The organism is Petrotoga sp. DB-2 (assembly GCF_054051725.1).
In genome coordinates this window covers 1-92,394 of sequence record NZ_JBSVZD010000005.1, presented here as the reverse complement: position 1 = coordinate 92,394, position 92,394 = coordinate 1, and the positions used below count along the sequence as shown (strand labels likewise).

At 34.2% G+C, this 92,394-nt stretch carries 79 protein-coding genes, 2 tRNA genes, 1 riboswitch and 1 other annotated feature; of the genes, 26 read left to right on the top strand and 55 right to left on the bottom strand.

Features of this window, described 5'->3' with window-relative positions; translation table 11 throughout:
• Window positions 1-638: transposase (locus tag ACW9JY_RS03500; protein WP_457283404.1), on the top strand; the 638-nt coding region annotated here is incomplete at its 5' end.
• A gap of 218 nt (window positions 639-856) precedes the next feature.
• On the opposite strand, the gene ACW9JY_RS03495 is transcribed toward ACW9JY_RS03500, so the two are convergent.
• The 12 genes from ACW9JY_RS03495 to ACW9JY_RS03440 form a co-directional block, all read right to left on the bottom strand.
• Window positions 857-1,147 (bottom strand): hypothetical protein, encoded by a 291-nt coding sequence (locus ACW9JY_RS03495; protein ID WP_457283403.1) that lies wholly within the window; start codon window positions 1,145-1,147, stop codon window positions 857-859.
• Window positions 1,148-1,218: 71 nt separating this feature from the next.
• Window positions 1,219-1,860 (bottom strand): redox-sensing transcriptional repressor Rex, encoded by a 642-nt coding sequence (locus ACW9JY_RS03490; protein ID WP_103076267.1) that lies wholly within the window; start codon window positions 1,858-1,860, stop codon window positions 1,219-1,221.
• 88 nt (window positions 1,861-1,948) lie between these two features.
• Window positions 1,949-4,435 (bottom strand): leucine--tRNA ligase, encoded by a 2,487-nt coding sequence (leuS, locus tag ACW9JY_RS03485; RefSeq protein ID WP_457283402.1) that lies wholly within the window; start codon window positions 4,433-4,435, stop codon window positions 1,949-1,951.
• A gap of 56 nt (window positions 4,436-4,491) precedes the next feature.
• Window positions 4,492-5,103: a hypothetical protein gene (locus ACW9JY_RS03480; RefSeq protein ID WP_202695207.1), complete on the bottom strand. Its 612-nt coding sequence runs from the start codon at window positions 5,101-5,103 to the stop codon at window positions 4,492-4,494.
• Entirely contained in the window at window positions 5,093-5,701 is a 609-nt protein-coding gene (locus ACW9JY_RS03475; protein ID WP_457283401.1) for a sigma-70 family RNA polymerase sigma factor, read from the bottom strand. Before ACW9JY_RS03475 ends, ACW9JY_RS03480 begins: the two co-directional genes overlap by 11 nt.
• Window positions 5,702-5,922: 221 nt before the next feature.
• The gene (locus ACW9JY_RS03470; protein WP_457283400.1) at window positions 5,923-7,134 is read right to left on the bottom strand and encodes a hypothetical protein; all 1,212 of its coding nucleotides are present in this window, start codon (window positions 7,132-7,134) and stop codon (window positions 5,923-5,925) included.
• Window positions 7,135-7,147: 13 nt separating this feature from the next.
• The gene (locus tag ACW9JY_RS03465; RefSeq protein ID WP_457283399.1) at window positions 7,148-8,239 is read right to left on the bottom strand and encodes a hypothetical protein; all 1,092 of its coding nucleotides are present in this window, start codon (window positions 8,237-8,239) and stop codon (window positions 7,148-7,150) included.
• 384 nt (window positions 8,240-8,623) lie between these two features.
• A complete protein-coding gene (locus ACW9JY_RS03460; RefSeq protein WP_457283398.1) occupies window positions 8,624-9,364 on the bottom strand; it encodes a pseudouridine synthase in 741 nt (246 codons plus the stop codon).
• The gene (locus tag ACW9JY_RS03455; protein ID WP_457283397.1) at window positions 9,324-9,860 is read right to left on the bottom strand and encodes an SMC-Scp complex subunit ScpB; all 537 of its coding nucleotides are present in this window, start codon (window positions 9,858-9,860) and stop codon (window positions 9,324-9,326) included. The genes ACW9JY_RS03460 and ACW9JY_RS03455 overlap by 41 nt, the downstream gene beginning before the upstream one ends.
• Entirely contained in the window at window positions 9,853-10,467 is a 615-nt protein-coding gene (locus tag ACW9JY_RS03450) for a hypothetical protein (RefSeq protein WP_281255664.1), read from the bottom strand. Before ACW9JY_RS03450 ends, ACW9JY_RS03455 begins: the two co-directional genes overlap by 8 nt.
• Before the next feature lie 82 nt (window positions 10,468-10,549).
• A complete protein-coding gene (trpS, locus tag ACW9JY_RS03445) occupies window positions 10,550-11,527 on the bottom strand; it encodes a tryptophan--tRNA ligase (protein WP_457283396.1) in 978 nt (325 codons plus the stop codon).
• 63 nt (window positions 11,528-11,590) lie between these two features.
• On the bottom strand, window positions 11,591-12,736 hold the full coding sequence (locus ACW9JY_RS03440; protein ID WP_457283395.1) for an RtcB family protein: 1,146 nt from the start codon (window positions 12,734-12,736) through the stop codon (window positions 11,591-11,593).
• 227 nt (window positions 12,737-12,963) lie between these two features.
• Here ACW9JY_RS03440 and fliD point away from each other — a divergent pair, with 227 nt between their 5' ends.
• Window positions 12,964-14,472, top strand: coding sequence for a flagellar filament capping protein FliD (gene fliD, locus ACW9JY_RS03435; RefSeq protein ID WP_457283394.1), 1,509 nt, complete (start codon window positions 12,964-12,966; stop codon window positions 14,470-14,472).
• Between the two features lie 68 nt (window positions 14,473-14,540).
• Here the strand turns inward: fliD and ACW9JY_RS03430 are convergent, their stop codons facing one another.
• From ACW9JY_RS03430 to ACW9JY_RS03380, 11 genes are all read right to left on the bottom strand, one after another.
• Window positions 14,541-19,472, bottom strand: a complete 4,932-nt coding sequence (locus ACW9JY_RS03430; protein WP_457283393.1) for a DNA-directed RNA polymerase subunit beta' — start codon at window positions 19,470-19,472, stop codon at window positions 14,541-14,543.
• 73 nt (window positions 19,473-19,545) lie between these two features.
• Window positions 19,546-23,109: a DNA-directed RNA polymerase subunit beta gene (rpoB, locus tag ACW9JY_RS03425; RefSeq protein WP_457283392.1), complete on the bottom strand. Its 3,564-nt coding sequence runs from the start codon at window positions 23,107-23,109 to the stop codon at window positions 19,546-19,548.
• Window positions 23,110-23,258: 149 nt separating this feature from the next.
• Window positions 23,259-23,645: a 50S ribosomal protein L7/L12 gene (gene rplL, locus ACW9JY_RS03420; RefSeq protein ID WP_103076280.1), complete on the bottom strand. Its 387-nt coding sequence runs from the start codon at window positions 23,643-23,645 to the stop codon at window positions 23,259-23,261.
• Window positions 23,646-23,663: 18 nt separating this feature from the next.
• Complete coding sequence (rplJ, locus tag ACW9JY_RS03415; protein ID WP_245855438.1) at window positions 23,664-24,209, bottom strand: 50S ribosomal protein L10; 546 nt, start codon at window positions 24,207-24,209, stop codon at window positions 23,664-23,666.
• Between the two features lies 1 nt (window position 24,210).
• Window positions 24,211-24,349: a sequence feature (ribosomal protein L10 leader region), on the bottom strand.
• Between the two features lie 27 nt (window positions 24,350-24,376).
• Window positions 24,377-25,087: a 50S ribosomal protein L1 gene (rplA, locus tag ACW9JY_RS03410; RefSeq protein ID WP_103076282.1), complete on the bottom strand. Its 711-nt coding sequence runs from the start codon at window positions 25,085-25,087 to the stop codon at window positions 24,377-24,379.
• 17 nt (window positions 25,088-25,104) lie between these two features.
• The gene (gene rplK, locus ACW9JY_RS03405) at window positions 25,105-25,530 is read right to left on the bottom strand and encodes a 50S ribosomal protein L11 (protein ID WP_103076283.1); all 426 of its coding nucleotides are present in this window, start codon (window positions 25,528-25,530) and stop codon (window positions 25,105-25,107) included.
• Window positions 25,531-25,584: 54 nt separating this feature from the next.
• Complete coding sequence (locus ACW9JY_RS03400; protein WP_103076284.1) at window positions 25,585-26,649, bottom strand: transcription termination/antitermination NusG family protein; 1,065 nt, start codon at window positions 26,647-26,649, stop codon at window positions 25,585-25,587.
• Between the two features lie 56 nt (window positions 26,650-26,705).
• Entirely contained in the window at window positions 26,706-26,924 is a 219-nt protein-coding gene (gene secE, locus ACW9JY_RS03395; protein ID WP_012208210.1) for a preprotein translocase subunit SecE, read from the bottom strand.
• A gap of 37 nt (window positions 26,925-26,961) precedes the next feature.
• Complete coding sequence (gene rpmG, locus ACW9JY_RS03390) at window positions 26,962-27,126, bottom strand: 50S ribosomal protein L33 (RefSeq protein WP_103076285.1); 165 nt, start codon at window positions 27,124-27,126, stop codon at window positions 26,962-26,964.
• A 41-nt stretch (window positions 27,127-27,167) separates the two neighbouring features.
• A tRNA-Tyr gene (locus ACW9JY_RS03385) sits at window positions 27,168-27,254 on the bottom strand.
• 24 nt (window positions 27,255-27,278) lie between these two features.
• Window positions 27,279-27,354, bottom strand: a tRNA-Thr gene (locus ACW9JY_RS03380).
• A gap of 291 nt (window positions 27,355-27,645) precedes the next feature.
• On the opposite strand from ACW9JY_RS03380, the gene ACW9JY_RS03375 reads away from it, so the two are divergent.
• The 7 genes from ACW9JY_RS03375 (at window position 27,646) to ACW9JY_RS03345 (ending at window position 37,862) form a co-directional block, all read left to right on the top strand.
• On the top strand, window positions 27,646-30,138 hold the full coding sequence (locus ACW9JY_RS03375; protein WP_457283391.1) for an ATP-dependent Clp protease ATP-binding subunit: 2,493 nt from the start codon (window positions 27,646-27,648) through the stop codon (window positions 30,136-30,138).
• Window positions 30,135-31,481: a DNA repair protein RadA gene (gene radA / locus ACW9JY_RS03370; RefSeq protein WP_103076287.1), complete on the top strand. Its 1,347-nt coding sequence runs from the start codon at window positions 30,135-30,137 to the stop codon at window positions 31,479-31,481. The genes ACW9JY_RS03375 and radA overlap by 4 nt, the downstream gene beginning before the upstream one ends.
• A 4-nt stretch (window positions 31,482-31,485) precedes the next feature.
• Window positions 31,486-32,595 carry a DNA integrity scanning diadenylate cyclase DisA gene (gene disA, locus ACW9JY_RS03365; protein WP_457283390.1) on the top strand — a complete coding sequence of 370 codons (1,110 nt, stop codon included), beginning with the start codon at window positions 31,486-31,488 and terminating at the stop codon, window positions 32,593-32,595.
• Window positions 32,596-32,662: 67 nt separating this feature from the next.
• Entirely contained in the window at window positions 32,663-33,115 is a 453-nt protein-coding gene (smpB, locus tag ACW9JY_RS03360; RefSeq protein WP_457283409.1) for an SsrA-binding protein SmpB, read from the top strand.
• Window positions 33,072-34,049, top strand: coding sequence for an ABC transporter ATP-binding protein (locus tag ACW9JY_RS03355; protein WP_457283389.1), 978 nt, complete (start codon window positions 33,072-33,074; stop codon window positions 34,047-34,049). The genes smpB and ACW9JY_RS03355 overlap by 44 nt, the downstream gene beginning before the upstream one ends.
• Before the next feature lie 10 nt (window positions 34,050-34,059).
• A complete protein-coding gene (gene abc-f, locus ACW9JY_RS03350; RefSeq protein WP_457283388.1) occupies window positions 34,060-35,880 on the top strand; it encodes a ribosomal protection-like ABC-F family protein in 1,821 nt (606 codons plus the stop codon).
• A 2-nt stretch (window positions 35,881-35,882) separates the two neighbouring features.
• Window positions 35,883-37,862 (top strand): glycoside hydrolase family 13 protein, encoded by a 1,980-nt coding sequence (locus tag ACW9JY_RS03345; RefSeq protein WP_457283387.1) that lies wholly within the window; start codon window positions 35,883-35,885, stop codon window positions 37,860-37,862.
• A gap of 29 nt (window positions 37,863-37,891) precedes the next feature.
• Here ACW9JY_RS03345 and ACW9JY_RS03340 read toward each other — a convergent pair whose 3' ends face one another.
• The 18 genes from ACW9JY_RS03340 to ACW9JY_RS03255 all read right to left on the bottom strand — a co-directional run bounded on the left by ACW9JY_RS03340 (window position 37,892) and on the right by ACW9JY_RS03255 (window position 57,290).
• Window positions 37,892-38,374 carry a MogA/MoaB family molybdenum cofactor biosynthesis protein gene (locus ACW9JY_RS03340; protein WP_103076292.1) on the bottom strand — a complete coding sequence of 161 codons (483 nt, stop codon included), beginning with the start codon at window positions 38,372-38,374 and terminating at the stop codon, window positions 37,892-37,894.
• A 10-nt stretch (window positions 38,375-38,384) separates the two neighbouring features.
• Window positions 38,385-38,834, bottom strand: coding sequence for an MOSC domain-containing protein (locus ACW9JY_RS03335; protein WP_457283408.1), 450 nt, complete (start codon window positions 38,832-38,834; stop codon window positions 38,385-38,387).
• Window positions 38,812-39,294, bottom strand: coding sequence for a cyclic pyranopterin monophosphate synthase MoaC (gene moaC, locus ACW9JY_RS03330; RefSeq protein WP_103076293.1), 483 nt, complete (start codon window positions 39,292-39,294; stop codon window positions 38,812-38,814). Before moaC ends, ACW9JY_RS03335 begins: the two co-directional genes overlap by 23 nt.
• A 2-nt stretch (window positions 39,295-39,296) precedes the next feature.
• On the bottom strand, window positions 39,297-40,268 hold the full coding sequence (moaA, locus tag ACW9JY_RS03325) for a GTP 3',8-cyclase MoaA (RefSeq protein ID WP_457283386.1): 972 nt from the start codon (window positions 40,266-40,268) through the stop codon (window positions 39,297-39,299).
• A gap of 19 nt (window positions 40,269-40,287) precedes the next feature.
• Entirely contained in the window at window positions 40,288-42,186 is a 1,899-nt protein-coding gene (locus tag ACW9JY_RS03320; RefSeq protein ID WP_457283385.1) for a molybdopterin biosynthesis protein, read from the bottom strand.
• A gap of 175 nt (window positions 42,187-42,361) precedes the next feature.
• Window positions 42,362-43,597 (bottom strand): molybdopterin molybdotransferase MoeA, encoded by a 1,236-nt coding sequence (locus tag ACW9JY_RS03315; RefSeq protein WP_457283384.1) that lies wholly within the window; start codon window positions 43,595-43,597, stop codon window positions 42,362-42,364.
• A 15-nt stretch (window positions 43,598-43,612) separates the two neighbouring features.
• Window positions 43,613-44,224, bottom strand: coding sequence for a hypothetical protein (locus tag ACW9JY_RS03310; RefSeq protein ID WP_457283383.1), 612 nt, complete (start codon window positions 44,222-44,224; stop codon window positions 43,613-43,615).
• A 17-nt stretch (window positions 44,225-44,241) separates the two neighbouring features.
• On the bottom strand, window positions 44,242-45,285 hold the full coding sequence (wtpC, locus tag ACW9JY_RS03305) for a tungstate ABC transporter ATP-binding protein WtpC (protein ID WP_103076298.1): 1,044 nt from the start codon (window positions 45,283-45,285) through the stop codon (window positions 44,242-44,244).
• Window positions 45,278-46,087 carry an ABC transporter permease subunit gene (locus ACW9JY_RS03300; protein WP_457283382.1) on the bottom strand — a complete coding sequence of 270 codons (810 nt, stop codon included), beginning with the start codon at window positions 46,085-46,087 and terminating at the stop codon, window positions 45,278-45,280. Before ACW9JY_RS03300 ends, wtpC begins: the two co-directional genes overlap by 8 nt.
• Window positions 46,080-47,045 (bottom strand): tungstate ABC transporter substrate-binding protein WtpA, encoded by a 966-nt coding sequence (gene wtpA, locus ACW9JY_RS03295; RefSeq protein ID WP_103076300.1) that lies wholly within the window; start codon window positions 47,043-47,045, stop codon window positions 46,080-46,082. The genes ACW9JY_RS03300 and wtpA overlap by 8 nt, the downstream gene beginning before the upstream one ends.
• Window positions 47,046-47,205: 160 nt before the next feature.
• Window positions 47,206-47,327, bottom strand: a riboswitch (molybdenum cofactor riboswitch).
• A gap of 43 nt (window positions 47,328-47,370) precedes the next feature.
• Entirely contained in the window at window positions 47,371-48,603 is a 1,233-nt protein-coding gene (locus ACW9JY_RS03290; RefSeq protein WP_457283381.1) for an NAD(P)/FAD-dependent oxidoreductase, read from the bottom strand.
• Entirely contained in the window at window positions 48,600-50,414 is a 1,815-nt protein-coding gene (locus ACW9JY_RS03285) for an aldehyde ferredoxin oxidoreductase family protein (protein WP_457283380.1), read from the bottom strand. Before ACW9JY_RS03285 ends, ACW9JY_RS03290 begins: the two co-directional genes overlap by 4 nt.
• A 1-nt stretch (window position 50,415) precedes the next feature.
• Complete coding sequence (locus ACW9JY_RS03280) at window positions 50,416-50,904, bottom strand: 4Fe-4S dicluster domain-containing protein (protein WP_103076303.1); 489 nt, start codon at window positions 50,902-50,904, stop codon at window positions 50,416-50,418.
• Between the two features lie 273 nt (window positions 50,905-51,177).
• The gene (locus ACW9JY_RS03275; protein WP_103076304.1) at window positions 51,178-51,849 is read right to left on the bottom strand and encodes a HesA/MoeB/ThiF family protein; all 672 of its coding nucleotides are present in this window, start codon (window positions 51,847-51,849) and stop codon (window positions 51,178-51,180) included.
• 1 nt (window position 51,850) lies between these two features.
• The gene (locus ACW9JY_RS03270) at window positions 51,851-52,126 is read right to left on the bottom strand and encodes a MoaD family protein (RefSeq protein ID WP_103076305.1); all 276 of its coding nucleotides are present in this window, start codon (window positions 52,124-52,126) and stop codon (window positions 51,851-51,853) included.
• The gene (locus tag ACW9JY_RS03265; protein WP_457283379.1) at window positions 52,123-52,716 is read right to left on the bottom strand and encodes a molybdenum cofactor guanylyltransferase; all 594 of its coding nucleotides are present in this window, start codon (window positions 52,714-52,716) and stop codon (window positions 52,123-52,125) included. Before ACW9JY_RS03265 ends, ACW9JY_RS03270 begins: the two co-directional genes overlap by 4 nt.
• Window positions 52,679-55,435, bottom strand: coding sequence for a formate dehydrogenase subunit alpha (gene fdhF / locus ACW9JY_RS03260; protein ID WP_457283378.1), 2,757 nt, complete (start codon window positions 55,433-55,435; stop codon window positions 52,679-52,681). The genes ACW9JY_RS03265 and fdhF overlap by 38 nt, the downstream gene beginning before the upstream one ends.
• A 43-nt stretch (window positions 55,436-55,478) precedes the next feature.
• The gene (locus ACW9JY_RS03255; RefSeq protein ID WP_103076308.1) at window positions 55,479-57,290 is read right to left on the bottom strand and encodes an LVIVD repeat-containing protein; all 1,812 of its coding nucleotides are present in this window, start codon (window positions 57,288-57,290) and stop codon (window positions 55,479-55,481) included.
• 180 nt (window positions 57,291-57,470) lie between these two features.
• Between ACW9JY_RS03255 and ACW9JY_RS03250 the strand changes: the two genes are divergently transcribed.
• Entirely contained in the window at window positions 57,471-57,935 is a 465-nt protein-coding gene (locus ACW9JY_RS03250) for a chemotaxis protein CheW (RefSeq protein ID WP_103076309.1), read from the top strand.
• Between the two features lie 62 nt (window positions 57,936-57,997).
• Here ACW9JY_RS03250 and ACW9JY_RS03245 read toward each other — a convergent pair whose 3' ends face one another.
• Genes ACW9JY_RS03245 through ACW9JY_RS03215 form a run of 7 tightly spaced genes read right to left on the bottom strand, consistent with a single transcriptional unit; the run spans window position 57,998 to window position 63,321 of the window.
• Window positions 57,998-58,366, bottom strand: coding sequence for a cupin domain-containing protein (locus ACW9JY_RS03245; RefSeq protein WP_457283377.1), 369 nt, complete (start codon window positions 58,364-58,366; stop codon window positions 57,998-58,000).
• 24 nt (window positions 58,367-58,390) lie between these two features.
• Window positions 58,391-58,657 (bottom strand): carbon storage regulator, encoded by a 267-nt coding sequence (locus tag ACW9JY_RS03240; RefSeq protein WP_457283376.1) that lies wholly within the window; start codon window positions 58,655-58,657, stop codon window positions 58,391-58,393.
• 2 nt (window positions 58,658-58,659) lie between these two features.
• Window positions 58,660-59,133, bottom strand: a complete 474-nt coding sequence (gene fliW / locus ACW9JY_RS03235) for a flagellar assembly protein FliW (RefSeq protein ID WP_457283375.1) — start codon at window positions 59,131-59,133, stop codon at window positions 58,660-58,662.
• A 17-nt stretch (window positions 59,134-59,150) separates the two neighbouring features.
• Window positions 59,151-60,047, bottom strand: a complete 897-nt coding sequence (gene flgL / locus ACW9JY_RS03230; RefSeq protein WP_103076313.1) for a flagellar hook-associated protein FlgL — start codon at window positions 60,045-60,047, stop codon at window positions 59,151-59,153.
• 46 nt (window positions 60,048-60,093) lie between these two features.
• On the bottom strand, window positions 60,094-62,538 hold the full coding sequence (gene flgK, locus ACW9JY_RS03225; RefSeq protein WP_457283407.1) for a flagellar hook-associated protein FlgK: 2,445 nt from the start codon (window positions 62,536-62,538) through the stop codon (window positions 60,094-60,096).
• Between the two features lie 10 nt (window positions 62,539-62,548).
• Entirely contained in the window at window positions 62,549-63,055 is a 507-nt protein-coding gene (flgN, locus tag ACW9JY_RS03220; protein WP_457283374.1) for a flagellar export chaperone FlgN, read from the bottom strand.
• Window positions 63,052-63,321 (bottom strand): flagellar biosynthesis anti-sigma factor FlgM, encoded by a 270-nt coding sequence (locus ACW9JY_RS03215; protein WP_103076316.1) that lies wholly within the window; start codon window positions 63,319-63,321, stop codon window positions 63,052-63,054. The genes flgN and ACW9JY_RS03215 overlap by 4 nt, the downstream gene beginning before the upstream one ends.
• Before the next feature lie 264 nt (window positions 63,322-63,585).
• Here ACW9JY_RS03215 and ACW9JY_RS03210 point away from each other — a divergent pair, with 264 nt between their 5' ends.
• From ACW9JY_RS03210 to ACW9JY_RS03150, 13 genes are all read left to right on the top strand, one after another.
• Complete coding sequence (locus tag ACW9JY_RS03210; RefSeq protein WP_457283373.1) at window positions 63,586-64,236, top strand: peroxiredoxin; 651 nt, start codon at window positions 63,586-63,588, stop codon at window positions 64,234-64,236.
• Window positions 64,237-64,354: 118 nt separating this feature from the next.
• Window positions 64,355-65,428, top strand: a complete 1,074-nt coding sequence (locus ACW9JY_RS03205; RefSeq protein ID WP_457283372.1) for a M24 family metallopeptidase — start codon at window positions 64,355-64,357, stop codon at window positions 65,426-65,428.
• 183 nt (window positions 65,429-65,611) lie between these two features.
• The gene (locus ACW9JY_RS03200) at window positions 65,612-66,193 is read left to right on the top strand and encodes a cyclodeaminase/cyclohydrolase family protein (RefSeq protein WP_121959868.1); all 582 of its coding nucleotides are present in this window, start codon (window positions 65,612-65,614) and stop codon (window positions 66,191-66,193) included.
• A complete protein-coding gene (gene tgt, locus ACW9JY_RS03195) occupies window positions 66,193-67,320 on the top strand; it encodes a tRNA guanosine(34) transglycosylase Tgt (protein ID WP_103076320.1) in 1,128 nt (375 codons plus the stop codon). The genes ACW9JY_RS03200 and tgt overlap by 1 nt, the downstream gene beginning before the upstream one ends.
• A 24-nt stretch (window positions 67,321-67,344) precedes the next feature.
• Window positions 67,345-67,701: a hypothetical protein gene (locus ACW9JY_RS03190; RefSeq protein WP_103076321.1), complete on the top strand. Its 357-nt coding sequence runs from the start codon at window positions 67,345-67,347 to the stop codon at window positions 67,699-67,701.
• Between the two features lie 84 nt (window positions 67,702-67,785).
• Window positions 67,786-68,178: a VanZ family protein gene (locus ACW9JY_RS03185; protein WP_121959870.1), complete on the top strand. Its 393-nt coding sequence runs from the start codon at window positions 67,786-67,788 to the stop codon at window positions 68,176-68,178.
• Window positions 68,179-68,209: 31 nt separating this feature from the next.
• Window positions 68,210-70,000: a tetratricopeptide repeat protein gene (locus ACW9JY_RS03180; protein WP_457283371.1), complete on the top strand. Its 1,791-nt coding sequence runs from the start codon at window positions 68,210-68,212 to the stop codon at window positions 69,998-70,000.
• 36 nt (window positions 70,001-70,036) lie between these two features.
• Window positions 70,037-72,730, top strand: coding sequence for a hypothetical protein (locus ACW9JY_RS03175; RefSeq protein ID WP_457283370.1), 2,694 nt, complete (start codon window positions 70,037-70,039; stop codon window positions 72,728-72,730).
• A 28-nt stretch (window positions 72,731-72,758) separates the two neighbouring features.
• Window positions 72,759-74,537, top strand: a complete 1,779-nt coding sequence (locus tag ACW9JY_RS03170; protein WP_457283369.1) for a tetratricopeptide repeat protein — start codon at window positions 72,759-72,761, stop codon at window positions 74,535-74,537.
• A complete protein-coding gene (locus ACW9JY_RS03165; protein ID WP_457283368.1) occupies window positions 74,538-75,935 on the top strand; it encodes a BTAD domain-containing putative transcriptional regulator in 1,398 nt (465 codons plus the stop codon).
• Window positions 75,936-76,023: 88 nt separating this feature from the next.
• Entirely contained in the window at window positions 76,024-77,271 is a 1,248-nt protein-coding gene (locus ACW9JY_RS03160) for a hypothetical protein (RefSeq protein WP_457283367.1), read from the top strand.
• 107 nt (window positions 77,272-77,378) lie between these two features.
• The gene (gene rlmD / locus ACW9JY_RS03155; RefSeq protein ID WP_457283366.1) at window positions 77,379-78,539 is read left to right on the top strand and encodes a 23S rRNA (uracil(1939)-C(5))-methyltransferase RlmD; all 1,161 of its coding nucleotides are present in this window, start codon (window positions 77,379-77,381) and stop codon (window positions 78,537-78,539) included.
• Between the two features lie 159 nt (window positions 78,540-78,698).
• Window positions 78,699-79,325, top strand: a complete 627-nt coding sequence (locus ACW9JY_RS03150) for an SGNH/GDSL hydrolase family protein (RefSeq protein WP_457283365.1) — start codon at window positions 78,699-78,701, stop codon at window positions 79,323-79,325.
• Between the two features lie 234 nt (window positions 79,326-79,559).
• Here the strand turns inward: ACW9JY_RS03150 and ACW9JY_RS03145 are convergent, their stop codons facing one another.
• From ACW9JY_RS03145 to ACW9JY_RS03130, 4 genes are all read right to left on the bottom strand, one after another.
• The gene (locus tag ACW9JY_RS03145; protein WP_457283364.1) at window positions 79,560-80,840 is read right to left on the bottom strand and encodes an McrC family protein; all 1,281 of its coding nucleotides are present in this window, start codon (window positions 80,838-80,840) and stop codon (window positions 79,560-79,562) included.
• Window positions 80,824-83,085 (bottom strand): AAA family ATPase, encoded by a 2,262-nt coding sequence (locus tag ACW9JY_RS03140; protein ID WP_457283363.1) that lies wholly within the window; start codon window positions 83,083-83,085, stop codon window positions 80,824-80,826. Before ACW9JY_RS03140 ends, ACW9JY_RS03145 begins: the two co-directional genes overlap by 17 nt.
• A 605-nt stretch (window positions 83,086-83,690) precedes the next feature.
• Complete coding sequence (gene arsB / locus ACW9JY_RS03135) at window positions 83,691-84,740, bottom strand: ACR3 family arsenite efflux transporter (RefSeq protein WP_457283362.1); 1,050 nt, start codon at window positions 84,738-84,740, stop codon at window positions 83,691-83,693.
• A 133-nt stretch (window positions 84,741-84,873) separates the two neighbouring features.
• Window positions 84,874-85,236, bottom strand: a complete 363-nt coding sequence (locus ACW9JY_RS03130) for an ArsR/SmtB family transcription factor (RefSeq protein WP_103076332.1) — start codon at window positions 85,234-85,236, stop codon at window positions 84,874-84,876.
• Between the two features lie 444 nt (window positions 85,237-85,680).
• On the opposite strand from ACW9JY_RS03130, the gene ACW9JY_RS03125 reads away from it, so the two are divergent.
• The 3 genes from ACW9JY_RS03125 (at window position 85,681) to ACW9JY_RS03115 (ending at window position 89,224) form a co-directional block, all read left to right on the top strand.
• The gene (locus ACW9JY_RS03125; protein WP_457283361.1) at window positions 85,681-87,174 is read left to right on the top strand and encodes a DUF1538 domain-containing protein; all 1,494 of its coding nucleotides are present in this window, start codon (window positions 85,681-85,683) and stop codon (window positions 87,172-87,174) included.
• A complete protein-coding gene (locus tag ACW9JY_RS03120; RefSeq protein ID WP_457283406.1) occupies window positions 87,167-87,832 on the top strand; it encodes a P-II family nitrogen regulator in 666 nt (221 codons plus the stop codon). Before ACW9JY_RS03125 ends, ACW9JY_RS03120 begins: the two co-directional genes overlap by 8 nt.
• A gap of 207 nt (window positions 87,833-88,039) precedes the next feature.
• Window positions 88,040-89,224 carry an MFS transporter gene (locus ACW9JY_RS03115; RefSeq protein ID WP_457283405.1) on the top strand — a complete coding sequence of 395 codons (1,185 nt, stop codon included), beginning with the start codon at window positions 88,040-88,042 and terminating at the stop codon, window positions 89,222-89,224.
• Between the two features lies 1 nt (window position 89,225).
• Here the strand turns inward: ACW9JY_RS03115 and ACW9JY_RS03110 are convergent, their stop codons facing one another.
• From ACW9JY_RS03110 to ACW9JY_RS03100, 3 genes are all read right to left on the bottom strand, one after another.
• Window positions 89,226-89,648 (bottom strand): GNAT family N-acetyltransferase, encoded by a 423-nt coding sequence (locus ACW9JY_RS03110; protein WP_457283360.1) that lies wholly within the window; start codon window positions 89,646-89,648, stop codon window positions 89,226-89,228.
• The gene (locus ACW9JY_RS03105) at window positions 89,639-91,156 is read right to left on the bottom strand and encodes a gluconokinase (RefSeq protein WP_457283359.1); all 1,518 of its coding nucleotides are present in this window, start codon (window positions 91,154-91,156) and stop codon (window positions 89,639-89,641) included. The genes ACW9JY_RS03110 and ACW9JY_RS03105 overlap by 10 nt, the downstream gene beginning before the upstream one ends.
• A gap of 81 nt (window positions 91,157-91,237) precedes the next feature.
• On the bottom strand, window positions 91,238-92,290 hold the full coding sequence (locus tag ACW9JY_RS03100; protein WP_457283358.1) for a D-isomer specific 2-hydroxyacid dehydrogenase family protein: 1,053 nt from the start codon (window positions 92,288-92,290) through the stop codon (window positions 91,238-91,240).
• Between the last annotated feature and the right edge of the window lie 104 nt (window positions 92,291-92,394).

Sequence of the window (92,394 nt, the reverse complement as noted above, 5' to 3'; positions counted from 1 at the left end):
ATACTATCACTTTCCTAAACGTCCCTATCTTCACCGTGGTTTCCCCTGCTTCTGCCAATGACAAGAATTATGCTTTCATCCTTTTAGAAAAGGTTGTTAAGTATTTGGATCTTAGTGGGTTTAACTTCTTAGCTGATGCCGCATATGATTCAAGTGATCTTTACGATTACGTCCATTTGATAGCCGGTTCTATTGCTTTTATTCCTCTTAGGAATTCTTCTAAAAAAAGGTTAGTAGGTGAATGCGGTAAAAAACTTATTAAACATTCCCATTACCTTGAGAGTAAAAGAAACATATATAGAACCAAATTCGTTTGTGATGATCCTTCTAACTGTCCTTTGGGTAGGTCTAACTGTTATAGTTACAGAAACTATTCAAAGTATGATTTCCGCCATTTCCTTAACAGGGAATCTCCTTTCTTCAAAGAGATTTACAAGAAACGTACTCTCATTGAATCCATCTTTTCCAGGTTAGAAAGCAACAACGGTACTACTTCTTTGAAATATACAAACGCTGTGCAACTCGAATGCAACCTTTCTAACCTTTTCCTTATCGCTTCTGCTCTCTTAGCTCACAAGATGGGTAGAGATGATTTATTGTCTTCTCCTAAAACACTTATGTATGAAACAGCTTCTTAGCTTGTTTCTTTAGAAAGTTTAAATTCTCTTCAATACTTCCCAAATGAACGGTTATTCATTAACTGTACTTCTTTCATCTCTATTTTCCCTAAAAACTTCTTCAATTCTAATTACTTTCCAATTTTTTGAAGAATTACTTCGATTTTCAAAGAGCATTTTGGATAATTATCCAATATTTTAGTTCTTTTTCTTCTTGCCTTAACTTAATTTACCTTTAGTTAATCGTTGCTTTGACCTATTTCTGAAGTGGGTAACAAAAAATCAAAATAATCAGATATTTCTGTGATATTGATGTTTTTTATTTCACCGTGCGCCAAATTAAAAGTTCCGCAAGTGACAAATTCTCCGACAAATTTATATAAAGGCACCCCTTCCAATTGATAGTACTTTTCAAGCCTTTTTAAAGCCTCAGGGGTAACAAATATAATTTTTCCTGTGTACAGAACATTGTCACCATTTTTTAACTTTTTCAACGTTTCCAAAGAAACAGGATAATTTATGTTAAGCAAAACACATTAGCCTCCTTATTGTTTCCCTACATTTGATTGTAATCAGTTGAGAACACATAAGTTTTCAAGTATCAAATTTGTACGTATTTACTAACTATTTCATATGTTAATGTTTTAAGAGAAATAACAAAATCCACATTCTCAATAACAACACGATCATCGGAATTCAAAGTCACTGGAGCAAAATTCAATATCCCTTTTACACCAGCTTCTATCAATATATTTGCAACCTCTTGAGCCACACTTGAAGGAACAGTTAATATAGCTATTTCAAAACCAAGATCATTGTTTTTATTTTTTAACTCTTTAATATGTTTTATTGGAACACCGGGTAACAAAATAGAATTAATTTTTCTTTTATCTACATCGTACGCTGCAACTATTTTAAACTTGTATTTTTCTAATTCAGGATAATGAGAAATAGCTCTGCCAAGATTTCCCACCCCTATAATTGCAACATTCCAAATTCTTTCTGTTCCTAAAATCTTTTGAATCTTTAAACACAGATTTTCAACATCGTATCCTACGCCTCTTTTCCCAAACTCTCCAAAATAAGATAAATCTTTTCTAACCTGAGAAGCCTTTATATTAAGAGCCTCAGCAATCTCATGAGAAGAGGTTTTTGGCGTCCCTTCCTCTCGTAACTCTTTTAAAAGTCTGTGGTACATTGCTAGCCTTTTTATTGTGGGTTTAGGCACTTTGGGTGATTTCATATTTATGAAAAAGTTCTCACCAACGTGTTAGCAATTGTTTATTTACAATGTGGTGAAAAACTTTTTTTCACCTCCTATTTGTTATTTCTTATTTGACCACTATGTTTATAATTTTTCTTGGAACATAAATAATCTTTTGTATCTTTTTACCAGAGATATATTTTTGAACTTTATCATTTTCTAAGGCATAACTTTTTACTTCATCTTCGTTGAAATTAACATCAATCGTTATCTGAGCTCTCAATTTCCCATTTATTTGTACCGCTAAAGTAATTTCTTCTGCTTTTAAAGCATCTTTATCGATCTTTGGCCAACTTGCTTTAAATATAAATTCATCTTTTCCTAAATTCTTCCATAATTCTTCGCTTATGTGGGGTGCAATAGGAGATAACATCAATACAAAATCTTCAGAAAATTCTTTTAGTAAGTTGAGGTTCCAATCTTTTTCATCTGTATTGTTAAGATAAGAAGTTAATTCATTCAAAAGTTCCATAAGAGAACTTACTGCAGTGTTAAATTGAAAATTGCCTTCTATATCGCTCGTTATTTTCTCAATAGTTTGATGCAATTTTCTTCTTAAACCCTTTTCAGATTTATTTTTCAAAAGATAATTCGGCTTATTTTCAAGATGATTTATCTTATCCTGTATTTTCATGTACGTATTCCAAACCCTATTTAAGAATCTGTATGCTCCTTCTATGCCTGAATCATTCCATTCAGCATCCCTTTCGGGAGGAGCCATAAAAAGAATGTAAGTTCTTAGGGCATCAGTGCCATATTTTTCGATCATTTCTTCAGGAGACACAACGTTACCTTTTGATTTAGACATCTTAGCCCCGTTCCTGTATATCATACCTTGAGTGAAAAGATTTTTGAAGGGCTCATCAAAGCTAATGTAACCAAGATCTTTCAATACTTTGGTTATGAACCTTGAATAAAGTAAGTGTAATATTGCATGTTCGACTCCGCCTATATACTGATCTACAGGTAACCAATTATCTACATCCTCTTTATTGAAAGGTTTGTCTTCTAACTTTGGATTCACATATCTTATATAGTACCACGAACTATCCACAAAGGTATCCATTGTATCAACTTCTCTTTTAGCTTTTCCACCACATTTTGGACATGTTGTTTCTTTAAAATCGGGATGATCGATCAAAGGACTTTTACCGGTTGGTTCAAATTCAACATCCCTAGGAAGTTTTACGGGCAAATCGTTTTCAGGCACAGGAACAACCCCACATTTTTCACAATATACGATAGGAATCGGAGCTCCCCAATACCTTTGCCTTGATATAAGCCAATCTCTCAATTTGTACTGGGTGACAACTTTTCCGATATTTTTATCTTCTAACCACTGAGAGATTTTCTTAATTGCTGTTTGGTTGTTTAAACCTGTAAATTCTCCAGAATTTACCAAAATTCCTTCACCAACGTAGGCTTTTTCTAGAATTTCTTCAGTTAACGTGTCATCTTCAGGTGTAATAACAATTCTTATGGGAAGTTCGTATTTTTTCGCAAATTCAAAGTCTCTTTGATCATGTGCAGGAACAGCCATAATTGCTCCAGTACCGTATTCGTACAAGATATAATTCGCTACGTAAACAGGGATCTTTTCTCCATTCACAGGATTTATCGCGTAACTTCCAGTGAAAACTCCTTCCTTTTCAGCTCCTTCAGCGGTTCTTTTAAACCTATCTTGCAAGCTCATTTTTTGCAAAAATCGATTGACTTTTTCACTATATTCTGGAGTTGTTAATTCCTCTACAAGAGGGGATTCGGGAGCCAATGCCATAAAGGTAACTCCCCACAAGGTGTCAGGTCTAGTAGTAAAAACTCTCAAGCTTCCTTTGCCATTATCAAGCTTAAATTCTACTTCTGCTCCCACACTTTTACCTATCCAATTTTTCTGCATTGTTTTGACATTCTCAGGCCATCCACTCAATTTTTCTAAATCATTTAGCAGCTTTTCAGCGTAGTCAGTTATTTTGAAATACCATTGCTCTAACTGTTTAATTTCCACAACGGTCCCACATCTTTCACATTTTCCGTTAACAACTTGTTCATTTGCAAGAACCGTTTTGCAGTTTGGACACCAATTAACAGGTGCTTTTTTCTTGTAGGCTAACCCATTTTTATATAATTGTAAAAAAATCCATTGTGTCCATTTGTAGTAATCTTCCTTACACGTTATAACTTCTCTGTCCCAATTATAACTAATACCTAACTTTTTAATTTGATTTCTGATGATATTGATGTTTTGCATGGTCCAATCTTCAGGATGAATGTTCCCTTTTTCTATCGCAGCATTTTCCGCAGGAAGCCCAAACGCATCAAAACCAAAGGGATGCAAGACGCTATACCCTCTCATTCTCTTGTATCGAGCTATAACGTCACCAATAACATAGTTTTTTACATGACCAACATGGAGGGTCCCTGACGGATAAGGAAACATTACCAAATCATAATATTTTTTTGGGTACTCATCATTCGACACTTTAAAAGCATCTTTTTCTTGCCAGTTTCTTTGCCATTTTTTCTCTATCTCTTGTGGGTTGTAAGTTTTTTCCATCTATAGTCATTCCTCCATTATTATAAGTATTCTTTTGTTAATTATACCACAATTGACTATTTTCCTGTAACCGTTGGAATATAGAGATTTAAATCTTTCATTATGCTCGAAATTTCTTCATCAGGATGTTTAATAAGTCTGTACTGACCAGGTTCTTTTATTAGAAAAAAGGTATTTTCAGGGACTCCACTCTTAAATGAAGCGTTAAAAGGAAGTGTGTAGGTATATTGAGTTTCTATGGAAGGCTCTTTAAAAAAATAAAATTTGTATGGATTCAAGCCTGGCTTTAAATTTCCTTGGAAGATGTATCTACCTTCTGGATTTCTAAACGCCACCCATACATCGGAGGAACCTATAATATATATCTGAATGTAGCCAGCGCCTGATGGTTCGTCTAAATTAGTGATAATTTTATCCAGGTCGTTTAGGTTTTTTTCTAAAAAATTGTTTGAAACTATGAATTTTTCAACCACACCATCTGGCTCAAAATATTTATTGAGGTTTGAGATCTCCTTTTCTTGAGCCTCCAATTTTTCGTTCACCGTTGAATTTAATCGATTGAATTGACTTTGAAGATCCTTCCTAAGTTCTATTACCCTAATCTCCGTGACAATGGATAAAACTATTGCTATTAAACTTACAACAAAGATAGTTATCTTAAATCTCATACTTCCCTCCAAACATCTCCACTATATTATTGTATTCATCTATATTTCTTGCAAAAACTTTTTTTATCTTTTGGATGGTATTATCTACTTTTTTTGTATTTATTTTCATTTTATCACCTATTTCTTGATATGAGTATCCATCTATCCATAATTCAACAATTCCCCTTTCGTTGCATTCGAGTTGTTCAAGACTCTTTGATAAAAAATATTCCTTGAGAAAATCCTTCTTTTCAGTATCAACACTTTCTATATAATAATCGGCGTTTTCTGTAAATTCGTCGTCCGTGTTTTCCATACTTACAGCTTCTGTTAAAACTTTATGTTTATTTCTGTTCAAGTAGGTGACAAAAGACTTGATCTCCGAAGAGATATTCATATAGGCAAAACTTGAAAATTTAGCGTTTGCATCTTTTCTGAAATTATATACCGCTTGAATTAAACCCACCAAACCTATTTGTAAAAAGTCTTCGAATTCCAACCATGTTCCATAATATTTCCCAACAATAGATTTCACCATAGGTTCAAACTTTTCAAGAATTATGCCTAGGGCTTGGTTGTCCCCTATTTGTGCAAGTTCTATAAGTTTATCCAGATTCATTCCCCTTAGCCTATAGATATGCCTACTCATATTGCTCCTCACAGTTACTAGATATTTACTATCTTTAAACAATCTGAAAGATTCATAGTTTGAGTCCCTTTGCTTATTACACTATAAAATTCAACTCTATTGATTCTTTTCTATTATACTACATTCAGCAAAATACTTTCAAAAAAAGGGCGCTAAGCGCCCTTCTTTAATGATTGTATACACCATTGTTTTTAAAACCCTATTGCAAAACTTGATTTGAAAGTAAACCCGTTCAAATCGAAAATTTTTTCAAGATCCTTTGCCGTAAGAGATAACTCCGTTCTACTTTCAATAATTCTGCTATCTATTCCAAAACCTAAAAATGTGTTCCAGTAACCATAATATTTTTCAATACCAACTGTCAACGGGATAAAATTGAAAAGAGAAGTTTTAGCTTGCACACCCCAGTCAATTTCCTGATCTTCCACATAGAACTCCCCGTATGGAATGATATCGAGGAAGACTACTGGTATCCTAAAGAATCCGGTAACACTCATTGGATAAGCATATTCTTCATTTACATCTTGAACTTCCATAGGTGTTGAACTACTGGAATCTTCACCAAAAATACTAATCGTTTCTTGATAGGGAATCTTGTAAGACACCTTTGCAGGTTTAACAGGTATGTTTTTTACTGCGATTCCCACAACAGGATTTTTAATCTCACCAAAGGTTACACCTGCATCTATGGAATGTCCTGCATCGGTTAAAAATTTATCTGTTACGGAGTTAATGGATATATTTTCAAGCTCATCACTATCAAATGGAGAGTACAAGTCAACATTCATGTTCAACTGGGCCGTTGTTGTTCCTTCATCTGTATCCGTGGAAAATTCGTATTCAATATTTGATTCCTCGGTATAGACTATGGGCAAGAACAAGTTGTAAACTAATCCAACCGACATACCATCAAAATTATAAGAAGCGTACGCACCTGCTTTAAAAGATGTATTCAAGTTAAATGACATCGTATCTTTGTAGGTCTCATCTATTTCGTTACCTTCAGCAATAAGCATTATCAAATCGTTTGGTACCGTTAAATCACTTTTTATATCACCATTGAGTACAACCCCAAAACCCAGATCAAAGATATTTACTACAAAGTGTCCTTCAACGTTATCTTTTGTTATAAAAGATAAAGCTTCTCCATCTAAATAGGTATATAAATTGTCGAAATCAATGGTGAACTTTGTAGCGGTCAATATGGGTAAAAGCTCTGCTACTTTGTAAGCGTTTTGATAAATCATAATATCGGGAGAAAGCTCAATTTCAAAATAATTTCTTTTGCCTATCGACTCTAACAAAACGGGATTCAAACTACTATCAAAAGATCTCAATCCTTCTGAAAAAACGATCATAGAAAACGAAGAAACTATTAGCAATATAATAAACAATTTTTTCATAGTCATCCCCTCCTTATTGTGCCCTTAAAGGATTCGATATTGGTATTGTTATGTCTGTATCAAGATCCAACCAAAGGCTAAGATCTAAATTACCATTCATATTCAATGAATAAGTTTCCGTTCCCGTTTCCGGTTTTGGCAGTATTACGGTGAACATCAAATTAAAAGGAACCGTATCTTTCATATCTTCGATAAGGCCTGTTAAATTAAATTCAACAGTTTTATCTTCACCGACTGATATTTCCTTCGTAACAGCTCCTGAGGCAGTAGGTCCGTCGTTTTCAACATCCCACCCTTGAACTTCCATCTTTAAGGGTAATCCTGTCGTGTTGTCGTAATTCATGTGAAGTACTAATGATTCTATCCCATCGAGTATATTGTTCCAATCATCAGCAGACTCTTCATCTCTACCAAAGATATCCTCATCCCCTACTTCATCTTCATTTGAATACAATTCTACGTCATCGGTTATTGTGAATTTAAAAGGAAAATCCACCAAGAGGGTTATAGTAGTAGACGCATCCGCCGAAAATCCTGGATCAAAAGTTATTGACATAGATTCCAACATCAAATCATTTTCAACATTAAAAAAATCTGCCAAATCAGTTTTATCTCCTGATTTAAGATTTACTGGGCTACCTCCTGAAGTCAATGTGGTGTCAACCGTTACCCCTGTTGCATTTGTTACTACAAGAGTGGCTGGAAGAGAGTCTAATTCAATATCCTCTAAGATCCCCAGATCACTTTCTGAAAAAGAAGCTAACGGTTCTGGAGAAGTTACAAGAGTGCATTCAGGTGTAAGAACCGAACTAAAATCAGCAACACCAAGTTTATCCAAAATTTCTGCTCCGTCGAATATTTCCAAATCTACCCCATAAGTCAGGGGATTATCAGACTTTTGTGTGACAGTGGCATCTTCACCAAAACTATCTTCTAAACTACTTTCAATATCTTCTGCATTCACTAAATCGGACATTGTAATACTTTCTTTTGCAATAGCTTGAATATCTGGATCCATTTTTAACTCGATCTCTTCAAGTGCACAAGACGTGAACAGAAACATGCTTACAGCTAACAACAAAAATACATAATAAAACCTTTTCATTTTTCTCACCCCCAAATTTATTTTTTTCGCTACCTTTAGAAACTTTGAAACCTGTTTTAGCAGTCTTTCATCTTACAGCCAACCAGAAAGCTTCTATATTTTTTGAAAACCTAAAAATCTCTAATTTATTTAAAACATCAGATTATACCATATTTTCTCAAATTAGATTCTTTTTAAAACTTTTAAAATTAAATTGATAATACATCCCTTTCATTCCAAATAACAAGAAAATGCAAAATAATTTAATTTTTTTGAATACGAGCCTTAATAATAATTGGCTATAATAAAAATACCCATCCCCCCGAAACATCATGATTGATATTTCGGCCCATCCAATGAGGACGCGTTAGCGTCCTCATTGTTCTATTCCCCCATTTATATTGCCTATGAAAAGTTCGATAAAAGTCTATTTCTTACCTCTTCTCTACCACCCAAGTATTTTATATCTCCAGGCTCAGGGACTTCTTCTATACTCCATGGACCAAATTTGATTCTTTTCAATTCTATAACTTTATAACCTAAAGCCTTTATCATGAGTTTTATCTGCCTTTTTTTTCCTTCGTTTAAACTGATTTGTAAAAGTGCTTGATCTTTATCTTTTTTCAAAATTTTCACCTTGGATTTCATCGTTTTATATCCGGTTTCAAGTGTGATACCTTCTTCCAAAGTCCGCAATTCCTTTTTTGAAGGCGTACCTTTCACCAATACTTCATAAACTTTAGTGACCTTATTTTCAGGTCTTAACAAATAATTGGCTAAGTCACCATCGTTTGTCAGAAGCAAAAGACCGCTTGAATCGTAGTCAAGCCTGCCTACATAAAAAACTCTTTCTTCAATCTTTCCTTTCAGCAAATCATTTATTGTCTTTCTCCCGTACTGGTCTTTGAAGGTACACAAGACTCCTTTGGGTTTGTTTAAAAGGTAATAAACCTTGTTTTCAGCTTTCTTTTGTAGCTCGGAAAGATAATATTTTTTATTGTTAAATTCTATGCAATCATTTTTTTTTAATTCATACCACGGTTCTTTAACCAATTTACCGTTGACTTTCACGCCTTTAGTTAATATGTGCTCCGAGGAATGTCTTCTACTCAGAGATATTATTTGAAGAGCCTTTTGTAACTTCATTCTTTTTCATTTCCTCCAACTTTTTCAACGTTTTATCCGGTAAGAATTCGTAAAATTTTTCGGTAAGATGGTAGTATGTATGGTTTTTCTTTTTACTTTTTTTAACTAGATCGTATTCCATTAATTTTTTTAGCTGATAGTAACTATTTTTGCCTCTTATTTTTTCCATTTCAACAACCCTGCTATCTCCATTCATAAATAGTATCGCTAATACTTCAAATTGAGTTTGGGTTAATTCAAATTTTCGAGGGTTTGGGAAGATCATAGATTTTATTTCTGGCTTTATTTCAAATCTGTATTTGTTCCCGTTTCTTATCAATTCGACCCCGTGTTGGTCACCGATATAATGTAATTCTATTTCTTCTATATAATGCCTCAATTCTTCTTCTTTTATCTTTAAACGTTTGGAGATCTCTTTGAAAGATATACCGTTGGGCTTTGAGAATATTAATGCCTCTATCATTCGAATTTCTACATCTATTTTGTCTTTAGCCATTCAAATCACTTCCAACATTTTGTGAGCTAAGTTTAATAAAGAGACCTTTTTCATATTTAAAAAAACCACGGTTTACCAAAATTAGGGAAGCTAAAAACATTACTAAAAAATTCATCTTTTTATGTTGGGCATATTCGTAAAGATCTAGAATATTAAATTCATCTTTTTTTTCGAGCATCTCTATTGCATCTTCTATACGATAACTATCTCTGATAATCTCTAGCTTTTTTTGTTTGGTGATGTAATCATCGAAAAACTTTACTAGCTGATTTTCAACGATCTCTTTTTCTATTGATGGCTTATTCTTAATTCCAACAGGCTTTTTCTTATCTTCACCAAAATCCTTTTTTATAACCTCTTGAGCTTTTTTGATAACGTCATAATTTTCAATAGTTTCGTATATGACCTCTCTATGTTTTCTAAATTCTTTATCTTTATTGGAATTAGGAAGTAGCTCTTTTGATTTCAAAAATGTCAAATAAGCCGCCAATTCTAAAAATTCTGCTATGGAGTTTAAGTCGTCAAAATTATCGTTGACGTAATCTACGAATATATCTGAGATGTAACTGACAGATACTTTCCTAACAGGAATCTTTTTCTCTTTTATTAATTCAACAAGTTTAAAAAAAGGACCAGAAAATATGTCTAATTTTATATCAACATAGTTAAAGTTAATTATGAGAGCCTCCTTACCACCTTAAATGTAAAGCCTCTCTAACCTCTTGCATAGTTTGGCTGGCAACCTTTCTTGCCTTTTCGTTCCCATCTTCCGCTATTTCTATTGCATCTTCCACAGAAGTAGAAGCTAATTTATCCCAAACTGGTTCAAGTCTTTCTTTCATGTTTTTGATCAACAACTTTTTACAGTCAACACACCCGATCCCAGCTGTGGTGCAACCATTCCATACCCAATCTTTTTCATCTTGGGATTTAGTGAATGCCTTATGGTAATCCCAGACGGGGCATTTTTCAGGATTTCCAGGATCTGTTCTTCTTATCCTTGCCGGATCGGTCATCATGGGTAGAATTTTCTCTTTCAACTCTTTCTCGTTAGTTTCTATGTTTATAACGTTCCCATAGCTCTTAGACATCTTCCTTCCATCTGTGCCGGGTAGTTTCGGCACTTTGGAAATGATCGGTTGTGGTTCAGGAAATATTTCTTTGTACTTCAAATTAAACTTTCTTGCGATTTCTCGCGTAAATTCTAGATGGTAGATTTGATCTTCCCCAACCGGTACTCTATCCCCTTTATATATCAAAATATCTGCAGCTTGTAAAACAGGATACCCTAAAAATCCTAAGTTAGTTAAATCCTTAGTGGATATGTTACTTATTTGTTCTTTATAGGTTGGTATTCTTTCTAATCGTGAAACAGACGCTATCATACTAAAAATTAAATAAAGTTCCGCATGTTCTTTTATGGCTGATTGAACAAATAAAACACTTTTTTTAGGATCCAACCCTACCGCCACATAATGCCTTATTATATCAAAAGTAGAGGGTTGTATTATCTCAGGTGTGTCATAATGAGAGGTCAAAGCATGCCAATCGGCGACGAAGAAAAAATTTTTGTCTGATTTATTTTGAATCTCTACCCAATTTTCTAAAGTTACAAAGTTTCCAATATGTAATTTACCTGTAGCTCTCATTCCACTTAGAATGGTCATCTTTTACCTCCGTTTATTATATATTTTTTTGCTGCCCTTAGCTATTATAGCATAGATTTGACGTTAAGGCGCTTTAAAATTATATAAAGGAGTTATTCTTTTTATAATTTCTACGGTATCTTGTATGTTTTCTTCTATTTCTTTTAGAGACTTATACACCATTGGGGCTTCATCTATCGTTTGAGCATTAACAGAAGTAGAATAAATGCCATTCATCGCTTTTTTGTACTCTTCAATTGTTATTCTTTTCTTAGCTTGTTTCCTACTCATTACCCTTCCCGCACCATGTGGAGCTGAGAAGTTCCAATCAGGATTGCCTTTACCAACACATATCAAACTACCATCTTTCATATTTATAGGGATTATTAATTTTTCACCAAGTTTGGCAGAAACGGCACCTTTTCTCAAGATCATCTTTTCCAGGTCTATATAGTTATGGATGGTAGTGAACCTTTCACTAACGTTCAATTGCATTTGTTGAATGATTATATCAGTTATAGCTTTTCTGTTGAGTAATGCATAATTTTGTGTTATCTTCATATCCCAAAGGTAATCGTTAAACTCTTCCTTTTCCAAATACGCTAAGTGTTTAGGGATGTCTATATTTTTGATTGATCTATTTTTCTTCTTCTTTCTCTTTGAGAGTGGTTGACCCGTTAACATAGAATAAGCCAAATTCTGATAGTATTCAGCAACCTGTTTCCCTAAATACCTACTTCCAGAATGTACAACAATATACAAATTATTTGATTCATCTCTGTCTACCTCAATGAAATGATTTCCTCCGCCTAAGGTACCTATGCTCAGTATCGCTCGTTCTAAATCTATGAATTCTCTACATTTTAATTCTAATATCTGACTTTTTTCGACGTATGGGTGAGGCTTTTTACGAATATTGAAACCAGATGGGATTTCTTTCCTTATTACTTCATCAAGTTTTTCAAAGTTTATCTGTTTTTCCTCAATTTTAACTACTTCTACTCCACAGCCTATGTCGACTCCAACTAAATTAGGAACTATTTTGTCTTTTATGGTCATCGTTGTTCCAATTACACATCCTACCCCCGTATGTGCATCAGGCATTATCCTAATCTTAAGTCCTTTAACGAACTCTTGGTCGCACAGTTCTTTAATTTGTCTTATCGCTTCTTCTTCCAACTCATTTGTAAAAATCTTTGCCTCGTTAAATTGCCCTTTGATTATCATCATGTGTATCATCCTTTCACACGCTTCAACTCTTTTTATATCGTAACCTTTATTACTAAACTTCTTAATTAAATAATATCACAAAAAATTTAAAACACCTTTAGGATACAATAACCTCAATAAAGAACTAATTAAATGAATCAATAGTATGACTGAATTTAATAGTTAAAGTTTTCTTAAGATAAGTCGATAATGAATAGGTAGGAAAGAATACAAAGGAAGTGAAAACAATGGCTAGTAATCCTTATATTGGTACTTTTCAATTAACCGGCGCCGTTTCGGGAATGGACACACAAGCAATGGTCCAAAAATTAATGGAAGTTGAGCAACAACCTTTAAATAGAGCTCAAGAAAAATTTGATACTCTTACCTACAAACAAAAACTTTGGATGGAAGTAGACAATAAATTGGAGGATTTTTATGATTATCTGATCACTTTCAAATTGAAGAGTACTTTGATTCCAAAAAGTGCCACTTCTTCTGACGAAAGTGTATTAACCGCTACTGCTTCTGCAGATGCTGATAATTCAACTTTTTACTTGAAAGTTAATTCGTTGGCTTCTCCTACTGTTCTTGTAGGTGAGAACATTGATTCAACAATTACAAAAAGTTCAACAATAGGAGAGGTTATAAGTGCAACAGGTGATTCAACTTTTACCATCAAAAAAGGAGAAGATTCTGATACTATAACCGTTTCAGACAGTGAAACAATTCAAAACCTCATAGACAAAATAAACGCTTCAACCTTGGGAGTAGAAGCAAAATTTGATGATGCAAACGGCAAATTTTTCATTGTCAACGAAGAAAATAGGAACGTTGATATTAGCGTAATTGCTGACGCAGGTTCTAACGGTGAAAATTTAATTTCAGAACTTAAATTAAATGGAACACCCGAATCGGGCGATGATAATACCGTTAGGACCTTAGGGAGTTTGGGACAGGTTGAATTGTCTTTTGATGGAAGTACATCTATCACCACTTATCGCGACTTAACAGAAAACACTTTGAACGTTTTCGGTACTACAATCGATTTAAAATCAACCTCTAGTAGTTATGTGAAAGTTTCTATTGAACAAGATATAGATAAGAGTGTTGAAAATATAAAAGAATTTGTTGATAAGTACAATGAAACGATTACTTATGTGTATGACCTATTACATGAAGACCAAGTTACCGATAAACCTACAGAAGAGATGACAGAAGAAGATTATATGAAAGGGATGTTAAAAGGAGATAATAACCTAGAGAAAATATTTTATAATTTAAGAAATATGGTTTACTCACCTGTAGATATAGAACAATCTGGTTCCCAATATAATACTCTTTTTGATATTGGAATAACCTCAGGAGATTTAGGTGCTGGTTATGAAAATACAATGAAAGGCTTATTGAGCGTCGATGAAGATAAACTTAGAGAGGCTTTGAATACTAATTCCGAAGATGTTTGGAAGTTGTTCGCAACAAACGATACAACTAATAAAGAATATGGATATGCTCAATCCGTGCAGAATTATCTGTATGAAGTAACTAAGTTCAATGGCTATATAGATCAAATTGCCGGAACAAACGGCACCATAGGTAACGAGATGCGACGGCTAGCGGATGAAATGACCAACCTATTAGATAGGCTTCAAAGAAAAGAAGCACAATATTATGCACAGTTCTCGGCTATGGAGCAAGCTATCCAACAATTGAACGCACAAGGAATGTACATACAAAATGCTTTTTCTAACCAATAGATAAAACAATAACCGGTACTGTTTTTAAAAACAGTACCGGTTATTTTATTTAGTCTATTTTTATCTTTTTACCCAACAGATTTTTCTTGTGTAGCTTCAGCTTCTTTTTCAGGTTGAACAACTTCGTAATTTTGTTCCGCGTACAACTTCAAACCCGTTCCTGCTGGGATAGGTTGGCCTACTATGACGTTTTCTTTTAATCCTTTCAACCTATCTACTTTACCTTCTATAGCTGCCTCTGTTAGTATTTGTACAGTTTGCTGGAATGAAGCAGCTGAAAGCCATCCTTCCCTTTCTAAAGAAGCCTTTGTGATTCTTAACAACCTACGTTCGAATTTTATCGTATCTTTAGGATTTATAAGATATTTTTTGGATGTACCTACTAGATGAGTTTTCCCATCTTCAGTTGTGATCTCTTTATATTCTTCGTAGACTTCAATCTCTTTAATGTTTGTTTCGATAATTTGATTTAAAATTTCTTGGGTGATCTCTGTTCCTTGTTCAAAGATCTTATCTTCTTCCTCTTCTTCATCCTCGGTAGGAATTATAACCCTCTTTGCCAACTTTTTACCAACAACTAATTCTCTGTTTTCTGTTATATAGGAGTTTTCTTCCAATATTTCCTCGTTAATTTTCTGCACTTTACCATAACTTACCAAATCTCCCGGCATGAAGTCTGTATCTCCACCGTCTATAATCTCTACTTTGTTGATCATCTGTCTAATTATTATTTCAAAGTGTTTATCATGAATGTCCACACCTTGTTCAGCATATATTTTCTTTATTTCACTCAGCAAATAATTTGCCAAAGCGCTTACTCCTAATTCTTTGAGTATTTTTCTAGGTTTTATATTTCCCGTTGTTAACCTTTGACCCGGTAATACTTTATCTCCTTCTTCTACAACAGCTTTTGTTCTATAGTCAGCTTCATAACTTTCCAATTCACCATCTGAATTTTCTATTATTATCTTTAATCTTCTTCCTCTTTTGTTTTCAGTATCTCGCTCGATAGCTCTTACTATACCTTTTATCTTCGAGAACTCCCCTTCAGGCCCTTTTGTCTTTTTTCTTGCTTCAAACAATTCTTCGGCTCTGGGTAGACCTTGGGTTATATCCGAAGTGGTAGCTATACCTCCCGTATGGAAGGTCCTCATGGTTAATTGCGTTCCTGGTTCACCTATAGATTGTGCAGCAATTATCCCTACAGCTTCCCCTATGTTGACTAATTTGTAGTTCGAAAGGTCCATTCCATAACATTTTGCACAAAGACCATTTTCAGACTCACAAGTAAGAGGTGATCTAATGAAAATAGATGGTCTAACAGTAACCGTTTTTATTCCGTGTTTTTCGAGGACTTTGGAAACCTTTAAGTCTATTCTTTCTTGATATTTAAGCAAAGTCACAGTCTTTCCATCAATTTCAACTTTAAGATCTTCTCCGGAGTAAACATAATCTACTGCATTATATTCTTTAACATTCAAAGTTTGTATCCCGTGTAAGAATGCTTCTTCTATGGCTTCTTCTGTGATTTCTTCACCTTTTTTGATTAATACCTTACCTTCTACTTGTACGTCTTCTAATGATTCTAAGTATGAATCTTTTGGCATATCTTCAATTTTTATCGTTTTTTCCTTCGATACAGGAATCTCTTTTACATAATTTGCCAAGAATTGTGCATCTTTTTCTTTTAAGATTATTCCTTTTTCATATTTTTTATCTGCTTCGGGATTATAAATTACTTCCTTTGTTTCCGGATCCAAAACATCTTTAGCTAAAACTCTACCAAATAAGAAGTCTGATAGGTTTTCAATTTTTGAATCGTCAGCCCAAAGTTCTCTTGCCTCAATACCTTTGTCTGTTCCACAATCATCTTCTGTGATTGTTATGCTTTGTGCAACATCTACGAGCCTTCTGGTTAAGTATCCAGCTGTCGATGTTCTTAAAGCTGTATCAGCTGACCCTTTTCTCGAACCATGTGTTGAGGTGAAAAATTCTAATTCTGATAATCCATTCTTAAAGTTTGAAGTGATAGGAACTTCGATTATTTTACCCGATGGATCAGCCATTAATCCTCTCATACCGGCTAATTGTTTCAATTGATCTATATTACCTCTAGCTCCAGATTCGATCATCATCCAAATTGGATTGAATGTGTGTTTTCGATATGTATTCGCTGTTTCTACTGTAACTTTGGCGGTGGCGTTTTCCCAAATCTTAATGATTTCTTTGTATCTTTCATTATCCGTCAAATAACCTTCTTCATAGAGTGATTCGATTTTGAGAACTTCTTCCTTAGATTCTTCTATTAATTCTTCCCTCTTTGGGGAAACTAATACATCACGTATAGAAATAGTTAACCCGGATAATGTTGAATAATGAAAACCAAAATCTTTAATACTATCTAAAAGATCCGCGGTTCTATCTATTCCATGTTTTTCAAAAGTGTTAAATATCAGCTCTTTTAGATTCTTTTTGTCCATCTTTTGTGCGTAATTTCTTAGGTCTTCAGGCACTTCTTTGTTAAAAATTATTTTTCCGATAGTCGTTTTAAGAATACTACCATCTTTATATCTAAATGCAACTGGTTCATGAAGGGGTAAATTAGACTTTTTCCATATCAATTCCCCATCTTGAAGATATATATCTGAATCCACTATTTTTAAGTATTCGTAAGCGTATGTAGCTTCTAAATCTTCAGAGAATATGTGTCTTACATATCCATTCTCTCCCAATTCAGAAACTTTGGTAGGTACCTTTAGATTTTCGAACTTCTCATCTTCATGCATGGTTAAATAATATGCACCAGCAATTATATCTTTTCCTGGCATAGACAATGGTTTGCCGTTCGCAGGCGAGATAATATTATATCTTGATAACATTAGAAATTTTGACTCTGCTTGGGCTATATTGGAAAGGGGAATATGTATAGCCATTTGATCACCGTCAAAATCAGCATTAAACGGCGGACAAACCAACGGATGCAACCTTATTGCGTTTCCTTCTATTAGTTTTGGAATGAAAGCTTGAATAGATACCCTGTGCAGGGTAGGCGCCCTATTTAAGAGAACAGGATGCCCTTTTATAACCTCTTCCAAAACTTCCCAAGCCTCAGGCATTTCCTTTTCTATTATAGTTTTTTTGAATTTTCTGGCGCTTTTACTTGCCACGTTTGAATCTCTTAACAGCTCTGCAAGAACGAAAGGTTTAAATAGTTCTAAGGCCATTTTTTTTGGTAATCCACATTCATGAATCTTAAGATCAGGTCCAACAGCGATTACAGCTCTACCAGAGTAATCAACCCTTTTACCTAAAAGATTCCTTCTAAATCTACCTTTTTTACCTTTTAATAAATCTGTGAGTGATCTCAATGGTCTTCTATTTCTATCGGTCATTGGTTTACCAACACGACCATTGTAGAAAAGTGAATCTACAGCTTGTTGAAGTATCCTTTTTTCGTTTCTTACGATAATTTCCGGTGCTTCCATTTCTAACAACTTTCTTAAACGGTTGTTTCTATTTATTACCTTTCTATATAAGTCGTTTAAATCTGTTGCAGCAAACCTTCCACCCTCAATTTGTATCAAAGGTCTCAGATCGGGTGGTATAACGGGTATGATATTTGAAATTAGCCATTCAGGTTGATTACCAGATTTGATAAAATCCTTAACTAGTTTCAGTCTTCTTAATATTTTTACACTCTTTTGACTTTTTCTATCCAATTTTTCTAATTCGGATTCTAATCGTGCTTTTAATACTTCAAGATCAATCCTTTTCAACAGTTTTTGAATGGCTTCAGCACCATAACCATTTTCGAATTTTTCATATCTATTTATTTGAAATATCTTTTCTGTCCCGTCTTCTTCCTTTGCAACTAAATCTTTTACCCCAAATTCTTGAAGCTCGTTTAATACATCTTGGGTAATCTTTGTACCTTTTTCAAATTTCTTTTCAGGAAACTCAATTTCCGATACCAATTCTTTGTCAATTACGCTTTCTCTTTCTTCTTTAATCTTTGAGTTTAGTATCTTCATTACTTCTTCATAGGCTCTTGCTTCATCTTCCAGTAAGATATCTCCTATTTTTTTCCCTATTCTCTTTGCAAATCTTTTATCTATGTCTGTGATAACCACAATTGGTGTATCCCGCTCAATATCTCTTTCGACTTCTATGGAACCAGGATAATATTCTAAGAATAAAGAATATTCCTGCTGAGTAAGATAATCTTCTTCGAACAAAAATCTATCTGCTAAAGGCGTTCCTTTCTCAACTTCTTGTCCATTCTCCACCATTATTGATGAACCTTCAAAGACAGGATATTTTCTTTCAACTCCCGTATCATCTCTGATTATTATCCAGTTCAATTCTCTTTCGGTTTGTGTTAATTCAGATTTTATTTCTACCTTCCCACTTATATCGGCTATGGGCATACCTTTAACTGATACTATTTTTACTGCTGGTTCTACCCTTAAATCTAAATATTCAGCGTATATTTCATACTCTCTTTGATACAATATTTCCCCAGGTAAATATCCCAAATTTTCATTTTCAGGGCCGGGAAGGGTTAAATAAGCTCTTTCAATAACTCTTTTTGACCCATAGTAAATGATATTTTCTAAATCTTTCACACCAATGTTTAGTAAGATAGAAAGAATAGATGGAGAAGACTTTAAATACCAAATGTGAGAAATAGGTGTGGCCAATTCTATATGACCTATCTTTCTTCTCCGAGCTTCTTTGGATTCAACCTTTACGCCACATCTTTCACATACTGTTCCTTCATACTTTTTCCCCTTATATTTGCCACAAGCACATTCATAATCTTTTACAGGACCAAATATTTTTTCGCAGAATAAACCGTCTTTTTCAGGTTTCCCTGTTCTGTGATTTAAAGTTTCGGGTTTTTTAACTTCACCATTCGATGCTTCCAATATACTTTGGGGAGAAGCTATACCTATTTTTATTTTAGCAATCTTTCTTTGAAAGGAAGAAACATTTGCCAATTGAAATCCCTCCTTGAGGGTAAATTTTTATTTTACTCTCCGTCAACGTTGAAACTTAGATTCATTTTATTAATTAGAGTCTATCGACGTCTAATTCGTTTCCATCTTCATCGTAAAGCTTTATATCTAACATTAGTCCTTGTAATTCTTTTGTTAAAACTTTAAAACTTTCAGGAATCCCTGGTTCGGGAAGATTTTCCCCTTTTAATATCGCTTTGTAAACTTCATTTCTACCTTTAATATCATCGGATTTATAGGTTAACATTTCGTTGAGGGTATGAGCAGCTCCATGAGCCTCAAGAGCCCATACCTCCATTTCTCCAAATCTTTGTCCACCAAAATGAGCTTTACCACCTAATGGTTGTTGATGAATTAAAGAGTATGGACCGGTTGATCTTGCATGGATTTTATCTTTTGCTATATGGGATAATTTCAACATATACATGGAACCTACCGAGACTGGAAAATCGAAAGGCTCACCTGTTCGACCATCTCTAAGAACAATTTTCCCGTTAGGATGATCAGTATCATCGCCTAAATATAAATCGTGTTCTTTTCTTACTTTAGATAACTCATCCATGATTTCAGATTCAGTTGCTCCATCAAAAATTGGTGTAGCATAATAGTCGTTTGTTAACATCGAAAGCCATCCTAAGTGAAGTTCCAAAACTTGTCCAATATTCATCCTTGAAGGAACTCCTAAAGGTGAAAGTAACATTTGTAAAGGTGTTCCATCTGGTAGAAATGGCATGTCTTCTTTATTCAAAATGGTCGAAATTACTCCTTTGTTCCCATGTCTACCTGCTAATTTATCTCCAACTTGTAGTGTCTTTTTTGTTGCTACGAAAACTTTGACGTATTTATTTACACCAATTTCCAAAGAAGGAATATCCTTACGATCGAAAATTTGAACGTCTATGACCCTTCCTTCTATTCCGTGAGGAACCGTTAAAGATGTATCTTTAATGTCTCTACCCTTATCCCCAAACACCGATTTAATGAGCTTTTCTTCGGGAGTGGTATCTGATTCCCCTCTCGGAGTTACTTTTCCTACTAGGATATCTCCAGAAGATACGTAAGAACCAATTTTAACTATTCCCTCTTCATCCAAATTTCTTAAAAGTTCTTTTTTAACATTTGGAATATCTGAAGTTATTTCTTCTGGACCTAACTGAGTATCCATAGCTTTTGTTTCAAAAACTTCTATATGTATCGATGTAAAAGTATCATTTTCTAACAATTCTTGACTAACCACCATGGCGTCTTCAAAATTGTATCCTTCCCATGGAAGAAATCCAATGAAAACATTACGCCCAAGAGCCAACTCTCCCATGTCCATGGATGGACCATCCGCTATGGGTTCCCCTTTTTCTACAATATCTCCAACGTTAACAATAGGAACCTGGTTTATACACATATCTTGATTAGATCTAACATATTTTAATAAAGTGTATTCATCTTTTAAGGGTTCACCATTGGCATCTTTTAGGATATTATTCTCTTCATCCAATCTAATAATTACAATCTTTCTTCCATCTACATAATCAACCATACCTTTATGATTTGCCATAATCAAATAACCCGAGTCTCTTGCCGCTAGCCATTCTACTCCTGTACCTACATAAGGAGCTTGAGGCCTAAGAAGAGGAACGGCCTGCCTTTGCATATTTGACCCCATTAAAGCTCTGTTTGCATCATCATGCTCTAAAAATGGAATAAGAGCAGCTGATACAGAGGCTATCTGTTTTGGCGTGACCGATATATATTCAATCTCATCTTTGTGAAATAAACTCACCTTTCCTAAATATCTAGCTTCGACATACTCTTCTATGAAAGAACCATCTTCCCCAATTTCTGCGGAAGCAGGGGCAATTTTATAAAGTTCTTCTTCATCGGCAGTCAAATATACTATATTGTTTAAATCAACTTTTGCATGTTTTACTTTATAATAAGGAGTTTTCAAAAAGCCAAATTCATCAACTTTAGCTAGAATTGCCATAGAAGTAATTAATCCAATATTCGCGCCTTCAGGAGTCTCTATGGGGCACATCCTTCCATAATGAGAATGGTGAACGTCCCTGACCTCAAATTTCGCATGTTCTCTTTTCAAACCTCCAGGACCTATTGCCGATAACCTTCTCTTATGGGTTAGCTCAGCTAAAGGATTAACTTGATCTAAGAATTGTGATAATTGACTAGATGCAAAAAATTGATGAAAAGCAGTCATTATTGCCCTTGAATTTATCAGGGTTTGAGGACTTATTTTGTTAATCGATTGAACGCCTGCAACTTTTTCTGGAGCATGCTGAATCATTTTAGAAAAAGCTCTTTCAAATTCAATTTGCATAAGTTCTCCAACTGATCTCACTCTCTTGTTGCCCAGATGGTCTCTTGTATCAAGCCCTTCAGTATTTTCTTTAACATTCAGTAAATACCTTGCGGATAAGATGATGTCTAACTTATCAACCGCAAAGGTTTTAACTGGATATTTTATTTTATCTTCCATATCTTCAGAAATGTCCTTTTTTTCAACCTCTCGTAGATAATCAATATAAGCCTTTCTCAATTTCACCTGAATTTTCTGTCTTCCAATCTGAGAAAAATCGAATTTTTCAGGATTGAAGTACATATCTTCTATTTCATCTTTAGCCTTTTGAGCTCTAGGAATTTCTGTAGGTTTTAATTTTGAAAAAATTTCTTTGTAAGCTTCCATAGAAGTTAAACTTTCTTCTTTTTCGTATCTTTTTTTCATCTTTTCTAACGTTATTTCTGCAACTAAATGTGCCACTGTTACAGTTTTAATTTCATATTTTTTCAACAATTCCAATACTTCATGAAGCTTCATGCCGTATACTGTTCTTCTTGGGGGATCCATATTATCTAATTCTTTAAACGATAAATCCGACAATACAGTACAATTACTATAATTTGACAGTTCAACTTCATCTTCTAAATCAATTTCTTTTGGAAATAATCGTAATATATCCAAATCATTTTCGTATCCCAATGCCCTTAAAAAAAGAAAAAAATTGAATTTTCTTTTTCTGTCTATTCTAACTTGAAGAACCTCTTTACCTGGATTAGGATTGTAAAGTATCTCCAACCAAGCACCTTTTATCGGTAAAAAGTGTGCTATAAACATTTCTTTGGAAGTATCTGTCTCTTCTTCTTTTATGAAATACACTCCAGGAGATCTAACGAGTTGGTTAACTATTACCCTTTCTGCCCCATTGACAATAAATATACCTCTATCAGTCATATAAGGTATGTTACACAAAAATATATCATCTTTTTCGATCATTTCACCTGTTGCTGAATCCGTTATTCTAACTTTTAAATAAGCTTTACCTGCGTACGTTAAGCCTTTGTCTCTACATTCACTCTCGCTAAAAGAAGGGTCTTCAAACTTTATATCTACAAAATCAATCAAAAACTCTTTGTTTTTCTTGCCACTTGTTTTAACAGGTATCTTTATGGGCATATATCTTTTTATGCTTTCCATAACCTTGTTATTTAAGAAATCCCTAAAAGAATCTTTTTGAATTTTCACTAAATCCTCATATATTTCAAATTTTTCTGGAACTTTCCCAAAAAACTTTCTTTCTCTTTTCCCCACTTCTCGCGTGACCGTATTCATAGGAACCACCTCGGCATTTAGTCAAAATAATATTGGTTAAAAATAAGCAAAAAATCGCATTAGACAAAATGTCCAATGCGAATTCAATTATAACTTTTTTGCATGAAGAAAAGGTTAAAAAAAGGCTTCAACTTAATTTCAAATTCGACTTATTTTAATTCTACTTCGGCTCCTGCTTCTTCAAGCTTTTTCTTAATTTCTTCGGCTTCTTCCTTTGGAACAGCTTCTTTTATAACTGCGTCTGGAGTTCCGGCTTTTTCTACGAGATCTTTAGCTTCTTTTAATCCTAAATTTGTGATTTCTCTTACTACTTTTATTACACCGATCTTTTTGTCTCCAAAACTTTTTAAGACAACATCAAAATCCGTTTTTTCCTCTTCTTGCTGTGCTGGTGAAGCGCCTGCTGCGCCTGGTACTGCCGCCATTACGGGAGCTGCTGCAGAAACTCCAAATTCATCCTCGAGCGCTTTTACTAATTCAGCCAGTTCTCCCACGGTCATATTTTTAATTTCGTTGATAAGTTCCTCTTTTGTCATTTTCCTACACCTCCAAACTTATTTTTTCTCCTTAATAGCGTTAAACACATACACTAGTTTTCTTAAATTATCAGTTAAAGCGTTTACCAAACCAGAAATAGGATTATTAAGAGACCTAACAATAGTAGCGTAAAGTTCCTGTTTTGACGGTAGTTTGGCATACTCTTCTGCTTGGACTGCATCAAAAATCTTTCCTTCCAAAATTCCACCTTTAATAAAAGGTTTATTACTATGAGAATCGGAAAATTTCTTTACTACTTTTAACACTTCAATGGGATCTGCTTCTTCAGCGTGTATAACTCCTGTACTACCTTCAAAAAATTTTTCAAAGTCCTCTAATTCCTTACCAGCTAATTTGACAGCTGTTTTTAACAAAGAAGTTCGATAGACGGTGTAAACTACGTCCTTTCCAAAGTTTTTATACAGTTCTATTCTGAAGTCGCTAGTTTCTGCCACTGACATCCCAGTAAAATCAATAAATAAAATAATAGGGGAAGACTCCAAGGAACCAATAAAGTTGTCTATTAAAGACTTTTTGCGTTCTTTAGTTAACAAAAAAAACACCTCCTTAAATAAAAAAGCCGCAACAGGCAGCGGCTACAAGGAACAATAATTATTCCTTTATCCGCGTACCTCGGTAGGCGAGTTTTCGCCTCTTTAACCTATTAAAGACCTACTTTCTTTGGCACGCAATATATTGTTACTTTTTAATTAAATTAAAATCCTTTAAGTTAGGCAACTGTTGCTAAAGATAATGAGTTTAAATCGATATTGATACCTGGTCCCATCGTTGCAGCTATCACAGCTTTTCTAATAAATTTTCCCTTAGAATTTTCTGGTTTCATCTTCATTAACTGCTCAAAAGCGGAAATTAAGTTTTCTTTTAAATCATCTTTGTCGAAAGAAACCTTACCGATAGGAACATGTATGTTTCCCGTTCTGTCATTTCTAACTTCCACTTTACCAGCTTTAAATTCTTTAACAGCTTGAGCTACGTCATCGGTTACCGTTCCCGCTTTTGGAGAAGGCATAAGACCTCTTGGACCTAATACTTTACCAAGCCTTCCTATCTTCCTCATTATGTCGGGAGTAGCTATTGCTACATCAAAATCAGTCCAACCTTCGTTGTTTATTCTCTCTATTAAATCATCCGAACCAACAAAATCAGCCCCTGCTTGCTTAGCCTGCTCAGCTTTTTCTCCCTCTGCAAAAACTAAAACTCTCACATTTTTACCCGTTCCTTTTGGTAATGAAATTGTACCTCTAACGTTTTGATCTCCCTTTTTAGGATCTATTCCCAAAAGCACATGAAGCTCTACAGTACCATCGAATTTTGTGTAAGAAGTCTTTTTTACTAAATCCAAGGCTTCATCGATATCATAATTTTTTTGTTTATCAACAAGTTTTATCGCTTCTTTATACTTTTTTCCATGTTTTGGCATAAACTTCTCCTCCCTTCTTAATCTTCAATTTCTATTCCCATGCTTCTTGCTGTACCAGCAATAATCTTCGTTGCTGCATCCAAATCCATAGCGTTAAGATCTTGCATCTTGGTTTCAGCAATCTCACGAAGTTGTTTCCTCTTTATCTTGCCGACAACTTCCTTGCCTGGTTCCTTAGCGCCAGATTTAAGGCCAACAGCCTTTTTTATCAAAAAAGAAGCGGGAGGAGTTTTTACTATAAACGTGAAGGACCTATCTTCAAAAACAGATATTTCTACTGGCAACAATGTCCCTGCTTGATCTGCAGTTGCTGCATTGAACTTCTTACAAAATTCCATCAAATTTACTCCATATTGTCCCAGTGCTGGCCCTACAGGTGGAGCAGGTGTCGCTTTTCCAGCTTCCAATTGCAATTTTACAACCCTCAAAAGTTTTTTTGCCATACACTTGTAACCTCCTTGTGGTAAATTGGGAAAATCCCTCCCACATTTTATTTATTAATCAATAATCTTTTCAATTTCTCCTAAAGATAATGTTACTGTAGTTTCACGTCCAAACATGGTGACTACAACTTGTACTTCTTGTTTTTCCAGATCATAATCTTTAATTTTACCTGTAAAATATTCAAAAGGACCATTTATGATCTTTACATGTTCTCCTAGTTCGAAATCGGTTCTGATCTCTTTAACTTGCCTTTTTTGATAAGCTTCCTCACCCATTAATCTAAGAACAACTCTAATCTCATTTTTATTCAATTTTACAGGTTTTCCACCTATGTTTAAAATAGTAGATACGTACGGTAAATTGCTAACTAATTCTTCAGTTTCTTTAGTATACATCATTTCAACAAAAACATAACCTGGAAATAAATTCTTCTTTTTTGTTTTTATAATTTTTATCTCTTTGTGAAAAGGAGTCTCTCTAATATCTATTCTTCCAGAAAACTTCGCCTTATACTCTTTGGGCTCACATAGTTTATCACCTATTCGAACGTTACTTCCAACCTTAAATCTCTCATGGATAAAGGTTTCACGAGGTAATAAATAGATATCCTTTTCTTTCGATTCATTTTCAATGACTACTCTTTTAACTTTTTCAACAGAGACAATCTCACCATCAACATCACTCTTATATTCAAGATTCTTACTAAATGGTGTATCTGCTCGTACTTTTTTCCCAGCCTTTAATCCCGCTAATAAACCAGCACTCTCTGGTATCAAAAAAGTCTTTGAATATTTTTTCCCTTCTGTCTCAACAAGGATTTTTCGAAAATTTTTTATATCTACTATCTTTCCAGCTGTTTTTGCGAATATTTCTGGTTCTCTTGCTAAAATGTCTCCCTTCTTTACATCATTACCTTTTTTAACGAATATTTGAGCTTCTTTTTCGATATAGATTTTCTGCACTCTTTTATTACTATAATTTAATTCATCAACTTCGGGTATTATTATTTTACCAAAATACTTTTCATACCCTAAATTTTTTATTCTCTCTTCGAGAGTTTCTTTAACTTTATTTTCCATCCCTGAATAAACTTGTAGTACATACCATTCTTTTCGCATCTTATATTATTCTCACCACGTCTCTGTCAACAATTTATGTGTCTCAAATCAAATAATTATTGAGTAGGTACCCCGCTTCCTCTCAAGAAAACCGGATAAACCAACCATGAAAATAGCTGTAAAAGCCCAAAATCAACCGCAAAAAGATAAACAGCAAAGATTGCTATAACAATTAACACAACCAAAGTAGAATTAAGCAACTCTTTTCTTGTAGGCCAATTAATTTTCTTCGCTTCTTGCCAAACGGAAGTCAAAAAAATCCAAAATTTAGACATTTATAAACACTCCCATATAGTTATGAAAAATACACAATTAAATTTTTGATTCCACATGAAGAGTATGTTTTCTACAATGGGGACAGTACTTTTTTAATTCGATTTTTTCTTTGTAATTCCTATTTTTCTTTTTATAGTAGTTTCTATTATTACATTCTGTGCATTTCAAAGAAAACTTTATAATTTGAGATTTAGCAGCCAATGTTATCACCTCTTTCGGGATAAATTAATAAATAATATAAATGGTGGTGAGGGAAGGATTCGAACCTTCGAAGGCAATCTGCCAGCGGATTTACAGTCCGCCCCCTTTGGCCACTCGGGCACCTCACCATAATAAGGTTATCCAAGAAATAGTGGAGCCGATGAAGGGACTTGAACCCCCAACCTGCTGATTACAAGTCAGCCGCTCTGCCAGTTGAGCTACATCGGCAACTCATTATTTACCAACTGAAGTTGATTATATCAAACCACAAAAACGTTGTCAATGGATTTTAAGTTAAAAATATATTAAATTGTACTTTAACTTGATAACCTATCGTTGTCAAAAAATCCAATAACAAAGAATTTATCTTTACATATTTTGTTTTTAACAATATTCATGGTAAAATAATAGTGAAACGAGAATACAAAGGACAGTAAATAATAACATTTCTATATACAGCGACGCGAACTTATCGGTAGTTTTTGTTGCTTAGGTGTACGGTAAAGGAGGAGAGTAGACATGTTTGATAATTTTACAGAAAGAGCTGCAAAAGTTTTTATTGAAGCTCAAAATGAAGCAAAACAGATGGGACACCCCTATGTTGGAACAGAACATATTTTATTGGGACTGTTGAAAGTTGGAGGAGGCCATTTAGATACTGTATTTGAAGAATTTAATTTATACTATAATTCTATAAAGATGGAAATAACCAATGTTGTTGGTACGAATTCAACCCAGGGAATAATAGGATCTCCACAACCTACCCCAAGAGCTAAAAGAATATTAGAGTTGGCATATGATGAATCTGAACTCATGGGGTTTGGTAAGATAGACGCCGAACATCTTCTTTTAGGCATCTGTAGAGAAGCAGAAGGAATAGCTTCTCATATATTGAAGCGTTCCGGAATAAATCTAACTTTGATGAGAAAAGAACTAACGGAAATGATGATTAAGGGTAGATCAACCGGGCGAATGGAGATTGCTAAAACCGAAGAGTCAGAAGAAAGAAAACGTCAAAAGCAAAATGCACTTAAGCAACTTGAAGAATATGGAACTGATTTAACCGCACAAGCTGAGAATCGTAAATTGGATCCTATAATAGGAAGAGAAATAGAAATAAACCGTATAATGGAAATATTGGCGAGAAGAAAAAAGAATAATCCTGTTTTGATAGGTGAGGCAGGTGTAGGTAAAAGTGCGATAGTTGAAGGCTTGGCACAAAGAATCGTTGAAGGCCGAGTGCCAGAGATATTAAAAAATAAAACTATTTTTTCTTTGGATATTACCTCAATAGTAGCTGGAACAAAATATCGAGGCGAGTTCGAAAAAAGAATGAAAAAATTGATGCAAATATTGCAAAAAACTGAAGATATTATTCTTTTTATCGACGAATTACATATGATTGTAGAAGCTGGAGCTGCTGAGGGGTCTTCCATGGATGCTGCAAACGTATTAAAACCAGCCTTAGCAAGCGGAGAAATTACTGTGATTGGTTCCACCACGGCAAGTGAATACAGAAAATTTATTGAAAAGGATCCCGCTCTTGAAAGACGTTTCCAAAAGATATATGTAACTGAACCTACTATTGAAGAGACTATAAATATCTTGTCAGGCATAAAATCCAAATACGAGGAACATCATAAAGTTAAATATCAACATTCTGCAATTCAGTCAGCTGTACAGCTTTCGGCAAGGTATATTACAGATAGACACCTGCCAGACAAAGCAATAGATGTTATAGATGAAGCTGGCGCTAAAGCACGTTTAAGCGCTCTAACACTTCCTGATAAATTAAAAATTCAATCTGAAAAGATTGTAGATTTTGAAAGTAAAAGAAACGATCCCAATTCTAAAGAAAACGTTGAAGAAAAACTAACAAAGATGAAAGAAAAGTACGAAGAGGAATATTCAAAATGGAGAGCTGAAGCTGAAAATAGAATAATTCAAATAAATGAAGAAGATATAGCTGAAATAATATCCAATTGGACAGGTGTCCCATTGAGACAACTCCGTCTCGAAGAGATGGAAAAGTTATTAAATTTGGAAGCGGTATTACACGAACGAGTGGTTGGACAGGATGAAGCTATAAAATCAGTTGCAAAGGCTATAAGGAGGGCACGAAGTGGATTAAAAGATCCACAAAGACCTACAGGCGTATTCATGTTTTTAGGGCCAACCGGTGTTGGAAAAACTGAGCTAGCTAAGACTTTAGCAGCCTATCTCTTTGGAAACGAAACACATTTAGTAAGAATTGATATGAGTGAATACATGGAAAAATTCAGCGTCTCAAGGCTTGTGGGTGCTCCTCCAGGATATGTTGGCTACGATGAAGGCGGTCAATTGACGGAAATTGTAAGAAGAAGACCTTATTCCGTAATTTTGCTGGACGAAATAGAAAAAGCACATACAGATGTATACAATATTTTGTTACAAATAATGGATGAAGGAAGATTAACAGATTCTCAAGGAAGAACGGTTGACTTTAGAAACACAATAATTATTATGACCTCTAACCTTGGTTCTGAACAGATCAACAAAACTAAGAGAAGTTTGGGTTTTGTAGAAGAAGGCACGATGGAAAGTGAATACAAAGACATAAAACAAGAAGTAATGTCCGCAGTGAAGAAAGCATTCAAACCAGAGTTCATAAACAGATTAGACGATGTTATTGTATTTCACCCGCTTACTAAAAATCAACTTAAAGATATTATATCCATTCAACTAAGCGACCTAAAAAGTAGATTAGAAGAAAGAAATCTTACATTATCGGTCAAAGAAAGTGCTATCAATTTCTTATTGGAAAAGGGTTATGATTCTGTTTTTGGAGCAAGACCTTTGAAAAGGGCTATACAAAGATATATTGAAGATCCTTTGTCCGAAGAATTATTAAAAGGAAAATATGAAGAAGGAGATAAAATATTAGTAACTCACAAAAAATCTAAAGAAAGTCTTTCTTTTAGAAAAAGTCCGAAAAACAAGAAACAAATGGAGAAGAAAGTGGTCAATAGTTGAGAAAATCTCAAAAACACTACGTATGCAGTAATTGCGGTTATGAATCCGATAAATGGTTTGCAAAATGTCCTATGTGTAATGAATTAGAATCCGCGGTAGAATATAATACCGCGGATGTTTCTATTGATACTGGACACCTTAAAGTTCCAGATATAGTTTTTCTTGATCAAGAGCTTCCCCCAGCAAAAAAGATCCCTACTAATTTTCAAGAAATTGACAATGTGTTAAACGGTGGATTGGTGGAAGGTGCTGTCTATTTGTTGAGTGGAGACCCGGGTATTGGAAAAAGCACCTTATTGGCACAAATCGCAAAGTCTATTCAGACACCTGAAGGATTCATCTTCTACGTTTCAGGTGAAGAATCGACAGAACAAGTCGTTCAAAGATTCAATCGGTTGGAAATAAAAAATAAAAATATAGGATTAATATTCGAAAATAATGTGGATGTTATACTTAATGCTATGGAAAAGTCTAATATGATACCTTCCGTTATTTTCATAGATTCTGTTCAAACCTTAAAAATAGACAGTATTGATTCTTCACCTGGTAGTATTCTCCAAGTTAGAGAAAGCACGAGAAAAATGGTGGAATACGCTAAAAAAATGAATATTCCTATAGTTCTGGTAGGTCATGTAAACAAAGAAGGAGCTATTGCTGGTCCAAAAGTGTTAGAACACATGGTAGATTGCGTTCTTCAAATGGAATTGGAAGGTGGATCTGGACTAAGGCTTTTAAAAGTGACTAAAAATCGGTACGGCCCCACAGATGAAGTTATTTTATTTGAAATAACCCAAAAAGGTTTAAAACCAATAGATAATATAAATTCTTTTTTCTTGTCTGATTATTCGAATGAGTCAGGAAACACTTTAACTATAGTAAAAGTTGGTCAAAAATTACTTCCAATAGAGATACAAGCTTTAGTCAGTAACCCGGTATACGGATCACCTAGAAGGGTTACTTCGGGTATACCTTTAGATAGACTTTTAATGATAATTGCAGTACTTTCCAAGAAGTTGAAGCTCCCATTGGAAAGTAAAGATATATTTGTTAGTAGTGCAGGAGGACTAAGGATCAATGACAGTTCAATGGATGTTGCCATAGCTTTATCTTTAATCTCCTCGATATTCGATACCCCACTTTCTTCTTCGACGATAGCCTTTGGAGAAATAGGTTTAGATGGGAGAATAAGAGGTATTCCTCTTTTAGAGAAAAGATTGGAGCTTTCACAAAAAATTGGTTTTAATAATATAGTTATTCCAAAAAATTTTTCCCCTAGAAAAAACTCTATTGTAGTTGCAGAAAGTGTAAAAGATTTGATAAAATTATTCAAAAAAGGGGGATGAAATTTTGAACGAAAAATTAGAAAGAATTTTTGATTTGCTAGCTCCAGGAAAGCCTATTAGAAAAGGTATAGACAGGATAATGGAAGCAAACTTGGGAGCATTGTTGTTTTTTTGTTCACAACCTGAAAAGCATCTTAAAGAAGGACTAATACAGTTGGGCTTTAGACTTGATTCTGATTTTTTACCCGAAAAAATTTATGAACTCTCAAAAATGGATGGGGCTATTGTCTTGAATAGCGATGGAACTCAAATTCTTGCAGCAAATACACAACTTAATCCTGATAAGAGCATTCCTAGTTCAGAAACCGGCATGAGACACAAAACTGCTGAAAAAGTGTCTATTCAAACGGGAGATTTAACCGTCGCGGTTTCTAAAAGAAGGAACATTGTTTCAGTTTATTATAATAAAATGAAATATGAACTTCTGCCTGAAAACGTTTTATTTGCTAGATTAAATCAAGAAATTACGATTGCCCAAAGATACAGACAAAGCTTTATGAACCTATTAGACTATCTAAACATTGAAGAGGCAAGGGGAAATGTAAGTCTCGCCGACGTTGTTGAGATACTTTCCAAAGGTTTACTTACGATAAAAATTATACAAAGAGCCGAAAAATACTTATTAGAATTGGGAGAAATTGCTGGAAGCGCAAAATTAGAATACGAAGAAATATTAAGAACAATCCCTAAGTATGTGGGCGCTGTTATAATGGATTACAGCTCAGAAAATTTAAAGTATCAAAAGCCCGAAGATGCCACAAGCATATTCAAAGATTTAGACTTTAACGAGTTGGTTGATCCATTCAAAATAGCGAAAACTCTCGGGTATATTGATGTTTCCTCTGAAGATGATTTGGAGGAAACAACTTTATCATCTAGGGGTTATAGAATCCTTTATTCTACTAGATTACCAACTACTGCGGTAAAAAAAGTTGTGGAAAGCTTTACAAACCTTCAAGAATTAATGAATGCCACCTTTGAAGAATTAACAAATGTAAGTGGAATAGGTAAAAGGAGAGCGGAAATAATCTTGGGGGCATTAAATAAAAAGAAAAGGGAAAAAGAAGAATTAGAAGAGGAAACTATGCAAATAATGAGTAAAGAAAAGAAATAATTATGCTGATGATCGTTTTTCAAATTAATTTTTTAAAGAATATTATAAGTTTTAGAGGTGAAGAAATATAACAATTCTGGCAAGAAACAAAAAAGCTACTCACGATTATGAAATATTAGAAACCTTCGAGGCAGGGATTTCTTTGTTAGGTACCGAGGTGAAATCCTGCAAGGCAAGAAAAATTAATTTCAAAGATAGTTTCTGTAAAATAGAAAACGGAGAATTGATTTTATACAATATTCACATTAGTCCCTATTCAGGGGCATCTCTATTCAATCATGATCCAGAAAGACCTAGGAAACTTTTGCTTCATAAAAAAGAAATAAGGCGCTTGCAATCTAAAGTTAAACAGGAAGGTTTGACGATAATTCCGCTCGAATTCTATGTTAACAATAAAGGACTGATAAAGGTTAAAATCGCTTTGGCTAAAGGATTAAAAAAATACGATAAGCGCGAAAAGATTGCAGAAAAAGAGTATGAAAGGAGAATTAGAAAACAACAAAAATATGAAAATATCTGAAAAAATTTCACCAGCAATATCAATTAAGGGTTTAACAAAAAGATTTGGGAAAACGGTTGCGGTTGATAATGTTGATCTAGAAATTAATGAAGGAGAGATTTTTGGACTTATAGGTCCCAATGGTGCAGGCAAATCTACCATTATGAAGACTATTTCCACGCTTTTAAATCCTTCACAAGGAAAGGTGGAAATACTTGGAAAAGATCTTTCCAAAAACAAACCAAACCTTAGAAAGGTGATCTCTTTAGTCTCTGATTATTCTGTATTGGAAAATGATTTAACCCCTTATGAAAACCTAAAATTATTTTCTTTAGCTTCAAATATCGAAGACAGTGATAAAAAAATTAACGAGTTTTTGCATAGTTTTGGATTGGAAAAATATAAAAACAAATTAACTAAAAACCTTTCTTCTGGCAACAAACAGAAGTTGAATATAGCTAGGGCATTATTAAAATCCCCAAAAATACTTTTGTTAGATGAACCAACGAATGCCATAGATGTAGAATCCTCAAGGTTTATAAGGCGTTATATATTAAACGAAAACATCAAAAATGGAACAACAATAGTGATAACTTCCCATTATCTATGGGAAGTTGAACAATTAGCTACAAGTGTAGGGATAATCATAGATGGAAAAATTGTTATTAAAGACAATATAGAAAATATTTACAAAAGATTTGATTCTATAATTAATATTTACGAGCTCACTTTCGATGAAAAAGACCATGAAAAAATATTAACCTATTTAAAAGATCTCTCGGATGTTTTGGCAATAAAACCCGTATCCAAAGAAAAAGTAATAATCGATTCGAAAGATAATTCATTTACAATGAATAATTTCAGCGTCTCGATTAGAAAATTACGTCCAACTCTGGAAGACATATATTCTTATATAATATCAACCCCAAATCAACCATTGAAAACAAATACTTAAGGTGATAAGTTTGCTATTAAGACTCGAAAATGTCTCACATAATTTCGGTGAATTTTACCTCTTTTATGATGTCGACTTGGTTATAAATCAAAACGATAGGATCGCTTTAATAGGTAAAAACGGAGCCGGAAAAACTACTTTATTGAATATTATTTCAGGAAATATTGAGCCTATTGAAGGACGAGTGCTCAAGAAAAATGATTTAAATATATCTCTTTTAAAGCAATATAGATTAGATTTAAATAAAACAGATCCTACTTTGTATGACTTTTTAAAGGAAAGCGTCTCAAAAATTACACCTGAACACATAGTCGATAAGAACGTTAGGAGTTTGCTAGTGGGACTTGGTTTCGAAGAAGGCCAATGGGATAGAAATGTTTCTGGTTTAAGTGGTGGTGAATTGACTAGATTATCCCTCGGAAAAACTCTTTCTGAAAAAAGCGATTTATTACTTCTTGACGAACCTACTAACCATCTGGATCTCTACTCTATTGATTGGTTAATCAACTATCTCAAAAATTACAAAGGTGCAATGGTTATCGTATCCCACGACAGGACATTTTTAAAACAGTTGTGTAACAAATATTGGGAAATAAACAATTCAAAGATTTGGGAATTCAAAGGAACCTACAAAGAATACATCCAATCACGTGAAATTTATATAAATTCAGTAAATTCGAGAAAACAGAACGTAGAAAAAGAAATAGAAAGACTCGAAAAAATGATAAAGCGTTACCGAAGTTGGGGAACAGAAAAAATGGTCAGGCAGGCAGTAATCCGTGAAAGAAAATTGGAAGAGTTGAAAAATGAACTCCAAGAGATTCAAAACATCGAAGAAGAAAAAGGTATAGACGTAAAGATCCCCCAACCCACAAAAACTGGTTACAAGGTAGTAGAGGTTAAAGACCTATCTTTTTCATACAACGAAGAACAAGAATTACTAGAAAACATCTCTTTTGAACTCTACGAAGAAGAAAAATTAGCTATATTAGGAAAAAATGGTTGCGGAAAGAGCACTTTATTAAAATTATTGATAGGTGAATTAGAAAATCATGAAGGGAACATTGAATGGGGATACAATATCAAAATCGGATATTTAGATCAAGTTATATCTAATCTCTCTCAAGAATCTGACGTGTTGAATGAAACGTGGGAATTGGTAAAGGATTGGAAAGATTTCGAAGTAAGAAAGTATCTTGGAAGATTTGGATTCTATTCTAGTGAAGTGTTCAAAAAAGTAAGCGAACTCTCTGGGGGAGAACTCACCAGATTGGCATTAGCTAAAATTTTACTTGAGAAACCAAACGTTTTGATATTGGATGAACCTACCAACCATTTGGATATCCTAACAATTGAAAGTTTGGAACAAGCACTCAAAGAGTACACAGGAGCCATCATCTTTGTCTCACATGACCAATCTTTTATTGAAAACATCGCCAACAAATTTCTTTTAATAGACAACGGGGAATCCAAAATATCTGAAAATATTCAATCTCTTTTAGAAGAAATAAAAAATAACTCTTTTAAAATAAAAAAAGAAAAAAAAGTAAACAAAGAATACGAACAAAATAAAAAAAGAAAAAACAGAATAAAAACTTTAAACAATGAAATTTCAAGAATCAGGGCGGAATCGGAACTGTTATTTGAAAAGTTAGATTCAGTTGAAGCTAAACTTTTTGAGTATGGAGACGATTATAATAAGGTGTTAGAATTAATTGAAGAAAAAAACAAATTAGAAAAGGAACTTACAAAACTACAAAAACTGGAAAGTAAATATGTAGAAGAATTAAATCAACATACTAAAATCTCAAACAATAATTACGGAGGATAATTATGAAAGGCATATATTCAGATCAAACTAAATCCTATTTTTATCCCGAGGAGCCAAGCATAGATGATAAGGTAACGATTAAACTAAGAATTCCAAAATACTTAGGTAAAAGTATTGGAAGTGTTATCTTTACTCCTCAAAAACATTTAAAAAATTATCAACATAAACCAATGCAACTCTCAAAAGAAACTACTTACTTTTATTTTTTTGAAAGTACTTTCAAAATGCCAGATAGAATTGTTAGGTACCATTTCGAAATAGATTTAATAGAAAAGGGCAAAAAAGTGTTCTATGACGCTATGGGTATTGTAGAAAATCGTGCTATTCATGACTTTGTACTCGTCGCAGATTTTAAAACTCCAAAATGGTCCCATGGTTCTATATATTATCAAATATTTGTTGATCGATTCAAAAACGGAGATGAAACAAATGATCCAGTATCCCATGAGTATCAATACGATGGTCAAGAAGTTTTAAAAAAAGATTGGAACTCACTGCCAGATCCTAAAAATGGTCATAGGGAGTTTTATGGCGGAGATTTACAAGGAGTTTTAGAAAAGATTGATTACTTAAAAGATTTAGGAGTGGAAACGATTTACCTAAACCCTATCTTTGTTTCTCCAAGTCCGCACAAATATGATACTCAAGATTACGAACATGTAGACCCTCATTTTGGGGTTATAGATGAAGATTCGGAAGATCTGAACGAAAAGTACAAAGTCAGAACTACATCTATAAAGAACCTTGAAAAAAGCGATGAAATTCTAAAGCTTTTGATTCAAAAAGCCCATGAAAAAGATATAAAAATTATTTTAGATGGTGTTTTCAACCATTGTGGTTCTTTTCATAAATGGATAGACGAAATGGATTTATATGGTGAAGGTAGTCTACATAGGGAGGATTCCCCTTATAAAAGTTATTTTTATTGGGACAGTGCTCAAAATAACTATGAGGGATGGTGGGGCTTTCACACCCTACCAAAATTGAATTATGGAAATATTAGTTTATGGAAATACATAGCGGATATTGGGAAAAAATGGGTTAGCGAACCTTTCAATGCAGATGGATGGAGACTCGATGTTGCAGATGATTTAGGTAAATCTTTTGAGATGAATACGGCCTTTTGGAGATTCTTCTACAAAGTTGTAAAAAAGTCAAATCCTGAATCTATAATATTTGCAGAAATTTATAAATCACCTCTTACTTGGTTAGAAAGAAAATGTTGGGATTCTATAATGAATTATATAACCTGTATGGATCCCGTTAGTTATTTTCTTACAGGCATGGAAAAACACAACGAGCATCATAAACCTGAGCTCTTAAAAAATGCTGAGTATTTCGTTAACTCAGTTAGATGGGCTTTATCTCAATTACCCATGAATAGTAAATTTATTGCATTAAACCAACTAAGCAACCATGATCATTCTAGATGGATGACAAGAACCACACAAAAAGTTGGGAGATTGGGACCGCAAACTCATGAAGAAGCTTCCCTTGGAAAGGATTTAGATGTTTTCAAAATAGGATTAGTCACAATGTTTACTCTTCCAGGATCACCAGGATTATTCTACGGTGATGAAATAGGTTTGGAAGGTTGGACAGACCCAGATAATAGGAGACCTTACCCTTGGGGAAAAGAAAGTGAAGAAAATAAAATGTTGTTTAATTTCACAAAAGAATTAATTAAAATGTACAAAGAGCATCCTGCATTGAGAAAGGGATCTTTTGATTTTCTTGATTGGAATAGTGGATACGTATCTTACGCTTCATGGAATGAAAGTGAAAATATAGTCACCATTATAAATAGAGAAGAAAAAGAGATCGATGTTGAACTGCCATTATGGCTACTCGATAAAAAAGAAGGCAATATAACTCTTTTATTCTCAACAAAAGATTTCAATTTAGAAGATAATTCTTATAATGATGGCAAAAAATCTCTGAAAATTCCAGAGAAAATTGCCCTTGTATTTAAAATTAATTGATTCGCTTTAGTTACATATATGGCTTTTTTCTAATGTTCTGTTATCTCACCCTTTAAAATATTAATTCCGTGTGGGATAAGATCCTTAACAGCTTCAAAACATTCTTTAACCGCCTTAGTACTACCTGGAAAATTGATGATTAGAGTAAATTTTCTAATGCCACAAACTCCTCTAGAAAGATATGCCATTGGGGTATTCTCCCCTGTGGCATATCTGATTTTTTCCGGAATTCCTGGAACCTCTTTTTCGATAATGTTTTTCGTAGCCTCGGGTGTAACATCTCTTGGAGCAAAACCCGTTCCTCCTGTTGTGAGTATTAAGTCTGCAATATTATTGTCGGCTACTTCTTTTAATTTTTGTTCTATTTCTTCTTTTTCATCTGGAATTATTAGGTAAAGAGTTTTAATCCAACCTTCCTCTTCAACCATCTTTATTAGTAATTCACCACTTTTGTCTTGTCTTAAACCCTTTGATCCTTTATCACTTATTGTTATTATTGCTACTTTAATCATTACTCCCCCCCTACTCTGATACAATCGTTAATTTATCACCCGGAATCACGATGCCTCCTTCTAAAACTTTGGCGAAGATCCCCTCTGTCAGCATTATATTATCAGGATTGAATTCTCCTGCTTTCCCTATTTCGGTAATTTCGAGTAATACACTTTCACCTATTCTAAATTTGGTTCCCACAGGGTATTTATATAACTCTATCCCTTCTATAGTTATATTCTGTGCGAAGTTGCAATATCCATCTTTTAAATTTAAATTCTTTTCTTTCACTATCTTTTCAAGGCTTTCTATGCCCAACAGACTGACTTGCCTATGACTTTTTCCTGCATGATAGTCACCCTCAACGCCATAATTAGTTATAATGTTGATTTTATCTTGTTCTTTTTTGAGCATTCCTCTTTTTTCACATTTACAAACTTTGACTACTTTACCTTCTCTACTCATCGTTTTCTCTAACATAAGTTCCACTTTTACCTCCAGTCTTTTTGAGTAATTTTATATTTTTAATCACCATATCTTTATCTACAGCCTTACACATATCGTACACAGTTAAAGCCGCTATTGAAACACCAGTAAATGCTTCCATTTCAACCCCCGTTTTGCCTGTTGTCCTTACCGTTGCGTAGATACCTAAAGTTGTGGCATTTTCAAATTCAAATTTTATATCTATGCCGGTTATCAACAAAGGGTGACACATGGGGATTAACTCAGCTGTTTTCTTAACACCCATAATTCCAGCCACTCTTGCAGTTTCTAAAACAGCTCCTTTTTCTATCTGACCATTCTTTATCCTTTCAAGGGTTGATTCTTTTAGCTTTATTTGTCCATAGGCTATAGCTTCTCTTTTGGTTTCACCTTTATCTGTAACGTCAACCATCTTTGCTCTACCTTTTTCATCTATATGGGTGAATTCTTTCATACCTATCCTCCAATTTGGGACATATTTTTCTTTGGGAAGAAATTATTTTTGTAAAAGTTGTGACTAATGGGTTTAAGAAGAAGAGCTTTTTCAAACTTTTCTCTCACACCTTCTGTAGAAATCTTCCCATCTTCATCGCGCATATTTACTTCAACATCGCTGGCAAGACAAGGCCTCAAAAATCCATCAGCGGTTAATCTCATCCGATTACATGTTGAACAAAAGTTATGACTAATAGCGGTGATAAACCCTACAGTTCCCCTTGCCCCAGGGACTTTGAAATCCTTTGAAGGGCCATTATTTTTCATATCTACAGGGACCATACCCATCTTATTGATAATTTTTTCCTTGAATTCGTTTAGAGATACATAATAATTACCAGAAAGAAGGCTTGTTTCACCCATAGGCATATATTCAATAAATCTCACGTGTAGATCTTTATCCTTTGTGAGTTCAACAAAATTTTCCAATTCACTATCGTTTAAACCCTTCATCACAACGGTATTAATCTTTACTGGATTTAAGCCAACTTCAAGTGCTGCTTTAATCCCTTCAATTGCTTGTGAAAACTCGCCCCTTCGAGTAATTGTTTTATAGGTATCGGGATTTAAAGAATCAAGACTTATGTTAACCCTAGACAAACCTGCCCTTTTTAAAGCAAAAGCATATTTTGGTAGAAGAACACCATTGGTTGTCATAGTAATATCTTCAAGTGCAGAAATTTTCCTTAACTCCTTGATTAAACCTACTACGCCTTGCCGAACAAGAGGTTCACCACCTGTGATACGAACTTTTTTTATACCAAGTTCAGTACCTACTTCAACAATTTTGATTATTTCTTCGTATCTTAGAATACTGCTATGGGGCTTGAAAGTTACACCTTGGGGTGGCATACAATAAATACAACGTAGATTACATCTATCTGTTATCGATATTCTAAGATAATCGATACTTCTTCCGTATTTATCAATCATTATAATTAAACTCTCCTTTTTAAGACATTACTTCTCCTGTATTATCTGTCCTATAACCACCTAATGCAATTACTTGGCTTTTAAACTTTTCAGAATTAATCACCTCTATAATTTTTTTCATCCTTGTATCTTGTAGAAAGTCAGTTGGAATTATAAAATCATATCTTTCTTCTAAAAGAGGTATAAAATCCAAATCCATAGCATCGGCAGCTGCCTTTATCCCTAATCCTACATCTGCAGATTTATTTGCAACGGCTGCCGCAACAGCAGTGTGGGTGAATTCTTCTCTCTCGTATCCCCTAATTGATTTTGAAGGTATTCCCTTTTTGTTCAACCAATAGTCTAGCAATACACGCGTACCTGAACCTTTCTGTCTATTGATGAAGTTAATATCTGGACGGCTTAAATCCTCTATCTTTTTCAATCCCAAAGGGTTACCTTTTGGTACAATTAAACCCTGTTGTCTCCAAATTAAATTCACCATAGTTACTTTTTTATCACCTAAAATCTCTTTAACGTAAGTTTTATTGTACGTTCCACTTTGTGGATCCAAAAGGTGGGCTCCTGCCAAATGACACTCACCTCTTTTAAGCGACATCAACCCTCCCATACTCCCCACAGATTGAATGTTAAAGTCAAATCCAAGTTTTTGAGATTTTATTTCATTAACCAATATGTCTAATGAATAATCATGGCTTCCAATGAACAACACGTTTTTTGAAATGGAGGAGATGGGTTTCAAAATATATATTTTCACCTTTTCGTTGATACCTATTCCTTCAGATTTTTCTGGGACAGGCATAATACCATCTGCATTCACCAGTGACTCCATGGCAGCCGATCCCCTTTTTCGGGGAACCGCTACGTATTCTCCGTCAATAAAAGCTAAATTAACCCTTAAAAATTCTTCCAACCCAACTTGTGAAGGAACTTTTCTACGAACAACCGCATTTATATATGGCATTTCTGGAACGCCCAAACTTTGCATCTGATACACAAGTGTCCGTACAAAAATATAATAATTCAGCAACGCAGAGAGGGGATAACCAGGTATACCAATTACCGGCTTGCCTTTTATAATACCTAGAATAACAGGTTTACCTGGCATTATATTAATGCCATGCACAATTACTCTTCCCACCTCATTTAAAATTTTCTCAGTATAATCTTCCCTACCGGCAGAAGAACCAGCTATAATGACCAAAATATCGTTTTTCTCTACCTCGTCCAACACTTTTTTCTTGAGATCTTCATATTTGTCAGGGAGGATCTCTGTGATTGAAACTTTTGCTCCCCATTGTTCGCCATAAATCTTCATTATAGTCGAATTGAAATCAACAAGTTGGCCTTTTTCTGGTTCCTGATTGGGAGGGATAATTTCATCACCCGTTGGAATGATCCCTATCAAAGGCTTTTTTTTGACATTAATTTCTTTCACACCTGCTTCTAATAAAGCTCCCACATCATAAGGCCGTATCATATGATTTACCGGGAACATTAATTGCCCTTTCATCACACTTTCTCCAATAGCTCTAATATTTTGCCATGGTGTAGCGCTTTTTTCTATAATGTAAAAATCGCCTTCATCATTTATTTCTTCTATCTTAATAACCGCATTAAATCCTTCTGGTATCGGATCCCCAGTATCAACTATAACCGCATCTAACCCTTTTTTCAACATTAATGGATTCGTTTTACTGGCTCCATATGTATTTGAAGCTTTAACCGCTATACCATCCATTGCGGAAGCATAATAATGTGGCCCAAACCTTTTTGCATATATAGCTTCTCCTGTGACTCTACCACTAGAATTTTCGGCTTTAATATTCTCTGTTTCAATAGAATAATCTTTGAAAATCTTAAAATATTCATCCATAGCTTTTTCTAAAGAGACTTTTTCTAAATATATTTTACTCATTTATCCACCTTCTTGAATTCAATTTACTACCTTGAAAAGCTCTTATATAGCGCCCCTTCGCCCCGCTCCCCACCCATAAGGAAGAGACTGGCAGCCCCTTATCCTGTTGCCCACCTATAAGGATAAAGGAGTTTTAGGCCTTTTATGCTCAGCCTAACCATAAAGATAAATAGAATTAGTATAAATAGACATCTACCGTTTCTTCTTTATTGAGTCCTTCTTTGTTAGCATCTATTTTTATATAACCATCTGCATAAACAAATGTTGATATCATTGCTGATTCACCGACTATCGGCTCAGCGATGTGATTCTTTTCAGCAGTTTCAATCAATCGAACTGGGATGTACTCTTCTCTTCCTTTGTCGGAATCCAAATTTCTACTTAACTTTGCTTTAATATTACATTTTATGCTTTTTTCTCTTATACCCATTATCTTCTCTACCAATGGTTTAACAATCACCTGGGTAATGATAAAGGATGATGAAGGGTGGCCGGGTAAGCCTAAAATAGGCTTGCCTTCAATTACTGCAAAAATTGTAGGTTTACCGGGCTTGATCGTAATTCCTTGAGACAATACACCAGGTTCCCCTAAAGAATTCAAAACTTCTACCGTCATGTCTTTGACTCCTACAGAACTACCTCCAGAGATCAGAATCAAATCGCAATCTAAATTGTTTTTTATATTCTCTCTCAAAAAATCAAATTTATCTGGAATTATCCCAACGTATCTAATTTCTGCACCTACTTCTTCTAATGTTGTTCCTATTGTGTAGCTATTTATATCCCTGATTTCACTGACTCCAGGAACACTTTCAGGGGAGACTAATTCGTCTCCTGTGGCAATTACAGCTACTTTTGGTTTTTTATAAACTTCAACATCAGTTATTCCTAAGCCTGCTAGAGCACCTACATCCTGTGGCCTGATCTTATGGTATTTATTTAAAAGTACCTTCCCCTTAGGAATATCTTCACCCTTATAAACTACATTTTCACCGACTCCGACAGAACGATTGATTTCAATCATTTTTTCGCCGACGTAATCGACATATTCTATCATAACGACAGCATTTGATCCTTCTGGCAACATTCCACCCGTTGGAATTTTTACAGCCTCACCAACTTCAACCTTTACCTTTGTTTCTTGTCCCATAAACACTTCACCTTTAACGTTCAAATAGATAGGCATACTTTCGGAGGCACCAAAAGTATCCTCCGCTTTCACAGCGAAACCATCAACAGTTGATCGGCTAAAAGGTGGAAGATCGATGGGAGAAAATAAATCCTCCGCTAAAATTCTCCCATTTGACTCTTTAAAGTTTATCGTTTCTGATGGTAACGAGCCCTTATTTAGGCTTTTATCGACAATTTCCCAAAACATTTCTGGGGTATTTAAATCCAAGAATTCAGACATACTTAGCCTCCGTCTCTATTTGAATAAACCAAGCTGACAGTACCGAACTTTGATGTTTTGATCATCCAACAATTTCCCAAATTTAGGTAATTTGATATTCAATGCTTTACAGATAGCGTGTGCATTAAAACAACTCACTTGTTCAAAATTAATCTTGAATTTCATACTGTTTCCGTCTTTGATTAACTCTTCAAGGTTTTCTCTATTGATTATAATATCGGCTTTACTTTTGGCTTTAGTTGCCGATTCTTTTTCTTGTGTATCATCAGAATCAATGTAAAAAACTAAAGTTGGTCTAACAAAATCTAGGATACTGTTTCCTTCAATGATCAAATATTCTATATCCTCATCTAAGAGCTTGCGTGCCCTTCTATAACCTTCCAACAATCCTTCATAATTTGTTTTTAGTAAGATTACATTTTGCGCTCCAGATTCTTTAAAAAGCGAAGTATCTTTACCTTTCTCGTTGATAATTGAAGGATCATCCGTAACTTCTATTTCCTTATTATTTTTATGGAGAGACGTTTTTATCACTCCAACGTGACAGTTTAAATTCTTTATCATTTGTGAAATTAAAGTAGATTTACCTACATTACTCAATTTTCCACCAACAACGATCGTAACCAAAAAAAGTTCCTCCCATCTTAGTAAACATGCACCGCAGAGGCTTTGAATGTAACAAAAACCTTTTTATTTTCTACTAAATTTAACTCTTTCAACGACTGCCTTGTTATATACACCACCAAAGGAATACCGATATCCACAGTAACATGAACTATAGATAATTGTTCACAAATCCGTTTTATTACTCCAGGGAAAACATTCCTAGCGCTTGAATCAAGAGGTTTTATAGATAACAATATATCTTCAGGTCTGATAGAGATATTAACGTTCCCTTTCTTTTCAGTAGCCACCCTTATTTTCAATCCATTTACTGAAACATAGGTATCAGAATCATCATTAATTATTTCTCCTCGAAAAATATTTCTAACCCCTGTAAATTGAGCAACAAAATCAGAATTCGGTTTGTTGAACACATCTTTTGAATCACCATCTTGAACGATCTTCCCATCTTTCATTATAGCGATTTTATCCGCTAAAGAAAATGCTTCATTAAAATCATGTGTTACATGAATTGTAGTAGTCTTGAGCTGTTTATGTAAGTTCTTCAAATCTTCTATAAATTTTTCTTTTGTTTGAGGATCTAATGCACTTAAAGGTTCATCTAACAACAAAATTTGTGGAGAAGTAATTAAAGCCCGTGCAAGAGCTACTCTTTGTTTCTCTCCTCCACTTAGATTCTTCGTTTTTCTTGTGAGTAAATGTTCTATGCGAAAAAGCTCTACTATGTTGTTTAATAGATATCTAATCTCATCTTTTTTAACTCTCCTCGATTTTAATCCAAAAACAATATTCTCTTCCACATTTAGATGTGGAAAGAGCATGTAATCCTGATAAACCATTCCAATATTTCTCTCTTCAGGAGGTAAATTTGTAATTCTTTTCTCACCAATAAACACATCCCCAAAGTCGGGTTTTATTAAACCTGCTATAATCTCAAGAATCACTGTTTTACCTACACCTGTTGGCCCCAAAATTACAAAATACTCGTTATCTTCGATATTCAAACTGATATCTTCTAAAGAAAACTTTTTAAATCTCTTCGATATATTCGCGATTTTAATCAAGTTCGTTTTCCCTCTCTCGACCTTCCACTGAATTCTTTCTGTTTATGAGTGTTAAAAAGATAAACACAATGAGACTTGTTATCACCATAATGGCTGCAACGGGGCTCGAATACTTCAATCCAAAGGAAGTAAATCTCTCGTAAATAAGTACCGACGCCGTCATTGGATGATAAGCTAAAATAACAACCGCTCCAAATTCAGATAATCCTCTTGCCCACATCATAAGTGAACCAGAAATTAAATGGTTAAAATTCAAAGGTAGCGATACTTTGAAGAAAGTTCGAGCAGAGGATGAACCCAAACTTCTAGCAACCTTTTCCAATTTAACATCGATAGATTTGAACCCTTCTTTAACTTCATTCACCAAAAAAGGCATACTAACAAACATCATTGCAACAACTATTCCTGCAAATTCGCCAACGAACTCTATTCCAAATATCGAGAAGAACCTTCCTAGAAAAAAATTACGACCAAAAACCATCAAAAGCGCTATACCAGCTGCTGTATGTGGTATTATAACGGGGATATCTATTAAACTTTCAACAAAAGATTTACCAAAAAAATCTTTACGAGCAAGTAGGTAAGCCAAAGGTACCCCTAACAATATGGAAATTAAAGTTGCAACCAACGATGCACTGAAAGTAAGCAATATGGAACTGTAAACTTCTTCTTCTTTTACAGTGTCGATAAGAACTTGCGGTTCAACTCCAAAGATAAGCTTGGCTACTGGGGTAGCTATGAAAAACAACAATAGTATCCCCAAAAAACTAAGTATTAATTCGAACCATGCTTTTTTAATCATTCGCTCCACCTTTTAAGAAGTCTTGAATCTCGTAAGGAGCTTTTTCAATGTTTACACCTTCTGGGGGATTAATTGGCGGTTGCCCATTTTCTTCCATGATGGCTTGTCCTTGTTGGCCAATGACGAATTTAATGAAAGCAATTGCTCCCTGTGGATTTGGAGCGTTCTTAGGAATGGTTAAAGCATATACCATAGGTTGCCCTACTTGCGTTATCATCTCACCTGGCTCTTTACCCGTTACATCAAAAGAAGCTGTTGCATAAAAATCGGCATATTTTGTACTTTTTAAATTAATTTGTTCTGGTAATTCCACGTAGGGCATTTGATGTTGCAATGCTACAGATTTATAAATGAAAATATAATCCAGTTCTCCTGCCTCTAATAATGCAATTAAATCTGTTTCTTTTGGTCTAACGTTTTTTGGTGGACAGTTATCAGCAAGTTTTTGATATAGATTATCCACTCCATAATATTTTTCTGCTAATTTCCAAACAATCTGACTTCTGTATCCACAAGGATCAGCATTTGGATCCGAATGACCGTACTCAACATCTGGGCGCAAAAGAATCTCATACCAATTGTCAGAATTAATCTCATCTTTGTAACGAGAATTTTCTGTGTACATTATTACCATCTCGTTGTTGGCAAAATTTATGTACCATTCTGTGTACTCAGGGATCATCAGATTTTCGATAACGGTATAATCCGCAGAACCTATAACATCCGCTTCCTTTCCAAGATCGGTAACCTTTCTAACAGCTTCTCTACTTCCCGCTGCTTCCCTAATAACATCTGTTCCTGGATACTGGCTTTCAAACGCTTTTTCAATTTGTGCAAAGGGAACGCTTAAAGACCCTGCATGGAAAACTATAATCTCCCCGCTAATCTCTTCACCCATCATCATCGTCCCAATTAAAAAAACAAATAACATAAATGTGTACTTATAAAAGCTTTTCATTATTTCCTCTCCTCTTATCTAAATTTTTTTATCTGAGTTTATAAACTCTAAAACTAATTTATCCAATCTCTACTGTGCAATCAACCTAGAAGATTGAGGAAAGGAGAACAGCTTAAAAAAATAATAACATTACAAAATAAAAAACCGGCGTGTGAAGACACCGGTTCATAATGTGTCTCCTTTCCTAATGCGGGAGGCATAGAAGTTTCCTTCTATACCCTATCGTCTAAGTCACCATAGAATAAATTCCTTAGGTAACATAGATCGAAGACATTATAAAATGTATATGAAAAAAATTGTTTTCAAAAGAACTTGAATATTAAAGTTATATATTCACAACTTCTCTCGTAGGAGCCTTGAACATCGAATAACTTAACGCACCTTTTATTGCTTCATTCAATAGATGACTTATATCCCATTGATCTTTCATCGCTGCTAAATAAACTCCAGGATTTAGAACGCCTCCAACAAAGATAAAACCAACAAGTTTGCCATCTCTCACCAGAATTTTATGGTAGCTTCTGCCTTCTTTTTCCTTATAAACGTCGTAAGCATCCTCTTTACTTATGCCTCCCGTGAAAACAACTTCTCCAAATAAATTGACTATGTTTCTAGATACTTCTTTGGGATATTTCCAAGAATAACCTGCCATATTGGTGGCAGCTATCCTTGCTTGTTCCATCGCAACAGGCCATAAGGCATGTATTTCATATTCATCAGAGATTAAATCTATGGATTCCGTCACATCCCCTGCTGCATAAACATCCTTAACAGAGGTTTCCATATATTCGTTTACCAAGATGCCAGTATCACATTTAATAGGCGTTTTTTCGAGAAAATCTATACTCGGCTTAACTCCTTTTCCTACAACAACACAACTACCTTGAATTACTTTGCCTGATGAAAGAAATACATTTACGTGATCTCCTTCTTCTTGAACCTTAGTTATGCTTTCACCCGTTATTAACTCCATTCCACTTTCTATAGCTCTTTCAGCAATAATTTCTGAGCCTTCTTCATCAACGATCTGAGACAACATCCTTGACGATCTTATAACAAAAGTACCCGGTATATTAAGTTCTGCTAAGGCATCAGCAATCTCAGAATTAACCAATCCCGCACCAGAAAGTATTACTCTTTTAACATCGCTTTTGTTCAATTTATCTTTCAATTTATCCATATCTGAAAGATTTCGCACCGTTAGCACTAACGGAGATCCTTCTAACTCCATATCCGGAACATACGGTTCCGCTCCAGTTGCTATCAACAATTTATCGTAGGAAAATGTTTTGTTTTGAGCAGTTTCTACCTTTTTTCTTTCAACATCAATGTTGACAACCCTTTGCCCCAGTAGAAGTTTAGCCTTAGATGGATGGGGAAGAAACAGATAATCTCTTTTTTTCACTTTATTTGACAATAAATAAGGTAGAGACATTTTACTGTAGGGGAATACTTCTTCAGCGGATAATATAGTAATTTCCCCTTGAGGATCCAGAGATTCTAATGTTTGAGCAGCATTTAAGCCGGCTGCACTAGCTCCAACGATAACGTATCTCATTTTGAAATCTGGACCTCCAATTCTTTAAGTTTTTCGTCTGTGGGGACACTGTCTTTATCCCATCCCCTTAACTGATAGTACTCATCCAACATCTTTCCAAGATCTTCTACATGACCTTTCGAAGGACCCGTTTTGATTGGTTCATTTAATATTCTTGGAGGTAAGGTATCATCCTGTCTTGTAAAACCAGCTTTAAGATTGAAAAGTTTTTCAATATTCCAAATTCTTTCTCCAATTTTCATGAACTCTTGAGCATCTATTGAAAAACCTGTTGCAGTTGACACCATCTCGGCTAACTCATTAGCACTGAGACCAAAAGTCGTGAACAAACATATTCCTGAAGAATCAAGTGCTGATGTCAGATCTTGTAAAGTTTTGATTAATGCTGCTTTGCCTTCATAAGCGTACTGATCAGCATCTCCCAATACCTCTACAGCTGTTCCATATCCTCTGACGTGGCAGCCACCACGATTACTAGTAGCATATTCTAAACCCATACCTTTGATAGCTCTTGGATCATAAGCTGGGAACTCTTGTTTCTTTGCCGACATAGAAAGTTCCGGATGACCATAATGTTCCGCTAAACGATAGGAACCTTGAGCCAACAATTTACCAAAATCTTCTTCTTGCTTACACGCCAATTCTACAGCCTTTAACATGGCTTCTGCTGAACCAAATCTAAGCTCAAAGGGCACATCTTCCTTGGGCATATATCCTTTTTCGTACAATTCCATGGCACAGGCGACTGTTGAACCCATAGAGATAGTATCGATTCCATATTTATCACAAAGATGATTGGCGCTTATCACCGCATCAAGATCTGAAACACCGCACATTGCACCAAACGACCAAGCTGATTCGTATTCTGGACCTCCCCCAATAGTACCTTTATACGGTCCACTTTTTACCACCGTTACCCTACCACAAGCTATTGGACACTCTGCACATCCTTCATTTCTAATTAAGTTTTTCTCCCTCAGTGTTTCTCCACTGATTTTATTTGCCTCTGGGAAATAAGCATCTTGGGCATTATTAGTTGGAAACGCACCAACACCATTAATAACATTTACCAACATGGCGGTACCCAACATAGCAGCTCCTTGACCTGCAAAGGCGTCTTTACTCAAAATATCTCTAGCCTTATAAACTGCTTCCATAAAAGCTTCAGGATCAGCCACTGGAGTATCTTCATTTCCTCTAACGGCTATACCTTTTAGGTTCTTGCTTCCAACTGCCGCACCAACACCGGTTCTTCCAGAAGCCCTATGACCATTGAACATTACACTAGAGATACGAGATAACTTTTCTCCTGCTGGCCCAATCGTCATGGTTTCAGCCAAGGGATGTGTTTGTTCTCTGATTAGTTCGTCACTTTCGTCAGCCAATTTCCCCCATATTTCCTTTGCGGATCTGATTTCTACTTTACCTTTGTTAATCCATATATATACGGGTTCGGCTGATTTTCCTTCAACAACGATCATATCGTATCCTGTGTGTTTCAAAGCGGGACCAAAATGTCCACCTGCATTAGAGCACGCAATAGCTCCATTCAAAGGGCCTTTGGTGATTACCATAGTTCTTCCAGAAGAAGGGGCTAATGTTCCATCTAAAGGACCAGTGGCAAAAATGACCTTATTTTCTTCAGAGAGAGGATCTATTTTCGGATCTATTTCTTCCAACAACAAACGAGTCCCATACCCTCTACCTCCTAAGTATTTCTGAGCCCATTCTTCATTCAATGCTTCACTTTTTACTTCTTTGGTTGTCAGGTTTACTCTCAATAATTTACCTTTGAATCCACCTTTTATCATATTAAGCTCCCCCCTTTACTAAATCTTTTGCTATTTCTTTAAGGCGGGTGGCAGTTTCCTGTACTTTCACATTTGTGATATCTTCTACTTCTTCGTAAGACAAAGCACCTGGATAGCACACTTTAATACACGCTGGATCTCCACCACAGTTATCGCATTTTATAACCTCTTTGCCTGTATGATCCAATTTTATGGATCCCCATGGACATGCTACGATACACTGTTTACATCCGATACATTTTTCCTTGTTAAGTTCTACCACCCCTGTTTCAGGGTTCTTAGTCAATGCAGAAGTAGGACATACTTCTTCACAATACGCTCTCTCACATTGCAGACAAACACTTGGAACGAAGGTTAAATCTTCCCAAAATTCATTAACTTTGATTCGAGAGTCAAGGGGGTTAAACTTTCCCGTATGCTCAAAAGAACAAGCATACTCACATGCCCTACATCCCGTGCACTTTGCCTGATCCAACATCAATACTTTCATGTACACTCCTCCTTTGGTAGTTTTAGGATGTTAACTAAACTGTATTTACTTGAAAAGAACAAAATTTTTGTTACATTAAAAACCTATTTTTTGAAAATTTAACTTGCTATTATTTTAACTCTTATGTTTCAAAAAAGTCAATTCGATTTATTGACAATTAGAAGCGTTTAAGGGCAATTATTTTCGATTAGAAGGCAAATTCTTGCAAATGAGCGCTTTTCTTAATCTTATCTTGAAGAGCAAGGATTAGTAGAGGAATGGAAGTTCTATTTTTCATTGAAGTTTAATTATTTCAACGGAATAATCCTTTAAATCTATAAGTAGCAACTTGTTATCTAGGGTATTTTTCCTCCCAGTTATTACTTTAATCGCCTCTATTACTTGAAGAGATGCCATGATAGATACGACAGGTGAGATAGTAGAGACCTTTTCCTTTGTTGTATCCACTTCTCCAAATATATCTTTTAAAGACAAAGTTCTACCCGGTATTATAGTTGTCAATTGACCATACCACTGATTAACCCCTGCATGTATATAAGGAACGTTGGATTTCCAAGCAAGTTGTTCAAGAATATATCTCGTTTCGAAATTATCAAGAGCGTCTAATATAACGTTCACATCTGTTGGTATTTTACTCTTTTTTGAAATTTTTTCTACCTTTGTTTCTATTATCGTTGGCAAGTTAAAAGATTCAAGAGTTTTTTTAGCTTGATCGACTTTGTATTCGCTGATGCTATCCATGCCATATAATACTTGACGGTTTAAATTAGAAAGCTCAACCTTATCATAATCCACCAAATATATTTTTTTTACACCAACCCTTTGTAACTCCAATGCCTGATGAGTTCCAAGACCTCCAGCTCCACCAATATAGACAACAGCTTGTTTTAACTTTAAAACCTCTTCTTCTGTGAACAACATTTTTTGTCTTTCCAAGTAATCCATATTATCCTCCTCCAGAAGGGGGAAAAATTGTTATTTCGTCTTTATTTTCTACCAACGTATCTAGTCCTTGTAGATGGCGAATATTTCTTCCATTTAATAATATAATCGTACCGCTTTTAATTTCCCCATCTTTTAGTAGTTTTCTACTAAAATAATTATCGAACTCTCGATCCAATAATTTTATTATTTCTTTAACAGATTTCGATCCTGATAATTGGTAATCGACTTCATCCTTTTTCAAATCAAACTTTATAAGGGAAAAGAATTTTATTTTCAAATTTTTTCACTCCTTTCCAGATTTATTTCCAATTTCTGAACATCTTCTTTATAATTTATATTGAAAAACAATTTTTCCGGCTCTCCAATTTCTCTTATAATGGTTTCTTTTATTATTCTAACCTTTACTTTGGGAAAAAAACTCTTCAACTTCAATTGATTCATTTTTAGTGAAGCACTGATAAAAGGCAAACATTTTTTGCTATAAACAGCAGCAAGTGGCTCAAGGTAAGAGTTGTACTCGGGTACAAGAACGTCATAATCTTTCTTTTGAAACTTTAAAAACTCAAAAAAACCAATTGTCAAAAATGGCATGTCACAAGCTGTCAAAAAGTTGTAGTCGCTATCAGAACAGGTTAAACCAGTAAACAAACCACCTAACGGACCTTTATTTGGTATTATATCCTCACAAAAAAACACATCTTGCAAAAACGCATACTCTTTTACATTCCCTATTATGTAAACTTTTTCAAATGCATTTTTTAGGCTTTGGACGATCTGTTCTATCAAAGGTCTTCCATTAACAGATTCCAATGCCTTGTTAGTTCCAAATCTACTGCTCTTGCCTCCTGATAGAAGTATAGCGTTCATCAATCAAAACCTCTCTTTGTGAAACTCTTTTTTCAACTTTTTCCAATTTAACTGGGGTTATTTTTAATTCAGGTATCTTTGCTTTTGAATCATAAACACGATTGGTAAGTTTATTGGCTGGACTTTCCGCATAGTGAAAAGGCATGAAAAGTTGACCTGGTTTAACTCTTTCTCCAACTTTTGCATAGGTTTCAATTGTTCCCTGACGAGAAGTTATTCTAACTCTATCTTTATCTTTGATCCCCAATTTTCTTGCATCTCTTATATTTATTTCAACGTAAGCGTCGGGCTCATGCCTGTTAATAGGATCGGATCGCCTGGTCATTGTACCTGTATGGAAATGGTATAACATCCTTCCTGTCATTAAGATAAAATTGTACTTTTCATCAGCTTCTTTTTCAGGAGGAGTAAACTCAACAGGAAAAAATTTGCCTTTTCCGCGAGAAAAACCGTCCTTATGCAAATATTTTGTACCTGGATGATTACTATCAGGACAAGGCCATTGCAAACCACCTTTCTCCAATCTTTCATAACTTATTCCACCGTATAATTTTGAAACTCGTGCAATCTCATCCATAATTTCAGAAGGTGAATTATATTTCATTTCATAACCCATTTTATTAGCCAAAGTAGTTAATATCTCCCAATCTGCTTTAGCCCTTCCAGGAGAATTAATAGCTTTTCTCACCCTTTGTATACGTCGTTCGGTATTTGTAAACGTACCTTCTTTTTCAGCAAATGATGCCGCTGGCAAAACTACATCTGCAAACTGTGCAGTTTCAGTCAAGAATATATCCTGGACTATTAAAAAATCCAAACTTTCTAGAGCTTTTTTAACATGGTTTTGATCTGGATCAGATAAAAAAGGATTCTCACCCATTATGTAGAGAGCCTTTATCCTTTTGCCGGCTTCTTCGAGCATTTCTGTTAGCGTTAACCCTTCTCTATCAGCTAATTTTACACCCCAATAATTCTCAAACTTTTCTTTAATTTTGGGGCCACTGACTTTTTGATAACCAGGATAAACATCAGGTAAAGCCCCTACATCACAAGCACCTTGCACGTTATTTTGTCCTCTTAATGGATTGACTCCTGTGCTTTCAAAACCAACGTTCCCAGTTAAGAGTGCAAGATTCGTAAGAGAAAGTACGTTATTGGTTCCGTATTTATGTTGAGTTATTCCCATCGCAAAATATATGGCTGCTTTTTCAGCTGAACCATACATTTTTGCAGCTTCGATTATCTTATCTGCTGGCACACCTGTAATCTGGGATACTTTAGAAGGGGTATAACCTTCTATTATCTTTATAAAACTTTCAAATCCTTCCGTTCTTTCTTCAATAAACTTTTTATCAAGTAACCCTTCGTTGACAATAACATTCATTATTCCATTTATTAAAGCCACATCTGTTCCTGGCTTGTGATGTAATGAAATGTCAGCAATTTCTGAAAGTTCTATCTTACGAGGATCTGCTACTATTAAATGGGTACCGTTTTTCTTCGCTCTTTTTATCTTGCTTCCAATTACCGGGTGATTCTCCGTTGGATTTGAACCTATAACAAATATTACATCACTTCCCTCTATTTCTGATATAGAGTTGGTCATAGCTCCCGAACCAAATGCCATTCCTAATCCAACAACAGTAGATGCATGACAAAGTCTCGCACAGTGATCTACAGAATTTGTACCAATAACAGCTCTCATAAATTTTTGCATAATATAGTTTTCTTCATTTGTGCATTTTGCTGAGCTCAACCCACCTATTGAATCACTTCCATACTTTTCCTTTATATTCAATAGTTTTTCTGCAACATAATCCAATGCTTCTTCCCAACCAACTTTTTCAAAATGTCCATTTCTCTTTATCAAAGGGTCAGTCAATCTATCCAGGTGATTGACATAATCATAACCAAAACGGCCTTTCACACAGCTTTCTCCATGGGGGTTTGGAGAGTTTTCATCATAAACCGAACCAACTTGAACTATCTTATTATTTTTAGTTCTCAATTCCAATTGACAACCAATCCCACAGTAAGGACAGGTCGTTTTAGTTTTATTAAATTCGTAATAACGTCCTTTTCCTTTGGAAGGAATATAAGTAAGAGCCCCTGTTGGGCACATTTCAACACATTGTCCACAAAAGACGCATGGAGAATCCTGTCCACCTAAATCTTGATTAAATGGGGGGCTAACTTTAGTTTCAAAACCTCTATTGACAAAATCCAATGCGTTACACATTTGAATCTCTTTACATGTTCGTACACATTTACCACAAAGTATGCATTTGTCTGGATCAAGCTGTATAAATTCATTATCAGCTTTTATTTCAAAACGTGGGACTTTCTTTGTTCCGAAGGTGGATTCTTTAATTCCATATTCGTAAGCGAGATCTTGAAGGACACAGTTTCCATTAGCTTCACATGTCATGCAATCCAATGGATGATCAGAAACTAGTAAATCTACAACCGTCTTTCTAGCCTCGATAACCCTTTTGCTATCCGTTAAAATCCGCATTCCATCAGTGACTGGTGTAACACAAGAAGCAACTAATTTATGATTGTTTTCCAGTTCTACTAAACACATTCTACAAGAACCTACATCGGATAAATGTGGGCTATGACATATGGTGGGGATATAGATACCGTTTTGTTTTGCAACCTGGAGTATAGTTTGACCCGGCTCAACTTCATAATTATTATGATTTATAGTAACTTCCAAAACATATTACTCCTTTCATTCTTATATTTGCTTAAATTCAATATCAAAAAACCATATTTTTAGCGGTGAAAATATTTACAACGACTTCTTCATCAACTAGTTGAAGTTTATCTGTGATATTAAATCTCGTTATTCCCTTTGAAGAGTAAGAAATATATAGATATCCATCTTTACAATCCATACTTAAAATTGGAAGATCTAAATTAATCATCCTATTTAAATCAAAATTTGACATATCAACGATCGTCAATTGAGAGCCTACAGAATAAAATATATATTTATCGTTCATCATAATTATATCAGGCGAATAATCAAAGCTAAAATAATCGATAATGTTAAAATTGAAGTCTGCCCGAAAAACTCCTTTTTCCGTTAAAAAGATAAATCCATCAGAAGTAGAATGTATTTGGTTAATATAATCTTTGGAATAAAATTTAAAATTACTCTTTCCAGTTAAAAAGTTAAACTCTATTATCTTATCTTCCTCAGCTATATACGCAATGTTATCAATAACTTCTATATCTTGTGCCTTTCCCACAAATACCTTTATTCCATCAAAGAAAGAATATATACTCTCTTCGGCAATAACGAATACCCCTTCTTGTGTTTCTTTTATACCTACGATGTTTTCAGGAAAACTTTTGGTAATTGTATTCGTTGCGTTATAAAAATTGACTACATTTTCATTGAGTTCGTAAAAGCCCTTCTCCCCTTTTATCAAATTTCCAGTATATATTTTCTCCCATAACTTTTCTTTTTGTTTATCTAGATAAACTATCTTTCCTCCCTCGTCAATTAACACTCCTGATTCTAATACAACAAAATCATCAATTGAGTCAACTTTATTAATATACTTAAGTAATTTTTTAGTATTTAGGTCATAAATATACAGTCCATCTTCGTTATTCGTTAAGTATATATACCCCTCTGTTATCAAAATATTTGGTCTAGAAAATTGTCCCGTAATAATTTCTTGAGTTTCTAATGATTCCAAATTTCTTTTATATACTCCGTTATTAGTGGAAAAGTAAAGGGATTCATCCACTAATTGTATAGAAAAAGCATCCTCATCCCATATATACAATGGTTTCACATCATAATTTTTTGCCGTGATCAAGTCTTCCATTTTAAATATCAGTATACCCAATAAATCATCGTTCACCACAAAAAAATCGTTATTCAAGCTAATCATTCTAGGGGATATCAACTGATCATAATAATTAATCTCTTCAACGGTTTGATCTTCATTGATTTGATAAATTTTCATCCCTAAACCCGGACCAATTACAAATAGATACTTTTCAAACATTTCAACTTGGGTTACCATACCCGGTAAACGAATATGTTCCTTCAATCTTATATACACTTTATCCTTCAAATCGAAGCTTATCAATCCGTTTTCGCCATCTGCAACAAATAATAATTCTCCATTCGTTGTAACGGATAGTGAATCACCGAATGTGGAGTAAGAATTCAACAGAGCTACTTCTTGCGGATCTGAAAAATCATAAATTTTCAATCCCTCTCTGTCAACCAGATAAAGATAATCTCCATAAATTTGAGCATCGTTAACATAACTACCAGTTGTTACTGAAGCAATTGATTCTTTCTCTTCAACATCGAAAACATAAAATCCTTCGTAACCTCCTATTATTACTCCGTATTTGACACCTACTACTGAGATAGGAATCTGCTTTTGAACAATGGGAGTAGTAACATCTTTTACTTGAGTAGTTGTTCCCTGAACGGATTTTTCTTTTGCAATTCGGATGTAAAATATTACAATTGAAAACATTATCAAAATTAAAACGATTAAAAAGCCTAAAACAGCATAATTCTTACTAATTTTGCGCACAGGTTACACCCCAGTATGTTATAATTTTAATATAATTATAACATAATTTTTTTGTATATTCTTTAGCCTACAGATAACTTTTTTTCTAAATACTTTTATGATATAATTTTGTAGAAATTTATTGAATTATAATTAGCCATTTTAGAAATAAAATTTTGATTTTAAAAAGGGGGAATAGAAATGCCATCTGAGTTAAAAATAGTCACCTTTAACATCGGTAAAGAAAGATTTGGTCTAGATATTATGAATGTGGATGCAGTAATTGAATATGAAGAGACCACTAAATTACCAAATGCCTCTGACTATTTCGAAGGAGTAATAAATTATCGCAACGAAGAAGTTTTACCTATCATCAATCTGAGAAGAAAATTTAAAATGCCCGACTTTGAAGACAAATCTCACGCCAAAGTTATAGTTTTAAAAATTGATCAAAGAAGGGTTGGAATAATGGTTGACGATGTAAAAAACGTCAGAAGTATCGATCCTGATTTAATAAACGAAAAACCCAATATAGGTGGCATGCGTGGAGCTGATTTTATAAGCGGAATAGCGCGTTTAGAAGATGGTATGTTAGTAATACTAGATATCGATAAACTGATAACCGAAGAAGAAAAGATTGCTATAGACGAAGTTATAAACAATTAAAACACTCCCAAAAAAACACAAAAGTGGCGATATATTTATGACGCCACTTTTTTATGAAAAATTTACTCTTCATCTGCAGAGGTTGGAATAACACAAATAAATTCTAACTCTTCATCCCCTGCGTTCTTCAATTGGTGTTCTATACCTCCAGGAACGTAAATAAAACTTCCAGCTTCAACTGAATTGTATTTTTCTCCATCATAAACTTCTGCCTTACCTTTAACTATAAATATTTCATGTTCCCATCTATGAGAATGCCTAGGAGAATACCCACCTGGTTTAACGGTGAACAACCTCATAACAAAATTAGGCGCTCCATAATTACTCTTCCCTATTAATATTCTTTTTTCAACGTCTTTAGCCGTTTCATTATTTATTATTAAAGGTTTAACTTCCTTTGCTTTACCTATTATTGCGCTTTTTTGGTCCATATTCGATTTTCTCCTCCCTTGTGCCTAAGTATTTTGTTTTTTATCTTTTTTTACTAATTTTGGGATGCTGGTTTTTATTTTTCCCAATCTGTTAACATCGCTCTCCAATGCGGCTTTATTTTGCTTTACGATTTCTTCATAAACTTCTTCACGATAAATTTTGATATCCTTAGGCGCTTCAAAACCGATTTTTATACTTCCATTATCTTGTTCAACCATAACAAGCTTTATTTTTCTATTTCCTACTTGTATTACGATGGATTCACCTATTTTTCTTGATAATATCAACAAGTCTATTCACCATCTTTTTGAACAGATAGTATAGCATTACTTCTTTCCAATTCTTCCTTCAAAAGGTGTCTAATTTTGTATTCTCCATTTTCAATTAAATATTGTACCCCTTTATGATTTTTTTGCGAAACAATAATCGGGGCTGCTAAATTTATAGTTATTTCATCTTCTTTTTCAGGTATAGTCAAGATACTTAATATTATAGCATCTTCTGGTTTCTCTAATTCCAAGTATTCTGTTAAATCTTGGGGAAGAGTAAATTGATAATCGTTTCTTATAAGTTGAGGAAAAGTAACAGGAAAAGCTACATTTTTATCTTCTAACGATGCTAACCACATAATGGGATAAGTATCTTCAGGTTCCAGTAAAACAAACTGTTTAAGATTTTCGAAACCAGGAATACCATACTCAAAAATTATCGTTCGCTCAGTATCTATCTTCACACTTCCCAACTTTGTTTCATACTCTTTTATCATTGCTTTAGAAAACCTCCTTATAGAAAATCCGCCAAGGTTGGGGGAATAATATTACTAGCAGCCTTTAAAGCAGATTGTAAGACATTTTGCTGAGTTGCCAATTCCATTACTACTTGAGCGATATCAGCATCAGCTTCATTGGATAAAAATTCTGTTGAAAAACTCTTAAATTCTTCCATTCTATTTGAAGTCATTTCTAAAACTCGTTGAGTAGCTCCAACTTCAGCCAGATTATTTAACGATTTAGCTTGTATTTCTTCAATATTTCCTAACTCATTTTGAATTGAAGTATTATCTCCTGATTCTATGGCATCTGACAATCTTTTGACTATACCAAAAATTGAGGCACCACTATCAGTTACAAAAACATCATAAACCGTTTTACCGTATTCTATATCTTGGCCTCCGATGGAAATCTTCTGCCTGATATTTGCTTGTGGAGGTACTGTTATTTTAAAATTACCTTCGCTATCTATTTCCACGACTTTTTGATTGTTTTTGGCTCCTCCAAACACATAGTTTCCAGAAATTTCTGTATTTGCTATAGAAACTAGTTGTGTATTTATCTTGTTGAGTTCTTCTGTTATAGCGACTCTATCATCGTCACTTAATGTATCATTTGCCCCTCTAACAGCAAGCTCTTTTATTCTAAGATATATTGAGCTCACTTCCTGTAATGCTGTATCATACATATTCACATAATTTTGGGCTGTTTCCACATTAGTTTTATAACGTTCAATTTCCCTCAATCGACTATCTAAATTAGAAATTCTCGTTGCCACAGACGCGTTATCTGATGGGTATCGAACTTTTTTTCCTGAAGTTAATTGAGAATTTAAATCACTGTATTTTCTTAAAACATCTTGAATATCGTTAAGTGTTCTACTACTTAAAAGATTTTCAGTGATTCGCATTTTTCCCCTCCTCACAGATCAAACAAATACTGTCTGGTCCATTATATTATACAACACCCAAGTTGTTAATAACCGTCTCCATCATTTGATTGACCGCTGTGATAACCCTTGCAGAAGCATTAAAAGCCTGCTGATATTTCACAAGGTTCGTCATCTCCTCGTCGATAGAAACACCCATCACTCTTTCTTTTTCAAGGCTGATTTCACTATTCAACATCTCACTGTTTAGCCTCATTTTATCAGCCGTTTCACCCTTAACTCCTATATCTGTAACAATATTCCCCAAAAAGTTCGAAAAACCAATCCTCCCATTATCTAATACCGAATTATCATACATTTTGGATATTTCATCCCATACACTAATGTTTCCTGCACCGGTTGGAGAATAATTAGTATCATAATAACCCAAATCAGTTGCAAGTAAAGATGGATTCTCTTTTAAGTTAGACGATACAGAAATTTGATTGACTATTCCTAACTCTTTATCAATTCTTAAAAGTTCCGCCTTAGAAAACTTTTCATCTATTTGTTCAGGGCTTATATCTGGAGAAATCAGTGTAACGATATTGTTAGAATCATCTTCGATAAATCCTAAAGCATTGAATAATTTTTCAGGACCTTTAATAGTAACGTTCTTTAAGTCAAAATTAATTAAATTTCCGGCCCTCAACACAAATGAACCATGCGGAGTAACAGAAGCAGTAACCCCCGTGTTTGTGGCATTAATTTTGTCAGCTAAGTCATAAACAGTGTCTTTAAGAGGATTAATCTCTATTTTTATTCCATTTATACTCATTTCTATTATTTCATTTGAACCTAATAAATTATTCAAAGTGGGTTGTGAAGTATCTAAGGCATCCAATGTAACTTTTTGTGCTTCCATCTGTGAAAGAGAACCGTCTATGTCGTTTAAAACGATGGTATCCAAGTCTGCATTTGGAATTTCCGTGGTGGGAAGGATGTATATTAACTTCTTTATAAGTTCATCCTGTTCATTCTTTATATCTCTTTCTAGAGCTTTCAAGTATCCCCCAGAATCGCTATTTATTTTTGATACTAATTCCGTAGCATTGGAAAACTCTATAGTATAAGTCTCACCGGACATTTCAAATTGAATTTTGCCAGGTATGATAAGTTTTGGAGGTTCTATTGAATAATCTTCTTCTATTTTGTATGCTTCGATTTCTTTAGTTGAAAAACCATATTCCCTGAAAAAATCACCTTTTATATCAACTAGTAATTTGTCTTGAAAGCCAGAAGGATCATCAAAATAAACAGCATTATTTGTTGAATCATGTATTATTGAATTATTATTGTTATAATGAGAAGGCGAAGCTGCAGAATCTACGGTGTAAAGATCGAAATTATTTAAATTTATCGAAGGATCACTATAAAAACTGCTTAAACTCGTGACGTACTGAATTGTTTCTGGATGAAATACGTCTGAATTTCCTGCTATCCTGAAAAATCTTGAATCTTCAAAACCTCTTTTGGTACTTATATCGGCAAAAAAGTTGGCTCCCGTTATTGTTCCTGTTGAATCCCATCCCTCTTTATAAATAAGATTTGTTGAATCAACTAAATACAAACCAAACTCATCGAGTTGCTGCTGATAAGAAGGGATGATTTCATCCCTCAATTCAAAAAGGGCTGACATTTTCCCATCGTTAAAAGTCAAGGGATTGTTGCCCACATAGGCGTAATATTCATCGTTTGTTTCGGCAATGGTTAAGGATCTTATCTCTTGATAACTACTTCCATTTAAAACTACTTTATCCCCCATACTCAAAGAAATTTGACCATTTGAATGACTTGTTATTCTTATATCGGAAAGTTCTGAAAGTTTATCCAACAATCTATCCCTTTCATCAAGCAAATCATTAGGAGAACCACTTATTGAGCTCGATGTTAATATCTTTTGATTTAAATCGGCAATCCTTTTTAAATAACCGTTTATTTCGTCTATTCTGAGCTTTATTTCACTGTTTATATCACTTTTTAATTCTTCTAACCTATAATTAAGATCTTTCATGGTGTTTACTAATTCTTCCGCTCGAGATACAACCTGAGTTTTAGCAGCTTCGTTTGATGGATCAGTCTTCAACTCCTCGATTGACGCCCAGTAAGAATCGTACATATTCCTTAAACCGGTTTCACCGGGCTCACCAAATAATTGTTCAATATAATGCACATTAGAATATATATTTTCCCAATAATTCAAACGAGAAGAAGTTTCTCTAAATTGCAAATCTAAAAATTCGTCCCTCACTCGTTGAATATCGCTTACCGTAGAACCAGTCCCAAAAGATAAAGCTGCTCCCCCACTTCCTATCGTTGTTAAATTAATAGGATTGGTAGTTACAATAACAGGACTTTGCCTGGAAAAACCCTGGGTATTAGAATTAGAGATATTATGGGCGACAACGCTCATCGCAACTTTATTGGTATAAACTCCTAGCAAACCAGTGTTCAATAGGCCATTCAAAGTCATTGCGCACACGCTAACCCCTCCAACTTCTTGAAGTCAAATCTTTGTTCATTTTACTACCCTTTTGAGAGTAAGTTTTGCTGTTCGTAATCGATTCAGGATTCAAAATTTGATATATAAAATTGTTCAAATTAGATTGAAATGAAATAATGTTACTTAAAAGATCGATCTCACTTACTAACTCCTTTAAATTTTTAACAAGCTCTGAAAAGAGAAGTGCAATTTCATAATCATTCTTTGAAAAATAATCAATAATCGATTCTAATTTGCTCTGTATATTTTCTTCCAAGCATATTGTCGATATTAACTGTGCCCTTAAACCTTCTATTTTTTTAAAGTTGGTTGCTAACTTTTCAATCGTCAAAAGGGTTGAATTAATTTCTTCGACAGATGCTTTTTTTACTAAACTTTCCCTAAGATCATAAAAAGATTTTTTTAATTCTATTAAACTGTTATTTTCTTCCTTTAATACATTTTTTATCGCTTCTAAATTATTATTAATACTGTTCACCTGCTTCATTCAAACATTTTATTTACAATTTGATCCACATTGATATTATAAGAACCATTTTCAATAGATTCCTTCAGTTTCGATACAAGCTCTCGCCGAATTTCTGGTATCTTATTTGATAGTTCTATATACTTCTTTGATTCTCCTGTAATCTTATTAGCATTTTCTAGGCTTTTTGATTTTATCTGCCTCTTGAAAAAATCCTTATCAAGCTTTTTTTGATTTATTTTATCTAAATTATTGCCACCCGCAGGATTGATATTGTTGATATCCATAATTTAGTCCCTCCTTTCAACAATTTGAACTCCATATTTATTATCGTCCACAATTATCATATCATTAGAAGTTTATCGCGAAATTATATTTTTCCAAAGCATCTTATTTTTTTCTTGTAGTAATAAGAAAAAAATACAAAATTAAAAATAATATTTAATTTTTTACTTGACTTTTCAGTTTTTTAGGTTTATAATTTTCTTAGACGTACCTAAAAAATAGATATTTCAAAAATTAAAAAATTTACAAATAGGAGGTTGGTAAATATGGAAGAAAGGATTCCTTTAATTGGAGAAAAGTTTCCTGAAATGAAAGTATTAACAACGGACGGTGCAAAAGAACTACCAAAAGATTACAAAGGAAAATGGTTGGTGCTTTTCAGCCACCCAGGGGATTTTACACCCGTTTGTACAACAGAATTTGTTGAATTTGCAAAAAAGCATGAAGATTTCAAAAAGATCAACACCGAACTTTTAGGGCTTTCTGTCGATGCCGTTCATTCACATATCAAATGGATGGAGTGGATCAAAGATAACCTTGGTGTAGAAATCACTTTCCCTATAATAGCTGATACAATGGGAAGAGTAGCCTCAAGATTGGGAATGGTAGACCCGGAAAAAGGTTCGGCAACTGTTAGGGCAGTTTTCATTTTAGATCCTGAAGGAACTATTAGACTGATCATGTACTATCCTTCTGAAGTAGGAAGATACATCGATGAAATATACAGAGCGGTAAGAGCTTTACAATTGTCAGACAAAAACAAGGTAGTAACCCCAGCCAATTGGCCTGACAATTCAATATTTGGAAGTAAAGTAATAATTCCACCAGCATCAACTTATGCTGAAGCAATGAAGAGAAAAACGTCACCCGAAGAAGGATACGATTGGTGGTTAAAGGTTAAGGAAGTTAAAGAATAATATTAACCCCAGCAAGTAGGAAGTAGAGAAGTTATTATCTACTTCCTACTTTTTTATGATATAATTGTAATATAAATTGGATGAAATTAGACACTATTCATGGGAGGCGCATTGAACATTGCGTAAAGATAGGATAGAAAAACTTCTCAATAAAATGGCAAAAAATAATATTTATCAAGCAATAATATCCTCACCACCTTCTCTTTACTATTTTTTGCAAGAGTGGTTTGACCCTGGAGAAAGATTGTTGGTATTATTCGTAAATACTTCTGGAGAAGTTAAATTGCTAGTCAACGAATTGTTCCCGGTAGATACTATTGAAGAAAAAAATTTAATAAAATATTCTGATTCTGAAGATCCCATTAAGATGTTATCTTCTATTATTGAAAAAGATAAATCTCTTGGCATAGATGGAAGTTGGGAAGCAGCTTTTCTTTTAGGTTTAATGGAAATTACTAAAGATTTATCTTTAAAACCGCTCTCTCCAATAATTAGTGAATTAAGGATGGTAAAGGATGTTGATGAAATAGTGTTAATGAAGTCCTCTTCCTTATTAAATGACACAGCTATGGAAAAGGTTATAGACCTAGTATCGGAGATGCTTCCAGAAAAATACTTAGCCAAAGCCATCAAAAATATCTTCGAAAAAGAAGGAGCCGATGGTGTTTCGTTTGAACCTATAGTAGGATACGGTCAGAATACTTCTAACCCTCATCATATACCCACCAATGCAAAGTTAAAAGATGGGGATGTTGTCTTGACAGACATGGGTTGCATAAAAAATTATTATTGTTCAGATATGACAAGAACAGTCTTCTTTGGCAAACCTATAGAAACCATGAAAAACATTTATCAAATCGTATTAGAAGCTAATTTAGAAGCTATTGAAAAAGTTAAGCCCGGTCTTAAAGCTTGTGAAATTGATGCTACCGCACGTAATTATATAGAAAGCAAAGGCTATGGAAAGTACTTCACTCATCGAACAGGGCATGGTGTAGGGATAGAGATTCATGAAAAACCTTACATATCTTCAAATAGCGAAGAAATTCTAACACCTGGCATGATCTTTTCAATAGAGCCGGGAATTTATTTACCTGGTGTCGGCGGAGTAAGAATAGAAGACCTGGTTTTGGTGACTGATAATGGTTGTGAAGTATTAAACAAGTATCCAAAAGACTTTTTGGTAATTTAATTACTTCTTATGCTTTGGATCAACTCCCTACTACTTACAGAGTGTAGTTTACTTACACTAATTTAGTTAGAACGTTCCCCTTCACTGAACTGATTTTGATTTTCTTTCATATTTATTAACCTTAAAAGTATGGTATAATAAAAGTACAGATACTTCAATTATTTCGAGAGAGGAGGTGGATGAATGTATAAAAATATGAGTTTCGCGGAAATTTTAAATGAAATTTCATCCACAGATCCAGCTCCCGCTGGGGGAACCGTCACTGCTTTAGTAGGAGCTTTAGCGTCTGCACTAGGTTATATGGTGGCAAATTATACGATCTCTAAAGGGGACAATGGGGATTATGAAAATACGCTAGAAGTAGCCTTAGAAAATCTTATAGATATCAAAGAAAAATTAATGGAATACGCTGAAGAATCTTCTAAATATGCAGAAAGAATCGAGAATGTCAAAGAAGGAGAAGATAAGGACAAATCTTTAACAGCTGCCGCTATATTTTCGTTCAACATAGCCAAAACATGTTATAATATCCTAAAAAATTGTTTTACCATATACAAATATGGCAACCCCGTATTAAAACCCGAAGCAAAAATTACTTGTTATTTAGCGTGGGCCGCATTGAATTCGGCTATTATTTCTGTTGAAGCTAATTTAGAAAAAATAAACAACGCAGAAGAAAAAGAAAACCTTTTAAATGATACAATAGAATTCAAAAATGAAGCAGATTCCTTGTTAAAAGAGTTAAAGGAGGAAATAAAAAATTAATGGATGATTCGCCTATAAAATTTGAATTAATTCATATTGATAGATACACTGGGGCTAGGCGAGGACGGATTATCACAAAACACGGCACCATTGAAACACCAGTTTTTATGCCTGTGGGTACGAATGCAACCGTAAAAACTCTTACTAACTCGTTATTAAATGATATCAATACTGAGATAATATTAGCTAATGCTTTTCATCTTTATTTAAGACCGGGATTAGAGGTTCTTGATCATTTCCAAGGGCTTCATAACTTCATGAACTGGAAGAAGCCGATTTTGACGGATAGCGGAGGGTTTCAGGTATTTTCCTTACCTAACACTAGATTAACTGATGAAAAAGTAATTTTCAAATCTCCACTGGATGGTTCTCAAATAGAGTTAACACCAGAAAAATCCTTGGATATACAAAAAGTAATTGGCTCAGATATTGCAATGGTTTTAGATGTATGTATAAATTCCTTGTCTGGTTATGATGCTGTAAAAGATAGTGTGCAAAAAACTTTTAATTGGGCTTTAAGATCAAAACGATATCATAATAACAACGGACAGGCATTATTCGGTATAGTTCAAGGAGGGCTCTTTGAAGATTTGAGAAAACTCAGTTTATCCCAGATAACCTCTTTAGATTTCGATGGTTATGCGTTGGGTGGATTAGCCGTGGGAGAAAAATACCAAGATTCCGAAAAGATTTTAAAAGCTTTTGGCAATAAATTGCCCGAAAACAAACCGAGATACATAATGGGAATAGGTTCTCCCACAATGATGTTTCTATCTGTTGAAAACGGTATGGATATGTTCGATTGCGTCTTACCAACAAGAATGGGAAGGCACGGAACAGCACTAACGTGGAAAGGAAAACTTAACTTAAAATCCTCACAGGTTAAATTTGATCAAAAACCTATTGATGAAGAATGCGATTGTTACACATGTAAAAATCATTCACGTGGTTACATACACCATCTTTTTAAAAAAGATGAGGTACTTGGGAAAATCCTTTTAAGCATTCACAATTTACGATTCAACATATCTCTGGTAGCTAAAATGAGAGAAGCTATAGAAAATGACGATTTTAAATTTCTTAAAGAGGAATTTTTTAAAAGTTCTACATATTCTTTAACCAATTAAAACACTAAAAAGGAGGGATCCCCCGTGAAATCATTTATAAAGTACTATAATGAAATTAAACCATTATATCAAAACAAGTTAGACCTTACTAAAAAATTTCAAGAGATCCCCGATCTCTTTTCAAGAAGTGTAAGTAAGTTACTAGAAAATATCTACGGAGAAGATAAAGTGGATAGAAAACTTATAGAAAGTTATGTAGAATTCAATCCGGATAAAGAGCCTTATTTTAAATTAAAAAAAGAACTGATAAATTTTTTAGATGAAGATTGGACTGATAGTGATCTTCCAAGTATTTTAGAAAAAATGGCTAAAGCTGCTTATGACAGATATAAACATATAATTGAAGATCATGATAGAACTGAAACATTTAGAATGGAATGAAAAATAGAGTTAACCAAAACTTGTCAAACCTGGGGCAGCCTCCCCAGGTTTATATGTTATAAATAAAAAGAGAAAGGTAATCAAATGGCTGATAAAAAATATAAATATAAAGATATAAAAAAAATAAAAAATATGTTTTGGAAAGTTTTGTTCTTTTTATATATAGTTTTTATTATATATCTATCGGTTTCCAAACCTATAATTAATTATAGTAGTTTCAAAGGAGAAGACAAAATAGTTCATTTTGTTTCATACTTTTTAGGTGCCGACTTTTTCTTTATGGCATTCTTCAAAAAAAGTAAAAGATCTTATTTTATACTTTTTTTGATTTTTTTTCTTTTAGTTCCCTTATTAACAGAATATTTTCAAAAATTCAGTATTTATCATACATATAGCCATTTAGACATGGTTGCAAGTTATTTAGGAGCAGCAAGTGGTTCTCTTTTTTTTACTTTCAAATATAAGGCTTTCAATTAGTGATAAAGAAGTATAAAGAGGTGCATTTCTTTTGAAAGAAGTAAAATATGCTATAGTTTACCTGAATATTGATCCCAATTATGCAAAGTTGAATAATCTTCCTGTAAAATTACCTATTTTAGCGGAAGATTTTCAAAAAGCAAGAAAAACCAATAAAATACCTTTGGACGTAATTATTAGAGGTTTAGAAGCTCAAATTGATATAGATAAAAACAACCGATATTACTTATCTTACTTGGTTTATTATTATTATGAAGCTTTTAAAAAATCCCTCAACGATACAGATTTTGAAAAGGCGAAGGAATTTTTAGATAAGGCAGGTAAAATTTATCCTGATTATAGATTGCATTTTTATACTGGATTATACTACAAAAAATTAGGAAATCTTGAACTCGCAGAATTACATTTAAAACAATCGATAAAAGAAAAACCAAATTTTGCATATGGTTATTATGAACTTGGCAATCTCATGTATGAAAGAAATATCTACGACGAGGCCATAGAATATTACTCTAAATCTGTCGAACTTGAAAAGGACTTTACGTTAGGGTTTCTGAAAATGGCAGATGTATACATGGAAAATGGCAGATTCGAAGAAGCTATACCACTTCTACAAAAATGCATAGAAATCGATAAAAAATTTGTTCCTGCCTATGAAAGATTGGGTGTTGCTCTGAATATGCTTCAACACTATAAAGATGCACACAAAGTCCACCAAAAAGCCTTAGAAATAGATAGCGATAGATATGAAATTTATTATAACGATGCTCATTCATTGGCTAGATTAGGAAACCACAATGAGGCAATAAAAGCCTTAGAAAAAGCCGCCTCCTTGAATGAAACAGATTATATACTTCACGAATTAGCTTTGGAATATAAAAACATGGGAAGATACTTACAAGCAATTGAAACAGAGGAAAAAGCTTTAAAATCAGCTTCAGAAGAAAATAAAGACCTTATTGTTTTAACTTTATTAAAACTCTATGTAATAATAGAAGATGAAGAACAAGTGGAAAAATATTTTGAAATTTTAAATTTGAATTCTGACTTTCACGAAGCTGCTGTTAATTTCAAAGTATTGTTCGAATTATCTCAAGGTAGAGTTGAAAGAGTGAAAGAAATATTGTTAAAAGAACCCATATCAAATTTTTCTCTACTACTAGATAAATTAGACAGGTTAGATCTTTACGTTTCCAAACTGGAAGAATTTGCAGACAAAAATATTTCCGATTCAATATTTGAAAGTATAGACGAATTGGGAAATATCGACCCTTTTTCTTTGTCGGAACGTCTAGCAACCAAAGGAATAAAGCGCCCTTTCGTTAGCTGGTTGAAAGAGAACTCGATGGAACCAAAGTTATATCCAGATGGTGTTGAATTACTCACGAACAGTCTACTTCTTTCTGGCTTTAATTACGGCCTATTGGAAAGAGTAGCAACAGCTATATCACAGTTTCTTTGGAAAGATGGAGATGGGTTAGCTTTCGGTAGATTACTTTTAAGATTCTACCAAGATAGAATCTTAGGAGAATCCTTATCTTTAGAACCTTTTATTCAAGAAAATGTAGAAGAAATCAAAGACATGTCTTTTACTTTTGCTCAAATATTTGCTAATTTCGAAGAACATTTGATGGATTTTGACTCGATAGTAGAGTTTAAAATAAATAATTTTAAAGATGCTTTAAAAGTTTTTTTGTCCATGTTTAGAATACAAAGTACGGCTGAAGAAATAACTTCAGTCAACTTCAAAGATCATAACACAAAAATTTTATCTTTATTCATAAATAATATTAACTCGATTTCTAACTCTTTTTTGCAGTAAATTTCCTACCAAAAATAACTTTTTAGAGGTGCTGCCATGAAAAATTATTCGTTAATATTTGTTGTAATTTTATTTTCCGCTATTTCTTTTGCTTTGAATATAAATATTCTCTCCCCACAAGAGGATGCCCAAAACGTGGACATAAGAACTTCTTTTAGATGGCAATCCATAGATGCGGAAGAAAAAGAGCTCAGATATAGAATATACATATCTGAAGATCCGGATATAGATGAAAAAGATTTGAAATTGGAAAATATTTTTTCAAACTTTTATACGGGAGACGTCTTAAAGCCTGAAACAACTTATTACTGGAAAGTTGAAGGAGTTGATCAGGATGGAAACGTGTACTCCAGCAAAACGGCTAAATTTACCACAAGAAGTTTACGTCCTGGAGATGCATATATTATCATATTTGAAGAATTTGATAAAATTCTTCCTTTAGATGATAACTTCCTGGGCATATCTAAAAACAAGGTTGAATTATTGAATGCCAATAAAGTCGTAGTTAAAACAGTTGATTTTGATCAAAATATTGAAGATGGATTTTTGACAAGTAAAGCTGCCTTTCTTGTTACGCAAAGTGAAACTTATATCTTCGATTATTCTTTAGAAAAAAGGGCACAATTAAACGTTAAGATTAAAGGTTTAGCAGGAGAAAATATCTTTTACAGTGACGATGAAATCTTTTCGATAACCGACGATTTCCAAATACAAAAACAAATCGATTTCAACAACATTCAAAAAGCCTTAGTAATAGACGGATATATCTATATTTTAACCGAGGATAAATTTGTTAAAATGAATAACAATTTTGACACCGTTGAAAGTTATTATATTAACGACAAAACTTTCGATTTCGACTATCTAGAAATTCAAAATATGATTTTATTCCCTATATTGACTAATAATAATATTACAATCTTAGACACCAATCTACAAAAGATATCACAACTCGACTTTCAAATAGAAACTCAAAGATATCAAAGAAAAATATATACATATTACGACAGAATAGTTCTATTATCCGGTTCAAAAAATCTTTACTTTTATGATTCTGAATTAAATTTGATCAGAACTTTCACATATGAAGAAAATTTCGATTATTTTGTTCCCGTTAACAAAGATAGATTCATATTGGTTGGAGAAAGTATTAAATCCTTCGATTTAGAAGGAAATTTAGTTTGGAATTATTCCACAATAAATAAATTCCAAATAATCGGTAAACCTTTAGTATATGACAAAGGTTTATTAGTAGGGGTAAAAGACTTTCTAAATCGATTTTTAATATTTTATGATGATTTCGATTCTCAATATTATTTCACAAGATATATTAAGGGAAAAATGCCTTTAACTCAAACGATGGAAGAAATAGTGACACCTCCATCAACAGTAACCATCCAAGCTACGCCAATTACACCCCAGGCTACGGAGATAACACCTGAACCTACTCAAATTACAATACCAGAGCAAGTAGAAGAAACCATTACCGTTCCTTCTACTCCTGTTGATATAACGGTTGAACCTACCCCATCAACGCCTCAGGCAACGGAGATAACGCCTGAACCTACTCAAATCACAATACCAGAACCAATAGAAGAAACTATTACGGTCCCTGCTACTCCTGTTGATATAACCGTTGAACCTACTCCGACAACCTCTGAAGCGACAGAACTAACTAAAATATTCCCTAAAAGTTTCGATGAATACATCTATGGAAGTTTGTACGATGGAGAAAACTTTTACCTTTATGGTTATGAAGGCAAAAATGACAATTGGGATGCAAAAACATGGAAAATAGATCCATATGGAAATATTTTAAACGAAACGTCGTTATATGCAAAAAATACAGACTTTTTTAGAGATGCTATTATTACCAAAGACTCTACCGATAACTCTAAAAACATAATCTACGTTGGTGATACACTCTCTTACGGCTTAAACGGGAACGCTTACATTGTTTCTATTAGCGAAGACGGTAGTGTTAATTATCAGATAGATTACGGAGATATTGGTAGAGACAGCGGTATAAGTATTACAAATATCGACGAAAATAGTTACGTAGTTACAGGAAATTTATTCATCAACAAAAAATTATCAGATATATTCGTTTCAAAATATCTAAACGATGGAACTAGAATCTGGACTAATAACTTTGGTGGCAACGATGTAGAGATTGCTTTGGATATAAAAAACTCTCAAGATCAAGGTTTCATGGTTTTTGGAGCCACAAGATCTTTTGGTGCGGGTGGTTTTGATATATACGTTTTAAAAATTGACTACTACGGAAACATGAAGTGGTCAAACGTATATGGTGATTCTAACGACAACATCCCCGTAGGGGTTATCAAAGACGGTAGAAAATACTACGTATTATTCGAAACTACTTCAACACCTATGAGTTACGGAATTTTAGAAGTAGATGAAGTAAACGGATTTGGAGATTCTTTTGAGTTTACAATAGAAGGATCGAATAAATTTCTAGGATTTACTACAATAGATGGAAGATATCTAGCATACGGTTATGGTATTGAAAATGGGAAAAAAGTCGGAATCATCTACAAAGTAAATTTTGAAGAAGAAACATTTGAAAAGTTAAACACGTACACTCTTGATTCTAATTTTGAAATAATCAGTATATCAAAGCCAGAAAATCAAAATTCTATCTATATTTTTGGAAATGCTACCATCAACGGGGTAAATAATATCGCCTTAATATTAGATATGTTATAATTTTTCCCTTGTTGTTGATTCAAAGGGGGTGATTAATATCAAAATATTAGACCCGGTTTTCAAGCCTCTCTTAATAAAACCATATCATCATTATAGAGAAAAGTTACTTAATTCTTTGATCAATAATAAAAGTAAAAATTACATTCTAATAAAAGCTCCTTCAGGATACGGTAAGAGCATTACTTTTAGTATGTATTTTGATAAATTGAATGCATCGAAAGTATGGATTAGTTGCCCACAGGATTACTTTGATTTTGACATCTTTCTCAATCATCTAATCTATACTTTATCCAAAACGATAAATCTGAAAATATTTAATGATGATTCAAAAAATAATATTTCTTTTTTTACGGAAGAAGAGAAGGTTGTTGAACTATTAAACGCCTTTTCAAGCTTTAAGGAAGAAATATTTATATTTGTTGATTCCTTCGAAAATGTTATTTTTGAAGGTAAAAACGAAAATCTTCTCAAGTTGTTATTAAACTTCATACCCCAAAACGTCCATTTTCTTTTTACTACTAACCAAGAGTTTCCCATCCCTTTAACAAAATTTGCTATGGCTAATAATGTTTACACTATTCAAGAAGAGGAACTGAAATTTTCTTTTGATGAACTTAAAAATTATATCAGCACAAAAAAAATTAACTTATCAGAAGAAAACTTGTTAGAGTTATACCAATTGACCGATGGGATACCCACCTTTATTAACATTTTAACCACATACATAGAGACAACAGACCTAAAAAAATATGATGAACTTATAGATTCAGCAAAAAGAATAGATGAATATATAAACTTATTAACTGAAGTCTTATCAGAAGATTTAAGAGAGTACTTGAAAGTTTTCAGTCTAATGAATGAAATAGAGCCAAAGATTTGTAAAGCATATTTCAACCTCAAAAACGATGAAAAAGTTCACGAGTCTTTTGAAAAGTTGTACGATTTAAACGTGTTAGAAAAAAAGGATCCGCATTATTACTATATGAACGAAATATTCCGGCGAACAATCTCAAAAGGGGTTGGAGAAAGAGAAAAAAGCGATATATGCCAGACACTCTTTAACATATATCAAAAAGAGCACGATTACTATGGACAATTTCATTGCTTACTGAATATGAAAGATTTAGAAAAAGCCTATGACTTCTTTTTCAACCATTCTGAGTTATTGATAAAAGATTTTTCAATCATCAAAAAATGGTTAGATTCAATACCTACCTCTTTTTTCACCAACAACATTGAATTGTACTATTATCGTGGTGTTATAGAAGAGAAATATTCAATGTTTGATGAAGCTCTTGCAGATTATAGACTTGTAAAAAATAATATTGATAAAATTTCCAACAAAAGTATTCTTGAGAATATAGACACACAAATAATAGGAATCTACTGGCATCAGGAAAAATATGAAAAAGTCGTCGAAATGGGAAATGAATTGCTAAAAAGTATACCAAATGAAAACTACCAGAGCTTAACGTCCTTGTATAATCTATTGGGTACCAGTTATTCTAACCTTTCAAAATTAGATGAAGGGAAACTGTATTTAAACAAAGCTATGGAATTATGTGAACGATTCAATTATACAGAAATGAAGCCGTGGCTTCTTAACAACCTTGCTTACAATATTTTTCTAATCGAAGGGAACCTAGAAAGTGCGGAAAATTTCTTTATTAAATCTTTAAAAAGCTTTAAGGATTTAAAAGATCTATATGGGAAAGCACTTTTAAATGCGAATCTTACCGATTTTTATATTGAAACACAAAAATATGACAAAGCTAAAGAGCATCTAAAAGCCTATGAAGATATCTAATTGGAAACTAAAAACATCGCTTACCTTCCCGTTTTAAAAATCTTGCAAGCCAAGCTAGAAGTAGAAAGAAACGAATTAAAATCTGCTCAAAAAAGTTTAATGGAAGCTGAAAATTATTATTCAAGATCAAAATTTCTTCAAGCAAATTATTACTTCGTCCAATCCCAGTATCTTTTAAAAAAAGGTGAACTTAAAGAATCTTTTTCAACAGTTGAAAAGGCAGTAAAAATTGGCAAAACTATTTTCAACAAATATCAGATATTGAACTTTGAACTACAAAAAGTTCGATTATTGATACATTTAAAACAATTCGAAAAAGCCCTGTCATACATTGGAAAAATCATTCAGATAGCCAAAGAAGGGAAAGCAAAATTAATACTAACTCAGGCGTTACTCTTAAAATTATTTTTAAGTAAATCATTCAATTTGCCTTCTTATAATGAAGATTTAAAAACATTTAACGAGTTATTATCAGATAACAATTACCAGTTTATTCTACAAAAATATCCCGAAATAACGAGCTCAATTGAAGATCTCATAGAAGTTAATTCAGGTGTTAAAAGTCCTTCCTTAGATACTTCAATTAAATTGAGATTCGAAGATGCACAAGAAATCTCTTACCTTGAATCAAAAAAAGCTTTATACCCTAAAATCTATCTCTTTGGTGAATTTAGATTGGTATGTGATGATAAGGTCTTGACTATGAGAAAGGTGAGAAATCAAAAAGCGTTAGAACTTTTTAAATTTTTAACCTTGAATTATGATCAATGGATTATTCAAGACGTCATAATCGAAAATTTCTGGCCAAATTTACCTTTTGAAAAAAGCCGTCAAAGCTTATATGTGGCGATTCACGACATACGAAAGAGATTCAAAGAGTTTGGTTTGGTTGAGGAATACATACTTCAAAAAAATAAAAATTACAAATTTAATTCAAACAAAGTTTATTACTTGGATTATGAAGATTTTATTCTTCATTTTGAAGAAGGAAATAAATTGTTAAAAAACAAACAATACCTAAAAGCTAAAGAACATTATTTAAAGGCCAAAAAACTCTACTCCTATGGTCTTTTACCTTCCAATATTTACGACGATTGGGCAATCCCAAAGATAGAAGATGCTGAAAAATCTTATCTGTCAATACTAACTATTTTGTATTCATTAGAAAAGGAAAAAGACATTGAAATGGCAGAAAATTATTTAGACGAATACTTACGGATTGAACCTTTCGCCGACGAAATGAACATTGAGTATATCAATCTTCTACTAAAAAAAGGTGAAAGAAAAAAGGCTTTGGATTATTACAAATATATCAACGAGTTGTACAAAAAAGAGTTAGGAACAGCTTTTAATTCAAAAGAAATAAGTTACTTCGTCAAAGAGTTCCAAATTTATTAATCCTCTCCAAAAAAGTTGTTTTAGATTTTTTTTAGATCTCTTTACTAAAATCTATTAAACAACTTTTTATAAAAGGAGAGGATTTTAAATGAGGAAATTAAGCATGTTCTTTTTAATCTTGGCAATCGGTTTGCTCTTTGTAAGTTGCGCAACTTTACCAATTGATGGAGATGGCAACGGAGATGATATAACCAATCAAGTAGTTATAAACACATTTATTGACACCGTTAGAGAAAGCGTGGAGTTTTTAGCCTATCAAGATGGGAAAGAGGGAACCTGGACAAAACTAAGTTCAACCAACGGTGTGTACACTTTCACCCCTGAATCAGCTGATGGGAATTTTAGCATCTATGCTGTCAACGAATGGTATGATTCTTCGAATGAGACTTTTAACTATGACATTCAAATAATGAATCTCAACACCACTGAAGGAAAAGAAGTACCAATAACCTTTGGGTATTGGCCAGATACTTTTGATGCTACATTAAATTTGAATTTTGGAAGTGAGTTTAAAGAGAAAAGTGCTGGTCTCTTTTACGGTATAGGTCATGGATTTCCAAGTTTTGGCTCGGAAGATGATTTAACATACCCACTACAAACAATTCCTGGCACCTATGATTTGGTAATTTTGGCAGGAGATCAAGGGGAAGATTTTTCAAAAATATATATAGACAGAGATAGATCAATAACAGCTGGTACCAACAAAGAAGATATTTCATGGTCTGACTTCACAGACTTAACAACATACAATGTTACAACCACCCTAGAAGATGCCTATGCATGGTGTGAAGAATTGTTAGTAGGTGGAACAACTCCGGTATTTACTTGGTTTCAAGGTGATTCTTACCTAAAAATCCCTCAATCTCTTGCAAGCTCAGATGACTTATATACTTTAATTTTAAAACATGACGATTCAGAAAACTCAGTTGATAGATTATTTACAAAATTTACAGACTATCCGTCTGATATTGAAACTTTGAATACCCTTCCTTCTACTAACTGGGCGACACCTACGTTTCTAGATAATACATTCACATGGAATCAGTATGATCCCGAAATTAGCAATCACGAATTGAGATTTTATAGTTCCTATTTAGTAAATGCTAATTGGACTATGATGATAGTATTATCCTCTGGTTGGTTGGGAAGTGCAGATTCATATGAGTATGAAATACCCAATTTATCAGATTTAGAAGGTTGGAACGATTCATGGTATCCTGATAGTCAAGAAGTTGGTTCATACCAGTACTTTGAAGCGGTTTCAGGAACCGAAGATGATTTGACAAAATATTTAGACCCAATACCTGGCATGGAAGAAAGTATAATTAGTTATTAGCCCTCTTCTTTAAATAAAGTCAAAGTAAAAACCCATTTACCCCCGAAAAGTGTTAAAATTGAATTGTTCGGGGGTATTTTTTGATTATCGAAAAAAGGAGTTATAAAATGCAGATATGTTCAGCCTTTGAAAAATGTGGTGGATGTAATAAATTGAATATCAGTTACGACGAACAACTAAAAATAAAAGAGAACCGCGTTCTTTCGTTGTTTGACCAATACCAAATAAAGCCTAATAATTATCACGGTATTACGTCTTCTGTGGATATCTATGAATACAGAAACAAAATGGAATACTCTTTTGGTAACGAATATAAAGATGGTCCTCTCGTTTTGGGGTTAAGAGGAAAAGGTAAGAAGTTCGATGTCTATTACACAAAAGATTGTAAGTTAGTGGATGATGATTTCAACAGTATCGTTTGGCAAACAAGAGAATTTTTCTTAAAAAAGAACATACCTTTTAGAAATTACAAGAACCACTCTGGTTTTCTTAGAAATTTGGGGATCAGAAAAGGTTTAAAAACTGGGGAAATACTACTAAACTTGGTAACTTCCTTAGATAATTATTACTATCAAGAAGTAGAAACATGGAAAGAAGAAATGTTGAACACTATCTTAAAAGGAAATATAGTTTCCATAATTCAAAGTAAGACTGAATCTAAAGCCAACGTTGTCAAAGCAGATGAAATGGAAATATTATACGGCAGAGATTATTTTTACGAAAAAATTTTTAATTTAACTTTCAAAATAGGTCCATTCTCTTTCTTTCAAACAAACACAAAAGGAGCAGAGGTTTTATACCAAACTGCTTTATCTTATGCAGAAAATTCAGATGTTGTATATGACTTTTATTCTGGAACGGGCACAATATCCTTATTGCTTGCAAATAAGGCTAAAAAAGTTTACGGAATAGAAATTATAAAAGAAGCGGTAGAGGCAGCCAAGCAAAATGCCATATTAAATAATATAAACAACGTAGAATTCGTAAATGAGGATGTAAAAGATTTTGTTAAACAACAAAGCAGTACAGAAAAACCTGATTATATAATTGTGGACCCACCAAGGGCTGGATTACACCCAAATCTTATAAAATTTATAAAAACTCAGCAATTTAATAAAATTATCTATATCTCATGTAACCCTAAAACCCTAATACCCAATTTAAAAGAATTATCCGATCTCTACTCAATCTCAGATTTTCATCTAGTAGATATGTTCCCACACACTGACCACGTTGAGTCAGTAGCATTGATGACAAGGGTGGATTAACTATCTAATACATTTCTATAGTCGAATTTCAGTGAATTCTAAAGTGCTTTCCTGCCTTAACATAACAAGCTATAAATGGAACTGAGCCGCTTGTGCTAATCTTAGCCTGGTAGTATGATAATATAATATTGAAATTAATTCAAAAAAGGAGAGTTCGATATGCTTATAGAAGACAACGCAATAGTATTGTTTCAAGGAGATAGCGTAACTGACGCAGGTCGAGATTATAACAATGATGCTGACCTTGGCTTGGGTTATCCTATGATAACGGCATCATGGTTATCAGCTGCACATCCTGCAAAAAACATTAGGTTTATAAACAAAGGAGTAAGCGGTAACAGGGTAAAAGATTTAAAGGAACGTTGGATGAGAGACTGTATAGCCTTAAAGCCTACTTGGGTATCCATACTCATCGGCATTAATGATTGCTGGCGACGTTATGACAGCGACGACCCAACGTCGGTGGAAAAGTTTGAGTCAGATTATCGTTATATTTTGCAAGAAGTGAAAACGCAACTAAACGCTAACCTGATAATATGTGAACCATTTGTTTTGCCTGTGACAAAAGAGCAAGCCAAATGGAGGGAGGACTTAGATCCCAAAATACATGCCGTACGTAAGCTAGCCAGGGAATTCAATGCCATATTTCTACCACTAGACGGTATATTTGCTCAGGCAGCAACACAAAGGAATCCTAGATTTTGGCTGCCTGATGGCGTACATCCATCACCCGCTGGGCATGCACTTATAGCTCAATCTTGGCTGCGGGCTGTGGAAGCTTTATAAAAGTGATATTAAAATTCAGGGATTACTCAGCATTTTGCTCTTTCCTGAGTTTGACAGTTACTAAAACGTAAGAATTCTAAAACAGGCATGAATAACTGCAAAAAAGTGTTTTTTACTTTCTCTGTTTTTCAAAAGTATCACTACATCAAAAAAGAAATGTTTTATGATTTCAAAACCACTTTCTTACGTTTGGTGTACTGAAAAATCGTTTCTCAACTGTCTAACTCAAGAATATCAAACGGTGATCGGCATTTTGAACTTGGCTAATAGTTGGGTGATACTGCGATCCGAATTTTTCAGATCAATGAATTCAATATCGACCTCTACATTATCGTTAGAAATATATTTGATATTTGTATTATTTACAGCATCGGAATAAGGATACAACAAGACAATTCTCTCTGCTTTATATTTTTTTCCATAAGCGTACATTTGGTACATATCGGATTGTGAAATATCCATGTTTTTGGCATTGCCTGAGAGTAACTTCCACTTGGTATCAAAAATGACTATGCGTCCTTCAAATTCCAACACAATGTCAGGACGAAGTGAAAAAGCACGGACAGGAGTATCAAATAAACTATATCTGACATCTTGTGTCCGCAAGTTAACACCGCTACCAATATGTCTGCGAAATTTTGCAGCAACAAAACTTTCGAACAACTTTTCCATAGGGAATAGAAGAGCAATTGCAACCTCATTTCCCGCAAATGCGGTGAAACTGTTTCCTTTCAATAAAACACGACACCAGGAAAGGGCCTTGCTATAGTGAGACATACTACGATCAAGAAAGCATTTTGAGAAGTCAGAATCAATATTTGTGGAATATTCTACACCATCAAAGAAAGTTAGTAACCTAGTGGCATTCTGTCGATTACGCACATCATTCGTAGTATTTCGCAAAAACCGAAGAGTGGACTTGATTAGACGGTTCTCAGGCCTGTTAATATTGAAGTCTTCATAGCAAACAAAAAATCGTCCCTTGTCAACTAAATTGTTTTTAATATTCTGGGAAGCCAGTAGCTTCCCTTTAAAATACCGTTCATTTGCTTCGACTGGCGTGTAAGCAGCTTTCAACCCTTGCTTCGTTAGTATTGTAACTTCGTCAAGGAACATCTTTATAAATATTTCAAGAAGGTTCAAGCGGTCGGTTTGGAGGTTTGAAACATTTAAGTCCTTAAATGTCACGTATTTTAAAGTTTTTAACATCTCAAGAAAAATCCGCTTTGTGTCGCTCTTGGTAATGCCGTCCCCTAGGATTTTCGGAAGAATCTCTATGACTGTACCATCTGACATCTCAATCAGTCCAACGTAATTTTTAGCAGTTATAATTTTACCAACACTGTGTAGAGCAGAAAGAGATAGTAGTTGGACTGCATCAGTGTTGTTGGCAAGAATAAAGGCTTCAAGAGCATCAAATGTTTTTTTAGGCAACGCCTGATAATCGTAAGACTTTATACCACGCGTAAACCCACCATATTCCGTTACAGTATAGGTTTTAGTGTAGGAATTCATAGGCTTCAATCCCTGAAAAAGCTTCGCTGTTGATCACGTAATATTCCGGAAAATCAACATCTGTGTTTCCAAACAGCTTATTATCAGCTCTCTTTTTCACGATAAATCGGGGAGTATCATCAGTCTTCTGATTGTCACCCAACACAAGCTGAATTTTCTCATAATCGTCGTAGAAATACTCTTGTAATAAAGGAATTATTCTTTTTTGAAAAATCGCGGCAAGGGTTTCAATCGTCGGGTCTGTTTTGAGCGGCAACAAATAGGAATGCCCTATGGTGTGTTCACGATCGAGCAATACTATTATACGCTTGTTTATGATGTCAAGCATGTTTGAAATATCGATATTCTTAACCCGGACACCTTTAAGTATATCAGTATCAGGCTTCATTTCGACGAATTCAAACCGACGACGTAAAGCAGTGTCTATCATTGCAATAGAACGATCGGCTGTGTTCATTGTACCTATTATGAAGACGTTGTCTGGTACACCAAAATCCTGGCGAGAGTAAGGTAGTGTAGCACGTAGCTCTTCAAAAGCTCCGATACGCTTTGAAGGCTCGATGAGTGTAATCAATTCCCCAAAAATTTTTGAGATATTCCCTCGATTGATTTCATCAATAATAAAGACACGATTTGGAATTTTTACGTTCTGATCAAACAGTTTAGGGTTTACCTTCCTAAGTATTTGCACAGCGTCTGTTGCTGAAACTGATAACTTAGCTACAGATAAACCATTCAAGATTTTTCCAGCATTGAAATCAACGATATCTTCATTAATACCTTTTACAAGCCATTTCACCTTTCGCAACCTTTTGTACTCAGAATACTCATCATGCCATTCTGGCTCGCCAGTAATAACACCAATAGCGTCGATTGTTCTACTCGAATAGCAAGACATAACAATATCGCCAATTTGCATCTTGTTGTAAAAAGCATTGAGAATGGGGTTATCACCGTATTGAGTATAATCAGTAGCATCAGATATGATTTCGTCGTAAACATCCCACCCAATACGGATATGATCATTCTCTATACATTCAGTTCGAATTTGATTGTCTCCAGCACCTTTAAGAGTAACCTTCCAAACTGTGGGGTTTTTACCAATGCCCAGATTCAAGCTTGTGTCATCCGTTCCTATAGGTGTTCCTGCTTTATTGCAAAATAACTTGAAAATCCCGTCTTGTATCTCGTATTCAATTTGCCCTGTTGTTTCACCATTTTCATCCGAAGATACTATGGGCCGTATCCCCTCAATAAACTCCTCATAGCTGAACGACTGATGAAACGTAACAAAAGCGATTAGCCCCGTATTTTTGTATTTTAAGTAGCGTTTAAACACTTCTTGGTAATCTTCAGATTTCACTTCGGAGAGTGATTTTTCCTCGATAATAGCAACAGCATATTGTATGGTACTATAGGTTTTTCCCGTTCCTGGCGGTCCATAGAGAATTATATTTTTATTTTTTGGCCATATTCCTTCCTTTGAGGTCGAATCATCCTGTGATGTGCGTTGATTATCTGTTATCGATTCAGTTAATTCTGCCTGAGGATTTTTACTTTCCTTACTCCATGCATTATACGACAACTCTGGAAACGTAAGATTAGGCGAGTCTTCATTGATTTTATTCTTCAAGGTATTCAGAAATTCCGCATAATCATTACCGCTACAATTCTCCTTTGGAACCGCTATTCCGTAATATTCAGAAACAAACTTTCGTGAATGGGTATCCAAAGGCATAAAGACATTGGGCCTAATCCAGAACAATCCTATCGTGATAGAAGCAAGACCGTTGCCCTTACTCGCAATAGCTTTTTCAAAAGCACTTTTAAACTCATCGATGAATGTGTTTACTTCAGCGGATTTTATAGCCGAAACAAACAAATCCCACAATTCGTCTATTTCATCCCCAAAGAAAGATTTGATGTTGTTAAGAGTAGGGATTCCATTAAAATTCGTAGGCACAGGCAACGTTACTCTAAATGTGTTAGCAAAAACCTTAGCCAACTTTATGCGGTTTTCATTCGTTATCTTACGGTTCAAAACACCCACCACGGAAAACGGATCGATTCTATGATTACGGGGTCCCCACAATTCTTCACGTTCAAAGTGAAAATACTTCATCAGTGGTTGATGCGATGCAAGGTTTTTCATTAATTCGAATAATTCACTTCGCTTGTCGTTATATTCCAGTAGTTTATCGGCAAGTGCCTCGTAAAATGGTACCCATTCGTAAGCTTTATCCATAACTGTAACTCCCCTCTTATTTAGACTTAGCACTTTCAATAATTTTGAAAGCGCTTAAAATCGATGTTAAAGAATGCTAGACCATATAAAATATCTGTGAAAAAAGATTGGTTAGATCATAATTCGGGTCTTTGAGGGGGTAACCCCCCCTCAAACTCCCCGAAAACAAAAATCTCTTTTTTGAAAAGATCTTTGTTTGCACAACACTGCAAACAAATGATATCATATCCTTGACTCTTTTTGAAAGGAGACAAGGAAAAAATGGAGCCATTCGATATGGAACTAAACAGCTAACACCCCAGAGGTGGGCCACAGCAGACTTTCATCGCTCGCACATGCCGGCGCACAAATTCATGCATGATTGCTTTAAAATGCCAGCCATTTTGTAATTGCCAAACTCAAGGAAAAACTTTAGCTCAAAAAACATGATTTTATTTGATGCAATTTGTGAACCAGCTACCGTCCTTTGGGAGGCAACGAACTTCTTATATTGCTGATTCAGAGAGTAATCTGATAGAGATTGGTTCGTTTAATCAATAGGTAACTTCCCTTTCGGTAATATACTTCATGCTAGAGTTAGGAAGGCATGTAAAGTACCCTCTGGTTTACGCATGCTTGAACCATTTTTTTGTATTATTTGCAATGTTTACTAGCATCAACATAACCGGCACCTCAGTTAAAACACCAACAATTGTAGCAAGGGCGGCAGGACTTTGTGTGCCAAAAAGAGAGATTGCAACAGCAACAGCAAGTTCAAAGAAATTTGACGCACCGATCATACTGGCTGGTGCCGCAATATCATGCGGCAGCTTTAATACCTTACTTGAAAAATAAGCAATGAAAAAAACAAGGAATGTCTGCATGATCAGGGGTATTGCAATCAAAATTATGTGTAAAGGGTTATTGAGAATAACATCGCCCTGGAATGAAAAAATGATGACTAATGTCAAAAGAAGTCCAATGGTCGTGACATTTCCAAATTTTGGAATAAATTGGTTCTGAAGATATTCCAGGCCATGCTTGCGGGTAATATAGTTCCTAGTTATTACTCCACCTACAAGGGGAATGACAACGAACAAAATTACCGAGAGAATCAACGTATCCCATGGTATAGATATGCCTCCTACACCAAGGAGAAATCTTACGATCGGAGTGTAAGCTACAAGGATAATCAGGTCATTAGTTGCAACCTGCACTATTGTATACGCGGCATTTCCATTTGTCAGATAGCTCCATACGAACACCATTGCAGTACATGGAGCAGCTCCCAAAAGTATGGCCCCTGACAGATACCCCTTAGCTAGCTCCGCAGGGATAAGTGCTTTGAAAATCACAAAGAAAAACAACCAGGCAATTCCGAACATCGTGAAAGGCTTGATGAGCCAGTTCGTCACCCAGGTTACAAACAGCCCTTTTGGATTTTTGCCCGCGTTTTTAATGCTTTGAAAATCGACCTTCAGCATCATGGGATAGATCATGAGCCAGATTAGTATGGCAATCGGAATGGATACATTGGCATACTTGAAGCGTCCTAGAAACGCAGGAATTTCAGGGAGGAATCTACCGATCAGTACACCTACAATCATGCACAAGATAACCCACACCGTGAGATATTTTTCAAAAAAACTGATCCCTGCACTTTTGTTTTTTTCCATATAACCACCCTTCAAATACTGTTTGATTTTTGTAAAATCTATAGGACCTCTTCGACTACTAAGATCTTGGTATAAGAGATAACTCCTCCATCCAAACTGTGCCTGAACCTCTTTCAATAAAATAACGTAAATACTAAATAATTTTGATGTGTTTTTCTGTTTTAAAATTATTATTAGATGGCTGGGTTTTGCAGCAATTGTTTCCTTCTTTAACTGCTTTAGGGGTTGTCAACCTTTTGAGCAACGTAGCCGCATAGGCACTGCCCTTCTCACTAATTGTGTAGTATGTCCATTTTCCTTCCTTTCTGCTCTCAACAACACCTGATTCAACCAGAATCTTCATGTGGTAGGAAAGTCCCGACTGTCCCAAATTCAACTGTTCTTGCAAAACACAAGCGCATTTTTCACCGCTACGAAGTAGTTGAAGTATTCGCAGACGTGTTTCATCGCAAAACGCTTTAAATACTTTTGCTTGTTTCTCATAAACAGTTGCCAAGATATCACCTCATATCAAAATTATTTGATATGATACTATTATATACATCATATCAAATTTTGTCAATGTGTTTGAAAAAGTTTTCGGACAAAGCAAAGATCTATGGATACTTACTGGTCCAAAAGACATAAGCTACTAAAAATTGATTTGGATACCAATTGTTAACTGTAATTTTTATTATTTATGGTATGCTGATAGTAAGAGAAATCACAGGAAATGCGTGGGGCTGTATATTCATTTTCGTGTTTTTATGGAATGCGTTTTAACAATAGGCATTATTAGAATTTAGATTAAATCTCATCAAATCACTAAAACTGTATAATACAAGCAAAAAATAAAAACTTGGCTTAACTAATAATAGGAAGTTACTAGAATTTTTGAGACTATTCTCAGGTTTTTGCAAAATTATATTTTATAATAAAAATCGAAAAGGATGAGATGTAGTTGAATTTGTTGTTTTTTAAACTTAAAGAGGTACTATCCTCTGTTTTGCCAATTATAGTTACAGTAATTATTTTAAATTTTACTATCGCACCCCTTGATGTCTCTTTGATCATAAGGTTTTTTATTGGTGCCGTGTTGATTATCCTTGGTTTAGCTATTTTTTTATGTGGCGTTGATATTGGGATTAGTCCCATTGGTAACTCTTTCGGGTCAACTATAATAAAAACGAATAAACTATGGATAGTTGTCATTGCTATATTCATAGTTGGATTTTTCGTTTCAATTGCCGAACCATCTCTACGTATTCTTGCGAGTCAAGTTGATTTCGTTACATCTAGTGTAATTTCAAAGGAAAGTATTGTTGTTATAGCATCAATCGGTGTTGGAACTATGCTTTCTTTAGGTTTTGTAAGAATCCTCTATAACATTCCAATAAATAAAGTATTTACTATTTTATATTCGATTATTTTCATACTTGCCCTTTTTACATCCCGAGAATTTTTAGCAATATCTTTTGACGCTTCCGGATCAACAACAGGAGCAATGACGATTCCTTTTATCTTAGCTCTCGCCCATAGTGTTTCCGCAATGAAAAGCGATAGCAAAGCCTCTGAAGAAGATAGTTTTGGTTTAGTTGGAATTGCATCCACAGGTGCTATCATGACCGTTATGATTATGAGTATAATTTCAAAAACCGATGCAAGTACAGTCAACCTTGAATACAATGATCCAATATTTACCTCAATTTTTAGCCCTTTTATTCAACAAATAGCTCCGACAACCATAGAAGTTATTCTGGCTCTGCTCCCTATCGTGATAATTTTTCTTGTTTTTCAAATATTTTCTTTCAAATTATCAAGGAAAACCATTAGAAAAATTGTCATGGGGCTGGTATTTGCATTTATAGGATTTGTTTTGTTTTTAGTAGGAGTTAATGGAGGTTTTATGGAAATGGGTGTTGCCATCGGTTATGGTGTGGCAACCTTAGAAAATAAAGTTTATCTTGTTATTGTTGGTTTCTTTTTGGGATTTGCTACGGTACTCGCAGAGCCATCTGTTTATGTGCTAATACATCAAATAGAAGATGTTACAAGCGGGTATATTAAAAGAAAAGTAGTATTAATCCCACTTGCTATAGCCGTTGGTACCGCAACTGCATTATCTATGGTAAGAATACTTGTCCCAGGCATACAATTGTGGCATTATCTCCTGCCAGGCTATGTGATTTCGTTGGTGATGAGCTATTTTGTTCCGAAGCTCTTTGTTGGAATTGCCTTTGATTCAGGAGGCGTCGCAGCAGGTCCAATGACGATCACCTTTATATTAGCTTTTACTCGAGGCGCTGCTGAAGCTGCTGAAGGAGCAAATGTATTAGTAGATGGATTTGGAATGATTGCAATGGTTGCATTGGCACCATTAATTGCTTTACAAATATTAGGCTTCATTTTTAAGGTAAAATCAAAAAACGGAGGAATTGAATATAGTGATGAGTAGTTTTAAAATGATTGACGTTGAACAAATCTGCATAATTATAAATTTCGGATTGGGAAGCAAACTGTTGCAAATAGCTAAGAATTATGGCATTTCCAATGGAACGGTTCTGCTTGGAAAAGGAACTGTAAACAATCGAATTTTAGATTTTTTAGGTCTATCCGATATAAGAAAAGAAATTGTATTAATGGTTGCCACCAAAAAGACGGCAGATCAGGTCCTTGAAAAATTACATGACGAAATTAATTTTGAAAAACCCGGCCATGGTATAGCATTTACCACTTCTGTTCGCTTGTTAGTAGGAATCGGAGGTTATAAAAGTGATAATTTAAAAGAAAGAAGAGGTGTAGATGATAATATGTATGATGCGATAACTGTAATTGTGGATATGGGTAAGGCAGAGTATGTGATTGATGCGGCAACAAAGGCGGGATCTAAAGGTGGGACTATAATTAAGGGACGAGGATCAGGAATTCATGAAACCAGTAAGTTGTTTTCTATGAATATTGAGCCTGAAAAAGAAATTGTACTGATTCTTTCAGAAAAAGATAAGACTGAGGCTATTGTATCTTCAATAAGGAAAGAACTAAAAATAGATGAGCCTGGAAAAGGCATTCTCTACATTCAAAATGTAAATAAAGCATATGGTTTATATAAGTAATTCACTGAGTGTTTTCATGGTTTCTTTGCACTAACTTACAATCCCTTAGTACCCAAAAAAGTTAAACAATATATTTTTATAGCTATAATATAATTTCAACTAAGATGCAGTAATTAATTTTCAAGGTGTAAATCTAATCAGTCACCAAAAATGTCTATTCTAGCATTCGAACTTATTCAAATTTTAAATCAACGGAGAGATTTTAATATGTATTCTATCTTACTAGTGATTATCTATATTTCATTCATCAGTCTTGGATTGCCAGATGCTCTTTTAGGGTCAGCCTGGCCAAGCATGTATGAAACATTAAACGTACCTGTATCGTATGCAGGAATTTTATCAATGATTGTCTCTGGAGGAACTATTGTTTCAACTTTGTTCAGCGGTAAGTTTATTCATAAACTTGGTACTGGGAAACTAACCGCCATAAGCGTTGGAATGACTGCTATAGCATTGTTTGGTTTTTCTATATCAACTTCTTTTTGGCATTTGTGCTTGTGGGGGATACCCTACGGTTTAGGTGCAGGAAGTGTTGATGCAGCACTTAACAATTTTGTCGCCCTGCATTACAAAGCTAGACATATGAACTGGTTACATTGCTTTTGGGGAGTTGGAGCCACAATTGGACCATATATTATGGGGATATTATTGACTAACGGTTTTAAATGGAATTCAGGATATTTTACTATTTCGTTAATTCAGATTGTTTTAACCTCTGTACTGTTTTTCACTTTGCCGTTGTGGAAAGAGAAGAAAACAGATAACAAAGCCAAAGAAGAAAAATATAAAAATTATTCTTTAAAAGAGGTTGTTACTTTACCCGGGGCAATGTCTATTATGATCGCTTTTTTCTCTTATTGTGCTTTAGAGGCAACCACTGGTTTGTGGGCGGCAAGTTATTTAGTTCTAAATAGAGGTATAGCTGCTGAAACAGCGGCCAAATGGGCTGCTTCATTTTATTTCGGAATTACAATAGGAAGGTTTATATCTGGATTTATAACTTTCAAAATGAATAATAAAAATATGATACGTTTGGGGCAAGGGATCATCATTCTAGGGTTGTTACTATTGATTCTTCCTTTTAGCAATTATACGGCATTTATAGGCCTTATTCTCATGGGTTTAGGTTGTGCACCGATATATCCAAGTTTGATACATTCAACACCAACTAATTTTGGCAAGGATGTTTCACATTCAATTATAGGGGTACAGATGGCTTCTGCATATCTTGGAATAACTCTTATGCCACCTTTGTTCGGATTTTTGCAAGAATATTTCAATATAAGGTTATACCCCATATATTTAACCATATTAACCTTTCTTATGATACTCATGGCCGAAAAGGCAAATAGTTTATTTTTGAGAAAACCTGCGATCAATAGTAATCCTTGATTTATTTAATATCTTTGGAATAAATCAACAACTCATCACGTTTGTACCACCCTGTTTTTTCCCAAAATGTCTTACCAATTTCATTCTCATAATAAACAAATAAATGGCATTTTATGATACCTTTTTCTTTTAAACTATTTAAAACCATGTTTACCAATTCTTTCCCTATCCCATTTCTTCTATACTTCTTATCAACCGCAAGATGGTAGAGATATCCTCTTCTTCCATCTTCGCCACATAGGATTGTACCAATAATTTTTCCATCATCTTCACATACATAATTTAAACCTGGGTTTTTCTTCAAAAATCTTTCAACATTTTCTTTTGCATCAGATTCGCTTAAACCCATGCCTTCTGTTGTTCCCCATAATCTATACATCTGCTCATAATCTTCTATTTTTGCTTCTCTGAATTTTATTGCCATTTTTCTTCCTCACCTAAAGAATTGATCAATTGCGTATGTAAGGTATACATATCCCGATAGTTTTGGACCATTTTTACAAAAAAATTATAATAATCTTCATATGTTTTAACTGAAGAGGTTTGGGGTTCAAAGCTCTTTCCCAACTTTATCATAACTTCCCCAGCTTGCTCAATATCCTTGTAAACTCCCAATTGTGAAAAAGCTACCATCGATTCACCTATCAATGTTGCATTTTCGGTCTTTGATTTGGTTACAGGAATGTTGAATATATCAGCTAAAATTTGAATCCACACATCGCTTTTGCTGCCTGAACCACCCACTGTCAATCTTTTTAAATTGACGTTATTTTCTTCTAAGGCTGTTTTTATCATATTCAGTCCATAGCCTACACCTTCATATATAGATCTTGCCATGTGACTTAAGTTGTGAAAAGTTTTTAATCCAAAAAAACTGCCCGTAGATAAACTGCCTATCCTTGGGTCTCTTTCTCCTGTTAGAAATGGAAAGCAAATAAGGCCTTCGGAACCCGCTTTAACTTTCGAAGCCTCCTCGTTTATTTGATCATAACTCATACTGTTAGCTATATTATTTCTAAACCATTCCAAAACTACACCTGCGTTGTTCACCGCTCCTCCTATAGCCCACATACCAGGTAATAGAGCATAGGTTTGAAGCCTGTACTGCCCTGTTTTATCAAGTAATGGCTCATTGTATGCGCTTCTAAACATTGCAGTGGTACCTAAATTACATACAGCGCTTTTTTTATAACCCCCCATTCCTAAAATCATCGCGCCACCATCATAGACTCCTAACATAATAGGAACTTCTTTTTCAAGGCCCATTTCTTTTGCTATTTCTTTTTTTATAGTATCCACTATTACGTTCCCAGGAACAAGATCTGGCAACTGATCTTTTTCAATCCCCAACCTTTTTATTAGTTCTTCATCCCATTTTTGCGTTTTTATATCCAAAAGTTGTGTAACAGAAGCTAAACTTGGTTCCGTGTAACACTTTCCTGTTAATTTGAATGTAAAGAAACTTTTGATGTCCAAGAATTTATAGGTTTTGGCAAAAATTTCTGGTTTTTCTTTTTTCAACCACAATATTCTGGCTATTGTATAATTAAAAGCAGGGGGACAACCAGTCTTTTGATATATTTCTTCAAAGGAAAATCTTTCTTCAACTTCATTCATTATATTATGTGATCTTGTGTCTAAGAGTGTTACCATATTCATCAAAGGATTTCCTTTTTTATCTATCGGTAGAAAACCGAATTGGTACCCAGAAAAAATTAATAATGAAATATCACCTTCGAAGTTTGTGATTATCTTCTTTGATATATCCAAAAAGTTTGCCCACAATTCTTGAGGATCGTGTTCTGCTGCCCCTTCCGCGGACTGAATTAAATTTATCTTTTTGACTTCTTGAGAGATGATGTCACCTTTTTCGTTTACAATTGCTACTTTCATGTTTGTCGTTCCTACATCGAGGACTAAAACATATTTCATAACCGAAAACCCCTTTTGTTGTTTTATTTTTTCTTTAGAATCCACAAATTTTTGGATGATTTCTATTGTTGTAAGTTAAATTTAATCAGCTTTAGCGCCCCTTCGCCCCGCTCCCCACCCATATTGTGTTATAATTTTTTCTATAATTTCAGGGTTAACTATTTGTTCGGGAATTTCACCTTTCATCAATTTTTCTATATCTTCAACCATTTTTTCATCCATTTTCCTTAACGAATACTTTCCATATCCTCCTATATGAGGCAATATGAACACATTAGGATATTTCAATAATGGATTATTTGGGTTTATTGGTTCTTCATCTAATACATCAAGCCCTGCAGCGGAAACTTTCTTTGATTCTAAAGCCTCTATAAAATCATTCTGGTTTATCAATTCTCCCCTTGCCGTATTAACTATTACAACCTCGTTTTTCATTAAGTCGAAAGCTTTTTTGTTTATAAAATGATAGTTCCCTTCATTTAAAGAAGCGTTCAGGCTTATTACATCGGATGTTTTTAAAAGTTCTTCAAAACTTACAGGTTTTACCCCAGTTTTTTCTATAACCTTGTCAGCTATATAAGGATCATACGCTATGACTTTTGAACCGAATCCCTCTTTTACTATCTCCGCTACACGGCTTCCAATGTTTCCATAACCAATTATTCCTACCGTCAATTTTGATAGTTCATCACCGACAAAATTTTTTCTATCTTGCCATTTATTTTCTTTAACCGCATTATTCGCAGGAATAATTTGCCTGAGACATATGAGAATCAATGCAACCGCAAGTTCTGCTACGGAATCCCGTTCGTGGATACCAAGAACCCGTGTAACCATAACGCCACTTTCAGTGGCAGCTTTTATATCCACATTGTTATATCCAATACCGTGACGTGCAATTAATTTTACATCTTTGTTGTATTGAAAAAATTCTGAAGTAAAATTTGGTGTGACGCTTGCTATAACAAACTTAAAACCTTTCAATTTGACTGCTAACTCTTTCGCCGGTATTTTAGGATCCACCGTTATTCTTTCAACGATACCTATTTTCTTTAATCTTTGCATTAAATCAGGAAAATATATACCAAAAGTGCTGGAATTTACTATTGCGATGTTAGTAGTATCTTCAGCCACCTCTTTACCTCCCTTTTTTATATATTATTACTGTCTTTAGAAACTCTAAAACACGTATTGTAACTAACTTTTAATACCTTCAATATTGTACTTTTACCTCCTCA

Bases quoted from the DNA above. Each gene is read 5' to 3' on its own strand.
- ACW9JY_RS03335 (WP_457283408.1), bottom strand. From the start codon at position 38,834: ATGTTAGAGAAAACGATGAGTAGAGAAGGTAAAGTAGTCAAAGTTTGT.
- ACW9JY_RS03300 (WP_457283382.1), bottom strand. From the start codon at position 46,087: ATGATTAAAAAAGCATGGTTCGAATTAATACTTAGTTTTTTGGGGATA.
- ACW9JY_RS03455 (WP_457283397.1), bottom strand. From the start codon at position 9,860: ATGGCTAAAGACAAAATAGATGTAGAAATTCGAATGATAGAGGCATTA.
- flgL (WP_103076313.1), bottom strand. From the start codon at position 60,047: ATGCGAATCACTGAAAATCTTTTAAGTAGTAGAACACTTAACGATATT.
- ACW9JY_RS03440 (WP_457283395.1), bottom strand. From the start codon at position 12,736: ATGATGATAATCAAAGGGCAATTTAACGAGGCAAAGATTTTTACAAAT.
- ACW9JY_RS03470 (WP_457283400.1), bottom strand. From the start codon at position 7,134: ATGAAAAAATTGTTTATTATATTGCTAATAGTTTCTTCGTTTTCTATG.
- flgK (WP_457283407.1), bottom strand. From the start codon at position 62,538: ATGACTTTGAATGGCCTATTGAACACTGGTTTGCTAGGAGTTTATACC.
- ACW9JY_RS03120 (WP_457283406.1), top strand. From the start codon at position 87,167: ATGAGTAGTTTTAAAATGATTGACGTTGAACAAATCTGCATAATTATA.
- ACW9JY_RS03160 (WP_457283367.1), top strand. From the start codon at position 76,024: ATGAGGAAATTAAGCATGTTCTTTTTAATCTTGGCAATCGGTTTGCTC.
- ACW9JY_RS03320 (WP_457283385.1), bottom strand. From the start codon at position 42,186: ATGAGTAAAATATATTTAGAAAAAGTCTCTTTAGAAAAAGCTATGGAT.
- ACW9JY_RS03290 (WP_457283381.1), bottom strand. From the start codon at position 48,603: ATGAGATACGTTATCGTTGGAGCTAGTGCAGCCGGCTTAAATGCTGCT.
- leuS (WP_457283402.1), bottom strand. From the start codon at position 4,435: ATGGAAAAAACTTACAACCCACAAGAGATAGAGAAAAAATGGCAAAGA.
- ACW9JY_RS03375 (WP_457283391.1), top strand. From the start codon at position 27,646: ATGTTTGATAATTTTACAGAAAGAGCTGCAAAAGTTTTTATTGAAGCT.
- ACW9JY_RS03140 (WP_457283363.1), bottom strand. From the start codon at position 83,085: ATGGATAAAGCTTACGAATGGGTACCATTTTACGAGGCACTTGCCGAT.
- ACW9JY_RS03280 (WP_103076303.1), bottom strand. From the start codon at position 50,904: ATGAAAGTATTGATGTTGGATCAGGCAAAGTGCACGGGATGTAGGGCA.
- ACW9JY_RS03265 (WP_457283379.1), bottom strand. From the start codon at position 52,716: ATGAACGCTATACTTCTATCAGGAGGCAAGAGCAGTAGATTTGGAACT.
- rpoB (WP_457283392.1), bottom strand. From the start codon at position 23,109: ATGAATACGGTCACGCGAGAAGTGGGGAAAAGAGAAAGAAAGTTTTTT.
- ACW9JY_RS03480 (WP_202695207.1), bottom strand. From the start codon at position 5,103: ATGAGATTTAAGATAACTATCTTTGTTGTAAGTTTAATAGCAATAGTT.
- rplK (WP_103076283.1), bottom strand. From the start codon at position 25,530: ATGGCAAAAAAACTTTTGAGGGTTGTAAAATTGCAATTGGAAGCTGGA.
- ACW9JY_RS03275 (WP_103076304.1), bottom strand. From the start codon at position 51,849: ATGGATTACTTGGAAAGACAAAAAATGTTGTTCACAGAAGAAGAGGTT.
- fliD (WP_457283394.1), top strand. From the start codon at position 12,964: ATGGCTAGTAATCCTTATATTGGTACTTTTCAATTAACCGGCGCCGTT.
- ACW9JY_RS03345 (WP_457283387.1), top strand. From the start codon at position 35,883: ATGAAAGGCATATATTCAGATCAAACTAAATCCTATTTTTATCCCGAG.
- ACW9JY_RS03340 (WP_103076292.1), bottom strand. From the start codon at position 38,374: ATGATTAAAGTAGCAATAATAACAATAAGTGATAAAGGATCAAAGGGT.
- ACW9JY_RS03355 (WP_457283389.1), top strand. From the start codon at position 33,072: ATGAAAGGAGAATTAGAAAACAACAAAAATATGAAAATATCTGAAAAA.
- ACW9JY_RS03200 (WP_121959868.1), top strand. From the start codon at position 65,612: ATGTATAAAAATATGAGTTTCGCGGAAATTTTAAATGAAATTTCATCC.
- fliW (WP_457283375.1), bottom strand. From the start codon at position 59,133: ATGATAAAAGAGTATGAAACAAAGTTGGGAAGTGTGAAGATAGATACT.
- ACW9JY_RS03215 (WP_103076316.1), bottom strand. From the start codon at position 63,321: ATGGATATCAACAATATCAATCCTGCGGGTGGCAATAATTTAGATAAA.
- arsB (WP_457283362.1), bottom strand. From the start codon at position 84,740: ATGGAAAAAAACAAAAGTGCAGGGATCAGTTTTTTTGAAAAATATCTC.
- ACW9JY_RS03245 (WP_457283377.1), bottom strand. From the start codon at position 58,366: ATGGACCAAAAAAGCGCAATAATAGGTAAAGCAAAGGAAGTTAAACCT.
- rlmD (WP_457283366.1), top strand. From the start codon at position 77,379: ATGCAGATATGTTCAGCCTTTGAAAAATGTGGTGGATGTAATAAATTG.
- ACW9JY_RS03285 (WP_457283380.1), bottom strand. From the start codon at position 50,414: ATGATAAAAGGTGGATTCAAAGGTAAATTATTGAGAGTAAACCTGACA.
- moaA (WP_457283386.1), bottom strand. From the start codon at position 40,268: ATGATTGATAAATACGGAAGAAGTATCGATTATCTTAGAATATCGATA.
- tgt (WP_103076320.1), top strand. From the start codon at position 66,193: ATGGATGATTCGCCTATAAAATTTGAATTAATTCATATTGATAGATAC.
- ACW9JY_RS03185 (WP_121959870.1), top strand. From the start codon at position 67,786: ATGGCTGATAAAAAATATAAATATAAAGATATAAAAAAAATAAAAAAT.
- ACW9JY_RS03460 (WP_457283398.1), bottom strand. From the start codon at position 9,364: ATGAAGTTACAAAAGGCTCTTCAAATAATATCTCTGAGTAGAAGACAT.
- ACW9JY_RS03250 (WP_103076309.1), top strand. From the start codon at position 57,471: ATGCCATCTGAGTTAAAAATAGTCACCTTTAACATCGGTAAAGAAAGA.
- secE (WP_012208210.1), bottom strand. From the start codon at position 26,924: ATGTCTAAATTTTGGATTTTTTTGACTTCCGTTTGGCAAGAAGCGAAG.
- rplA (WP_103076282.1), bottom strand. From the start codon at position 25,087: ATGCCAAAACATGGAAAAAAGTATAAAGAAGCGATAAAACTTGTTGAT.
- flgN (WP_457283374.1), bottom strand. From the start codon at position 63,055: ATGAAGCAGGTGAACAGTATTAATAATAATTTAGAAGCGATAAAAAAT.
- rplL (WP_103076280.1), bottom strand. From the start codon at position 23,645: ATGACAAAAGAGGAACTTATCAACGAAATTAAAAATATGACCGTGGGA.
- ACW9JY_RS03110 (WP_457283360.1), bottom strand. From the start codon at position 89,648: ATGGCAATAAAATTCAGAGAAGCAAAAATAGAAGATTATGAGCAGATG.
- ACW9JY_RS03490 (WP_103076267.1), bottom strand. From the start codon at position 1,860: ATGAAATCACCCAAAGTGCCTAAACCCACAATAAAAAGGCTAGCAATG.
- ACW9JY_RS03145 (WP_457283364.1), bottom strand. From the start codon at position 80,840: ATGAATTCCTACACTAAAACCTATACTGTAACGGAATATGGTGGGTTT.
- wtpA (WP_103076300.1), bottom strand. From the start codon at position 47,045: ATGAAAAGCTTTTATAAGTACACATTTATGTTATTTGTTTTTTTAATT.
- ACW9JY_RS03465 (WP_457283399.1), bottom strand. From the start codon at position 8,239: ATGAAAAGGTTTTATTATGTATTTTTGTTGTTAGCTGTAAGCATGTTT.
- ACW9JY_RS03115 (WP_457283405.1), top strand. From the start codon at position 88,040: ATGTATTCTATCTTACTAGTGATTATCTATATTTCATTCATCAGTCTT.
- ACW9JY_RS03150 (WP_457283365.1), top strand. From the start codon at position 78,699: ATGCTTATAGAAGACAACGCAATAGTATTGTTTCAAGGAGATAGCGTA.
- trpS (WP_457283396.1), bottom strand. From the start codon at position 11,527: ATGACCATTCTAAGTGGAATGAGAGCTACAGGTAAATTACATATTGGA.
- ACW9JY_RS03400 (WP_103076284.1), bottom strand. From the start codon at position 26,649: ATGCGAAAAGAATGGTATGTACTACAAGTTTATTCAGGGATGGAAAAT.
- ACW9JY_RS03315 (WP_457283384.1), bottom strand. From the start codon at position 43,597: ATGTCTGAATTCTTGGATTTAAATACCCCAGAAATGTTTTGGGAAATT.
- ACW9JY_RS03210 (WP_457283373.1), top strand. From the start codon at position 63,586: ATGGAAGAAAGGATTCCTTTAATTGGAGAAAAGTTTCCTGAAATGAAA.
- ACW9JY_RS03105 (WP_457283359.1), bottom strand. From the start codon at position 91,156: ATGAAATATGTTTTAGTCCTCGATGTAGGAACGACAAACATGAAAGTA.
- ACW9JY_RS03175 (WP_457283370.1), top strand. From the start codon at position 70,037: ATGAAAAATTATTCGTTAATATTTGTTGTAATTTTATTTTCCGCTATT.
- moaC (WP_103076293.1), bottom strand. From the start codon at position 39,294: ATGAAAGAATTCACCCATATAGATGAAAAAGGTAGAGCAAAGATGGTT.
- ACW9JY_RS03475 (WP_457283401.1), bottom strand. From the start codon at position 5,701: ATGAATCTGGATAAACTTATAGAACTTGCACAAATAGGGGACAACCAA.